Below are 115,343 nucleotides of genomic sequence, written 5' to 3'. Positions count from 1 at the left end.
ATCGCCGCCGCCACTGCCGACCCCCTGCGGTTCGATCTGTCGGAGGACGCCGTTCTCGGCACCGCGCGCGCCCTCATCCCCACGCTCGTCGACGCGCTGCCCCCGGCGGGGCGCCACCGCCTCGACGAGGGACCTGTTGCCCATCGCCTGTGGAGCAGGCTCTCGATGCGCAAGGACCCCGACGAGGCTTCCCTGCGCGCCCTGGACGCCGCGCTCGCCCTGCTCGTCGACCACGACCTGGCCGCCTCCACCCTCGCGGTGCGGGTCGCCGCGTCGGCTCGCGCCCATGCCTACGCGGCTGTCTCCGCGGGGCTGGGGGTGATCGAGGGCCCGCTGCACGGCGCGGCCAGCGGGCTCGCCCACCGGCTGCTGCAGGACGTCCTGGAACAGGGCGACGCGGCACCCGTGATCGCGGACGAGCTGCGCGCCGGACGCCGTATCCCCGGCCTCGGACACCGGCTGTACCCGGGCGAGGACCCCCGCGCGCGTGCCCTGTTCGCCCTTCTGGAACGGATCCCCCGCGCGGAACCGGCACTCCTCGCCGCCCGCGACATCGTGGAGACCACCGCCCGCCACACCCCTCTGCACGCCAACGTGGACCTGGCGCTCGCCGTGCTCACCGCGTCCTGCGGCATGGCCCCGACCGCCGGCGAGACGATCTTCGCCGTGGCCCGCACGGCGGGCTGGATCGCCCACGCCCTGGAGGAGTACGGCGAACGCCCGCTGCGGATGCGGCCGAGCGGTCTTTACGCAGGTCCGAAGCCTCCTCAGCCACTGCCGGAGTAGAGCAGGCCGGGGCCGGCGGCCGCCACGACCCAAGTCAGGTTAGGCTCACCTCTGTGAGTACGTGCTCAAGCGTCTCCCGGGACTTCGACGAGCCCGTCTCGGGAACCGCGGCCACCGCGAGGACCTGGCTGTTGCTGGAACAGCCCGGTCCGTGGGGTGCCAAGGCGCTCACCTCGAGCCACCTGGACCCCGCCCTGGGGCGTGCCCTGGAGTCGGCCGCCAAGGACACGGGCGTGCGGATCGCGCTCATCCGCCGCCCCGGGCGCCACGCGGACCGCCGCATGCCCGCCACGCGCCGGGTGTACGTGGCGCACGTGGTCCCGGGAAACGTGTGGCTGCACAGCGCCTCGACCTCCGACCCCGGGCAGCTGCTCGATCTCGACTTCGCGGCGCTCGGCCGGGGCGACCACCGCACCTTCGACACGCTGCTCGGCGGCCGGCCGCACGAGGGCGGCCCGCTGGCCCTCGTCTGCACCAACGGCAAGCGTGACCGCTGCTGTGCCCTCCTCGGCCGTCCCCTCGCGGCCGAACTGGCGACGTCAGGCGCAGAGGGCGTCTGGGAGGTCACCCATCTGGGTGGTCACCGCTTCTCCCCCACGGCGCTCGTGCTGCCTTACGGATACGCGTACGGCCGGGCCGAGGCCCACTCCCTCAAGGAGGTTTTGCAGGGCGCCCGGGAGGGGCGGATCGTCGTGGAGGGGTGCCGGGGCAGCTCGGCCTGGGACCGGCCCGGCCAGGCTGCCGAGCTCGCCGTACGCACCAGGACCGGGGAATTCACCGCGGAGGCACTGAGCGTCGTCCGGACGGCCGGCGTGGCCCCACGCTGGGAGGTGACCGTCGCCCATACCGACGGACGCCGCTGGCTGGTCGACGTGGCGCAGAGCGCGGGCCTGCCGCCCCGCCCGGAGAGCTGCGGGGCGTCCGTCCTCGGCTCGCCCGCCCGGATGGACGTGGTGGCGGTGCGCGAGCTGCGACTCGCGACGGCACTGGCCGGCTGACCACCGGGCCCCACCGGGAGCGGGAGGGCTGCGGGGCCGGGCGCTGCCCGGTACGGACGCCGTGATCAATCATTGACGCCGTGCGTCCAGCATGACGTCACGGGGTGACCGCCTTGACGCCCGCCTGCCGGCCCACATTGATCTGGAGATCCACGCCACACCCGTCTAGGGCGGATAGCCGTCCGCACGTACGGTCGTGGGTATGAGCCGCACTCCCCCCGCACGCCGCCTGCGCCTCGGCCTGCCCAGGAGGGTCTTCTCACAGGTGCTGCTGATGCAGGTGGTGATCGCTGCGGGAGTGGCGGTGCTGGCCACCGGGCTGTTCCTCGCGCCCCTGAGCAACCAGCTGGACGACCAGGCCATGCGCCGCGCGCTCGCGATCGCGCAGACGACCGCGCAACTGCCCGACCTCGCCCAGGACCTGCGGGACACCCCGCCCTCGCCGAACGGCCCGGTCCAGCGGGAGGCCGAGCGGATCCGCAAGGCCACCCAGGCCGAGTACATCGTCGTGATGGACTGGCGAGGTGTGCGCTGGTCGCACACCGACCCGCGGCAGATCGGCGGCATCGTCTCCACCGACCCCGGCCAGGCGCTGGCCGGCAAACAGGTCATGGAGATCGACAGCGGCACCCTCGGCCGCTCCGCCCGGGGCAAGGTGCCGCTGCGCGCCAGTGACGGCAGCGTCATCGGCGCGGTCTCGGTCGGCATCGCCTACGACAGTGTCCGGGCCCGCCTGATCCACGCCATCCCGGGATTGCTGGCGTACGCTGGCGGTGCCCTGGCCGTGGGCGCGCTGGCCGCGTGGGTCATCTCACGGCGGGTCCATCGGCAGACCAGGGACCTGGCCTTCTCGGACATCGCGGCGCTCCTGTCCGAACGGGAGGCGATGCTGCACGGCATCCGTGAGGGCGTCGTCGCCCTGGACCGCACCGGCCGCATCCGCCTCGTGAACGACGAGGCACAGCGCCTGCTGGGCATCGAGGAGGCGGTGGGCCGGTCTCCCGACGAGGCGCTCGGCACCGGCCGTACGGCCGATGTGCTGGCCGGACGGGTCACCGGTACGGATCTGCTCACCGTGCGCGGCCAGCGGGTGCTGGTCGCCAACCGCATGCCCACCGACGACGGCGGTGCCGTGGCCACGCTGCGCGACCGCACCGAGCTGGAGCAGTTGGGCCGCGAGCTGGACTCCACCCGCGGTCTGATCGACGCCCTGCGCGCCCAGGACCACGAGCACGCCAACCGCATGCACACGCTTCTGGGGCTGCTCGAACTCGAGATGTACGACGATGCCGTCGAGTTCGTCGGCGAGGTGGTCGGTGACCACCGGGCCACCGCGGAACAGGTCACCGAGCGGATCGAGGACCCGTTGCTCGCCGCCCTGCTGGTCGGCAAGGCGACCGTCGCGGCCGAGCGGGGCGTCGCCCTGGGGGTGTCGGACCGGACCCGGCTGCCCGACCGGCTGGTCGACCCGCAGGGGCTCGTCACGGTCGTGGGGAACCTGGTGGACAACGCCCTCGACGCCGTGGCCGGCGAGCCGCACGCACGCGTGGAGGTCGAGCTGCGCGCCGAGGAGCGCACGGTGATCCTCCGGGTGCGGGACACCGGGCCGGGGATCCCGCCGGAGCACCGGGAGTTGATCTTCACGACGGGATGGTCTACGAAGAAGCCGCCGGCTCACCGCGAGCGGGGCATCGGACTCTCCCTGGTGCGCAGGCTGGCCGAACGGCAGGGTGGCAGCGCGACCGTCGGCGAAGCACACGGCGGCGGCGCGGAGTTCACCGTCGTCCTGCCCGAGGCGCTGTCCGAGTCCGGCCCGGAACCGACCGTCCTGACCGTGCCGCCGGCTCCGCAGACCGCCGAGAAGGAGTCGTGATGATCGAGGTCCTGGTCGTGGACGACGACGTGAGAGTCGCGCGGGTCAACGCCGCCTACGTGGAGAAGGTGCCGGGCTTCCATGTCGCCGGTGAGGCCCACAGCGCCGCGGAAGCGCTGCATCGGCTGGAGACGCTGCCGCGACTGGACCTGGTGCTCCTGGACCACTACCTGCCGGATGCCACGGGGCTCGAGGTCGTCCAGGAGATGCGGCGACGCGGCGACCAGACCGACGTGATCATGGTGACGGCGGCCCGGGACGTCTCCACCGTCCAGGCGGCGATGCGGCACGGCGCTCTGCAGTACCTGGTCAAACCGTTCGCCTTCGCCGGTCTGCGCGGCAAGCTGGAGGCCTACGCGGAACTGCGCCGCACCCTCGACGGCGGCGGGGAGGCGGAACAGGCCGAGGTGGACCGCATCTTCGGCGCGCTGTCGGCGCCCTCGGAGCCGGACCTGCCCAAAGGCCACTCCCCCACCACCGCGGAGCTGGTCCGCCAGTCCCTGATGCATGCGGAGGGGCCTCTGTCCGCCCTGGAAATCGCCGAGCGGACCGGGGTGAGCCGGCAGACCGCCCAGCGCTATCTGAAGCTCCTGGAGCGCACGGGACGGGCCCGGCTCACCCTCAAGTACGGCGACGCGGGCCGCCCGGAACACCGTTACGTGTGGGCGACCCGCGGTTAGGACGGCAGCCCGGCGCTCTCGGTGGCCGGGGTCCTCACCGAACGCACCTCCCTACGCCGCCCCCGCGCCCGTGAGCGACCGCACCTCGGTCTCCGCGTGCTTGGCCTCGTCCGCGACCTCCGCCGAGGTGACCGTCCCCAGCCAGCCCGCGAGGAAGCCGAGAGGTATCGAGACCAGGCCCGGGTTCTGCAACGGGAAGTACTGGAAGTCGAGGCCGGGGAAGAGCGAGTCCGGGCCGCCGGAGACCACCGGGGACAGCACCACGAGCACCACGGCCGGGACGAGACCGCCGTAGACGGCCCACACGGCGCCCCGTGTGGTGAAGCCCCGCCAGAACAGGGAGTACAGCAGCACCGGCAGGTTCGCCGACGCGGCGACGGCGAAGGCCAGGCCCACCAGGAACGCCACATTGAGGTCCTGCGCCAGCAGACCGAGCGCGATCGCCACCACGCCGACGCCGACGGCCGCCATCCGGGCCACCGCCACCTCGCTGCGCGGTTTCCTGCCCCTGCGCCGCAGGGAGGCGTGCAGGTCGTGGGCCACGGACGCCGAGGACGCGAGCGTGATGCCGGCGACCACGGCGAGGATCGTCGCGAAGGCGATCGCGGCGACGATCGCGAACAGCACCGTCCCCCCGGTGGATCCCGCACCACCTCCCAGGTCAAGCGCCAGCAGCGGAACCGCCGTGTTTCCGGCCGCGTTCGACCCGCGCACCGCGTCCGGCCCGAGGACGGCGGCCGCACCGAACCCGAGCACGATCGTCATGAGGTAGAAACCGCCGATGAGCGCGACGGCCCAGACGACCGAGCGGCGGGCGGCACGCGCGGTGGGCACGGTGTAGAAGCGGGACAGGATGTGCGGCAGCCCCGCCGTACCCAGCACCAGCGCCAGGCCCAGACTGACGAAGTCGAAGCGGGCGGTCCAGTCCCCGCCGTACTTCAGCCCCGGTGCCAGGAACGCCTCGCCGTGGCCGCTGCGCTCGGCCGCGGTGAGCAGCAGCCGGTCCACGTCGCCGTGGAACCGCATCAGGACGAGCACCGTCAGCGCGACGGTGCCCCCGAGCAGCAGGACGGCCTTGACGATCTGGATCCATGTGGTCGCCCGCATCCCGCCCAGCGACACGTAGATCACCATGAGCGCCCCCACGCCGATGACGGTCCAGGACCGCGCCGCGTCGCTCGTACCGCCGAGCAGCAGCGCCACCAGGCTCCCCGCGCCGACCATCTGCGCCACCAGGTACAGAACGGACACCGTGACCGAGGCGGATCCCACCGCGATCCGCACCGGCCGCTCCCTCATCCGTGACGCCACGACGTCAGCGAGGGTGAACCGGCCGCAGTTGCGGACCAGTTCGGCGACCAGGAACAGCACCACGAGCCAGGCCACGAGGAACCCCACGACATACAGCAGCCCGTCGTAGCCGAACAGCGCGATGAGTCCGGTGACGCCCAGGAAGGACGCGGCCGACATGTAGTCGCCCGCGATGGCAAAACCATTCTCCATCGGCGAGAAGAGCCGCCCCCCGGCGTAGAACTCCTCAGCCGAACCGCGCCTGTTGCGGCTGACCCAGGTGGTGATCCCCAGCGTGACCGCGATGAACGCGCTGAAGAGCAGCAGCGCGAGTGTCTGGTGTTCCCCCGTCACGGCCGGCCACCGCCCACGCCACGCGTCAGTTCCTGCGTGTCCCACCGCAGTTGGAGCGCCGCCCGGTCCCTGCGCAGCCGCGCGTGCCGTGCATACGCCCAGGTGAGCAGGAACGTCGACAGGAACTGCCCCAGCCCCGCCACCATCGCCACGTTCACCGCCCCCGCGACGGGCCGCGCCATCAACTCCGGCACGGTCGTGGCAGCCACGACGTAGCCCACGTACCAGGCGAAGAAGGCAACGAACGCCGGCACCACGAACCTCCGGTAGCGCCGCCGCACCTCCTGAAAGGCCGCACTGCGCTGCACTTCCAGATACACGTCGGCCGCCGCGGGCCCCGTTCCGCTCTCCCCGCGCGCGGGCGGGATCAGCGCATGGGCATGCTCCCCGTCCTCGGCCGACTCGCCCCAGCCGGAGGCGAGCGCGTCGTACCAGGGATCGTCGTACCTGAACTGACCGGTCTCCTCGGCCGGGACCGGGTCCTGACCGTCGAAGGTGTCGGCCGGACTCTCCTGGTCCGTTCCGCCGCCGCGGGGAAGGCCCTTGCTCTGCTGCATGCCCAAGGATGGACAGAACGGGAAGATCCCCGACTCTTCTTCCCACCTCATTTCACCCCATCAGGTGACTAAACCGCTGGTGGCCGCACAAGTCCCTTCCCGTAGGCGTATCGCACGGCCTGCGCACGGTCCTTGAGCCCGGTCTTGGTGAAGAGGTTGTTGATGTGGGTGTTCACCGTCGCCGTGGAGACGTGCAGCCTGCGGGCGATCTCCGGGTTGCTGAGCCCCTCGGCGATGAGGACGAGCACCTCCGTCTCCCGGGCGGTGAGCCCGTCCGGCGGCTCGGGATGCGCGACCGGCTTGGTCTCCGGCTCGGTGAGACGCTCCGGCAGGCGTCTCTGAATATCCGGCGCGCACGGAACTGCCCGGCTATCACCACGACGGCGACGAGCACGATTACCAACGCGTCGACGAGCCCGGACATCACAAGCTCCGTGAGCGGGAGAGGGTGTCGGCGGCGAGCGCCGCCGATGCCTATGACGCTACGGAAGTCGCCAGGCCACGGGATCGGAGCCTGGGGGGATCACGGGTTGAATCCCGGCCGGGCGTCTCTCCACCCGGGGGTGGAGAGACGCGTCTCGCGGCCAGACGGCGAGGGTGTCCCGAGACATGATCGCCTGGGCCCCGGCCTCACGCCGACTCGGCGGAGCTGCGGCCCTTCAGGCCGGTAACCGGATGTCAGACACACCGAGTCGCCGCGGGGAGCGACCCGGCCGACGTGCCGACCCCGTAGGACCCGGTTGGAACCGCCGCAGCGGCTACGCGTCGATCCGCGAGCGGTCCAGCGTCGCCGCCGAGTTGGAGATGAACTCCTTGCGCGGCGCCACGTCGTTGCCCATCAACAGGTCGAAGACCTGCTCGGCGGCCTCCAGGTCGGAGAGGTTGATCCGGCGCAGGGTGCGGTGGCGCGGGTCCATCGTCGTCTCGGCCAGCTGGTCGGCGTCCATCTCACCGAGGCCCTTGTAGCGCTGGATCGAGTCCTTGTAGCGGATGCCCTTGCTCTGGAACTCCATGAGCTTGTCGCGCAGTTCGCGGTCGGAGTACGTGTAGACGTACTTGTCCTGGCCCTTCTTCGGCTGGACGATCTCGATGCGGTGCAGCGGCGGCACTGCAGCGAAGACCCGGCCGGCCTCGACCATGGGCCGCATGTAGCGGTGGAACAGCGTCAGCAGCAGGGTGCGGATGTGCGAACCGTCGACGTCGGCGTCGGTCATCATGATGATCTTGCCGTAGCGGGCGGTGTCGATGTCGAAGGTCCGGCCCGAGCCGGCTCCTATGACCTGGATGATCGCGCCGCACTCGACGTTCTTCAGCATGTCCGTCACGGACGACTTCTGAACGTTGAGGATCTTGCCACGGATCGGCAGCAGCGCCTGGAACTCGGAGTTCCGGGCGAGCTTCGCCGTACCGAGCGCGGAGTCTCCCTCGACGATGAACAGCTCGCTGCGGTCCACGTCGTCACTGCGGCAGTCGGCCAGCTTGGCCGGCAGCGAGGAGGACTCCAGGGCCGTCTTGCGGCGCTGCGCGTCCTTGTGCTGCCGGGCCGCGATGCGCGTGCGCGCGGCCGCGACGGCCTTCTCCAGCACGACCCGGGCCTGCTGCGCGGCGTCCCGCTTCGTGGACGTGAGGAACGCCTTGAGCTCCTTCGTGACCACGTTGTTCACGATGCGGCGGGCCGCCGAGGTGCCGAGGACCTCCTTGGTCTGGCCCTCGAACTGGGGCTCGGCGAGGCGCACGGTGACGACCGCGGTCAGGCCCTCCAGGGCGTCGTCCTTGACGATGTCGTCCTCGGCGACGCGCAGCAGCTTCTTGGTGCGCAGCACCTCGTTCATCGTCTTGGCGACGGCCTGCTCGAAGCCGGCGACGTGGGTGCCGCCCTTGGGGGTGGCGATGATGTTCACGAACGACCGGAGCGTCGTGTCGTAGCCCGTCCCCCACCGCAGCGCGATGTCGACGCCCAGCTCGCGGGTGACCTCGGTGGGCGTCATCTGGCCGTGGTCGTCCAGGACGGGGACGGTCTCTTTGAAGGTGCCCTGCCCGGAGAAGCGGAGCACGTCGCAGACCGGCTTGTCGTTCGCCAGGTACTCGCAGAACTCGCTGATGCCGCCATCGAAGCGGAAGGACTCCTCGCCCTTGCTGCCGCCCTCGCCGAGCCCGTACTCGTCGCGCACGACGATGGTCAGGCCGGGCACCAGGAAGGCCGTCTGGCGGGCGCGCTGGTGCAGCGTCTCCAGGTTGAGCTTGGCGTCCTTGAGGAAGATCTGGCGGTCGGCCCAGTACCGCACGCGCGTGCCGGTGCGGGTCTTCGGGATCTTCTTGGCCTTGCGCAGGCCGCCCTTGGCCTCGAACTTGGCGTCCGGGCCGTTCCCCGCGAAGGCGCCGGGCACGCCGCGCCGGAAGCTGATCGCGTGGGTGTGCCCGCCGCGGTCCACCTCGACGTCGAGCCGGGCGGACAGGGCGTTCACCACGGAGGCGCCGACGCCGTGCAGACCGCCGGAGGCGGCGTAGGACCCGCCTCCGAACTTGCCGCCGGCGTGCAGCTTGGTCATGACGACCTCGACACCGGAGAGGCCGGTCTTGGGCTCGACGTCGATCGGGATGCCCCGGCCGTTGTCCCGGACCTCGACCGACCCGTCGTCCTGAAGGATCACCTCGATGTGGTCGCAGTACCCGCCCAGGGCCTCGTCGACGGAGTTGTCGATGATCTCCCAGACGCAGTGCATCAGACCACGGCTGTCGGTCGACCCGATGTACATGCCCGGGCGCTTGCGCACGGCCTCGAGCCCCTCGAGGACGAGCAGGTGCCGCGCGGTGTAGTTGGATCCGTCCCGGTCAGCTCCTGCCAGCAGAGCTGTGGACGGCACGGACGTCTCGGCGGTCACGCGGTTCGCTCCTCGCTGAATTTCGGATGGGGCCCTTGTGGGTAAGGGCGCGGCTTCAGTCACCGGTGAGAGGGTACCGAGGCCTGGTAGAGCCGTTGTAACGCCACCCTCGTCGAAAACTCACACTAGTCCACACTCGCATGAGTGTTCGATCCCTCGATGGAGTGAAGTACACATCACGTTCCCTTCGAGGCATGAACCATTTAGGCTCCGGGCACGTCCTCATGAACAACCGGCAACCCAGCCGGGAGGACCGACCACCGATACAACGCGAAGCCCCGTAAGACACATAGACACGCAATACGGCACATTCGCCGCCAACCGGCAGCAGACAGCCGCCTCGCAAAGATTCTTTCGAGGAAAAGCCACGAGCGGGAACGTTTTGGGGCTGGTTGGATGTTGACCCTGGTACGACAGCTCGTCGAGCTAGAGAAGAGGCGACGTGACTACTGTTCTGACCCCCGCGAGCCCGCTGACGGCCGCTGATCGCTGCGACCGCTGCGGCGCCCAGGCGTACCTGCGCGTCGTCCTGCTCAGCGGCGGAGAGCTGCTCTTCTGCGCCCACCACGGGCGCAAGTTCGAGCCGGAACTCAAGAAGATCGCCGCTGAGATACAGGACGAGACGGAGCGGCTCACGTCCGCTCCCGCGAACGCCGCCGAAGAAGAGCGCTGACACCTCGCGTCCGACGACGAGCCAGCCCGGTACAGGCCGGTGGACGGGCGGTTGCCTCTGATCACCAGAGGCAACCGCCCGTCCTCGTCCGCCTACCCGGTCCCGGCCCCGCTCGGACGCCTCACTTGCCTTCGGGCGGCCCCTGTGTCCAGCCGAGCGTCCGCATCATGTAGGAGACCCTCATGTACACGCCGGGGTTGCCGGCCCGGCCGCAGCCGATCCCCCAGGACACGAGTCCGATCAGGCGCCCCTGGGCCACCAGCGGCCCCCCACTGTCGCCCTGACAGGCGTCCCGGCCTCCCTCGGCCTCACCGGCGCAGAGCATGCTCGTGGCGTCGTAGGTGCCTTCCGCACCTCCTGGATACGCCTCCTCGCACAGTGCATCGGGCAGGACACGCACCCGTGCCGCCCGCAGGCTGTCCGGGTACTCCCCGGCCCCCGAGATGTCGCCCCACCCGTACACCGTCGCGGTCTCACCCGCCGTGTAGGCCGGATCACCGGCGGACGCCATGGTGATGATCGACTCACTCTGGAGCGGTTCGGCGAGAGTGAGCACGGCGAAATCCCCGGCGTTGCTGATCCCGTCGTAGGCCGGATTCACCCACGTACGACGCACGTCGATCTCCTGGCCGTCGCGACTCGCCAGCAGATCCGTGCGCCCGGCTATGACCTTGAGGTCCGGCACCCGCTCCGGCGGCCCGCCCAGGACGTTCTCGTCCAGGCAGTGGGCCGCGGTGAGCACGGTCGTGCGGCCGACCGCCACTCCCCCGCAGAATTGCCCCGCGCGCGTACCCCCGAACCGGTCACGACTGGACAGGGCGACCGTCCACGGGCTCTGGGACACCTCCACGGGAAAGCCGCCTATGACCACGCTGTCGGCGGCCACAGGGGCACTGGTGCCCAGGGTCAGGGCGGGTACCGCGGCTGCCAGGACCAAGGGCGGAAACAGAGCTCGTGCCAGACGACGACTCATACGCACTCCTCACTCAGTGGTGTCCGTGGGGAACCCAGAGTGATCCACCATGCGTGATGCCGCACCCGCGGCGGTGCGGCACTGCGAAGGCCCGGTCCCCCTCGGGGAACCGGGCCCGGCGCGCCGTACGACCAGACTCAGTCGAGGTAGTCGCGCAGCACCTGCGAGCGGGACGGGTGGCGCAGCTTCGACATGGTCTTGGACTCGATCTGACGGATCCGCTCGCGCGTGACGCCGTAGACCTTGCCGATCTCGTCGAGGGTCTTCGGCTGCCCGTCGGTGAGGCCGAAGCGCATGGAGACCACGCCCGCCTCACGCTCGGACAGGGTGTCCAGGACGGAGTGCAGCTGCTCCTGCAAGAGCGTGAAGCTGACCGCGTCGGCCGGGACGACCGCCTCGGAGTCCTCGATGAGGTCACCGAACTCGCTGTCGCCGTCCTCGCCCAGCGGGGTGTGCAGCGAGATCGGCTCGCGGCCGTACTTCTGGACCTCGATGACCTTCTCCGGGGTCATGTCGAGTTCCTTGGCCAGCTCCTCCGGGGTGGGCTCGCGGCCCAGGTCCTGGAGCATCTGGCGCTGCACGCGCGCGAGCTTGTTGATGACCTCGACCATGTGCACCGGGATACGGATGGTGCGGGCCTGGTCGGCCATGGCGCGGGTGATCGCCTGACGGATCCACCAGGTGGCGTACGTGGAGAACTTGTAGCCCTTGGTGTAGTCGAACTTCTCGACCGCGCGGATCAGACCGAGGTTGCCCTCCTGGATGAGGTCCAGGAAGAGCATGCCGCGGCCGGTGTAACGCTTGGCCAGGGAGACCACCAGACGGAGGTTGGCCTCCAGCAGGTGGTTCTTGGCGCGGCGGCCGTCCTCGGCGATGATCTCCAGCTCGCGCTTGAGCTTGGGGGCGAGCTTGTCGGCGTTGGCCAGCTTGTCCTCGGCGAACAGGCCGGCCTCGATGCGCTTGGCGAGCTCGACCTCCTGCTCGGCGTTGAGCAGGGGGACCTTGCCGATCTGCTTGAGGTAGTCCTTGACCGGGTCGGCGGTGGCGCCGGCGGCGGCGACCTGCTGGGCGGGCGCGTCGTCCTCGTCCTCGTCGGAGAGTACGAAGCCGGCGTTCTCGGTGGTGCCCTCGGGCTCCTCACCGGGCTTGCCGGGGGCCGCCTCCTCGAGTACTTCCTCCTCGAGGATCTCGGCGTCGTCCTTCTTCGCGCTGGTCTTCTTGGCCGCCGTCTTCTTGGCGACGGTCTTCTTCGCGGCCGCCTTCTTGGCGGTCGTCTTCTTGGCGGCCGCCTTCTTGGCGGGCGCCTCCTCCTCGACGGCGGGCTCGGCGGCGGGCGCCGCCGGCGTGGCGGTGGCGGTGGCCTTCCGGGTGGTCACCGCCTTGGCCGCGACCGTCTTGGTCGCGGTGCGCTTGGCGGGACTCTTCGCTGCGACGCTCTTTCGGGTGCGCTTGGGCTCTGCGGCACTGACCATCAGCGTCACACCCTCTTCCTCGAGGATCTGGTTGAGGCTGCGCAGTACGTTCTTCCACTGAGTGGCCGGAATCTGGTCAGCTTCGAAGGCCCGACGCACGTCATCGCCGGCGATCTGCCCCTCAGCCTTTCCCCGCTCAATGAGCGCCATGACAGAGACGGACTCGGCGATCTCCGGCGGGAGCGTACGGGATGTGCTGGCCGACACGAACAACCTCTCGGAACGTTGGAAAACGGCTTCCGGCCCCGTCCAGCATGGACAGGAGCCGACCGCCGGCTTGGGGATGGGCCGACGGCGCGGGCGGGGGCCGGGAAGATGCACAGCGCCGTGAACGGCGTCCGTATTCCCTCCGCGGCTGTCACCTCTTAGGTCATCGCGTTCTTCCCGCGAGCGTTACGCCCAATCTGCGTGGCCCGAGTCACACCCCGTAAGCGAACAAAAACGGTCAGACGCTGACATAGATGGTCACATTCGCCGCGGGCCCGTCCGCCCTGTGGGACATTCGGCCCCTTCGCACCGTCGGACCCCGCGGGATCACCAGGATCCCACGGGGTCCGACGGGAGGCGGATCACCGATCAGGCACTGCCACAGGAGGGGGGTGGCACACCCGGCCGCGCCGCCCGCGGAACGCGGTCAGTGCTCGCGCGGGGCGGGCACGACCCGTTCCACCTCGGGATGGACCGTGAGGAGTTGCCGCATGGCCGTCTCGGCCGCCACCCCGTCACCGGCGGCGAGGGCGTCGCAGATACGGCCGTGGTGCGCCAGGGACGTCTCGTTCGGCCGGTCACAGCCCGTGACCGGACCGCCCGACACCTGGAGGGCCGCGGACACGATCCCGGACAGGTGCTCCAGCATGCGGTTGCCGGCGACCTGGATGAGCAGCGAGTGGAACTCGGAGTCGGCGCGGGAGAACGTGAGCGCGTCACCCTGAGCCATCGCGTGCCCCATGATCTCGACCATGTCCGCCAGGCGCTGTTGCACGTCCTCACGCCCGTGCCCGGCGGCGAGGCGGGCCGCCAGTGGCTCGATCGTCCATCGCAGCTCGCTCAGCTCACGGCGCTGGTCGTCGCGCTGGGGCCCGAAGGCCCGCCACTCGATGATGTCCGGGTCGAGGAGGTTCCAGTCGCTCACGGGGCGCACGCGCGTGCCGACGTTCGGGCGGGCGCTCACCAGGCCCTTGGCCTCCAGGACGCGGAGCGACTCGCGGACGACGGTGCGGGAGACCTCGAATCGCTGCCCGATCTCCTCGGGCACCAGCGGACGGTCGGCGCCCAGGTCGCCGGAGACGATCATCTGACCCAGCTGTTGAACGAGTTGGCCGTGCAGCCCGCGCCCGCGGCTTCCCGCGGCGCGGCGGCCCACGCGGCCCAGCTCGGGCTCCCCGCCGTCCCAGGCAGGAATCCCGACACGGTCGACGGCGGGCGCCTCGGCGTACGGGTAGCGGTCGAGTTCGCCCGGGCTCGCGAGGCCGGAGTCAGCGGAGCGGGCGGCGGTCATCATGGTGTGCGCAAGGGTACTCACGCATCATTTGTCGGCGCCGTCTCCAACTCCCTTGAGGTCTTTGGTGAAAAGCACACGAAAGGGTGATCGCTCACCCCGTCGCAATTGACGCCTTATCGGAAAGAAATGGGCGTTCTGCGGGGAGTTGTGGGCATGGCCGAACCAAGGGTTACGGACAGTCGTCACCGGAGTCTGCCGCGCAGGGTCGTGAGCAGATACGCGCAGAGCAGCGCGGTCAGCGACAACGTCAGTGCGCCGCCCACGGGTTGGGAAACCACCTTGAGTACGGCCTCCAGGTAACGCTCTCCCCCGAAGGGCCACCGCGGCAGGAGGGTCTCGCGCAGCCGCACGGGAAGTCCGGCCGCGGTTCGCACGGACGGACCGTTCACGAGCTTGTGCACGACCGGTACGACGAGGATGGGGACGGCGGCCACAGCGGCGAGCCCGGCCGTGGTGGACCGGAAGACACCGGCGGCGAGCACACCGGCCCAGGCGCAGCCGACCACGAGCCCGATCCAATTCGCACTCAAGGAGATCCAGTCGACGGGAACCTGAGCGAGTTCCCGTCCGTAGACGAGGTAGAGCACTTCCGCGTCGCAGCCGACGGTGAGGACGGCCAGCAACAGCGCGGTGATCGAGGAGACGAGCAGTTTGGCGGCCAGCAGCCCCAGCCGGCGGGGCACGGTGCCGCGGTCCGCGGCCAGGGCGGGGTGGCGGAACTCGTCCCCGAAGGCGAATGCACCGAGCAGGCCCGCGCCGAGGGCGGCGGGCGGCAGGGGCAGCTCCTGTGGCCAGGCGGCCAGCAGGCGCGGTTGCGGGGTGTGCCCGACGCGGGCGAGCACGACGGCGGTCACGGCGGACACGGCGAGCACGACGGCCCCGGTCAGGAATCCGGTGCCGATCCCGGTGGCACGGCGGATCTCGTAGCGGAGGGGGCGGAGCGGGCTGGGGGCGGGCCTGACGGAGATGGGGGGCGGCAGCGAAGGCAGTTCGTCGAGTGTGCGAGCGGTACGGGCCCCTTTCGCGTGCGGCGCCGTCGGCAAGGACGGTTCAGCCGCTGCCGACGAGCCATCGCTCGCTCCGTCGGCTGGAGAGGTGTCCGTGCACTCGCGCGGCTCGACGTCGGGCAGCTGCGGTCGCCCGAAGGAAAGCGGCGGCTCGCCCGTGACCGGCTCTCCTGTGCCGGAGAAGGGTGTCGGCTCGAGTGCGGTGCGCTGCTCGGGGGAGATTCCCGCACGGTCTTCGAAGCAGGACGACGGCTCAGCGGCCTCCGCCGGTGCGTCCGCGCCCGCAGTGGGCCGAGATCGAAGCCCGGTGGAGAGCGCCGCCGCGGGGGACGTGGAGCCCACGCCATGAGAATCACCCGCCGCACCCGGACCCATGTCACCGATCTCGTCGGCGAGTTGGTGAACCACGATGCCGTTGCGAAAGGCGATCTCGCCGATGTCCGCACAGGTACCGCCGTACACCGACAGGCGGTTGCCGCCCTCTCGGACGACTTCGACGGAGCGCTGTGAGGTGCGGGCCTGCTTGGCCAGGAGAACCGCAAGGCGCCTCGCGTGCGGACTGCGTACGGCGACACGGGGGCGCAGGCGGGTGCGTGCGAACTCCGCGGCCTCCTGGTCGGCCACGACCCTGCCCTGTTCCAGAGTGACGACGCGGTCTGCGGTGCGTGCGGCCCCCTTGGGGTCGGACGTGGTGAACAGAACCGTGCCGCCCTGGGTGGCGTGGGCGCGCAACATGCCGTGCAGCCAGGTGCTCTCGCGGGTGGAGAGCCCGCTGTCCGGGTCGTCGAGGACGAGGGTGTGCGGGTCGGCCAGGAGGACGCAGGCCAGACCCAGGCGCCGGTCCATGCCACGGGAGAGGATGCCGAGACGTTCCTCGCGCAGGCTCACGAGCCCGACTGCCTCGAGGACTTCGTCGGCACGGCGGACAGGAACGCCCGAAGCTGCGCACAGCATGCGCAGATGACCTCTGACCGTGCGAGCGGGGTGCCCGGGCACATCGCCCAGCAGTGCGCCGACCTCACGCGAAGGATGAGCGATGCGGTGCAGCGGACGACCCCGGAAGTGAGTGATGCCGCGACCCTGTTGGAGTTCGAGCATCAGTCGGAGAACCGTCGTCTTGCCGGCGCCCGGGGCTCCGAGCAGCGCGGTGATGCGGCCCGCCCCTGCCTCGAACGAGACGTCGTCGGCTGCGGGCGGAAGCCCTTTGCGGGGGTTGCTGGTCAATCCGTAGGCCTGGATCACCCACAGCAAGATAGCGCGCAATGTCCGGTTTGTTGGGCATCCCAGTCCTCGCCGAGGTCCGCCCTCGGGAAGGGATCAGCGCTCGTGACCGGGCCGCGGGCGGGTCGCGTTCCTCCCCACGGCGCCGACCGCACCCGGACGGCCACTCACACTTCGGGGCGCAGCATCGGGGGGTTGAGAAGGGTCGCGCCACCGGCGCGGAAGAGCTGGGCGGGACGTCCTCCCTGGCGGGTGGTCGTCCCACCGGTGGGCACGAGGAAGCCCGGAGTGCCCGTGACCTTGCGATGGAAGTTCCGCGGGTCGAGCGCCACGCCCCACACCGCCTCGTAGACACGGCGCAGTTCCCCGACGGTGAACTCGGGCGGGCAGAAGGCGGTGGCCAGGGACGAGTACTCGATCTTGGAGCGGGCGCGCTCCACTCCGTCCGCCAGGATCTGCGCGTGGTCGAAGGCGAGTGGCGCGACCGGCTCGGCCTCCCGCCCGTAACCACCCTGCTGAAGCAGCTCCTCGACCGGGGCCCAGCGCGCGTTGCTGGCGTCTCCGCCTGCCCGGGGCGCGGGCAGGTCGGGGGCGAGAGCGAGGTGGGCGACGCTCACCACCCGCATCCTGGGGTCCCGCTTGGGATCCCCGTAGGTGGCGAGCTGCTCCAGGTGTGCGCCGTTGTCCTGAGCCGGGGCGGACGGATCATGCACGCGCAGCCCTGTCTCCTCGGCCAGCTCGCGCGCCGCGGCCTGCGCCAGGTCTTCGTCGGCCCGTACGAAACCGCCGGGCAGCGCCCAGCGCCCCTGGAACGGCGGTTCGCCCCGGCGTACCGCCAACGCACACAGGGCATGGCGGCGCACGGTCAGCACGACCAGGTCCACGGTGACGGCGAAGGGCGGAAACGCTGACGGGTCGTAGGGCATGCGGCGATCATAGTCGTCTGCCTGACGATAAACACTCCCTTCGCCGGTCCGTCCGCCCAGTGATCCATTTCGCTCTGGTTATGGACTGCGCTGCGTGGCAAATGGCCCTGAAAGCGGGCGTCGCCGCACGTCACACGCCTAGTTGCAGTCCGTCGGCAGCCTCCTCGACCATGGCGAGGCCCAGTCGGCCGACCCGTACCGAGAACGGGGCACCCGCCACGCGCAGTCCCATGAGACCGATCTCCCCGAGCGGCGCGCTGCGCAGGGGGCGCAGGGTGACCGTCCCGGCCGGGACGTCGGGGCGGATGCCGGCGAGGGTGGTCAGCAACAGGACTCCCGCAGCCGCCGCTGTGGCCGCGGGACGGCATGCAGCCGGATGCGGGAGTGGAGCACTCCCCTCCGTGCGCCCCTCCCCCGCGTACATCTCGGGCAGCCGATGGGCGAAGGTCTCGGCCGCCGTGAGCACCCCACGCAGCAAAGAGCCGGCCTCCTTCTCATAGCCCGCGGCGGCCAGTCCGGCGACGGCGAGGGCCGTCTCCTGAGTCCGTACGGCTCCCGCGCGGTGGCCGAACGGGTTGAATCCCGTCTCCCTCGCACCCAGTCCTCGCAAGCCCCATCCCGAATCCATGGCCGGGCTGCCGAGCAGTCGGGCCAGATGCTCGGTCCGGACCTTGTCGAGCAGGCCGGGCGCCGCCTCACCCCCACCCAGCAGGCCCGTGTCGAGGAGGTGCACGGCCGCCGCTCCGAGGTGCGGCACCAGGCTGCCGTCCGGCGCACGGGCCGCCGCGGGCCGGCCGCGCCCACGGTCCTCGATCCAGAAGTGCTCGCGGAATGCGGTCCGCAAGGTCTGCGCCCACTCCCGAAGGGCCGCTCCCCCTTCCCGGCCACAGGCTTCGAGCAGGTCGGCGCCCAGCAGCGCGGCACGGTGGGCATGGGCCTGGGTCTCGCAGCGGACGGGTCCGCCCCGGTTCGGGTCGTGCAGGTAGGTCCCGTCGCCCACGGTGGCGCGCAGCCAGGCCAGGCAGCGCTCGGCGGTGGGCAGCAACTCCTCCGTCTCCTGGTCGGGGAGCCCCCAGCGGCGGGCCTCGGCGAGCAGGACGGGGAAGAGCAGCGTGGCCTCGGTGCCGGTGCACTGTGGCGGAAGGTGCGGCCCGGCGTCTCGTCTGGGGCCGGGGATCATTCCGGACTGCGGTCCCGGGCCGGTGAGTTGGGTCCGGGCGAGGATCCGCAGCGTTCCCGTGGCCAGGCCGGTGCCCAGCGGCAGCGCCATCCGGGCGGCGACGAGCGCGTCGGCGGGAGCCAGACCGCAGCGCCAGGGCGCGCCGGCCGCGAGGTGGGTGTCGGCGGGGTTCGCGGGGTCACGCAGGAGGAGGGCCTGGAGATCCTCGATGCTCGTCCTGAAGAGGGCGGTGATTCTCGGGTCGTCGCCCTCGGCACGCGCGGCAGCCGGCGGGCTGGTCGCCGTGCGTCCGACGGCTCGCAGCGGGCCCGCCCCATCCGGCCGCACCCGCAGTTCGATGGTTCTGCTGCCACCGGGCGGCAGATCGAGCTCCCACCGCAGCAGTCCGGCCGAGGCGAGGGCGTCCGAGGGTGGCGGTTCGGTCGTGACGGAGGCGGTGCCGGCGGGGCAGGACCAGCGCAGGCCGGAGCCGTGCACGCTCGCGGTGAGTTCGGGTCCGACGTTGCCGGAGGCGATCGCCCCGAGGTCGGCCAGGTCAGTGTCCAGGACGATCTCGACCGGCAGCCTCAGGGGGCGGGCAGCCGCGCTGTGCAGGGTGATCCGTTCCGTGCCGTCGGCGAAGCGGTTGCGCTCCACGATCACATCCGGGTCCGGTCCCGTCTGCGGTGATGAGCGGAGTGTGCCCACGAACCGGGCGCGGTCGGCCGAGATCATGCGGGCCTGCACCGCGAGGGGTTCTCGTCCGGCGACGCGGACCTCGCACCGGGAGAGCACGCGACGGCCGGCCCGGTAGAAGCCCTCCAGTCCGCGGCCGATCAGCTGCCCCTCCTCGGATGAGATGGCGAGGCCGGGGAGCGCGACACAGATCATCGCGGTGTGGACGGATGGCAGCTCGGCGGACCAGCGCGGTCCGGGGGTCGTCGCGCCCCGGGGCAGGGGCGCGGACGAGTGGCCCGTGGATGACGGTGTCCGGCCCTGAGCGAAAAACGGTGGGCTACACCCCCGATCCGCACCAGGGCGGCGGCCCTGGGCCGCCCCTCGGGGAGACGGCCGGCCCGAGTTCGACGACGAGGGTGCGCCTGAGCCGGTGCGGATGGGCGCGGTGGGAGACGCGGACAGGTAGGGCGAGCTGCCGGGGAACCTCGGCGCGAAGCCGTCGAGACGTGCCCCTGGCTGAGCAGGCACGACCTGGCCCCCTGGGCGCGGTACCCCGGCCCCGGGCGGGCCGCCCCCTGATCCGAGGGGCACTGGGGGCTCACCTTGTGGGCGGCGGTCGTCGGCGGCCGGCGGAGTCGGCTGTTGCATGGGAGGGCTTCCTCTGCGCTCGGTGCGCCAAGATCGGGTTCTGCCCTGGCCCCGGAGGGCTCCGACGGAGCACGGGCAGTGCGGCGTCACGGCCCGTCCAGCCGTTCCGCCACTCAGGTGAACGCCGCGAGCGGCCTCCGGGTCACGCCCGCACCCCGGGCAAGTGCGCCTCGGGGCCGCCCGGCCGCACTCACTCCTCACGGCTCGCGCACTGACCGGGCCGCGTGCCGCCATTGCCCGTGTCCCGGCAGGGCGTGGCCGTCTTCTTCGATGCACGTGAGCGCGCGCCGGTTGTTCGTCCGCTGCCCGGCCGTGCGGTACCCGCCGATGATGTCCGGTCTGAGCGAGCACCGGTTTCAGGAGCGCCAGCAGGACTTGTGGGGCCCGCGGGGCGGGTCGTGTCGGCTGGGCGAGCGGTACGGGCAGGGCGAGTGGTGCCGGCAGGGCCACGCGAGCGACGGCGACGGCGGGGCGACGGGGGCGCCGCCGGCAGTGAGGGTTTGCCGTGTGACTCGGATGCGGGCGCCGTCTCTGCCGGTGAGGACGCAGCCGCGCGCCCTGCCCGCTCCGTGCGAAGGCACCTGCGGATCGACTCCGGGTCGAGACCCTCATTGCAGGCCTGGTGCAGGAGGCGGGCGAAGAGATAGTCGGGGTCGGCACCCAGAGCCATGGCGAGGGCCTCACGGGCCTCCAGTTCGTCGCCGGTGGACCATGCCACCCAGCCGGCGAGGGTGAGCGGCGCCGCGGCATGTTCGCCGTAGGGCCCGACGCAGCGGCGGGCCAAGGTCCGCCAGAGGCGAAGGGCTCGCCCGCCTTCTTCACCCTCCATCCATGCGGCCGCGCGGTCGCGGGTCGCGCGGTCCTGGAGACCGAGGATCAACCGGGCGGCCTCGTCACACCCGAGCAGTTCGTCGTCGCGCAGATCCGCCAGGAGCACGCCGGAGACCGGCTGGGCCTCGGCGAAGCGGTCCAGGATCCTTCCGGCCAGTTCCATCGTCTCGTCTGCCACGGCGGCGCGGCCCCTGTCGTCCAGGATCTTCGGAACCAGCGCCATGCTGGCGGTGTCCAGAGCGGCTTCCTGTTCGAGGGCGGCGGCGTTCTCCCAGGGAAGCAAGCGGGCCCTGAGCTCGCGTAGCGAGCCGCGCACCTGGATACCGGCGTAGGTGGCCGCCGCCGCGAGCACGGAGGTCCCGGGCAGGCCCATGGGGGCTCCTTCGGGGGAGCAACAAACCTGGTTGTCGCAGCAGTACGACCAGTAGCGGCCCTCCGAGATGCACAGGGCCTCGACGACCACCACGTCCAGGGAACCGCACTCGACGCGCAGCCTCTGAGCCAGGGGCCTCAGCCGCTCCATCACCTGTCGGCCGGTCTCCCCCTTTTCCGGTTCCTGGCACAGGAACGCGACCATCGATTCCGGCCGGGCCCCTCGGCGTTCGCTGCCCCTCACGAGGCCGTGGGACAGTTGCCGGGCTGCTGAGGGCCAGTCGTCCGCGCTCGCCGGGATGCCGAGCCGGGCCCGGCCGCCGAACCGTCCGCGTCCGTCGCTGTCGTGGAGCGCTACCAGGACGATGCTGTCCTCGGGGCGGTATCCGAGCAGGTAGGGCAGGGCGTCGGCCAGTTCGGCCGGAGTTCGCAGGGTGACCTGGTGCGTGCCGCCGCGGGTGTCGTACGGCGGGCCGGGGGTGTGCAGTCCGGATGTATCGCTCCCCTTGTTCTTCTGTTCACCAGGGTTGTGCCCGCTTTGCTGTTTACCAGGGGTGTGCTCGCTCTGCGTCTCGGGCCCGGTGATGTCACCGTTCTCAGAGGATCCGGTCGTTTCGCTGTGGTTCGTCATGCGAAGACGATCTCGCGGAACACAAACCTCCGCTTGAGCCTGTGGATAAGTCCAATCAGGGACACGTCACCCGCGGCCGTTCCGTCCACAGGTCCCGGCTCGCGGCACCGGATGTCGGTGCCGTCCTGTTGTATGGAACGCATGGAGCACACGAGCAACGCGGAACTCCGGGCGGACGCCGACGCGGTCCTCACCCGACTCGTCGGGGACGTCTCGGGAGAGGCACGGCTGCGCGAGGACCAGTGGCTGGCGATCGAGGCGCTGGTCGCCGACAAACGCCGGGCCCTTGTCGTCCAGCGCACGGGCTGGGGCAAGTCCGCGGTGTACTTCGTGGCGACCTCGCTGTTGCGGGCGCGGGGCAGCGGCCCCACCGTGATCGTGTCCCCGCTGCTCGCGCTCATGCGGAACCAGGTCGAGGCGGCGGCTCGGGCCGGCATCCACGCCCGCACCATCAACTCCTCCAACACCGAGGAGTGGGACGCCGTCCAGGACGAGATCGCCGCGGGCGATGTCGACGTCCTGCTGGTCAGTCCTGAACGGCTCAACAACCCGGATTTCCGGGATCAGGTACTCCCCCGGCTCGCGGCCGCCACCGGGCTCCTGGTCGTCGACGAGGCCCACTGCATCTCCGACTGGGGCCACGACTTCCGGCCGGACTACCGCAGGCTGCGCACCATGCTCGCCGATCTCCCTCCCGGTGTGCCGGTGCTCGCCACCACCGCCACGGCCAATGCCCGGGTGACCGCCGACGTCGCGGAGCAGCTCGGTACCGGCGGCAGCTCGGACGCCCTCGTGCTCAGGGGACCCCTGGACCGGGACAGTCTGAGTCTGAGCGTGCTGCGCCTGCCCGACGCCGCACACCGGATGGCGTGGCTCGCCGAGCACCTCGACGAACTGCCGGGGTCCGGAATCATCTACACCCTCACCGTGGCCGCCGCCGAAGAGGTCACCGCCTTCCTGCGGCAGCGCGGCCACACGGTCTCGTCGTACACGGGCAAGACGGAGAACGCCGACCGTCAGCAGGCCGAGGAGGATCTGCTCGGCAACAAGGTGAAAGCGCTGGTCGCCACCTCGGCGCTCGGCATGGGCTTCGACAAGCCCGACCTGGGCTTCGTGGTGCACCTGGGCTCGCCCTCCTCCCCCATCGCCTACTACCAGCAGGTGGGCCGCGCGGGACGCGGTGTGGAGCATGCCGAGGTGCTCCTGCTCCCGGGCAAGGAGGACGAGGCGATCTGGAAGTACTTCGCGTCGCTCGCCTTTCCCTCGGAAGAGCTGGTGCGCCGCACGCTCGACCTGCTCGCGCACGCGCAGAAGCCGTTGTCGCTGCCCGCCCTGGAACCCCTGGTGGAGCTGCGCCGGTCCCGCCTCGAGACCATGCTCAAGGTCCTGGACGTGGACGGGGCGGTCAAGCGGGTCAAGGGCGGCTGGCTCGCGACCGGTCAACCGTGGGCGTACGACGCCGAGCGGTACGCCTGGGTGGCGCGGCAGCGTGAGGCCGAGCAGCAGGCCATGCGCGCGTACGCGTCGACGACGGACTGCCGCATGGAGTTCCTGCAACGCCAGCTGGACGACGAGGCGGCCAAGCCGTGCGGCCGCTGTGACAACTGCGCCGGTCCGCGCTTCACGGCCGACACGTCCGAGGACGCCCTCGACGCCGCACGCGTGGACCTGGGCCGGGCAGGCGTCGAAGTGGAGCCCAGGCGCATGTGGCCCACCGGGCTGCCGGCGATCGGAGTGGATCTCAAGGGACGCATCCCCGTCGGCGAACAGGCCGCGCCGGGCCGCGCGCTGGGACGCCTGTCGGACATCGGGTGGGGCAACCGGCTGCGGCCCATGCTCGCGCCCCAGGCGCCCGACCTGCCCGTACCCGACGACGTGGCCAGAGCGGTGGTGGACGTTCTGGCCGACTGGGCCAAGGGCCCCGACGGCTGGGCTGCGGGCGCACCGGAGGGCCGAACGCGCCCGGCCGGCGTCGTCACCGTCGCCTCACGCACGCGGCCTCAGTTGATCAACTCCCTTGCGGCGCACATCGCGGCGGTCGGCCGACTCCCGGTGCTGGGCGCCGTCGAGTACACCGGCGATGGCCACCCCGGCTCACGGAGCAACAGCGCACAGCGGCTGAAGGCGCTCGACGGGGCGCTGACCGTGCCGCCTGCCCTGGCGTCCGCTCTCGCCGCAGCCCAGGGCCCGGTGCTCCTGGTGGACGACTACACCGAGACCGGCTGGACCCTGGCCGTCGCGGCCCGCATGCTCCGACGCTCCGGCGCGCAGGGGGTGTTGCCGCTGGTGCTGGCCGTGCAAGGCTGACAGCGGACCCGGGTTCGGGGCGGTTGCCCGTACACCCCTGGACGTGGCACCTGCCCGAGACGTACGAACGTGTCGTGCTCGAACACCCCGTGGGTGCTCCGCTGTCACACGCCGTGGGGATATTAGCCACGCATCATCTGATAACGGTCGGCTGCCTCAATTGCTCGTTGCCGCATCCAAGTTCGACAGGAAGAATTGAGGTCCGCTCCCGCACGGCTCGTCCGCCGCTCCGGTAGGGCTTTGCCGCGGTGCGCGCTCCCAGAACCCGACCCCGCCCGCAGTGTGGGCGCGTAGCCGAAGGGAGGACCGTGACCTTCGGATTCGCTCCGGCCTCGGCAGCGGCGTCGACGTCCGTCGCTGCCGCCAACCGCCTGCTCGAACCCGCGGAATGGGCCGCCGCCGGGATCCCACTCCTGCGCAACCCCCGCGAGATCGTCAGCGGACTGCACGCCCGGCACCATCCGCAGCCGGCGACCGCCGTGGTCGCCGTGCTCGATCCGGACGAGCGGCTGCGGGCGAGCGCGTCGTTCGTGCGCCGTTCGGCCCCGGCGGACGGCTGGATGTTCCGCAACGCGCTGCTCGCGCAACTGCGTCGGGTGATCCCGCACGACCTGCGCCGCCGCACGCCGGTACGCACCGCTGTGCTGCTCTACTGCCGTGAGGGCGACGCGCGTTGGACGGAGGAGGACGGCGCGTGGATGTGGGGACTGCGTGACGCGTGCACCCTGCACGGGCTGCGCTGCGGGGCGTACATCACGCTGACCCGTGACGGCTGGCAGGTTCTCGGCGAGGGCCGTGGCGGACGCCGCCCCCATTCGGCCTCGGCGCCGGAGCCTTTCGCCACGTCGGAGGCACCACCCCCGATACCGCGCACCGGCGGCGCCTCCGAGGTCCTGCGCCGCGCGGCGGCGGCACGCTGAGTCCCGGACGAGCCGCTCGGCACGGCCCCGGGACGACCGCACCGTGCCGAACGGCACCTCACGGTTCTCACGACGGCCGGCAGAAACGAGCGCCCCGGAGCGGGTCCCCGAGCGCCGCTCCGCCCGACATGCGAGCGCGGCGGTCCGCCACAGCGACCACGGGCACGCCCGGGCCGGGCGAGGCCGTCACTCAGGCGCGGCCTCTCGCCCTGCGGGCAGGAAGGAACGCCCACCGTGCAGCGCCGCCGCAGCGGCGCTCGGAGTCAGTCCCGGCGCCCTGGCGGGCGCCACGGCACCGGCTCAGACGCCCGCGCCCAGCACCGAGTTGATCCGCTGCGGGTCGCCGCAGACGATCAGCAGGGCACCGGCCCGGGAGTGGGCCAGGGACAGGGCACTCACGGCTGCGGTCTCGGGACCACCGTTGACGGCGACCACGACAACCGGACGGGACGAAGCGCGGGCCGCGATGGTGGCGTCCGTGTAGAAGACGTCGTCAGCCGCGTCGTGCTGAGCCCAGTACGAGGTTTCACCGAAGGACAGCTCGTGGGCGGCCCACGGGTGCTGCTCCCCGGTCGTGATCAGCAGGATGTCGCCGGGAGCGCGACCGGAGTCCAGCAGCAGGTCCACGGCCTCCTCGGCGGCGTCGAGCGCCCCCTCGGCGGAAGCCGGGATCAGCTGGATCTGCGGCGTGACCGGAGCGGTGGCGCCGGCGGCAGGGCCCGACGGAGCGGGCTTGGCGGCCACATCGCGCGGCGTACGTTGCACCGGCGGCGCCGGCCGGAGAGGGCCGGGGCGACCGGGACGCGACGGGGCCGCGGGACGGGGGCCGGGTACGGGACGGGGGGTCGGCGCGGTACGGCCGTTGGCCGGAGTGGCGCGGGGACCCTGGGCACTCTCGTGAATCTGAGGCTCCTCGGGAATGAGAGGCATGAGTTGATATTTATCAAACGCTGGTACGGCCCGCGTCGGCGGGTGGCGCGTGTGCGGGAACGAAACCGTCAGAAATCGAAGCCGAGCTGCCCCTCGATTTCCGGAACACTTCCGTCCGCCCAACTGCGGACCTTCTTGAGGTGCCGCCACTGGGGCAGCGCATCAAGATACGCCCACGACAACCGGTGGTAGGGGGTGGGGCCCCGCTCCGCCAGTGCGGCCTTGTGCACGGGGGATGGATACCCGGCGTTGTCCGCAAAACCGAAGTCTGCATGGTCGATACCCAGTTCGGCCATCATTTTGTCGCGCTGGACCTTGGCGATCACCGAGGCCGCGGCGACGGCCACGCAGGACTGGTCACCCTTGATCACCGTACGGACCCGCCAGGGCGTACCGAGGTAGTCGTGCTTGCCGTCGAGGATGACCGCATCGGGACGCACCGGCAGTGTGTCCAGCGCACGCACCGCCGCGAGCCGCAGTGCGGCCGTCATGCCCAGGGCGTCTATCTCCTCCGGTGAGGCGTGCCCCAGGGCGTACGACGTCACCCAGGTACGGAGTTCCTCGGCGAGGGCCGTGCGTCGCTTGATCGTGAGCAGCTTGGAGTCCGTGAGCCCCTCGGGCGGACGGCGCAGCCCGGTGATCGCCGCGCAGACGGTGACGGGACCGGCCCACGCGCCGCGCCCCACCTCGTCGACACCTGCAACGATCTTCGCTCCGGTCGTGGCTCGAAGGGAGCGCTCGACGGTGTGAGTAGGTGGTTCGTACGGCATGGCGCACCTAGATTACGCCGCCCCGAAGCCTCCGCGACACCCCGGTCCACCGCGGCGGGCACGCCGCCCTCGCGTGCGCTCGTCCAGGGGTCGCGTTGACCGTTCGGCGGAAGCCTCGGCCCCCACGTCCGCGGCGTCAGGAACCGTGCGGCCGCAGCAGCGGAACCATCAACTGGTCGATCATCTCCTCGACTTCACGGTCCTTCCATTCACAGCCGCACATCTTGGAGCGGTACATCATCATGGCGGGCATGGCGTCGTAGACATAGCCGTTCGCGGCTTCCGGGCGCACCTCACCTCGCTTGACACCTCGGTCGACGACCTCCCGCAACATCTTCATCGTGGGTTCCACAACCCCCGCGAAGATCACGGCATGGAAGCGTTCGGCCTGCGCGGTGTCGCACTCGTGAATCACCGAGCGAAGCGCGGAACCCGGGCGGGAGAACATCGCGTCGCGGGCTCGGAGGCAGAGCGCCAAGAGGTCGTCGCGCACGCTCCCTTCGTCCGGGGCCGCGTCGAATTCCGGCAGTCCGGCACGCAAGGCGTCAGCGACGAGATCTTCCTTGGACGGCCAGCGCCGGTAGACCGCGGCCTTGCCGGTCTGGGCGCCGGCGGCGACACCCTCCATCGTCAGACCGCTCCAGCCGACGGTGCTGAGCTGGTCGAGAGCGGCATCGAGGATCGCGCGTTCGAGCACCGCGCCTCGGCGACGGGCGGCCGTCCGAGCGGGGGCATCCGCCCAGCTGGGGGTAACCATCTGACTCTCTCCAACGAGCAGAGGAAGCGGGCATTTCGGGGATGAGGGACGCGCCGGACGGCCACACAGGGGGACGTACCGAACGACGACGTCGTAAGTGAACGCTTGCGTTCACTGTCGGGGACTCACTACCGTTGACGCGGCAGTGAACGCCAGCGTTCACTAACGCACTCGTGGGGGACACATAGTGACAACCTCTCCATTGCTCCAAGATCGCAAGCCAGGCGCGGCACGCCGGGAGGGACGCCCCGGCATCGCGCTCACCGTCATCGCGGCCTGCCAACTCATGGTGGTACTCGACGCGACGATTGTGAACATCGCACTCCCGCACATTCAAGAAGCGCTCGAGTTCAGCACCACCGACCTCACCTGGGTCGTCAGCTCCTACACGCTCACCTTCGGCGGCCTGCTGCTGCTCGGCGGCCGTGCCGGGGACATCCTCGGACGGCGCCGGGTCTTCATGACCGGCATCCTGTTGTTCACCTTCGCCTCGCTGCTCGGCGGGCTGGCCCAGGAGCCCTGGCAGTTGCTGGCCGCCCGGGTCCTGCAGGGTGTGGGAGGCGCGATCGCCTCGCCCACCTCGCTGGCGCTCATCACCACCACGTTCCCCGAGGGGCCGGAGCGCAACCGGGCCTTCGGGGTGTTCGCCGCGGTCTCCGCGGGCGGCGGCGCCATCGGTCTGCTCGCGGGCGGCATGCTCACCGAATGGCTCGACTGGCGCTGGGTGCTGTTCGTGAACGTGCCGATCGGCGTGCTGATAGCCGTGCTCACCCCGCTGTACATCAGCGAGTCCGAGCGGCACACCGGTCGTTTCGACATCGCGGGTGCGGTGACCTCGACCGCAGGCATGGCCTCGCTCGTGTACGGCTTCATCCGCGCCGCGGACGAGGGGTGGCGGGACAACCTCACCATCGGGTCTTTCGCTGCCGCCGTGGTCCTGCTGCTGGCTTTCGCGATCATCGAGTCGCGGGCCAAGGAGCCGATCACTCCGCTGCGGATGTTCGCCGACCGCAACCGCTCTGGCACGTACGTGATCATGCTGAGCCTGGCCGCCGCGATGTTCGGCATGTTCTTCTACATCGTGCTGTTCGTGCAGAACGTGCTCGGGTACAGCCCCATCGAGGCAGGGCTCGCCTTTCTGCCCGTGACGTTCGTGATCGCACTCGGCGCGGGTCTGTCGCAGCGGTTCCTGCCGGTGCTGGGCCCCAAGCCGTTCATGCTCGTGGGCTCCGCGCTCGCCATGACCGGACTGGCCTGGCAGGCGCTCATCAGCTCCGACAGCTCGTACGTCGGCGGGATCCTCGGCCCGATGCTGGTTTTCGGCTTCGGCATGGGACTGAACTTCGTGACGCTGACCCTGACCGCCGTCTCCGGTGTCGCCCCGCACGAGGCGGGCGCGGCGTCCGGGCTGCTCAACACGACGCAGCAGGTGGGCGGATCGCTCGGTCTCTCCATCCTGACGACGGTCTTCGGCACGGCGACCAAGAACGAGGCGGAGAAGCAGCTTCCGAAGTTCATGGCCGAGGGATCCGCGCAGCAGAAGGCCGAATTCGCCAGGACGCAGCAATTGCCCGCACCGTGGGGACACGAAGTGCTGGCCCAGGGAATCTCGACGGCGTTCATCCCGGCCGCCTCGATGGCTCTCCTCGCGCTGGCGACGGCCTGGCTGGTGATCCGGGTCCGCAAGAGCGATCTGGAGGCGCTGTCCGGCTCGGCCGGACCAGGGCTCGGCTGACTTCGGGGCGCAACAAACCGTCTTCGACGGCACGTCGGCGGGCACGGCAGCGGCCCGCCGACGGCCGTCACGCCGGTCCACGACCGGTTGCGGACGGCCGGGTCGCATGCGGAGAACGAAGGGTGAGGTGCACAGCGGCCGCGCATGTCCCGCAGGAGACACGACAGCGCCCCACCAACGGACGAGAACCGCGAACAACATCTCCATGCCACCCCCCTCCTTCCACGCTCACACGGATGTCCGGCGCATGCGCACCTCGACGGTGCGCACAGCGGATATCAGGACAACGGGCAACCGGTTACGGAGAGTTCCCGAGGCGTACGGAGAGTTTCGAGGGGCGGTGGTCCAGGCGTCAGGCAGACGTGGGCACCCAGGCGGGAAGGGGCTCCGTCCGCGCGACCCAGTCGGCGGGCGGTGCTCCTGCCTTCCCCGAGGCGATCACGCCGCCGACGATGGCGCACGTGGTGTCGACGTCCCCGCCCACCTGGGCGGTCGTCCAGAATGCCTGCTCGTAGTCGCCGAGGCTTCTGGCGGCCGACCAGAGGGCGAAGGGCACGGTGTCGTGTGCGGTCGTACGCCGCCCGCACCCCAGCACCGCCGCGACCGTGCCCGGGTCGCCGTAGTCGAGCATGTCCCGGGCTCGGCGAAGCCCCGCGCCCACGGCACTCTTCGGCACCAGGTCGATGACCCCGTCGAGGAGTGCTTCGGCACTGGGCGGTCCGTCGGGAGCTCCGGCGAACGCGGCCGCCGCGGCGACGGCCATGGCCCCGACGACCGCTTCGCGGTGCTGATGGGTGGTGTAGGCCGAGATCTCCGCCTGGTGCGTCGCCTGCTCCGGATCGCCGGCGTACCAGGCGCCCAGGGGAGCGATCCGCATCGCCGCGCCGTTGCCCCACGACCCCTGCCCCTTGAAGAGCGCGGCGGCGAGCTCCCGCCAGTCGCCACCCTCCCGGACAAGACGCAAGAGGCGATTGACGGCGGGGCCGTACCCCCGGTCGAAGTCGTGGTGCTCGGCGAAGGAGAGGGCCAGGGCGTCCTGGTCGATGCGGTGGTGGGCGGCCAGGACGGCGACGACCGAGCCGGCCATCTCCGTGTCGTCCGTCCACTGCCAGAGCCCGGACGGCACCTCGCGGCGCTTCAGCAACGGATAGTTCACCGGCACGAAGTACTGGGAGCCCAGGGCGTCCCCGACGGACAGTCCGCGCAGACAGGCCAGGGCGCGGTGCAGGCGCGCGTCGGGGGAGGAATCAGCGGTCATCGCCCTGCCACTCTATCCGGTGATCTCGTACGGCTCGGGATCTCGCCAGCGGTCGAAGGGCCGGTCGAGCGTGTACTTGCCGTCGTCCCCCAGAACGAGCATCCGCACCTCGCCGTTCCCCGGGTTCGACAGCGACTCGAACTCCGCGACCGTCCAGTGGAACCACCGCATGCAGAACAGCCGCATGGCCAGGCCGTGGGTGACGATCAGGACGTTCGGCGGGTGGTCCGGGTCCTCGAAGCTGCGGAAGAGGCTCTCCAGGAAACCGCCGACCCGGTCGTAGACGTCGGCGCCGGACTCGCCCTGGGCGAAGCGGTAGAAGAAATGGCCGTACGCGTCCCGATAGGCCTTCTGGAGGCGGACCTCGTCCCGGTCCTGCCAGTTGCCCCAGTCCTGCTCGCGCAGCCTGGGCTCCTCGCGCACCCGTATGCGACCGGCGTCCAGGTGGAACGCGCGCAGGGTCTCGTGCGTCCGGCGGTACGGAGAGACGTAGACGCTGACGCGCTCGTCGCCGAACAGCTCGCGCAGCTGCTCGCCCGTCGCCTCCGCCTGCCGGCGGCCTCGCGGGGTCAGTGCCAGTGCGTGGTCGGGTTCGCGCTCGTAGACGGAGTCATCAACATTGCCCGTTGACTCGCCGTGCCGGACAAGGACGATGCGCCGTGGTCGTGCCATGCCACGACCCTAGATCGGGTGAGGGCCGGGGGAGCACTCCCACCGCCCCCATAGAGCGTAGGTCACACCAATCCTGCACCACAGATCACTCTGATCGTACGTTTGTCCGACCACGACAGCTCCGGCCGGTCGAACCGGAGCGACTCCGTCCGGCTTTCGCGGTTCTCCCCGGGCGGAAGTCCTGGCCCGGCATCACACCATGCGGATCACACCGTCCAGCTCGACTCCATGTCCACGACGTCGCCGGTGAGCGCCGCCACGTCCGCCTCCGTCTGGGCTCTCAGGGCGAGCCGCTCCACGCGCTCCGTGCGGTACTTGCCGTGCTCGGCGGCCGAGCGCCACATCGACAGCACGAGGAACTCGTTCCCGGGGGCCTCGCCGAACAGCCCGCGGATCATGCCGGGCGAACCGGCCATCGCCGGGTTCCAGACCTTCTCCTGCATCAGCACGAAGTGCTCGGCCCGCTCCTCGTGGATACGGCAGAGCGCGACTCTGAGCAGGTCGGCGTCCGTGAATCGGGGTTCGAAGCCGGTCTTCACGTCGAAGCGGTAGTCGAACAGCCTGACCTGGGCGTCCTTGAACGTGCCCGACTGGGCCGATGCGAGCCGGTCATGGGACCGCGCCATGAAGGAGTCGTAGAAGGCGCGGCTCTCCCAGAACGCGAAAATGTGCGCCACGTCCGGTCGCCCCCGGCTCCAGCCACCCCCCTGCCCGCGAAACCCCGGCTCCCCCAGAAGCCCCGCCCACTTCCGCTGCCCCCGCTCGAAACCGCGGCGGTCCACCACGGTGCAGCGAATCCACTTGACCAGCACCGCGCCATGGTAAGGCCACCGGGCGTGGCGTCGGTCACTCTCGACCGGACCGCTCCTCCCCGCACGCACCCGCGCCCGTGGCAGGATGGACAAACAGTCATGCCCGCCCGGCAGTTGGGGCCGGCGAACCGGTCGGTACGGGGAAGGGGATTCTGGTGGACGGGCTCAACAAGGGGCTGCGCAAGATCGAGGTCGCGGTGCGGTGGGATCCGAGCCCAGCGGGGCAGCCGTCCACGGACCTGGACCTGATCGCCGCGACCTACCTGGCGGACGATCCACACGGCGATCCCGCGTACCTGGTGCACTTCGACAGCCGCTCCCCGGACGGCACCATCACCCTCAACAGGGACAGCAAGGACGGCCAGGGCTTCGGCTACGACGAAGTCATGACACTGGAACTCGACCGGCTCGACGAGCGCTACGCGCGTGTGGTCGTCGGTGTCGTCATCCAGCAGCACCCGGCGGAGCGCACCTTCGTCAGTGTGCGCAATCCCGGACTGCGTATCCGCGAGGGGTACACCGTCCTGGCGGAGGACGACTTCGGCGGGGTCCTCGGGGCGACGGCGACGACGGTGGCGGAGTTCGCCCGGGAGGGCTCCGGGCCATGGGCCTTCCGCGCCGGGCTCCGTGGTTTCGAGGGCGACCCGGTGGACTTCACCAGGATGATGGGGGCGGCAGGCCGTTCCTGACCTGCCGCGGAACAGGCCCGTACGACGAGAGGGGCACCGCCTGCAGGCGGTGCCCCTCCGTCATCGGCTCAGACGCTCGGCGTACTGGCGGAGAGCACTTATTCCTGATGTGCGCTATTCATCGGCATCCGGCTCTCGATCGGGGAACGCACGCAGCCTCAACTGGGGCGCCCGGTGGTCGGCGAGCCATCGCATCCGGTTGTCATCCGTCGCGAGCCCAGCGCGTGCGGCCTGGGTCCACTCCTCTCGGTCGAGCACCTCAAGGTAGGTCGCCCGGAGCGCTTCCTGCTGCGCCGCAGTGCATCCCGCAGCCTCGGGAGGCTCTGTAGTCAGGTGCTGGGCGAGCACCGCGATCGTGAAATAGCGCTCCCTCGTCGGGCCGAGCAGACCCACATGGCGAGCATGAGCTTCCAGGACCGCTCCCGAATGGGGGTAGTGAGCGAGGGTGAGTCCCATCCCCCCACAGTCACTCATCTGATGGAGTAGGCGACCGACGTGGTCGACCATCTCGCTGTCAGTGTTGAGGTCTGCCAGTGCCTCATCGAGTTTGGCGACTGTGGCGACGTTGCCGGCGAAGTACGCATTAAGGAAATCGCCGTCACAGGCTCTACGAAGCAGCCAAGGTCGGGCAGTCGGGTCGTCGAGTCTGCAAAGCGCTTCAACGACATAGACGCGTCCCCAGCCGGTGACACGCTCGGCCAGCCAAAGCAAGGCTTCCACTCCCCCTGCCTGCCGCTCGAATGCGTGCGCCGCGAGTGGCCCGAAGCGGTTGGAAAGCAGCCCGATCGTTTGAATCAGTGGGATGTCCTCGGCTGCGCCCACGGCAGCCAGCAGGGCAAGTCCAACGGTGACCGCGCATCGATCGGTCCCGTATCGGACCAACCAGCGGCCCGTTTGGCGAACGCGTTCTCTGCCCGCCCGCTCAGCCGCGGCGGCGATGTGCTCGTTCTGGTGAATCGGGACGTAGACGTCGTGGAAGGCATCGGCCAATTCGCTGGGCAGGGCAGAAGCCCTGGCAAAATGCGCGTCCAGGACAAGGGCAACGTCCTTGCCGGCCGAGTGCCGGTCCTCAGGTGCCTTCGGGCCTCGCCGACGACGGTGCAACTCGTGGTCGGGATATGGTTCCCCGTCGCGCGGAAGCGGCTCCCCTGGAGCCAACTGATGTAGCTGGAGTGCGTGATCGAACAGCGATGTCGGTGACCCGGGCAGTCGTGTCCCGGTCGTCTCGCTCATCGGCGGACGGAGGACTCGATTCTCTTGATCATGGCTCGGAGCATGCCACGACAGCAATCGACGCGACAAGCCCTCGACTCGGCGGCGGGTTGCATCAAACGCAACAGCCAGGCGTCACGCGTGTCAGGGCGGTGGAGCCGCGAGATCGACTCCACCGCCCTGACCAGCTACTTCACGCCCCCAAGGCGCTCGGTGTACTGGTGGAGAGCACCTATTCCTGACGTGCGCTATTCCCCTCGTCTCGGCCTGTCGTGCCGTAGGGCCACGAGTTGACTTCCGATGCCACAGCGCAGAGACGACTGGTTTGATACAGCGTGTAGGGCTCCCTGCCGAGGATGGTCGACTCACACGACTGGCAACGATCGAGGTGAAGGCCAGGGAGTGAGCGGCCGACTGCCCGTCGACTTGATGGAGGGTCAGACTCTCCAAGGGAGAGTGTCAGTCCCTGCACCTACTCTTGCCACGTGGGAAACATGATGAGCATCCGGATGCCGTTCTGGTCCACCGAGGCCGACGACTGGCGGTCGTTCGAGCGACTGGTCGCGCAACAGGTCCGCGAACTCGACGCCAACGCAACCGTGCACCACGACGCTAAGCTGACCGGCATCCACAGCAAGGCCGAACGCCAGATCGACGTACTCGCATCGGTGCCAGCCATCGGTGGAACCCTGCGCATCGCCTTTGAGTGCAAGCTCCACAAGCGCGCTGTAGGTATCACCACTGCCGAGGAGTTCATCGGCAAGCTCCTCGACCTACGCGTCGACCGTGGCATCCTCTGTGTGTTTGGAGGGGTAACACCCGCCGCCCTACGGCGCCTTGGCTCGGTCGCACACCCCAGCATCGACCTATACATGTGGCATCGAGATGAACCATCCGAAATGGACCGAACATTGCACTTTCAGGGATGGTTGGACGGCTACCTGACCGACATGGAAATGCAGGATTTCGAGCAGCGTGAAGCGCAGGCAAAGAGAGCCAAGCGCTGGGCTTACAGGAGTTTTCAGGCTCTTCACAGTTGAAAGTACGACTGCGGTCTGAACCCGCCAGCTTCGAGCACACCTGGCGATGTAACTTGTGAGGGTGCGGAACACGAGGGCGGAGCCGCGCAGGTGCTCAAGTCGACCGTTGGCCGCCCTCGTTCGGTCCGGGCTGGCCGAAGTAGGCCAAGTCCTCGGCGGTGGGCGTGACCAACGTCCGGCTCAGTGTTATGACCTCGGTCAATGCGCCGGGCACACCGTCACTGACAGCGTCGATCAACTTCTGCACCATCTCGCTGCTGCGGGGCCAGGTTGCGATAGGCGGCAACCATGTTGCATCAGACCCAACCGCCAGTCGCAAAGAAGCCCGGGGGCAGTGTTTCCGAAGTCCAGTTCACTTCACTGACCAACTGTTCCACACGTTGATGACGTCCGAACAGTGATGCAGAGCACCTACTGTTGCCCACGGGTATTGCTCTCCGCATCCGCAACACGAGCCGCCAGGTACCCTCCCCAGTCACGCTTTGCGAAGCGAACCCACCGAACTGCCGTGTTGATATGCATGCCGAAGAGTTCGGCAATCACAGGTGCCGGCAGGTCAGTCGCAAGAGACATTCGAGCAGCGTTACGAGCGCCCGGGGGCGTGATTCCGAATCTCCTCAACCTCTGAGCAAGGGTTCCAGCGGCAAGATGCATCCCAGCTCTTCTTCCCGGGAACAACCAATGTGACGCCCCCGCTGCCGCCCCAATAACCGACAAGCTCCGGGGAGAGTCAGCGAGCTCCATAGCAAGGCAGGCAAGCTGTGGAGGTAGGAGCAGTGGCTTCCTACCGAGAGAAACGTAACTCTCTCCCTCCTCCTGAATTAGGTCACCGACAGTCAAGCAAACAATCCGAGCGAGAGTGGCTCCGAAGGCAAGAACCAGCGCTCCTGCCACACGAACGTCCAATGGAATTCCACTGTCACTTACGCATCGGCGAATCTGCTGGATGTGATCGTACTCATCAAGGACGACTTCAGGATTCCCCTGCGGGCGACATGGCACGAATACCGGATCGATCAAATGTCGACTCACAGCCCAACCAATAAAATATCGAACCTGATATCGCGTAGTCGAACCCTCCGCGAGCCAGCGGTCAACGTCTCCCTGAGTGATCTCCTCAAAGAGAATATCTCGCCGATCCAGCCAATCCAAAAATTGAAAGGCAATGCTAATCCGTCGCCGAGTCGATTGAGCCGCACCATAACTGAGTTGATGACGCTGAACCTTACGTCGAGCTCGGAGGATGATATGCCATTGGATGAACGGGCGTACCAAGCGCACGTGATGAGCAGGCTTGTCCACTAGAAGGTTCTTTGACCAAGCCTCAAGGCGTCCGAAGTGTTCCACCCGCTCAGGCAGTACGCGAGTATGGACTAGTGCACTTCGAGCATAATCCGCGGCAGGCCCCAGGGGCATCTCATCCAAGAGTTCATGGCTTACTTTCCTATCCTCGCGGGCCACTTGGGCTAGTAACTGCGCAGCACGCCCCTTGGCTAGCCATTGAAGTGTGCGGTAGGGACGCGGAACGCTTCCTAGCACCTCGATCAGCGGATGAATTTCCGGCTTGATCAAGCCGTCTTGATCGGAGAATAGGTCACGCAGCCTCACTTTAAGGACGCAACGATCACAATTCCCGTCCTCATACGGGAATCCCGCTTCTCCGCAGGTGCGGCAAAGATAGTCCACCCAACTGCCGCCACAGGGGCCGCACACACGCCTCCCAAATGAATTAGTGGCAATTAACGCTCGCCGCTTGCCGCATCCTTCGCAATCCCCCGGTTCAGACAGAGTGCGGTTATAGCATGTATCACAGACTGGTCCGCCAGGCCATCTCGCGTGGATCTGACGGTCTCGACCGCACCACGAGCAGATTCGAGTGGGTCGCCTATAGCACCGCTCACAGGTGTATTCGCCTGTGACACGGCTGCGCCGGCACTGCCGAAGCAACCCACAAGTAGCACAAGTATTTTCCGGTCCGTAATAGCAATGGGCGCATAGATCGCCCCTGCCCGAAGATCCTTTGATTTTCGTAGGGCGATTCTTGCCACACTGGCCACACGCTCTCTGCGGGGCCCGGTAACAACGCTTGCATACTGCCTGCCCCTCAACACGCGAGTGAGCTGGCGCCCGGTCACCGCATACGCTGCACAGGTGGACCGGCTTGGGAGCACAGTTGGAGCAAAGTACCGCGCCATCAGGGGATCGGTACCTAGGAGCGCGGAGGCGGCTACACGAGGAGCATTCGACTGTAACTTTCGGGTCGTTGCTGTAGCAGCGATAGCAGACCGGCTCCCCTTCCCAGCGAGCGGCGATGCGTTCCAGACGACCACATCGTGCGCAGAGAAGCCGCTTTAAGCGATTGTTGCAAGGAGTACAGACACGACCTGCCGTCCCTTTTCTTGAAAGATCTACACCCACCGCACCACACTGAGAACAACCAGGCCTCACGACTCCTTCAATCCCAGCGTTGACGAGAACCTCAACCAGCCTGATCAGAACTAAGGGACAGTCTGATGCCCCGGAGCCGAGCGCATCTGGTACTTCGAGGAAGTGCTCATCAAGCTGTCGCAGCGAGATGCCCTGATCCGCTTTAGCCTTCCGAAGAATCTCCGCCGCCCCCGCTTCATTGAGGCTAGGCAGCGTTGACGAAATATGCTGTAGCACTCGCTGCCAACGCTTCTCGGACAGCTGACGATCGCGGCTGCTCATCGTTGGCCAGGGCGACGGATAGTGGTACGCCGCAACAGCGGAACCGGATTGGCGGCAGCCCCAGAAGCCTTTCGTACCTCCGAATGAACAACCTCAACGCCAATGAGGTCGTTGGGAGTACAACCAAGGATGTCACAGAGAGCAGCCAACGTATCCATAGACAACCGCTGGGGTGGTTGAGTCACTAGGCGAAATACCTGCTCGCGAGAAAGGTGGATTCCCCTCTCCGCAAGCAAGGGAACCAAGTCCGTGGTTTGAAACATCTCGCGAGCTGCCATAAGTTGGCGCAGGTTCCATCGGATCCCCATCTTCTTGATCACGACGAGGTCCCCCACAGGTCGGAGTACCTGGCTTTCAGAGATCTCTGAACTAGCCGATTCCGATATTCGTCAGATACGCCTGAGTAGATGGCTGTAGTGGAAGCATATTCATGACCCACCTGATCCTGCACGAATCGCTCCGGGTAATCAAATTCGATGAGATGCGTGACATAGCTATGCCGAAGGCAGTGGAGATTTAGCTCTGTAGGCAGCCCTGCCATGGTTCGAGCCGTTTCGAATGCCTCGTCCAGTCGGCGCATAGAGATACGGCTTAGACGCTCGGTAATCCACAGGGCGGGGTGCTTACCTGGCGACGCAAGCGGCCGAATCTCTTCAATGTAGTGATCCAGCAATTCAACCACCCAGTCGAACTCGGGAACCGTGAACACGGTTCGCCGCTTCGGCGGACCGCCCTTGGAGGATTTACCGTAGCGAATAAAAATCGCCCCGAAACGCCCATACGATGGAGCCTTGGGATTCCTCCTCAGATCATGTAGATCTAGGCGCACAGCCTCCTGCCGGCGCAGCCCGTATGCGTATACTGTTTTGAGTAATACGGCATCCCTCATGGCTGCCAAAGCGCCCTTGCGGCGACGGGCTCTGATGTCCTCGACCCGTCCATCCGCTGCGTCGAATAGGGCTTGCACCTCGTCATAAGTGAGGGGGCGCCGTTCCGAGTCACCTTCATATTCACTAGAGTGGCCGATGGTGTTCCACTCGTGCAAAATCTGCACTGGCGCTTGACCAAAGGAATCAAAGCACTTTACCGGCCAGCCATAACGAGCGTCCGTGACGTAACCGCAGAACATTCGCAGCGCGTTCTGATAGCTCCGCCCAGTTGCCGCCGCGAAGGTTGGTCGCCTATCCCGAAGGGAATTCATGAATGCGTCAACTTCGGCAGGCTGCCATTGCCATGGGTACTCATTGGTGAAATCGGCAAATCGCCTGATAAGGGCGAGGCGCGGTTTGATCGTTCCATCCCAGTCCAAAAACCTGGCCTGCTGCTGTCGGGCCCACCCCTCCAGCATCGCCTCGAAGACGGCTGTCTCGGGGTCCAGATGCACGACCCCGTCAGCAAGCATCAGGTGCGCAGCACCTGGCAGGCCCACCCCACTGCTCATGTTGCGTCTAACGCATCATCGTTGAGTTGGTTACGCAGGGCCTGCCATGGGTGCCCTTGAGGATTGGGGTGCCCAGGGCGCAGGCCCTGGGCACCTTCAGGTGTTACTTCTTCTTGGACGGCGTCTGCGACAACGCGCTTGCCGCCGCAGACTTCTCGGCCTTGGTCGACTTCGGGTTGGCCAGGACCTTGGCTGCGGCCGACGCAGCCTTCTTACCTGTCTGACGTGGGTTCTTGGACATGATCACAGTTCCTTTCGTGCCACTTTGCGTTGCAGCTCAGAACGTGATGTCATGCATGCCTGGATGCGGTACAGGACGTTTCGTTCTGGCTGCGGTGATCGTCTGACCCCTCCGAAGGGTCAGACGATCACCATCCGGCGGCTTCTCCGCCGGAATTCTCAGGTATGAGATTCGAGTTACCCAGCATCACGCTGAGCATCGCCCTCTCGACTCTCTCGAATCACATCAGCAATCTCGCTGGCGATCTCCTCGACCGTGAACTGAGCGGTGCTTCTCGCCAACTTGTCGGCCAGGGACGGGCTTTGCGCCATAACCTCGTCCTTGGTGACGTTGTGCCAGATGGGCAGCAGGTTCTGTTGCCCCGTCACGTACCTCGTCACCAGGCCGTCAAGTTCATACTGGGGCCACCCCTTCTCGAAGAAGTGGCGCGAGAGAATTACGATGCCGAACTGGCTGTTAGCCAACCCGTGGTCGATCTTGCGGCGGAGGCTGTCGCCGATCCTCAGTTCGAGAACGTCGAGCCACACAGAGATGCCGGCTTCTTGCAGATACTGCGCCAGCGGTCGGGCCACGGCTTCTTTGTCTTCACTGGCATGGGAGATGAAGACATCTCGTACAGGCTCACCACGGCCTGCGGAGTAAGGCGGCGGCTCATGCCTGATATTGGCCAGGGAACCAGCATTGCTCGGGCGGAGCACGGGCAGCGGGGGCGGTTCGACGGAGGCCGAAGACCTCACCTTGCCCTTGAGGCCCATCAGATCAACGGTCACGTACCAGTGGCCGCTACTCGGAATCGCAAGACGTACCGGAGAGGTCCTTGCCAGCCCACCGATACACCTGTGGTCTCGCCCGGTTTTGTATTTCTGATAGTTGCTGCTGTCCATCAGACGCACATTGGCTGCGCTTCCGGACAGATTGATGACTGCGGTCGCGCCCTTGGACTGACGACCGAGATCGTGGACTACGTAGTCCATGACTTTTCCTCTGTATCACCTTCACCGGGGACATGTAGGGCGGTTGCGCTGGATGCAACATTGTTGCGTGCGCTTCAGCGGCGGGTGTATCCCCAGGCCAGCCGCTACGCGGGAGGGGCGTCAGCGCGAGGCTGACGCCCCTCTCATCAGGGATTACTTGTCAGGTGAGCGTTTGCCGAGTGTTGCACTCGATGCAATTCCGCTCAGTTTCAGCTGCAGCCGCTGGTCGAGCCGCAGCCCTCGCAGATGTAGCAGGAACCGGCGCGCTGCATCTTCGTACCGCACGAGAAGCACAGCGGGGCGTCGGCCTGGATGCCCAACTGCATCTCCACCAGTTCGGCGCTGGTGTGAGCCTGCTGCGGGGCGGGCTTGACCGCCTCCTCGACCCTCGGGGCGGACACGGCCTTCAGCTCCTGGGCGCGTGGCGCGGACTGGGCCAGGCCCTCGACGTCGACCTCATCGTCGCTCGGCTCGTAGGAACCGGTCTCGAGGTGACGCTGACGCTCCTCGGCGGAGTGGATGCCGAGTGCGGAGCGCGTCTCGAAGGGCAGGAAGTCCAGCGCCAGGCGGCGGAAGATGTAGTCGACGATCGACTGCGCCATCCGCACGTCCGGGTCGTCCGTCATGCCGGCCGGCTCGAAGCGCATGTTGGTGAACTTCGAGACGTACGTCTCCAGCGGCACGCCGTACTGCAGACCGACGGAGACCGCGATGGAGAAGGCGTCCATCATGCCCGCGAGGGTCGAGCCCTGCTTGGACATCTTGAGGAAGACCTCACCGAGACCGTCGTCCGGGTAGGAGTTGGCCGTCATGTAGCCCTCGGCGCCGCCGACGGTGAAGGACGTGGTGATGCCGGGGCGTCCCTTCGGCAGGCGCTTGCGGACCGGGCGGTACTCGACGACCTTCTCGACCGCGGTACGGATCGTCTCCTCGGCCTTCTCGGTGATCTCCGCCTTCTCCTTCTCCTTGGTCTTGGCGGAGAGGGGCTGGCCGACCTTGCAGTTGTCGCGGTAGATCGCGAGGGCCTTGACGCCGAGCTTCCAGGCCTCGAAGTAGATCTCCTCGACCTCCTCGACGGTCGCCGTCTCCGGCATGTTGACCGTCTTGGAGATGGCGCCCGAGATCCACGGCTGGATCGCGGCCATCATGCGGACGTGGCCCATCGGGGAGATGGCCCGCTCGCCCATGGCGCAGTCGAACACCTCGTAGTGCTCCGGCTTGAGACCGGGGGCGTCGATCACGTTGCCGTTCTCGGCGATGTGGGCGACGATCGCCTCGATCTGCTCCTCGAGGTAGCCCAGGCGGCGCAGGGCCTGCGGGACGGTGCCGTTGACGATCTGCATCGAGCCGCCGCCGACGAGCTTCTTGAACTTGACCAGGGCCAGGTCGGGCTCGACGCCGGTGGTGTCGCAGGACATCGCGAGACCGATGGTGCCGGTCGGGGCGAGCACGGACGCCTGCGAGTTACGGAAACCGTTCTTCTCGCCCAGGCGCAGGACGTCGCCCCAGGCCTCGCTGGCGGCGGCCCACACCGGGGTGTCCAGGTCGTCCATGCGGACGGCCGTGTCGTTGGCGTCGGAGTGCTGCTTCATGACGCGCTTGTGGGCGTCGGCGTTGCGGGCGTAGCCGTCGTACGGGCCGACCACCGAGGCGAGCTCGGCGGAGCGGCGGTAGGCCGTGCCGGTCATCAGGGAGGTGATGGCACCGGCGAGGGCGCGGCCGCCGTCGGAGTCGTAGGCGTGACCGGTGGCCATCAGCAGGGCGCCGAGGTTGGCGTAGCCGATGCCGAGCTGGCGGAACGCGCGCGTGTTCTCGCCGATCTTCTGGGTCGGGAAGTCCGCGAAGCAGATCGAGATGTCCATCGCGGTGATGACCAGCTCGACGACCTTCTGGAAGCGCTCGGCCTCGAAGGACTGGTTTCCCTTGCCGTCGTCCTTCAGGAACTTCATCAGGTTCAGCGAGGCCAGGTTGCAGGACGTGTTGTCCAGGTGCATGTACTCGCTGCACGGGTTCGACGCGGTGATCCGGCCGGACTCGGGGCAGGTGTGCCAGTTGTTGATGGTGTCGTCGTACTGGATGCCGGGGTCGGCGCAGGCCCAGGCGGCCTCGGCGATCTTGCGGAAGAGCGCCTTGGCGTCGACCTCCTCGATGACCTCGCCGGTCATCCGGCCGCGCAGCCCGAACTGGCCGCCCTGGTCGACCGCCTTCATGAACTCGTCGTTCACGCGGACCGAGTTGTTGGCGTTCTGGTACTGGACGGACGTGATGTCGTCGCCGCCCAGGTCCATGTCGAAGCCGGCGTCGCGCAGGACGCGGATCTTCTCTTCTTCCTTGACCTTGGTCTCGATGAAGTCCTCGATGTCCGGGTGGTCCACATCGAGGACGACCATCTTGGCGGCGCGGCGGGTGGCGCCACCGGACTTGATCGTTCCTGCGGAGGCGTCGGCGCCGCGCATGAAGGAGACCGGGCCGGAGGCGTTGCCACCAGAGGACAGCAGCTCCTTGGAGGAGCGGATGCGGGAGAGGTTCAGGCCGGCGCCGGAGCCGCCCTTGAAGATCATGCCCTCTTCCTTGTACCAGTCGAGGATCGACTCCATGGAGTCGTCGACGGACAGGATGAAACAGGCGGAGACCTGCTGGGGCTGCGGCGTGCCCACGTTGAACCACACGGGGCTGTTGAAGCTGAAGATCTGGTGCAGGAGGGCGTAGGCCAGCTCGTGCTCGAAGATCTCGGCGTCGGCGGGCGAGGCGAAGTACTTGTAGTCCTCACCGGCCTTCCGGTACGTCTTCACGATGCGGTCGATCAGCTGCTTGAGGCTGGTCTCGCGCTGCGGGGTGCCCACGGCACCGCGGAAGTACTTGCTGGTGACGATGTTGACCGCGTTCACCGACCAGAAGTCGGGGAACTCCACGCCGCGCTGCTCGAAGTTGACCGAGCCGTCGCGCCAGTTGGTCATGACGACGTCACGGCTCTCCCAGGCCACCTCGTCATAGGGGTGGACCCCAGGGGTGGTGTGGATGCGCTCGACACGCAGGCCCTTGCTCGCCTTGGCGCTCTTGGCGCGGGGACTCCGTGCCGGACCGCTCGCCGTCTCTGTCATGCCGCCTCCCTGTACGGGCGAAAACGCCCTGAAGTGCTCCGATGTTCCCGGTGCACGTTGTTCTGTCTGATGTTGCGAGCGCCCACTCACACGCCCGCAACAGGTCTTCTCACGCCGCCGCCCGGCCGGGTCCCGGAGCTGCCTTCCGGGTCCGGCCCGCCGGTCAGTCGGCGGCGCCTGCGGGCTCGGGGACCTGCTCGTTCCCTCCGGGCCCGCGGTCGTCCTGCCGGCTCCCCGCAGCCGCGCCCTCGCGGTCCGGGTCGTCCGTCTCGGGGGGTCCCGTCTGTGCCCTCAGTTCCGTGATGGCCGCCTGGAAGTCGTCGAGCGAGTCGAACGCCCGGTAGACCGAGGCGAACCGCAGGTAGGCCACGAGATCGAGTTCCTGCAAGGGGCCGAGTATGGCCAGCCCCACGTCGTGGGTGGTCAGCTCGGCGCTTCCGGTGGCTCGCACCGCCTCCTCGACCCGCTGGCCGAGCTGGGCGAGCGCATCCTCGGTGACGGGCCGTCCCTGGCACGCCTTGCGCACACCATTGATGATCTTCGTACGGCTGAAGGGCTCGGTGACCCCGGACCGCTTCACCACCATGAGCGAGCACGTCTCCACCGTCGTGAAACGACGGGAGCAGTCAGGGCACTGGCGGCGCCTTCGGATCGACGTGCCGTCGTCGGTCGTACGACTGTCCACGACCCGGCTGTCGGGGTGCCTGCAGAAGGGGCAGTGCATGGAAAAACAACCCTCCTCACAGCAGACTCAATAGCCTCGCCGGGCATCTTGCGCCCCACGAAGCAGCCCCAAGCATAGGCGATGACCATGGGCCTCGAGACCGGGGGGACCACAACTTCTGGGCTGCTGCTGCAATCCAACCACTAGATGTGGGGATTGGCTCATACATCCAGGCCCACCCCGCGTGTCGCACGCATAGGCGCAGGTGGCACGCAACAACCCCTGCCACACCCGCCCGTTCGCCCCCCGTGAGCCGCCTTCCGGCGACCTCGCTCAAGGGTGCGTCCACATCCGTTGATGCACGGGCGTATCGCCGCGGCACACGCGGAGATACCGTGGGCGCCGCGAGGAGGGGAGGTGGGACTCCCGCACAAATGAGGACCGGCCCCGAAGCGCGGGAATGCCGGATGGCAGACTGGGGCACAGTCCACTAGGTGATCACCCCGGCGGTGAAGAGTACAGCAATGGGCCCTTTTGCCCGCGAGGTGGCACGGCCGCCAATACACCCGGACACATGATCGCGTCCGTAGATTCGCGTTTTTTCACTCGAACGTGTGTTTGGCGCAACCTTTCGAAAGCAACTACCGTTGTCCAGCAGGGAGACCATCGAGAGGGGCCGACGTGACCACCACCGCAGACAGTGCCGCCATCGCTGCCCAGGACCGCTCCCAGGGCCGACTGGAGCCGGTGCATGCGATGAACGAAGCCACGAACCCTGAGGGGCACAAGCGCTCCCTGCCGGGCCGACCTCCCGGCATCCGGGCGGACAGTTCCGGACTCACCGACCGCCAGCGCCGGGTGATCGAGGTCATCCGGGACTCCGTACAGCGACGAGGCTACCCGCCGTCGATGCGGGAGATCGGTCAGGCCGTCGGCCTTTCCAGCACATCCTCCGTGGCACACCAGCTGATGGCGCTCGAGCGCAAGGGCTTCCTGCGCCGTGACCCGCACCGCCCGCGCGCCTACGAAGTGCGCGGCTCCGACCAGGCCGCCTCGGTGCAGCCGACGGACACCGCGGGCAAGCCCGCCGCGTCCTATGTGCCGCTGGTGGGCCGGATCGCCGCCGGTGGCCCGATCCTCGCCGAGGAGTCCGTCGAGGACGTCTTCCCCCTGCCCCGCCAGCTCGTCGGCGACGGTGAGCTGTTCGTCCTGAAGGTCGTGGGTGACTCGATGATCGAGGCCGCGATCTGCGATGGCGACTGGGTCACGGTGCGCCGTCAGCCGGTCGCCGAGAACGGCGACATCGTGGCCGCGATGCTCGACGGCGAGGCCACCGTCAAGCGCTTCAAGCGCGAGGACGGCCACGTCTGGCTCCTGCCGCACAACGCGTCCTACGAGCCGATCCCCGGCGACGACGCCACCATCCTCGGCAAGGTGGTGGCCGTACTGCGGCGCGTCTGACAGCGCGCACCGCGTCGGGCAGGGCCGGCAGGCCCGCCCTCTGACCGGGCCCCGGGACCCCTGCGCCGGTTCCGGGGCCCTGCGCTGTCCAGGACCGGCTGTGATGACCGAGCCCGGGAGCCGGTGGCTCGTGCCTGTGCGGGTAGGCCGGCAGCTCAGCCGTCGGCCTAGCCGCGGCTCATTCTTCTTCGATCTGCTGAGCCGCAGCGTCGATCGCCGCGAGCGACTTCCGCACCTGGTTCCGGTCCGTCGTGAACCAGAAGTCGGGCAGCGAGGCCTTCAGGTAGCCGCCGTAGCGGGCCGTCGCCAGACGCTGATCGAGGACGGCGACCACGCCCCGGTCCCCTGACGCCCGTACGAGACGGCCGGCGCCCTGGGCCATGAGCAGAGCGGCGTGGGTGGCGGCGACCGCCATGAAGCCGTTGCCACCGGCGTCCTCCACGGCCTTCTGCCGGGCGCTCATCAGAGGATCGTCCGGGCGCGGGAACGGGATCTTGTCCATGACGACCAGCTGGCAGCTGGGACCCGGGACGTCCACGCCCTGCCAGAGCGACAGCGTGCCGAAGAGGCAGGTCTTCGGGTCGGCCGCGAAGTTCTTGATGAGCTCCCCGAGCGTCTCCTCGCCCTGGAGCAGGATCGGATACTCCGGGATACGGGAGCGCAGTTCCTCGGCGGCCAGCTGGGCACCCCGCATCGAGGAGAACAGGCCGAGGGTCCGGCCGCCCGCCGCCTGGATCAGCTCCGTGAGTTCGTCCAGCATGTCGGCTCGGTCACCATCCCGCGCGGGGCGCGCGAGGTGCTTGGCGACATACAGGATGCCCTGCTTGCGGTAGTCGAAGGGCGAGCCGACGTCGATGCCCTTCCACTTCGGGAGGTCGTCGCCCTCGGTGCCCTCGGGGGCGAGGCCCAGGGAGGCGCCCACACCGTTGAAGTCGCCGCCCAGCTTCAGCGTCGCGGACGTCAGCACCACGGAGCGGTCCGCGAAGAGCTTCTCGCGCAGCAGCCCCGAGACGGACATGGGGGCGACACGCAGGGAGGCGCCGAAACGGTCGTGGCGCTCGTACCAGACCACGTCCCACTCGGAGCCGTTCGTGATGCGCTCCGCCACGTCGTGCACGTTCTCCACGGAGGCCAGGGCCTGCTTGCGGACGGCGTCCTCGTCCTGGACGGACTTGTCGCGGGTCGTGCCGATCGCGGAGATGACCGTGCGGCACGCGTCGCGCAGCGCCATGAGGGCGTACCCGAGATCTTCGGGGATCTCCTCCAGACGGCCTGGCAGCGCCAGCTCCATCAGCCGCTCGAAACCCTCGGCGGCGGTCTGGAGCTGGTCGGCGGCCTTCTCGTTCACGAGTTTCGCGGCGCGCCGCACCGCCCGGTTGACCTGGCCGGGAGTGAGCTCACCGGTGGCGACCCCGGTCACGCGGGATACCAGTTCGTGCGCCTCGTCGACGATCAGCACCTCGTGCTGCGGAAGGACCGGAGCGCCCTCGATGGCGTCGATCGCGAGCAGCGCGTGATTGGTGACGACGACCTCGGCGAGCTTCGCCCGTTCACGGGCCATCTCCGCGAAGCACTCGGCGCCGTACGCGCACTTCGACGCGCCCAGGCACTCCCGCGACGAGACCGACACCTGGGACCAGGCCCGGTCCGAGATGCCGGGCGTGAGGTCGTCACGATCGCCCGTTTCGGTCTCGTCGGCCCAGTCGCGCACCCTCAGCAGGTCCTGGCCCAGCTTGCTCGTGGGCGCGGCGGCCTCGAACTGGTCGAAGAGACCCTCCTCCTCGTCCTGCGGGACGCCCTCGTGCAGTCGGTGCAGACACAGGTAGTTCGACCGGCCCTTGAGCATCGCGAACTCCGGGCGTCGGCGCAGCAGGGGGTGCAACGACTCGACCGTTCTCGGCAGGTCGCGCTCCACCAGCTGACGTTGCAGGGCGAGGGTCGCGGTCGCGACGACCACACGCTCCCCGTGGGCGAGCGCGGGCACCAGGTAGCCCAGCGACTTACCGGTACCGGTGCCGGCCTGGACCAGCAGGTGGGAGCCGTCGTCGATCGCTTCCTCGACGGCTTCGGCCATGGCCACCTGACCGGGGCGCTCCGTACCACCGACGGCAGCGACGGCAGCATGCAGGAGTTCGGGGAGTGAGGGCTTCGTCATAGCGCGACCACCCTACGACCCTGCACTGACAAACGGGCGCTCAAGGCGGGTGCGGGGGACGAGATCAAGGGTGTGGGCTCCCGGGGGTGTGCGGTGGGTGGGCGGGAGGTGAGCGGTGGGCACCCGCCGGCACCTGGGCGGGTTGAACGCCTGCGACGGTGGCGTCGCGGCGCGGGTCCTCGCGGAAACCGGCTCTGCCTGGGTTCTGTCGAAAACGGCGCGGCGTGGGTTCTCGCGAAAAGAGGCTCGGCGGGCGGGAACTGTCGCGGCACGAGCCGCGTTCGATGAGTGACGGCGCAATGACACAGCGCTACAACACATGGCGGAGTGATCGCTCTCGGACCATGAGAGCGGCTCGCTTGGCGGGCAGGTCGACCTCGGTGGAGAACCGGAAGCCGGCGGTCAGGAAAGCGGCGATGGAGGGGGTGTTGCGGATGTCGGGTTCCGCGATGACACGTGCGCAGGTGGGCCGCCGTGTGAGTACGAGGTCGGCCACGGCCCGGAGCAGCAGACCTCCCAGGCCGCGCCCTCGTTCGGCAACTCCGCCGACCAGGAGATGGATACCCGTGTCGTGAGGGCGGGCGGCGTAGTGCCGGGCCAACGGGTCGAGATCGGCCCGGTAGATCTCCCAGTAGCTCATCGGCACCCCGTCCAGTACGCCCATGCACGGCACGCTGCGCCCGTCGCCGGCGAGCTGGGTCGTCAGGTGGTCTTCCGTCACGCCCTGCGGACCTGAGAGCTCCCAGAACGTCGCGGCGGCGGGGTCGTTCATCCAGCGGCTGATCAGCGGAAGGTCGCGTTCGATGCACGCCGGGACGAGGTGGAACCGGCCTGCGGGCGTGTCTGCCGGACCCCATGCGGCAAGGTCGTCGAGAAGGTCCTCCCCGGCGAAGTGACCGGCGTCGGCCGCGCCAGGGGTACAGGCACCGGCATCGGAAGCGGAGTCGCCCCCATTGGCGGCGTGGGAGGCGGAGGCGGTGCCGGCGGGGTCGGTGACGGCGACACCCGGCTCGGCGATCGGGTCGGCGGGAGACACCGGACGCTCCTCTCGGGAAGGGGGTGGCGAGTCCTCAGAGATGCAGGGGGTGGGTCAGCGGTGGTCGGGGTGGGTTGCGGTGGTCAGGAATGCAGGGGGTTGGCGATGGTGACGTAGACGGACTGGGTGTCGACCGGGCCGACGAGTTCATCGAGCCCGTGCAGCCGGGTCAGCAGGTTGGCCTTGCACCGCAGGACGGGCGAGTCGAGCAACAGGGAGGGCAGCGAGGTGCGCAGCCGGGCCGGGCCGGAGGCGAGAGTGTGCAGGAAGCGTCGGAAGGCGGCGAGCAGCAGCCGCTCGTCGGCGAGCCCCTGGGAGCCGAACGCGCCGATCAGACCGAGCACGTTGTTGATCACCAGGTAGTACACGAACCGCTCGTCGGTCACCCGGTCGCAGACGAAGGTGTCGCTCCGCTCTCCGATGCCGGGCAGCCGGGCGTCGAGGTCCTGGCGCCGGGACGCGCGGAAGTAGTAGCCCTGGTTGTCCCGGTAGCGGCCGCCGCTGGGCCAGCCGTCGGCGTCCAGCAGGAGCAGGGTGTTCTGCTGGTGCGCTTCCAGCGCGACGCCCGCCTCAGCGTCCAGCCAGAGGACGGGACGCACCACGTGCCCGAGGTAGCGCAGGAACCACTCGGCGGCGACGGCTCCGCGAGGCCGGCCGGTGCGCCGGGCCAGACGCGTGACCACTTCGGCCAGTCGGGACCGCAGACCAGGGCCGTGCTTGTCGGAGTGTTCCGGAGTCCCCTCCAGCGGGGTCGAGGGGCATGGGCGCGGCGAGAGGAACCCGGCGACGCAGGACACATCGTCGGTGGGGCCGAACGGGTTGTGGCGGATCACCACGTCCAGCCCGGGCACGGGAGTGCCATCGGGGGTGTCCACGGCGAGCCAGGCCGGGTCCCGGACGATGTCGAATCCCGGGTGCTCGGAGCGCCACTCCTGCCCCAGGCCGCTACGGAGCAGGCGGTGGACCTCGACGCCGCGGTGGAGTTCCTTGCGGAGGTTCTCCCGGCGGGAGTTGGTGATGCGCAGGCCCAGCGAGAGCTTGAGCATCGCGGGGGCGTGGGCCCGGTAGACGGTTCGGAGGGAGGAGGTGGGGTGCCAGTCGGGGCCGTGGGCGCCGAGGTCTTGGAGCAGTCCGGTGTCCAACAGGGCGGCAGTCTGCGGCCGGCGCTGGACCTCGTGTGCCTGCCAGGGGTGCAGGGGCAGGAGGTCGTACCCCTCCGGCAGCTTCGTCACGGTCCCGGCAAGTCGAGCGGTGAGTCTGTTGGCGGGGACGGGTCGGCCGCGTTCGGTCCAGGAGGAGTCGGTGGCCAGGAGGGAGGGGGCGACAGCCATCCAGTGCAAGGGGAAGACGCCGCGCAACTCGGGTGAGTAGAGGAGGGCTTCGGACTCCGTGAGACCTTCGCGACTCTTCGGGGTGGGGTGCAGGGGGTGTCCGAGGAGGAGTGCCTGTTCCGCGGACAGGAAGAGGTCGGGGCCGTCGGCGGGGTGTTCCCGGCGGTCGGTGATGAAGGTGGCGACGCGTCGGAGGGAGTCGGCGACCCCGGCGACGAGCGCGACGCCCTCGATCGAAAGGGAGTTGCTGACAGGGGAGGTCTGGAGGCCAGAGGCCCCTGTGGATGTCTCCCTGGTGAGCAGGGCGGCGATCGTGACGGCATCGGCCGGTGGGCTGGTGTCGGGAGCATCGGCGAGACGAGGAGGGCCGAAGCGATGCCAGCCTGTTGGAGACCAGTAGCGCACCGGGGCGAGGACGGCCGTGCCACTGGCGGGGAGGGGGATGCGCAGGACGCCGTCCGCCGGGGCCGGGTGATCGGTCTCGCGTGCCCAGCAGCGGAGCAGGTTCTCCACGGCGGCGGCCTGGGCGTCGGTGTGCGGGTCGGGATGCTCCAGTGGATCAGCGGCATGGCTCTCGCTCGACCCCTGGGCGGGGTCAGCCGCCGGCCGTTGGTGAGGAACCCTCCGGTCCGGCGATGTCGCCGTCGGCCTGTCCTCGGCGGAGCGTCGTTCTTGAGCCGAAGCAGACGCCGAAGCTGAGGTCGGGGCGAGGCCCGGGGCTTGGTCGTCGGGGTGCGGGGTGGCATTCACGGCAGGTACCTCGTGAGGTGGTTCCGGATCGTGCGGGCGAAGGAGGCGTGCCGAGCAGCTTCACTCGGCGCGACAAGCGGGACGCGAGGTCCCGCAGCGGGCGGGTCTACAGGCCCCGGGGCAGGCGGGCTGCGGGCGTGCGGGCCTGCGGGGCTTCTGACGCTCGGGGCTCATGGCGGCGGCGTACGGGGCGTGCCGCGCGTTGCGGGGCTCATGCCGGACGGGGACCGTCGGCAGTGGCACCATGACGCGCAGGCATGACGCGGACCGCGACGCCCGCCGTCTCCGTGCACGGCGTTCACGGTGCGGCTGCCGTGCCACCCCCACGGCACCGGGCTGCCGCCCGGACCGCATCGGCCAAGCGGTCCAGTACGGCGGCCGCTTGTTCGTCGGTGATGGTCAGGGGTGGCAGCAGCTGTACGACGCTCGCGGCCCCGCCGGCGAGTCCGACGATGAGGCCGCGTCGCAGGCACTCCCGCTGGACGGCGGCCGCGAGTTCGGGGGCGGCGGGGAGCGGTCTGTGTCCGTGCGGCCCGCTGCCCGGCATCACGGGCTCCGCCACGGCGCTCTCCGCAGCGCCTGGGGCAGCGGCCTGGGCCCTTTTCCCCTGCGGGTCGGCGCCCCACGGATCCACCAACTCGACCCCGATCATCAGCCCTCTCCCCCGCACCTCCCCCACGCAGGCGTACTCGGATACGAGGGGCCGGAGTTGATCCAGCATGCGCGCCCCGAGCGTGGCTGCACGCTCGGCGAGGGCGTTCTCGCGGACATGGGCGAGGGTCGCTGTACCGGCGGCCATGGCGAGCTGGTTGCCGGGGAAGGTTTCGGCGGGGGCGCCGGGGTGCCCGGTGTCGAGGTCGTCGCGGTACACCACGACGGCCAGGGGCAGGCTGCCGCCGATGGCGTGGGAGAGGACCATCACGTCGGGGGTGACGCCGCTGTGCTCGACCGCCCAGAAGGCGCCGGTCCGGCCCACGCCGGTCCGGGTCTCGTCGGCGATCAGCGGGATGGACCGGTCGGCGGTGAGCTGTCGCAGGCGGCGCAGCCACGCGTCCGGAGCGGGGACGACTCTGCCCTCGCTCTGGACAGGCTCGACGATCACACCGGCGGGCAGGGGCGCCCCCTCCCCGACGTCGTCGAGGAAGGACTCCGGCCGGCGGGCGGCGAAGGCGGCTCCGTCCTCGCCCCCGGCGTCGAAGGCGAGGTGGTCGTCCGGTGGACAGGGCAGGCAGGGGATCCGCGCGTCGTGGGCGTGCGCGGGGGTGTCGTCGAGTGCGCCGGCGGTTCCCGCACGGTCGGCTCCGGTGAAGGCCAGGAGACCGTTCCGGCCGGTCGCCGCGCGGACCAGGGCGTAGGCCGTCTCGACGGCGTCGATGCCGGTCGGGCCGCAGAACCGTACGTGGGCCCGTTCGGCGAGGCCCGGCGGCAGCGTACGGAACAGTTCGGTGAGGAAGGCGTCCTTGACGGGTGTCGCCAGGTCGAGGGTGCTCAACGGTGCCCCGGAGTCGAGGACCTTGCGGAGGGACTCCAGGACGACCGGATGGTTGTGGCCTAGGGCCAGAGTGCCGGCCCCGGAGAGGCAGTCCAGGTAGCGGCGGCCGTCCGCGCCCTCGATGGTGAGTCCCCGGGCCCGCACCGGAACGATCGGCAGGGCACGGGCGTAGGTCCGGGCGGCGGGTTCGCGTGCGGCGTGGCGGCGCAGGATTCCCTCGTGCGCAGGGCGCCGGGTACGGGTGGCGTCTTCCGGAGCTCCGCCGGGGAGGGGTGTCGCCTGTGTACGCCCCACAGCGGCCTCCTCCGACGCACGACCCCCATGGGTGGTTTCCGCCACGACTTTCCTGACCTCCCACCGGGCACGGGCACAGAGGACCGCGCACGGACAGCAGGCCCCCCACCGCTACCAACCCCGGATCACTCACCGGGTTACGGGTTGCCTCAAGATCCTTTCCGTGACGGAACTGTTGCGGATCCGTCGGATCGCCCCCACAGCCACCGCATAGTGTGTGATGCCGTTCCCGGACACCGCGAAGTCACCCCGAACTTCCCGCAGAGCAGCGGGAGTCGGGGCGAAAACAGGCGGTCCGTCCACGTTCGTTCCGTTCCAGGGGGAGAGTCAGATCATGCGACCCATACGACGACCGTCGTCCCAAGCCGCCGGAGGGGGGAGGCGCCGCAGGAACTCCCCCGTCCTGGCTGCCGTGGCCCTCGTCTCGGCGCTGGCCCTGACCGCCACCGCTTGCGAGTCGGGCGGCGCGACGGCGGACGGGGAGGCCTCCGCGTCCGCCACGGCCTCCGGCTCCGGCACCGATGACGGCAAGTTCAAGATCCCGGACGACATCAGGGACCGGCTGCGCGAGCACGGGATCGACATCGACAAGTGGAAGAACGGTGCCTGGAAGAACTGGGACCGGGACGACTGGCTGCGCGAGGCGAACGAGTACATCAACCCGATCATCGAGGGGCTCTGGAACCCGGACCGCATGCGGGAGGCCGAGGAAACCGACCAGGGCGTCGACGAGGGCGAGATCGCCGAGGACCAAGGCGTGACCGACGCGACGCCCGATCCCGTCCAGGCGCAGGCCGTGCCGCCGTCGTACCACGCCAACGTCCCCACGTCCGGGAAGGTGTTCTTCGACTCTCCCGAGGGCTCGGCGGTCTGCTCGGCGACGGTGGTGAAGGACCCGGCGCACCCGGGCAAGTCCAACCTGGTGTGGACGGCGGGCCACTGCGTGCACGCGGGCAAGAAGGGCGGCTGGTACCGCAACATCGCGTTCGTGCCGTCGTACAACGACGACGGCAAGCCGGTGGCGGAGCTGGAGAACGCCACCCGCGAGGATGTCGCTCCCTATGGAGTCTGGTGGGGCGACTGGGCGCAGACCTCGGACCAGTGGATCGAGCAGGGCGGTTCCACGGGTGGTGACGGCGCACCGTACGACTTCGCGGTCATCCACGTCACGCCGGAGAAGGGCAGCGGCGGCAAGTCGCTGGAGGAAATGGTCGGTTCGGCGCTGCCGGTCGAGTTCAAGGCGCCCGCGGTGCCGCAGGTGAAGAGTGTCACGGCGATCGGCTACCCGGCCGCGAAGCCCTACGACGGGCAGAAGCTGTACCGGTGCGAGGACCGGCCCGGGCGGCTGTCGGTCAACGCGTCGGATCCGACCATGTACCGCATCGGTTGCACCATGACCGGTGGTTCGTCCGGTGGCGGCTGGGTCGCGACCGGCTCGGACGGCAAGCCGGCGCTGGTGTCCAACACCTCGATCGGGCCGGTGACGTCGGGGTGGCTGGCCGGACCGCGCCTGGGCGGGGTGGCCAAGGGCGTGTACGACTCGGTCAGCAAGAAGTTCGCCGGCCGGTGACGGCCGGCTGAGCCTCGCCGCCGGGGGGCGAAGGATTCCCCGGCGGCGCACCCGCTCCTCCGGGGCGCCCCCGGGTGCCCCCGGTGCGCCGGAGCCTCGGACTCATGACAGCCGCCCCGGGAGCTCTCGCGAACCTTCACCGCCCCACCCCGGTACGCCCTCAACTCCCCGGCACAGTGGGGTGTCGCGCGAAGCCGACAGCTCCCCGCCTGTGCCCTGCACACGCGGCACCAGCACCGTCGCCACTCTCACCAGCACCACATTCATTCGCACCAACGGGGGTCATCGCACCATGCGTTCCACACGTACGCCCGCACCCGGGCGCGGACGGCGCACCGTCCTCACCGCCGCCGGTATCGTCGCCGCCCTGGCGCTCACCGCGACCGCCTGTGGCGGCTCGGGGGATGCGGCGAGCGACAAGCCCGACGCCACCGGCTCGCAGGCCGCCGCGGACGGTGGCGGCAAGGTCCGGATCCCGGCCGATCTCGCGGACAGGCTCAAGGAGCACGGGATCGACGTCGACAAGTGGAAGAACGGCGGCTGGAAGGACTGGGACAAGGACAAGTGGCTCAGTGACGCCAAGGACTTCGTCAACCCGGTGATCGAGGGCCTCTGGAAGCCGGAGCGGATGCAGTCCGCAGACGAGGCGGACAAGAGGGTCACGACGAAGGACGCGTCGGCGGGCCAGGGCGTCAGCGACCCGGACCCCGCGCCCGTCCGGGCGCAGGCCGAGAAGACGCCGTATCACCGCAACGCGGCGCCGGTCGGCAAGGTCTTCTTCGACTCCCCCGACGGCCCGGCCGTCTGCTCCGGCACGGTCGTCAAGGACGTCAACCACCCGGGCAAGTCCAACCTGGTGTGGACGGCGGGCCACTGCGTGCACGCCGGGGGCGACGGCGGCTGGTACCGCAACATCGTGTTCGTCCCGGCCTACAACGACCTCGGCAAGTCCGAGGCGCAGCTGACCAACGCGAACCCCACGGAGATCGCCCCGTACGGCAACTGGTGGGCGAACTGGGCCTCCACCTCCGACCAGTGGATCCAGGGCGGTTCCGAAAGCGGCGGTGACGGCGCCGCGTACGACTACGCCGTGCTGCACGTCAAGCCCGAGCAGGGTGCCAAGTCGCTGGAGGAGACGGTCGGCGCCGCGCTGGACGTGGACTTCTCCGCTCCGTCCGCGGCCGGGGCCGCCAAGATGGGCGCCTGGGGCTACCCGGCGGCACCGCCGTACAACGGCGAGAAGATGTTCAAGTGCATCGACGTCCCCGGCCGGTTCTCGCTCAGCCCCTCACTGCCGACGATGTACCGCATCGGTTGCGACATGACCGGTGGTTCCTCCGGCGGCGGCTGGTTCCGGGTTCTGAACGGCAAGTCGGTGCTGGTGTCCAACACCTCGATCGGTCCGGCCGACAACTCCTGGCTGGCAGGGCCGCAGTTCGGCCGTGACGCCGAGGCGCTCTACCAGAACATGAGCAAGACCTACGGCGGTCAGTGACCCGCACGACCCGCGCATGGAGAAGGCCCACCCCCGGCGATGGGGGCGGGCCTTCCCGCGTTCGAGCGAAACGCGGGCCCGAGCAAGGCGCACGCTCAGGCGCCACGCGTACTCAAGCGCCCCGCCTACTCAAGCGAGACGCGCGCTCAGCCGGACTCAGAGCGCCGGCGCCGGAGCGTACGGCGTGAGCTCCGCCGCCAGCTCCTCGTGCACCCGCACCTTGAGCAGGGTGCCCTCCGCGGTGTGCTCCTCGGAGATCACCTCGCCCTCGTCGTGCGCACGGGCGACCAGCTTGCCGTGCGTGTACGGCACGAGCGCCTCGATCTCGACCGAGGGGCGCGGCAGCTCGTTGTCGATGAGCGCGAGCAGCTCCTCGATGCCCTGGCCGGTGCGGGCCGAGACCGCGATGGACCGCTTCTCGACGCGCAGCAGCCGCTGGAGCGTCAGCGGGTCGGCCGCGTCCGCCTTGTTGATCACGACGATCTCGGGTACGTCGGTGGCGCCGACGTCCCGGACCACCTCGCGCACGGCGGCCAGCTGCTCCTCCGGGAACGGGTGCGAACCGTCGACCACGTGCAGGATCAGGTCGGACTCGCCGACCTCCTCCATCGTGGAGCGGAACGCCTCGACCAGGTGGTGGGGCAGGTGGCGTACAAAGCCGACCGTGTCGGCCAGCGTGTACAGCCGTCCGCTCGGCGTCTCGGCCCGGCGCACGGTCGGGTCGAGGGTCGCGAACAGGGCGTTCTCGACCAGCACGCCTGCGCCCGTGAGGCGGTTGAGCAGCGAGGACTTGCCGGCGTTGGTGTAGCCCGCGATGGCCACGGACGGCACCTTGTGGCGCTTGCGCTCCTGGCGCTTGATCTCGCGGCCGGTCTTCATCTCCGCGATCTCCCGGCGCATCTTCGCCATCTTCTCGCGGATCCGGCGCCGGTCCGTCTCGATCTTGGTCTCACCGGGACCACGGGTGGCGAGGCCGCCGCCCTTGCCGCCGCCCATCTGCCGGGACAGCGACTGACCCCAGCCGCGCAGTCGCGGCAGCATGTACTGCATCTGCGCGAGGGCGACCTGCGCCTTGCCCTCTCGGGACTTGGCGTGCTGGGCGAAGATGTCCAGGATCAGGGCCGTCCGGTCGATGACCTTGACCTTGACGACGTCCTCGAGGTGGATCAGCTGGCCCGGGCTGAGCTCACCGTCGCAGATGACGGTGTCCGCGCCCGTCTCGATGACGATGTCGCGCAGCTCCTCGGCCTTGCCGGAGCCGATGTACGTGGCCGCGTCGGGCTTGTCGCGGCGCTGGGTGACGCCGTCGAGCACCAGCGCGCCGGCCGTCTCGGCGAGGGCGGCGAGCTCCGCGAGGGAGTTCTCCGCGTCCTGCACGGTTCCCGAGGTCCAGACGCCGACGAGGACGACCCGCTCCAGGCGGAGCTGGCGGTACTCGACCTCGGTGACGTCCTCGAGCTCGGTGGAGAGGCCCGCCACACGGCGCAGGGCCGCGCGGTCGGAGCGGTCGAACTGGTCGCCGTCCCGCTCTCCGTCGATCTCGTGGCTCCAGGCGACGTCCTCTTCCATCAGGGCATCGGCCCGAAGACCCTCGGGGTGGCTGTGCGCGAAGCGCTTGGAGTCCTGGGAAAAGGAAGAAGAGGAGGTCATTGGATCCTTACGTTGGTGGGAAACCGTTCATTGTCTGCAACGCACGGGCGGTCCGGGAGATTCCCGGCGCTTCGTGCCGCGCCGACCCGAAGATGGTCGCACGGCACGGGGCGTCTCGTCACCGTGTTATCGGGCCGCCGCCTTCGCCGGCCGGGCCTGCCTCACGGACGCCTGCGGCCTGACCGGAGCCTGCGTCTGCGAGATCTTCGCGGGTGCCTGCGTCTGCGAGAACGTCGCGGGTGCCTGCGTCTGCGAGATCTTCGCGGGTGCCTGCGGCTTCCAGTCCGGGTGCCCGGGCATCGGCGGGGTCTTCTCGCCGTACAGCCAGCCCTGGAAGAAACCGTCCAGGTCGCGTCCGGCGATCTCGCTGGCCAGTCGCACGAAGTCCGCCGTCGTGGCCGTGTCGTCCCGGTACCGCTCGACCCAGGCGCGTTCCAAGCGTTCGAAGGCCGGGCGGCCGATCTCCTGGCGCAGGGCGTACAGGACGAGCGCCGCGCCGTCGTAGACGTTGGGCCGGAAGATGCTGGTCTTGCGGCCGGCGTCGGGGGCCTTGGGGGCCGCGGGTGGTCCGCCGGCGGCGCGCCAGCGGTCGGAGGCGCCGTAGGCGGCCTTCATCCGGTCCCGCATCGGCTTGTCCGCTTGTTCCTCGGCGTACAGCGCCTCGTACCAGGTGGCGTGTCCCTCGTTGAGCCACAGGTCCGACCAGGTGCGGGGGCTGACGCTGTTGCCGAACCACTGGTGGGCCAGCTCATGGACCATGATCGACTCGACGTACCACGGCGGGTAAACCGGCTCGGTGAAGAGCTCGCGCTCGAAGAGCGAGAGCGTCTGGGTCTCCAGTTCGAAGCCGGTGGTGGCGTCGGCCATGAGCAGGCCGTACGTCTCGAAGGGGTAGCGGCCGACCTTGTTCTCCATCCAGGTGATCTGTGCGGGGGTCTTCTCCAGCCAGGGTTCGAGCGCCTTGCGGTACTCGGTCGGGACGACGTCCCGTACGGGCAGGCCGTGCGGGCCGGTGCGGTGCAGCACCGTGGAGCGGCCGATGGAGACCTGGGTGAGTTCGGTGGCCATGGGGTGCTGGGTGCGGTAGGTCCAGGTCGTCGTCCCGCCCGACTTCTCCACGCCGGCGGGCAGGCCGTTGGCGACGACCGTGTCCTCGTCCGGCGCGGTCACCCGGATGGTGAACATCGCCTTGTCGGAGGGGTGGTCGTTGCAGGGGAACACCAGGTGCGCTGCATCGGCCTGGTTGGCCATGGCGAGGCCGTCCGTGGTACGCACCCAGCCACCCTCACGCCCCTCGGCGGGCACGGGGTCGCTGGTGTGCCGCACGGTGATGCGCATCCAGTTGCCGTCCGACACCGAGTCCTCGGGTGTGATCACCAGATCCTCGCCGGCGGTGTGGAACTGAGCGGGGTCGCCGTCGACCTCGACCGACTCGACCGTGCCGTGGGCGAAGTCCAGGTTGACGCGGTCCAGGTCGGCGGTGGTCCAGGCGTCGATGGTCGTGACGGCCCGCAGCGGCTCGCTGTTGCCGCCCGGGTAGATGAAGGAGAGGTCGTACGACGCCACGTCGTAGCCGGGGTTGCCGAGGTGTGGGAAGAGCCGGTCGCCGACGCCGAGCGGTACGGCGGGGGTGCTCGCGGCGACGAGGCAGACGGAGACGGCCGACGTGAGCAGCGCGGCGGCGGTCCGGCGCCGCCGGGTGGGGGTGGTGGCCCGGCTGTGGGGGGTCAGGAGCATGCCCCACGGCTATCAGCGCACCGCTGAACGTCGTGGACGGCGCGCTTCCGCCCCACCCGAACCGGGGACCGAGGCCTGCGCCGGGTGCCGCTTCGGCTCCCGGTGATCCTCCCGGAAGGTGCGTCGGCCGACGCTCCCGCGCCGCGTGCGGTCCCGCGCCCCGGCAGGTCCGGGCCGGCTCAGCGCACAGGCGGCGAAACCCGGCGACGACCGGGCCGTGTCAGTTGCCCTGCGGCTGCGGCTGGGACCTGCTGACGTCGTACACCCCTGCCACGTCGCGCATCGCGCGCATCAGGCCCGGCAGGTGGCCGGCGTCGGGGAGCTGCACGGTGTAGGTGTGCCGCACCTGCTGCTGAGTCGGCGGCTCGACGGTCGCCGAGACGATCTCGGCACCCTCGGAGGCCATGGCCTCGGTGAGGTCCGCCAGCAGATGCGGACGGACGAACGATTCCGCAACCAGCGTGACGCGGCACTCGGCGGCCTCCCCCCAGTGCACGCCGACCTCCGCACGTCCCCCGTCCTTCATGCGCGCCACAGCGGCGCACTCCACGCGGTGCACGGTGACCGCTCCCCCGCGTACGGCGAAACCGGTGATCTCGTCGGGCGGTACGGGGGTGCAGCAGCGGGCGAGCCGCACGGACGCGCCGGGCAGGTCGGCGAGGACGGTGCCGGTGGCGGAGCGGTCGGCGGGCTGTTCCGGCGCCACGTCCGGCTCGGACACGTCGGCGGGCCGGACGCCCGGCAGGCCGTCGGTGGGCCGGGCGGCAGTCCGGTCCTCCGCGATCCGTGTCTCGTGCTGCTGGGACTCCGCCTGTGCCGGATGGGCGGCCAGCCACCGCTGGATGGCGATCCGGGCGGCGGGGGTGTGCGCATGCTCCAGCCACTCCCGGGACGGCTCCGACGCCGCGTCCTGGCCCATGAGGAGCTGGACGGTGTCGCCGTCCTTCAGGACGGTGCTCAGCGTCGCCAGGCGGCCGTTCACCCGGGCGCCGATGCAGGCGTGCGCGTCCTCGCCGTACTGCGCGTAGGCCGCGTCCACGCAGGTAGCGCCCTCGGGCAGGCCGAGGGTGCCGCCGTCGGGGCGGAAGACGGTGATCTCACGGTCCTGGGCGAGGTCCTCGCGCAAGGTCGACCAGAAGTGGTCGGGGTCGGGTGCCGCCTCCTGCCAGTCGAGGAGCCGGGAGAGCCAGCCGGGGCGGGTGGGGTCGACGCGCTCACCGTCGGCCGGGTCGTCGGGGGCCGGTGCGTACGGGTTGCCGAGGGCGACGACGCCGGCCTCGGCGACCTTGTGCATCTGGTGGGTGCGGATGAGGACCTCGACGACCTGGCCGTCCTCACGCGCCACGGCCGTGTGCAGCGACTGGTACAGGTTGAACTTCGGTACCGCGATGAAGTCCTTGAACTCCGAGACCACCGGCTTCATACAGGTGTGCAGTTCACCCAGGACGGCGTAACAGTCGGCGTCCTCGTTCACCAGGACCAGGACGCGGCCGAAGTCGGAGCCGCGGAGCCGGCCGCGTTTGCGGGAGACGCGGTGCACCGAAACGAAGTGGCGAGGGCGGATGAGGACTTCCGCCGGGATGTCCGCCTCGCGCAGCACACCGCGCACCTCGTCGGCGACCTCGGCGAGCGGGTCGTCCGCGCGGGCCGCGTTGCGGACGATCAACTCCCTGGTGTGCGCGTACTCCTCAGGGTGCAAGATCGCGAAGACGAGGTCTTCCAGTTCGGTCTTGAGCGCTTGCACGCCGAGCCGCTCGGCGAGCGGGATGAGCACGTCACGTGTCACCTTGGCGATGCGTTCCTGCTTCTCGGGGCGCATGACACCGAGGGTGCGCATGTTGTGCAGCCGGTCGGCGAGCTTGATCGACATGACGCGGACGTCGTTGCCGGTGGCGACGAGCATCTTGCGGAAGGTCTCGGGCTCGGCGGCGGCGCCGTAGTCGACCTTCTCCAGTTTCGTGACGCCGTCGACGAGGTAGCGGACCTCCTCGCCGAACTGGTCGCGGACCTGGTCCAGCGTCACATCCGTGTCCTCGACGGTGTCGTGCAGCAGGGACGCGGTCAACGTCGTGGTCTCGGCGCCGAGTTCGGCGAGGATCAGGGTCACCGCGAGCGGGTGCGTGATGTACGGCTCGCCGCTCTTGCGCATCTGGCCGCGGTGCGAGGACTCGGCCAGGACGTAGGCGTGGCGCAGGGGTTCGAGGTCCGCGTCGGGGTGGTGGGCGCGGTGGGCCTCGACGACATGGCTGATGGCGTCGGGGAGCCGGCCGCGGGCGGCGGGGCCGAGCAGGGCCGCGCGGCCGAGGCGGCGCAGGTCGATCCGGGGGCGGGCCTTTCTGCGGGGGGCTGTCGGTGTCACCGCTGCTGACACCGCTCCCGGCATCGGGCCTGGGGTCACGGAATCCGTGGCCTCCGCACTCATGGGCACCTCCGGCTGCGTCAACCGGCGGACGGGGTGCCCCAGAGCGGACACGACTCAGGGGGCGGCTTCGGTCCCCCGTCCGGGCCGGTGCTTGATGCTACCGAGCCCACCACGCCGGACCGACCGCCTCTCGCCGAGCGTGAAACTGATCACCCATTCGAGGGAAGAATGTGAGGTTTGCACCCCTGTGCAGAGCGAGGCCGGTGATACGGATTCCGCCAACTGGCCGAATTGCAACGGCTGTTTCGGGTCTCCGGCCGACGGTGCGCGGGTGTTTCAGGACACCCGGCCCCGGCTCATGCGGAGGTCGCCGTTTCCAGCCAGTCCGCGTCGATCTCACCCTCGGCCACGATCACGGCCGGACCGGTCATCTCGATCTCGCCGTCGGGGCGCTCGGTGATCACCAGGGTGCCGCCGGGGACGTCCACGGTGTAGGTCGCGGGAGTGCCGGTGGCCGTCGGGTCGGCGCCGTCGCGGCGGGCTGCGGCCACGGCGACCGCGCACGCGCCCGTGCCGCACGAGCGGGTCTCGCCCGAGCCGCGCTCGTGCACGCGCAGCGCGACGTGCCCGGGGCCGCGGTCGACCACGAACTCGACGTTCACACCGTCCGGGTAGGCGGCCGCCGGGCTGAAGGGCGGCGGGGAGAGCAGGTCACCGGCGTGCGCCAGGTCGTCCACGAAGGCGACCGCGTGCGGGTTGCCCATGTTCACGTTCCGGGCGGGCCAGCTGCGCTCGCCGACACTCACCGTGACGTCGCCCTCGGGGAGCACCGCGCGGCCCATGCCGACGGTCACGTCACCGTCCTTGGCGATGTGAACCGTCTTCACGCCCCCGCGCGTGGCGACCGCGAGGTCTCCCTCGGTCACGTGACCGGCGCGCTGGAGGTAGCGCGCGAACACCCGCACGCCGTTGCCGCACATCTCCGCGATCGAGCCGTCGCTGTTGCGGTAGTCCATGAACCACTCCGCCTCGGCGGCCATGTCCCTCGCCTCGGGGTGCGCGGCGGACCGCACCACGTGCAGGAGCCCGTCACCGCCGATGCCCGCGCGCCGGTCGCACAGGGCGGCGACGGCGGCAGGAGGCAGGTCGACGGCGTTCTCCGGGTCCGGGACGATCACGAAGTCGTTCTCGGTGCCGTGGCCCTTGAGGAAGGCGATCCGCGTGCTCATGCCTCGATCGTAAGGGGTGCCCCCGACATCGCCCCGCGGCCGTGGGTCGGTCAGCGCAGGCGTGCCACACGCCACACGGCGAGGACCACCACGACGGCCACGACCAGGGCGTACGCGAGGACGACCCGCCAGTCGGGTCTGCGGCCGGAGCCGCGGGCCGGCAGGCCCGGCCAGGTGTAGCCCACGCGGCGGGCGGCCATCATGCCCCAGCCGGCCGCGCACGAGCAGATCAGCAGGCCCAGCATGGCGATGACGGCCCCGCTGTCGCCGAAGTCGAAGGCGAGCGGGAACGCGAACATCAGGGAGCCGAGTGCCGCGAGGGCCACGATCGGCGCCAGCTGCCAGATGCGGAGCCGGCGCTGCGGGCGCAGCTCGACCTCGACCTCGTCGGCGAACATCTCGCCCGGCTCGGGGCCGTCGTCCGTCACACCCTGCGTCTCGTCGGGCCCATCGGAGCTGAGGTGCTCCGCCTCCTGCTCCGACAGCTCCCCGCGCCCCGGCTCATCCCGCTCGGCGGTGATGTGATCGGTGCTTCGTGCGGTGTCGCGAGGGCCGGCCTCCATCGCCACGCGCCCTCCCAACTAGGACTCAACTCGGTCGATCGAAGCTCGATGATGGCACGCCGCCGAAGGGCCGGATGACGGCCTGGGCGTCCCGATGCCATGACGTGATCAGGCTGTAACCGGTCGTTCGACCAAGGACAGTGCGAGCTGCGGAAGTTCCGTGAGGTCGGCCGCCGCCCCACTCAACCAGTGCACCCGCGGATCGCGCCTGAACCATGAATCCTGGCGGCGCGCGAAGCGCTTGGTGGCACGCACGGTCTCGGCCCGCGCTTCGTCGAGCGTGCACTCCCCGGAGAGCGCCGCGAGCACCTGCTGGTAGCCGAGCGCGCGCGAGGCCGTACGCCCTTCGCGCAACCCGTGCGCCTCAAGTGCGCGCACCTCGTCCACGAGACCGGCGTCCCACATCCGGTCGACCCGGCGCGCGATGCGCTCGTCGAGCTCGGGGCGGGTCACGTCGACGCCGATCTGGAGCGTGTCGTACACCGCGTCGTGGCCCGGGAGGTTGGCGGTGAAGGGCCTGCCGGTGATCTCGATCACCTCGAGCGCGCGGACGATCCGGCGGCCGTTGCTGGGCAGGATCGCGCGGGCCGCCTCGGGGTCGTCGGCGGCCAGGCGGGCGTGCAGGGCGGCGGAGCCGTGCAGCGCGAGTTCCTCCTCCAGGCGGGCGCGGACCTCGGGGTCGGTGCCGGGGAACTCCAGGTTGTCGACGGCCCCGCGCACGTACAGGCCGGAGCCGCCGACCAGGATCGGCCAGCGGCCCTCGGCGAGCAGCGCATCGATCCGCTCACGGGCCAGACGCTGGTACTCGGCGACGGACGCCGTGACGGTCACGTCCCAGATGTCCAGCAGGTGGTGGGGGACTCCGTCGCGCTCTTCGGGCGTCAGCTTGGCGGTACCGATGTCCATCCCTCGGTAGAGCTGCATGGAGTCGGCGTTGACGACCTCGCCGCCGAGCCGCTGGGCCAGGAAAACGCCCAGATCGGACTTTCCGGCCGCAGTCGGCCCGACGACGGCGATGACGCGGGGGGCGGGGGGTGCACTGCTCACCGCCCCAGTCTCGCAAACCTCTCCCCCTGCTCTCGAACGAGTTACGTGACGCGACGGACGCGAGGTCGTTGCCCGTTGCGAGGTTCCTGCCGCCGGATCGCAGAGGCGGTGGTCCGGGCCGCGCAAATTGACGCACCGGGCAACGCGGGATTTCGCCCGCACGAGTAACGTATGGAGTGGATATGGGCGTTTTTGCACGACTTCTCCGGCGGTCGAAGGCCACGGCGGAGACGCCTGCAGCCGAGGCCCGGGCCGACACAGCGAAGGCCGGGACCGAGACGGAGACGGAGACGGAGACGGCCGAGGCGCAGACGGCCGAGGCGGCCGAGGCGGCCGAAGCGGCCGAGGCGAAGGGCACCGACGGAGCCGCGAACGCGGCGGAGCCGGCCGCCGAGGCCGCCGCCGAGGTCAGCGAGTCCGAGGGCGTCGACATCCCCAGGCAGCAGTCCACCGAGAAGGCGGCCGACAACGAGGTCGGCGAGGGCGCCCGTACGTGACCGCCCCGGGTGAGGGAAGGTGAGCCATGGGTCTCATGGACAACGTGAAAGCCAAGCTGGGCCCTGCCAAGGACAAGGTCTCCGACCTCGCACAGCGGCATGAGGGCAAGATCCACCACGGTCTCGACAAGGCCGCACAGGCCGTCGACAAGACGACCAAGGGCAAGTACAGCGACAGGATCCAGTCGGGCACGGGCCGGGCCAAGGGCGCCATGGGCCGACTCACGCACCATGGCGACGACGCACCGGAAACGGGCGGCACGACCACGCCCGGCGCGGCAGGCACGACGACGCCGCCCGGCACCGGTCGTACGGCACCGTCACGGGACACGGCTCCCCCGCCGGAGACGGCCCCTCCGACGGACGCGGGTGGTACTCCGCCTCCCGAGACGCCACCGCCCACTTCCTGAGGTCGCGTCGGCACCGAGGGTCCCGAGCGAGCGACGGCACATCGAAGGGCACGGAAAGACACACCGGCGGACGGCCGCGGAGCACGAGAGCTCCCGGCCGTCCGCCGTTTCCGGGGCCCCGCTGGTTGGAACCTCGACCTCGTACTGGAGCGGACCGCATGACCTTCCAGGAGACCCCGCTCGCGCCCGCGCCCCGCGCTACGACCAGGCGGCGACGACGTAGCCCACCCCGTACGGCGCGTCCTCGTACAGCAGGGAGCCGCCTAGGTTCGCGCCCTCGGCCGCACCCGCCAGGACCTGCCAGGGGGCCCTGCCCGACACCTTCAGCTCGTGGGCCAGACCGGTGTCCAGCGCGGTCAGGGCGGCCAGGTCGGCCGCGCCGAGCGCCCGCGCGACCTCCGCGTCGAAGGGCGCGGCGCGTTCGTCCAGGTAACCCGGGGCCTTGAGCGTCCGGCACGCGCTGGCGTCCCCCATCACCAACAGGGCCACCCGCTCGTCCCGGGCGGCGATGTCGCCGCCGGTCCGCACACACAGCTCTGGCGGTGAGGACTCCCCCACCCCGAGACCCTCGACCGGGGCGTCGGACCAGCCGGTCCGCTCCAGCAGCCAGGCGGCGACGGCCAGCGAGTACGGCAGCCGCGGTGTCGTGTCCGCGCCCTCGGCCGCTCCCAGCCGTACGTCGAGGCCGACGCCGAAGCCCCGGAAGGTCCCCGCCGTGCCCTCCGGGTAGGTCTCGATCCCGGCACCGTCCTGCGGGCCGACGACCACGAGCCGTCCCGGCCGGGCGGCGGCGAGCACACCCAGCGCGTCGGTGCAGGCGGCCCGGGCGGCGTCCAGTTCCGGGGCGGCGCCCGCGGCGACGTCGGGGACCAGGAGGGGCGGGCAGGGACAGACAGCGGCGGCGACAAGCATGATCGGCAGGGTAACGCTCACCAGCCACGGCCACCGCACGGGACGGCGGCGACCCGACCGGTCACAGCCACACCCGCCCCCTCACGGCACAGGGCAGCGGGCCGGCCCCGTCACAGCCGCACCGCCGCGTCACCGCTCGGGCGGTGGTCCGGCTCAGTCGCAGCCGCACCCGCTCGCCACGGCCGGCAGGGGCTCGGGGGCGCCGATCTTCGGCAGGCCCAGCATCACGCCGACGGGCTTGGCCTTCTCGGCCGCGTTGCGCTTCTCCCAGGCGTCGCCCGCGCGCGTGCGGCGTACCTCCAGCACGGGCCCCTCGGCGAGGAGGTGGTGCGGGGCGGCGTAGGTGATCTCGACCGTGACGACGTCGCCGGGACGGACCTCCTGGTCCGGCTTGGTGAAGTGCACGAGGCGGTTGTCGGGGGCGCGGCCGGACAGCCGGTGGGTGGTGTCGTCCTTGCGGCCCTCGCCCTCGGCGACCATCAGCTCCAGCGTGCGGCCGACCTGCTTCTTGTTCTCCTCCCAGGAGATCTCCTCCTGGAGGGCGACGAGCCGCTCGTAGCGCTCCTGGACGACCTTCTTGGGGATCTGGCCGTCCATCTCGGCGGCCGGGGTGCCGGGGCGCTTGGAGTACTGGAACGTGAACGCCTGGGCGAAGCGGGCCTCGCGCACCACGTGCAGCGTCTGCTCGAAGTCATCCTCGGTCTCGCCGGGGAAGCCCACGATGATGTCCGTGCTGATCGCGGCGTGCGGGATGGCGGCGCGGACCTTCTCGATGATCCCCAGGAAGCGCTCCTGGCGGTAGGAGCGGCGCATCGCCTTGAGGACAGGGTCGGAGCCGGACTGGAGCGGCATGTGCAGCTGCGGCATCACGTTCGGTGTCTCAGCCATGGCGGCGATGACGTCGTCGGTGAAGTCACGCGGGTGCGGAGAGGTGAAGCGGACGCGCTCCAGCCCGTCGATCTTCCCGCAGGCGCGCAGCAGCTTGCTGAAGGCCTCGCGGTCACCGATGTCGGAGCCGTAGGCGTTGACGTTCTGCCCGAGCAGCGTGATCTCGGAGACGCCCTCGGCGACCAGGGCCTCGATCTCGGCGAGGATGTCGCCGGGGCGGCGGTCCTTCTCCTTGCCGCGCAGGGCCGGGACGATGCAGAAGGTGCAGGTGTTGTTGCAGCCGACGGAGATGGAGACCCAGGCCGCGTAGGCGCTCTCGCGCCGGGTCGGCAGCGTCGACGGGAACGCCTCCAGCGACTCGGCGATCTCGACCTGTGCCTCGTCCTGGACGCGTGCGCGTTCCAGCAGGACGGGCAGCTTGCCGATGTTGTGCGTGCCGAAGACGACGTCCACCCAGGGCGCCCTCTTCACGATGGTGTCCCGGTCCTTCTGCGCGAGGCAGCCGCCAACCGCGATCTGCATCCCGGGGCGGCTCGCCTTCTTCGGAGCGAGGTGGCCGAGGTTGCCGTACAGCTTGTTGTCGGCGTTCTCACGCACGGCGCAGGTGTTGAAGACGACGACGTCCGCCTCGTCGGCGCCCTGGGGGGCGCGGACGTAGCCCGCGTCCTCCAGCAGTCCGGACAATCGCTCGGAGTCGTGGACGTTCATCTGGCATCCGTAGGTCCGGATCTCATAGGTCTTAGATGATCGAACGTCCACTGCCGGGCTCCGGTCGCTGCTGCTGGTCATGGTTCAAGGGTAGGTGCTTCCCGGACGACGGCGTCCACAAGGTTCTGCGGCCCCGGGACCCGGAGCCGCACGACTGCCGTCGGCGCCGCTGTGCGGCCGGCCGGACGGGAGCGTGAGCGGCTTCCGGAAGGTACCGGCCTCAGGGCTCGATGAGTCCTGCCCTGATCGCGTACCGGGTCAGCTCCAGGCGGTCGCGCATGCCGAGCTTCTGCAGCAGGTTGGCGCGGTGGCGCTCCACGGTCTTGGCGCTGATGAAGAGGAGCTCCCCGATCTCCTTCGAGGTGTGTCCCTCGGCGACCAGCTTGAGGATCTCCTCCTCGCGCTCGGTGATGGGGCGTTCCGGGAGGCCGTCGCCCCGATGCAGCCGCTCCAGGTAGGAGCGGACGAGGGCGCGTTCGGCTCCCGGGTAGATGAACGGCTCGTCGCGCACGGCGGCCCGGCAGGCCTCGACCAGGTCGCGGTCGGCGACCGACTTGAGGACGTAGCCGCTGGCTCCGGCCCTGAGCGCCTCGAAGAAGTACTCCTCGTTGTCGTACATCGTGAGGATCAGGATGTGCAGGCCGGGCAGTCGGCGGGAGAGTTCCCGGGCGGCCTGGAGGCCGGTCATCCGGGGCATGGCCACGTCCAGGACGGCCAGGTCCACGGGCGTCTCCCGGGCCCTGGCCACGGCCTCGGCACCGTCCCCGGCCTCCGCCACCACGGTGAGGTCGGGCTCCCCGTCCAGGATGAGGCGCACGCCCCGGCGGACGAGCGTGTGGTCGTCGGCGAGCAGCACACGGATCGGTGTGGACATCAGCGGAGCCCTTCGGTCACCGGTACGCGCAGCCGTACGTCGGTGCCCCCGCCCCGCGCCGGCTCCAGGGTCAGGGTGGCACCGATCAGCAGGGCGCGCTCGCGCATGCCGGTGATGCCGGCGCCCTCGGGGGCGTCGCCGAGGCCCGTGCCGTTGTCGCGTACGAGGAGCTCGACACCGTCGGGGTCCGGCTGGAGGCGGAGTTCGGCCTGGTCGGCGGTGGCATGCCGGGCGGTGTTGGTCAGGCCCTCCTGGGCGACCCGGTAGACGACGAGTTCGGCCTCGGGGGTCAGGTCGGGAAGCTCGCCGGTGACGTGAGGGCGCACGGTCAGCCCGTGGGTCGTGAACTCTCCGGCGAGCGAACGCAGGGCGCTGGCCAGCCCGAGTTCCTCCAGCACGCCGGGCCGCAGGCGACGGGCGATGCGGCGGATCTCGTCCAGGCCGGCCCGGGTCGCCTCCTGCGCCTGGCCCACCTCCTCGCGGAGGTCCTCGGGCGCCCGGTCGGCGACGCGCTTGAGCTGAAGGAGGACGGCGGTCAGGGTCTGCCCGACCTCGTCGTGGAGCTCCCGGGCGATCCGGTGGCGTTCGCTCTCCTGCGCCGACAGCGCCCGGGCCGTGCCGGCGGCCCGCTCGGCCTCCAGCCGGTCGAGCATCGTGTTGTACGTCGTGATCAGCCCGGCCGTCTCCGCCGGACCCGACACCACAGGCCGGGAGCCCGGGCGCAGCAGGTCCGCGGTGGCCATGGCCCGGTCCAGCCGTTGCAGCGGCACCAGACCGAACCGCAGCACGAGGGCGTTGCCGGCGAGCAGCAGCACCAGGCCGCCGAGCAGGACGAGGGCTTCGCCCACGAGGACGGGGGTGGACACGGTGACCGGGCCGAGCAGCAGCGCCGTGGCCACGACCAGGCCGGCGGCGTTGAGCGAGAAGATCCGCCAGAACAACGACACGCTCGCCGATCCGCTCCTTCCCGCCTTCACGCAGTGCACCGCCCCGTCCACTCTCTCCGGCGACCGGCCGCTGCGTATATCCGTCACGACACCCATGTCGTCACCGTACGGCCGGATGAAAGCATGCGGAGTCGACCCGTCCGATGATCGACACCGGTCGCCGGGCCGACACAGCGGATCAAACAAGATCAACAGTACGAAATACGCACGTTCGACGGACGAGACGAACAAGGGGAAGCAACGTGTCAGCTCCGCGCCTGAGGGCGACACCGCTGCCGGGCATCGGGGTCCAGTACGACCTGGAGACCCGGGAACACCGCCATCTGTCGGTGGTGGCGCACCGCGACGGCACGCGCACGGTGAACATGTACCGGCCCGACGATCCCGACTCCTGCGCCCACTCGTTGAAGCTGACCAGCTCGGAGGCGGGGTCGCTGATCGACGCGTTGAAGCCGTCCCATCACAGCCCGAGCCTGCTGTACACCACCGATCTCGGGCTGGTCGCCGAGCGGATCGAGGTGCCGGCGGCCTCGCGCTGGAACGGTCGGGTGCTCGGCGACATGCGGATGCGGACCGAGACGGGTGCGTCGGTGGTGGCCGTGCTGCGGCGGGCCGAGGCGATCCCGTCGCCCGCTCCGGACTTCCGTCTGTCGGGCGGTGACACGCTGATCGTCGTCGGCACCCGCGAGGGCGTCGACGCGGCCGCGACCATCATCGGGCGGGAGTGAGCTTTTGCACTCCGCTGTTCTGCTCATCGAGTTCGGTTCCATCATTCTCGGCCTCGGCCTGCTCGGCCGGTTCGCCGCCCGGTTCCGGCTCTCGCCGATACCCCTGTATCTCCTCGCCGGTCTGGCCTTCGGTGAGGGCGGTCTGCTGCCGCTCGGCGCGAGCGAGGAGTTCATCGCCACGGGCGCGGAGATCGGCGTCATCCTGCTGCTGCTGATGCTGGGCCTGGAGTACACGGCGAGCGACCTGGTCTCCAACCTCAAGACGCACTACCCGTCCGGTCTGGTCGACTGCGCCCTCAACGCGCTTCCCGGTGCCGCCGTGGCGCTGCTGCTGGGCTGGGGCCCGGTGGCCGCCGTCGTACTGGCCGGTGTCACCTGGATCTCGTCGTCCGGTGTGATCGCGAAGGTGCTGGGCGATCTGGGCCGGGTCGGCAACCGGGAGACGCCGGTGATCCTCAGTGTGCTGGTACTGGAGGATCTGGCGATGGCGGTGTACCTGCCCATCGTCACGGCGCTGGTGGCGGGCGTCGGGCTGCTGGCCGGCAGCGTCACCCTGGCGGTCGCGCTGGGCGCCGCCGGACTGGTGCTGTTCCTCGCCCTGCGCTACGGCAGGCTCATCTCGCGCTTCGTCTCCAGCGACGACCCGGAGAAGCTGCTGCTGGTCGTGCTGGGCCTGACGATCCTGGTCGCGGGTGTCGCCCAGCAGCTCCAGGTGTCGGCGGCGGTCGGGGCCTTCCTGGTGGGCATCGCGCTGTCGGGAGAGGTCGCGGAGGGCGCGCACACCCTGCTGAGCCCCCTGCGTGACCTGTTCGCCGCGGTGTTCTTCGTCTTCTTCGGGCTGCACACCGACCCGTCGAGCATCCCGCCCGTCCTGCTGCCCGCGCTCGGCCTCGCGGTCGTCACCGCGCTGACGAAGATCGCCACCGGGTACTGGGCGGCCCGGCGGGCCGGGGTCTCCGTCAAGGGCCGCTGGCGGGCCGGCGGGGCGCTGGTGGCCCGCGGCGAGTTCTCGATCGTCATCGCCGGTCTCGCCGTCGCGGCCGGTGTGGAACCGTCCCTCGGCCCGCTGGCCACGGCGTACGTCCTGATCCTGGTCGTCCTGGGCCCGCTCACCGCGCGCTACACCGAGCCGGTGGCGACGTGGTGGTCCCGCCGCCGCGCACCCCACCCCTCGCGGCCGGCACCCCGAGCAGCGGAGACGGAGGCACCGGTCGCCGACTGAAGGGGGTGTGACGGGGCGGCCCGGGGGGCTTCGTGATCAGGGCCGGGTGCCCCGGACTGACCAGGGGTCGGTCGCGCGCCCTGTGAGTGACGCCCGAGCCGGCAGCCGAGGCGCCCCCGGGCCCGACCCAGCCACCACGGCCGGGGCCCTTCCCGGGCCCCGGTCAGGCGGTCGCGCCCGGCACCCACCCCTGCTTGCGCAGCACCCCCGGCACGTCCGGCGCCTCGTAGTGCTCGCCCTTGAGGACCTTGCCGTCCTCCCGGCGGGAGACAGTGCCGTCGGGGCCGAGCTTCGTCATGTTGGAGCGGTGGATCTCGGCGAGCACCGCGTCGAGGTCGATCCCGTGCACGAGAGCGGTCCCGTACGCGACATACACCACGTCCGCCAACTCGTGCGCGAGCCGGTCGAGCGGACCCCGCACCGACACCTCGGCGACCTCCGCCGCCTCCTCCGCGAGAAGTTCGCCGCGATGGGCCGCCAGTTCCGCGGAGACCTCCGTCGGCGTACTGCGGACGTCCAGGCCGAAGGCGCGGTGGAATTCACGGACCAGGTCAGCGGGCGAAGAACTCATGGGGGCGACTGTAGTACCGCCCGCCGGCACTCCCCCACCGCCGGCTTGTGACCCCTGCCCTGGTCAGGGTGCCACCCGGCTGGCAGGATCGCCCGCATGTCCAGAACGCTCACCCCCGTCGGCAGGCGCCGGGCCCTGCAGGGCGGCGCCGCCTCCCTCGTGGTCCTCGGGCTGCTGATGTGGTGGCTGCGCCCCTGGGCCGAGGAACCTCCGAACGGGACGATCACGTTCAGCACGGGCACCCGCGCGGGCGTCTACCACGAGTACGGCCGGCTCCTGAGCGGCGAGATCGACAAGGACATGCCCGACCTGAAGGTACGGCTGCAGCCCAGCGCCGGGTCACAGGAGAACGTCTCGGACGTGGCGACGGGCGACGCGGACTTCGCGATCGCCGCGGCCGACGCGGTCGCCACGTACAAACTCGGCAAAGGCGAGGGCGCCGACCGGCTGCGCGGGGTCGCGCGCCTGTACGACGACTACGTCCAGCTCGTCGTGCCGCCGGACTCGGACATCCGCTCCGTCGCGGACCTGCGGGGCAAACGCGTGGCCATAGGGCTGCCCGACTCCGGTGTGCGACTGATAGCGAACCGCGTACTGAGGGCCGCCGGCATCGACCCGGAGCAGGACATCCAGCCGTCGTCGGACGGCATCGACACCGGACCCAAGCGGCTGGGCCGCGGCCTGGACGCGTTCTTCTGGTCGGGCGGCCTGCCCACGGACGGCCTCAGCGGGCCGGCCAAGAAGTCGGCGTCGGCCTTCCGGTTCGTGCCGATCGACGCCACGCTCGTGGCCAAGCTGCACGACCAGGGCGGTGCCACGCGCTACTACCGCGCCACGAAGATGCCGGAGTCGGCCTACCCCACGATCCAGCGCGGCAAGGCGGTGCCGACGCTGGCGGTGTCCAATCTGCTGATCACGCGCAGCGACATGGATCCACGGCTCACCGAGTGGCTGACCCGTACGGTGCTCGACAGCCGGGACCTGATCGGCGCCACCGTCCACTCCGCGCAGCTGGTCGACGTCCGTACGGCGATCTACACCGACCCGCTGACGCTGCACGTCGGCGCCCAGCGCTACTACCAGTCGGTCAAGCCGTAGCACCCGAGCCGCACGCGGCCCGACGGGTCGCCGTCCGTCAGGCCGTGGGCGCCGATCTTGGCACCGACACCGTCACCTTCAGGCCGTGCGGCTCGTGACGGTCGTAGGCGATCGCGCCGCCGCCCGCCGCGAGCAGGGCCCGGGAGATGGACAGCCCGAGGCCCGAGCCCTTGATGTTCTGGTGCCGGCCGCTGCGCCAGAAGCGGTCACCGACGCGGGCCAGCTCCTCTTCGGTCAGACCCGGACCCTGATCGGCCACGACGACCGTGGAGGTGTCGCCGTTGGAGGCGACGGTCACCTCCACGGCCTGCCCCTCGGGCGTGAACTTCACCGCGTTGTCGATGACCGCGTCCAGCGCGCTGGACAGCGCGACCGGGTCGGCCCACGCGGTCGTGGGCGGGCAGTTCCCTACCAGGCGCACGCCCTTGGCCTCGGCGGTCGGCGCCCAGGCCGCGAGACGTTCGGCGGCCAGCTCCCCGATGTCGGTGACCTTCAGATCGGCCTCGGTGTGCTCGGCCAGCGCCAGGTCGAGCAGGTCGTCCAGGACCTGCGCGAGGCGCTTGCCCTCGGCCTGGACCGAGGCGATCTCCTTGTTGCCCTCGGGCAGCTCGAACGAGAGCAGCTCGATGCGCAGCAGCAGCGCCGCGAGGGGGTTGCGCAGCTGGTGCGAGGCGTCGGCGACGAAGGCGCGCTGCTGCTCCAGCACGTCCTCGACGTTGTCCGCCATCTCGTTGAACGACCGGGCGAGGCGCTGGAGTTCCGGCGGTCCGCCGGCGGCCGCGACCCGGGACTTCAGCCGTCCGGTGGCGATGTCGTGGGTGGTGGCGTCGAGGACGCGCACGGGCTTGAGCACCCAGCCGGTCAGCCGCAGGGCGGCACCGACGGCCAGCAGCATCGCGGCGAACTCGCCCGCGCCGATGACCAGCCAGCCGTTCAGCGTGCGGGAGCGCAGCTGCCCGGTGGGCGAGTCGGTGACGACGACCGCGACGACGTCGCCGTCCCGGATGACCGGCGAGGCGACCACGAGGTTGCGGCGCTGCCAGGGCCACACCTGCTTCGGGTCGTGGCTGCGGCGGCTGAGCTTCGCCTCGTCGAAGGCGTCACGCACCTCGCCCTGGTCGGGCAGCGACCACTCGTCAGGGGCGTGGGCCATGGCACGGCCGGTGCGGTAGAAGACCCCGGACCGGATGCCGTAGACCTCGTAGTAGCTGCGGAGCTCGCTGCGGAGCGTGGCCAGGCGCTCGTTCTCGAAGGCGCCGGTGGTGCCGTCGGGCGAGTCGGTGACGAACTGGGCGAGGGCGGCGAAGCGGGCCGTGTCGTCGATCCGGTCGACGACGACCTTCTGCTGCTGCGCGCCGGCAAGGCTCACGGCCAGCGGCACGCCGAGCGCGAGCAGCACGGCCGCCATCAGGACGATGAGCAGGGGGAGCAGACGAGTGCGCACCCGGCCCCGCTACCCGGCAGGCGCGACGAGCCGGTATCCGACTCCGCGGACGGTCTCGATGAGGGCCGGCATCCGCAGCTTGGCACGCAGGGACGCGACGTGCACCTCAAGGGTGCGCCCGGTGCCCTCCCAGCTGGTCTGCCACACCTCGCTGATGATCTGCTCGCGGCGGAAGACCACTCCGGGCCGCTGCGCGAGCAGGGCCAGCAGGTCGAACTCCTTGCGGGTCAGGCTGATCACCGACCCGTCCACACTGACCCTGCGCGTGGGCAGCTCGATGTGCACCGGGCCGAGTCGCAGCTCGGTCTCGATGCCGCTGGAGGTGTCCTCGTGGGAGGTGCGCCGGCTGACCGCGTGGATCCGGGCGAGCAGTTCTCCGGTGTCGTAGGGCTTCACCACGTAGTCGTCGGCGCCGAGGTTGAGGCCGTGGATGCGGGAACGCACGTCGGAGCGGGCGGTGACCATGATCACCGGGGTGCTGGTGCGCTTGCGGATCTTGCCGCAGACCTCGTATCCGTCCTGGTCGGGCAGGCCGAGGTCGAGGAGGACGACGCCGAAGCAGTCAACCTCGGGGACGAGTGCCTGAAGGGCCTCCTCACCGCTGCGCGCGTGCGTGACGTCGAACCCGTGCCGTGCCAGAACCGCCGACAGGGCGGCGGCGACATGGTTGTCGTCCTCGACGAGCAGCAGTCTCACCCGGTCCCCCTTCAGTTCACTGGCCGTACGCTCTAAATGTGTACGAGACGCGTGCACACGCGCGGGTGCACCTTGTGCAGTCACGCTGATGGATGAGGACGGCGTCAAGAGAGTTCCGGTTGCGGAGCCCTTCCGTTACCCGGCCGATATCAGCGCTGCTCACAAGTGCTACGACACGTGTCCGATTGCTATCGGATCGTGATGCTCAGATTCCCCTCAGATGTAATGACGCAGGTCGTAGAGGGTAACTACTGTCCTCCGAAACCGAGGAGGACGGAGCCTGAGAGCGATGACCGAAGTATCGGTGGCCAAGGAAGATGTGGCCGCGACCGGAGAACTGGTCGTCCTGAAGAGCGTCAACAAGCACTTCGGCGCGTTGCACGTACTCCAGGACATCGACCTGACGATCGCCCGCGGTGAAGTCGTCGTGGTCATCGGACCCTCCGGGTCCGGCAAGTCCACCCTGTGCCGCACCATCAACCGCCTGGAGACGATCGACTCCGGCTCGATCACGATCGACGGCAAGCCGCTGCCCGCCGAGGGCAAGGAACTCGCCCGGCTGCGGGCCGACGTCGGGATGGTCTTCCAGTCCTTCAACCTCTTCGCGCACAAGACCGTGCTCGAGAACGTGATGCTCGGCCAGATCAAGGTCCGCAAGAAGGACAAGAAGGCGGCCGAGGACCGGGCCCGGGCTCTGCTCGACCGGGTCGGTGTGGGCGCGCAGGCCGAGAAGTACCCGGCGCAGCTCTCCGGCGGCCAGCAGCAGCGCGTCGCCATCGCACGGGCCCTGGCCATGGAGCCGAAGGTGATGCTCTTCGACGAGCCCACCTCTGCACTCGACCCCGAGATGATCAACGAGGTGCTGGAGGTCATGCAGCAGCTCGCCCGCGACGGCATGACCATGATCGTCGTCACCCACGAGATGGGTTTCGCACGATCAGCCGCAAACCGCGTGGTGTTCATGGCAGACGGCCGCATAGTCGAGGAGGCTGCGCCCGACCAGTTCTTCAGCAATCCGCGCAGCGACCGTGCCAAGGACTTCCTGTCGAAGATCCTGCACCACTGACGGCGCGGGTCGCGTCCGACGCGCTCCCCCTGTCGCCCGCCCCTTGAAGGCCCGCATCTCTTCACCAGCCAAAGGATGTTCATCATGAAGCTCCGCAAGGTCACCGCCGCCTCGGCCACCGTCTTCGCTCTCGCCCTCACCGCCACCGCGTGCGGCGGCGACAACAGCACGGGCGGCGACTCCGGCTCCGACGGCGGCGGCAAGACGATCACGGTCGGCATCAAGTTCGACCAGCCCGGCCTCGGCCAGAAGACGCCGCAGGGTTACGCCGGCTTCGACGTGGACGTCGCCACGTACGTCGCGAAGAAGCTCGGTTACAACGCGGACCAGATCGAGTGGAAGGAAGCGAAGAGCGCCGACCGCGAGACCATGCTCCAGCGTGGTGACGTCGACTTCATCGCGGCGACCTACTCGATCACCCCCGAGCGCCAGGAGAAGGTCGACTTCGCCGGTCCTTACCTGCTGGCGCACCAGGATGTTCTGGTTCGTGCGGACGACAACAAGATCAAGTCGCCGAAGGACCTGAACAACGCCAAGCTCTGCTCGGTCACCGGCTCCACCTCGGCGCAGAACGTCAAGGAGAAGCTGGCTCCCAAGGCGCAGCTGCAGCCGTACCCGACGTACTCCGCCTGCCTGCCCGGTCTGCAGAACGGTGCCGTCGACGCGCTGACCACCGACGACTCGATCCTCGCCGGTTACGCCGCCCAGTCGCAGTTCAAGGGCAAGTTCAAGCTCGGCGGCTTCAAGCTGACCAACGAGAACTACGGCATCGGCGTCAAGAAGGGCAGCGACCTCAAGGACAAGATCAACAAGGCCCTCGAGGAGATGGTCGACGACGGCGCCTGGCAGAAGGCCGTGGACAAGAACCTCGGCCCGGCCGACTACAAGAACGAGCCGGCTCCGAAGATCGGCGAGATCAAGAGCTGAGGCAGCGCCTGACAGGGTGCGCCGCCCACCGGAGGGGGCGGCGCACCGGCGTGGACATCCCTACACGCGGAAGCACGGGAGATCGTGTTCGACTTTCTTGAGGATTACGACCTGCTGGGAGCCTTCTGGACGACAGTGCAGCTCGCTGTGCTCTCCGCCGTCGGCTCCCTGATCTGGGGCACCCTGCTGGCCGCCATGCGCGTCGGCCCGGTGCCGCTGATGCGCGGCTTCGGGACCGCGTACGTGAACATCGTGCGCAACATCCCGCTGACCGTCATCATCCTGTTCACGTCGCTGGGCCTGAACCAAACGTTGGGGGTCTCCCTCGGCGCGAGCGACGTCGAGACGATCAACTTCCGGCTCGCCGTGCTCGGCCTGATTCTCTACACCTCGTCCTTCGTGTGTGAGGCGCTGCGCTCCGGCATCAACACGGTGCCGGTCGGGCAGGCGGAGGCGGCCCGCGCGATCGGTCTCAGCTTCCGTCAGGTGCTGGGGCTCGTCGTGCTGCCGCAGGCGTTCCGTTCGTCCGTGGTCCCGCTCGCGAACGTGCTGATTGCGCTCATCAAGAACACCACGGTGGCCGCCGCCATCGGTGTCGCCGAAGCGGCGGTACTGATGAAGGAGATGATCGAGAACGAGGCGCAGCTGCTGCTGATCTCGGCGATCATCGCGTTCGGTTTCGTGATCCTGACGCTGCCGACCGGCCTGTTCCTCGGCTGGGTGGGCAAGAAGGTGGCGGTGAAGCGATGAGCTCCGTTCTCTACGACGCGCAGGGTCCTCGCGCCAAGCGGCGCAACGTCATTCTCACGATCGTCTTCCTGGTCGCCGTCGCGGCTCTGTTGTGGTGGGTGTTCGGGACCCTCAAGGACAAGGGCCAGCTGGAATGGGCCCTGTGGGAGCCGTTCTTCCACAGCGAGGCCTGGTCCACGTACATCTGGCCGGGTCTGCAGAACACCTTGAAGGCCGCCTTCCTGGCGGTGATCATCGCGATGCCGCTCGGCGCGGTTCTCGGCATCGCCCGCCTGTCGGACCACGCATGGGTCCGAGTGCCCGCCGCGGTCGTGGTGGAGTTCTTCCGCTCCATCCCCGTGCTGGTGCTGATGATCTTCGGCCTCGCTCTGTTCGCCGAATACACCAACGTCAGCTCCGACGACCGTCCGCTCTACGCGGTCGTCACCGGCCTGGTGCTCTACAACGCCTCCGTCCTGGCGGAGATCGTCCGGGCGGGCATCCTGTCCCTACCCAAGGGGCAGTCCGAGGCCGCCATGGCGGTCGGCCTGCGCAAGGGCCAGCTGATGCGGCTGATCCTGCTGCCTCAGGCCGTCACCGCGATGCTCCCGGCCATCGTCAGCCAGCTCGTCGTCATCGTGAAGGACACCGCGCTCGGCGGCGCGGTCCTCACCTACTCCGAGCTGCTCTCCGCGGCGAACACCATGAGCGGCTACTACGGCGCGAACATCATCGCCAGCTTCACGGTCGTGGCGATCATCTTCATCGCGCTCAACTTCGCCCTCACCTCATTCGCCAGCTGGCTGGAGCGCCGGCTGCGACGCGCCAAGAGGTCCACGGGCGCGGTCGTGGGCCCGAACGACGCGGAGATCGCCGGCACGGCCGGGACCGGTGCCGGAGGCACCCTCTGACACCCGGTCACCTCACGTGACACACTCAGGGGCAGTGGCATGATCGCCACTGCCCCTGGTCACTTGACGCAAGCACCCGCAATAGGTTGCATACGTTCTGTGATCGTGCACCCTGCTCCACCCTTCTGTTCACCTACGTCTCTCAAGACACCACTGCGGGCAGGGGGCGTCGCGCCGTGGATCCGGTGATCATCGTCGGAGCGGGGCCCGTCGGGCTCACGCTCGCCCTGGCGCTGGCGCGTCAGGAGGTGCCGTGCGTCGTCCTCGACGAGGGCCCGGGCAAGGACGAACCCCGCGCGGCGCGCACCGTCGTCCTGCGCGAGGACACCGCCGCCCTGATGGAACGGCTGACCGGTGTGCCCCTCGCCGGAGCCGGTGCTCACTGGGCCGGATGGCGGTCGATGCGGCGCAAGCAGGTGATGCGCGAGGTCGTTTTCGACGGCACCGAACCCGCCCCCCTGCACATCGCCCAGCACGTGCTGACCGGGGCCCTGCGCGCGGCCCTCGCGGACGAACGGCTCGTCAAGGTCGCCGTGGACAGCCGCCTCGACGGCCTCGAACAGGAGCCCTCGGGCGTGACGGCCCACACCCGCGGCCCCAAGGGCACGTGGTGGCGCGGCAGTTACCTGGTCGGCTGCGACGGCCCCCGCTCGACCGTCCGCAAGATCCAGGACATCCGCTTCCCGGGCCGTACGGCGGTGGAACGTCACGCCGTCGCCGCGCTCCGTACGGAACTGCCCTGGCACGACGAGGCGTTGCTGCACCGCCTGCCGCCCTGGCGCACGTCCGGCCCCTCGGCCGGCGAAGTCACCGCGCGCCCGCTGCCGGACGGCGTCTGGCGCCTGGACTGGCTCCTGCCGCCCGGCAAGGACCTGGTCACTCCCGAGCTGCTGCTCACCCGCATCCGGGAGACCCTGGCCGGCTGGGCGGGTGGCCCGACCCCGCCGTACGAGCTGCTGGACACCGGTGTCCACACCGTCCACCACCGGCTGGCCCGGCGCTGGCGCGCCGACCGGGTGTTCCTCGCCGGGGACGCGGCCCACCTGCTCGGCGCGCTGGGCACGCACGGGCTGGACGAAGGCCTGCGGGACGCCGACAACCTCGCCTGGAAACTGGCCCTGGCCTGGCACCACGGGCCGCACGAAGCGCTCCTCGACAGCTACCAGACGGAACGCCGGGCGGTCGTCGCCGCCCGGCTCCGCGCCGCCGACCAGGCGCTGCCGGTGTTGCGCGGCGGTGGAGGGCTGCGCGCCGTCGTGCCCGGCTCCTCCCGGGGGCACGACGCGCTCCTCACCGAGGGCCACTTGGGTCACGGCCAGCTCGGCGCGCCGGGGGCGTACGCCGACTCGCCGCTCGCGCCCCAGCAACTCGAAGGGGAGGTCCCCGTCGACACACCGCTCGGAGCACCGGTCACCGACGTCCGGGTCACCGCGGAGGACGGCACCTTCGTACGGCTGCGGGACCGGCTCGGCCGCGGTGCGCTGCTCGTGGTGCTGATCGCACCGGGCACGGGCGTGTGGGAGCGCAGGCACTGGGTCAGCGCGGGCATCATGCCGCAGCTGGCGGCGGCGGTCGCTGCGCTGCCGCACCCCGCCGAGCTGCTCGTCGCGGAGAGCTACCCGGGCGCGGCCGCGCACACGGTGCTGCTGGTGCGACCCGACGGGCACCTCGTCACCGCGCTGGGCGGAGTACGCCCGGCCGATCTGTACGCGGCGGCGGAGGCGGCCGTCGGCGGTCCGGTGAGGGCGCAGGCGGAGGCAGGTGCTGCGGCGGGATCACGCTGACGCCCGCCAGGGGTGACTGGGCTCACTGTCACGCTGCGTCCGCATGGTGACAGTGAGTTGACCCGTCCGGGCGGCCGTGGTGTACTCCGGTGCGTGACCGACACCTGTGTGCGCCTGTGGCGGAGGGTCCATATGGACCTCCTCCGCTATGCGGGCTGCGTGTGTCGCCCGTCCTGCTGATTTCGCATTCCGCTTTCCTGTGCGCGCGCCGCGCTCTGTCCGCCGGCCACCGCGCCTCGCTCGCGAACCCTCATCAGGACCTCCAGGACGGCATCCGTGTCTGTATCCCCCTCCGCGATCCCCTCTGCCTCCACCGGCCCGGCTCCCACGCAGGCCGAACTCTACGACTTCGTGCGGCGCACGGCCGCCGACACCGAGCTGATCGACTCCCTGCCGCTCGACCCGGAAGGCCGCACCTGGGTGCGGCTGGAGGGGCCCGGCGGCAGTGAGGCCTGGCTGATCGGCTGGCCGCCCGGCTCGGGCACCGGCTGGCACGACCACGCCGACTCGGTCGGCGCCTTTCTGACGGCCTCGGGCGAGCTCAAGGAGAACTCGCTCGCCGCCCGGCTGCCCACGGACGGCTGGAAGACCCTGGAGCTCGCCGAGGACGTGGACCGGGAGCGCCGGCTGCGGGCCGGCCAGGGCCGCGCTTTCGGCCGGCACCACGTCCACGAGGTTCTCAACGAGTCTCCCGACCGGCACGCGATCTCCGTCCACGCCTATTACCCGCCGCTCCCGCAGATCCGCCGCTACAGCCGCAGCGGCCCGGTCCTGCGACTCGAGCAGGTCGAGCGGCCGGAGGACTGGCAGTGAGCGCCGCACCCGGGCCGACGGGCCACGGCACCCCACCACCGCTCGGCATCGACGAGTTGCTGGAACGTGTCCGGGCGTCCTTCGAGCGGATAGAACCGCAGGAGGCGTACGAGGCCGCCCGGGCCGGCGACGCGCTCCTGGTCGACATCCGCTACGCCGCCCTGCGCGAGCGGGACGGCCTCATCCCCGGCGCCGTGGTCGTCGAGCGCAACGAACTGGAATGGCGCCTCGACCCCCAGGGCAGCCACCGCCTCCCCGAGGCCACCGGCCACGCCCTGCGCATCGTCGTCATCTGCAACGAGGGCTACGCGTCCACCCTGGCGGCCCAGTCCCTGCACCACCTGGGCCTGCACCGCGCCACGGACCTGGTCGGAGGGTTCCAGGCGTGGCGGAGGGCCGGGTTGCCGGTGGTGTGAGAGCGAGGGCTGCTACGGGAGGTATCGGCGGAAGCCCTCTGCGAGAGCTTGGAAACCGCACGCCTTGTAGAAGGTGTGGACGTACTCGTCGTCCGCTGCCAGGAGCTGGACCTTGTAGCAGCCCGCCGACTCACCCAGCCGCACGGCAGCTTCCATCAACTGACGGCCGACGCCGCGCCGCTGGAAGGACCCTGCCACCACGACGTTCTCCACGAACAGGATCGCCCTGCCTCCGCGCGTGAGGTTCGGCAGGACGATGCAGTCCGCCGTTCCGGCCAGGGTTCCGGCGGCTTCAGCCACCAGGATCGTGCGTCCCCGCTGGCTTGATATGGCTGACCAGATGGCGTCTGCGGACGTCTGGGGCAAGGGTGCGTCGTCCGGGTTCAGCTCGCTGTACAGAGCGAGCAACGACGGCAGGTCCGCTGCATCTGCCGGCCGCACATTGAACAGCCCTTGGCTCAGTCGCACTGCTCAGAACCCCTCGTCCCCGAGGAACTCCGTGTCCTCGCCCTCGTCCTCCAAGGCCTGCCGGACCACGCGCAGGGCCATGCCCTCGGAGTAGCCCTTGCGGGCGAGCATGCCTGCGAGGCGGCGGAGGCGTTTGTCGCGGTCGAGGCCGCGAGTGGAGCGGAGCTTGCGGGCGACGAGCTCGCGCGCGGTCTCCTCTTCCTGCTCGGAGTCGAGCTGGGAGACGGCCTCGTCGATCAGCGCGGAGTCGACGCCCTTGGTACGCAGCTCCCGGGCGAGCGCGCGCCGGGCGAGGCCCCTGCCGTGGTGGCGGGACTCCACCCAGGCGTCCGCGAAGGCGCTGTCGTTGATGAGGCCGACCTCTTCGAACCGTGAGAGCACCTCCTCGGCGGCGTCGTCGGGGATCTCCCGCTTGCGCAGGGCGTCGGCGAGCTGCTTTCGGGTGCGTGGGGTCCCGGTGAGCAGGCGCAGGCAGATCGCCCGAGCCCGCTCGACCGGGTCCCCCGGAGGTGCCTCCTGCTCGGCCCTCGACGAGGAGAGGGCACCTCCGTCCTCGGCGCCGGCCGCCGCCTCACCGAAGCCGCGCCGACGACGACCGCGTATGCCGCCCGGCCCGCCGTCACGCGAGCCTCCGTCACGCGAGCCGCCCCCGGGGTGGCCGCCCCCGCGCGGCCCGGTGTCATTCCCGTCCCCGTACGGCCGGTCGCCCTCGTGCGGTGTGTGCCCCGGGCCGTCCGCGTCGTCCACGGCTGAGCCCGTGTCGCCTCCGGTGCCCCTCCCCCGTGGGGTACCGGAGGCGGCGTACTCGTACTCCGCCCAGTCGGTTCGCCGTGTCACAGGTCAGCTCTTGGCTGCGGCGGCCTTGGACTTGGCGGTCTTGGCCGGTGCCGGGACGGCGGGCGTCGCGTCGGCCGGGGCGGAGGCCGCGGCGTCCGTACCGGACTCGGAGGCCGGCTCCTCGGGGCGCACGCCGACGCCCAGCTTCTCCTTGATCTTCTTCTCGATCTCGTTGGCCAGGTCGGGGTTGTCCTTGAGGAAGTTGCGCGCGTTCTCCTTGCCCTGGCCGAGCTGGTCGCCCTCGTACGTGTACCAGGCGCCGGCCTTGCGGACGAAGCCGTGCTCCACGCCCATGTCGATCAGGCCGCCCTCGCGGCTGATGCCCTGGCCGTAGAGGATGTCGAACTCGGCCTGCTTGAAGGGCGGCGCGACCTTGTTCTTGACGACCTTGCAGCGGGTGCGGTTACCGACCGCCTCCGTCCCGTCCTTCAGGGTCTCGATGCGGCGGATGTCGATGCGCACCGAGGCGTAGAACTTCAGCGCCCGGCCACCGGTCGTGGTCTCCGGCGAGCCGAACATCACGCCGATCTTCTCGCGGAGCTGGTTGATGAAGATCGCGGTGGTCTTGGACTGGTTGAGCGCGCTGGTGATCTTCCGCAGGGCCTGGCTCATCAGGCGGGCCTGCAGACCGACGTGGCTGTCGCCCATCTCGCCTTCGATCTCCGCGCGCGGGACGAGCGCGGCGACGGAGTCGATGACGATGAGGTCGAGGGCGCCGGAGCGGACCAGCATGTCCACGATCTCCAGGGCCTGCTCGCCGTTGTCCGGCTGGGAGAGGATGAGGTTGTCGATGTCGACGCCGAGCTTCTTCGCGTACTCGGGGTCGAGCGCGTGCTCCGCGTCGACGAAGGCGACCTGGCCTCCGGCCTTCTGGGCGTTCGCCACCGCGTGCAGGGTCAGGGTGGTCTTACCGGAGGACTCCGGTCCGTAGATCTCGACGACACGGCCGCGGGGCAGGCCGCCCACGCCCAGGGCCACGTCCAGGGCGGTGGATCCGGTCGAGATGACCTCGATGGGCTCCTTGGTCCGGTCGCCCATGCGCATGACCGCGCCCTTGCCGAATTGCCGTTCAATCTGTGCGAGCGCGGCATCCAGGGCCTTCTCGCGGTCGGTTCCTGCCATGGGTTCCACCCGATTTGCTTGAGTCGATCGCTTCACGTCAAAGACGCTAACGCCTGCCACTGACAACGCGCCCCGACGCACGTCCGGCCTGTGGATAACTCGGGCATTTCTCTACCCAAAGTACGTCGAAATGCCCTTCGTTGAGCCTCGCCGGTGCCCCCATAAGAATGGATGTTCGATTTTGGTGTCAAGCGCACCACACGGCGCATCCGGAACCGGCGCGGGCTGCCGCTCAGGTCATCGGCGACACGATCAGGAGGAGTTCTGCCCGGGGCCCCGGTCCTCATGCCGCTCTGCCTCGCGGCGCCGCCGCTCCCACAGTTCCTTCGCCCGCGCGTGCAGGCCCGGTCCCTCGCCCCGTCGCCGGTGACCGTGCACGCGGGGGTCGTCCGTGACGTCGTAGCGCTTCACGTACGCCCCGAGGAAGGCCTGGAGCGTGGCGATGGCAGGGATGGCGATCAGCGCGCCGACCGCGCCGAGGAGGGCGGTGCCGGCGATGACCGAACCGAAGGCGACGGCGGGGTGGATGTCGACGGTCTTGGAGGTCAGCTTGGGCTGCAGCACGTAGTTCTCGAACTGCTGGTAGATCACGACGAAGATCAGCACCCACAGCGCGTACCAGGGATCCACCGTGAACGCGATCAACATCGGCAGGGCGCCCGCCAGGTACGTGCCGATGGTGGGGATGAACTGCGACACCAGCCCCACCCACACGGCGAGCACGGGCGCGTAGGGCACGTCCAAGGCCTGGAGCAGGACGAAGTGCGCCACGCCGGAGATCAACGCCATCAGGCCGCGGGAGTAGATGTAGCCGCCGGTCTTGTTCACGGCGATCTCCCAGGCGCGCAACGCCTCCGCCTGGCGGGCGGGCGGCAGGACCGAGCAGATCGCACGGCGCAGGCGCGGGCCGTCCGCAGCGAAGTAGAACGAGAACAGGGCGATCGTGAGCAGCTGGAAGAGGCCGCCGATGACCTGGGCGGACACGTCCAGGACACCTGTGGCGCTGTTCTGGACGTAGTTGCGCAGCCAGTCGGAGCGGAGCAGGCCCTCCTGGATGTCGACGCGCTTCAGGTCGGTCTTGAAGTGCGTGTTGATCCAGTTGATGACGGAGTCGAGGTACTCGGGGAAGCCTTCGATCAGCTTGATGATCTGGTCCGCGAGGACGGAGCCGAGCAGGGTGACGAAACCCGCCGACACGATCATCACGCCGATGAAGACGATGAACGTGGCCAGGCCCCTGCGCATGCCGCGCGAGGCCATCCAGCTCACCGCGGGCTCTATGGCGAGCGCCAGGAAGAACGCGATGAGGATGTTGACCAGCAGACCGGTGAGCTGGTGGAAGGCCCAGCTGCCCAGCTGGAACGCCGCGACGAGGGCGAGCGCGAGCACCATGGCGCGGGGCAGCCAGCGCGGCATACGGCCGTTCGCCCCGGCTCCGCCCAGCGGGGGCCGGACGGGCGGCGTCGTGCCGGAAGCGGAGGACTGCTGGGCTGACTGCCCGGTCTCGTCAGTGGGTGCCACGGTCCAAGTCTCGCCCACACCACCGACAGCCGTCTGCCCGGCTGCGATCTTCGTGACCGGTCAGCGACGTCCACGGCGGACGGCCCGGTCCGACCGCCGCTCGGCAAGGCCAAAAGGCCCCACGCCCGCCCGACGCCCACCCCCTACGCCTCCGACGCCTCCGGCATCGGTCAGCGCCCACCGGCGACCGTCAGCGCCTCTCCTGAGGCACGTCCATCACCGAGCAGACCACCTGCCAGACCTCCTTGGCGTCCCAGCCGGCGGCGAGCGCCTCGTGCACCGTGCGTCCTCCGAGTTCGGACATCACGTGGTCGCGCGCGAAGGTTTCGGCGTAGCCAGGACCGAAGTGCTCCGCCATCCGCTGCCAGAAGACCGTCAACCGCATGACTCCAGTATCCCGCCCCTGGGGGTGGGCCTGAGCCGGGACCGCCTGCCGGTGCCGCTTCGCACCCCTACGGTCTGACCCATGGTCGAAACCGGAGCTACCGAACTCCCCCCGACACCCCCGGCACACAGCCCCCTCACGCGCGCGGAGCGTTTCGTCTGGCTCACCGCGCGCGTGCTCGAACAGCGCCTCTTCGCCCACCGCTTCCGGGGCGCCGCCGCCGACCCCGTGGAGACCGCCCTGGACGCCTACCGCAACGAGGACGGCGGATACGGGCACGCGCTGGAGCCCGATCTGCGCGGGCCGCTCAGCCAGCCGCTGCACACCGCGCACGCGCTGGCCGTCCTGGACGCCGTCGGACGCTGCGCCGGACAGCGGGTGGAGCGGATGTGCCGCTACCTGACGTCCGTCTCCACCGCGGACGGCGCCCTCCCGGCGATCCACCCCAGCCAGCGCGACTACCCCACGGCCCCCTTCGTGACGATCGTGGACGACCCGCCCAGCGCCCTGCTGGCCACCGGGCCGGTCGTGGGCCTGCTGCACCGCAACGAGGTGTGGCACGCCTGGCTGTTCAGGGCCACGGACTTCTGCTGGCGGGCGGTCGAGTCCCTGGAGATGTCTCATCCGTACGAGATCGAGGCCGCGGTGGCCTTCCTGGACTCCGCTCCGGACCGCCCACGCGCGGAGGCGGCCGCCGGCCGGCTCGGCCGCCTGGTCCGCGAACACCGGCTCGCTGCCCTGGACCCCGACGACCTGGACGCCTACCCGGTTTCTCCCGGCTACGCCCCGGGTGAGCACCACTTCCCGTACGACTTCGCGCGGACACCGCGCTCACTCGCGCGCGCGTGGTTCACGGACGACGAGATGGCCCGCTCCCTTGACCACCTCGCGGCGCAGCAACAGGAGGACGGCGGCTGGCCCGTCCGGTGGCGCCACTGGGCCCCAGCCCCCGCCCTGGAGGCACGCCCGCTGGTGACGATCGAGGCCCTGCGCGTGCTCAGCGCGTACGGCCGGGCCATCGCCTGAGCATCCCGGCCGCAGGCGCTGTGGCGGTCACCCCCATGGCCCGCGTTCCCGCCCCCCGCGGCCCGCGCCTGATCACCCCGCCCCCATGGCCCGCGCCGCCGCGGTCACCAGGACGGCCGCGGCGACGACGAGAAGGAACGGGGCGCGCAGGAGCAACGCCACGGCAGCGGCGGCCAGGCCGACGGCCCGCGCGTCCAGCACCAGCGTCTGCCCGTCGGCGAAGGTCTGCTGTGCGGTGAGCGCCGCCAGCAACGCGACGGGCAGCAGGGCGGCGAGACGCTTGACGAGGGGCCGTTCCAAGGTCCCCGCGGGCACGAGGAGGCCCGCCAGTTTGACGGCGTAGCAGCCGAGGAAGGTCGCCGCGATCGCGATCCAGACGTTCACCGCGTGTCCTCCTGCCCCTTGCGTCGACCGTCCGCCCACAGCACGACCGGTGCCGCCAGCGCCGCCAGCAGCACGGGCACGCCGGCGGGCAGCACGGGCAGCAGTCCGAGCCCCAGCAGCACGGCGAGCGCGGCGACGGCCCGCTCGGTGCCGGACTTCAGCATCGGCGCGAGCAGCGCCAGGAACACCGCGGGCCCGGCGGCGTCCAGGCCCCACGCGTCGGTGTCCCCGATGGCCTCGGCGCCCAGGGCGCCGAGCAGCGTGGTGAGGTTCCACAGGACGTAGAGGGTCAGCCCGGTCACGACGAACCCGAGCCGCGCCGCGCGCCGGGTGGGCTGGCCGAGCGCGACGGCGGTCGTCTCGTCGATCACCCACTGGGCGGCGAACGGCCGTACCGCGCGCGGGAGGGCGAGCAACTGCGACAGACGCAGGCCGTAGAAGGCGTTGCGCACGCCCAGGAAGAAGGCGCCGGCGGCCGCTGTGAAGGGGCTGCCCCCGGCTGCGAGGGCCCCCACGAGGGCGAACTGGGACGCCCCGGTGAACACCAGAAGACTGAGCGCGCATGTCTGGAGCAGCGTGAGTCCGCCACCGGCCGACGTCACCCCGAAGGCGAACCCGGAGAGCCCCACGGCCACCCCGACCCCGAGGGCGTCGCGTACGACCGCCCGGTCCGTCTTCCCACCGATGTCTGCGTCTTCGAGAACTGTCCGATCTGCCACGCCCCGACGCTACGGGCAGCGGCTACCGGAGGTCTTGTACGTTCTTGCGCTCCCTCTGGTACGCCCCCGGAGGCACGCCGACCATCCGGCTGAAGTGCCGGTTGAGGTGCGGCTGGTCGGTGAACCCGACGGCCACGGCCGCCTCGGAGGGCGTCGTTCCCGCGTCCAGGAGCCGCCGGGCCCGCCGCACCCGTGCGTCCGTGAGCCAGGCGTGCGGCGGCATCCCGTAGGTGTCCCGGAAGGCCCGGAGCAGGGCGAAGGGGCTGGTTCCCAGACCGGTTGCCAGCCGCTCCAGGGTGGGCGGGCGTGCCATTCGCTCCTCCAGCACGTCACGCGCGCGTGCCGCGATGCGGGCGCCCGCCGTCCGGACCTCCCGCGGCGGCATGGGCCCTCCGTTCAACCGCAGCAAACGGGTCACTGCGGCCCGCAGCAGGGTGTCCGCGGCCAGGGCGTTGCCCTCGTCGGCGGCCCGCAGCACCTGGTGCACCAGTCTCGCGGCGTAGGGGTCGTCCACGACCGGGCTGACGAACCCCGGTGTGCCGCGCAGCCCGGTCGTCTCGGCCGCGATCTCGGCCACCACGTCGGCGGGCGGGTACACGGCGCCGTAGCGCCACCCCTCGGGCACCCCGGCCCGCCCGGTGTGCGGCGTATCGGGATTCACCAGTGCGAGGGCCCCGGCTCCCGCGTACTGGTCGCCTCCGGGATGGTGGAACACCTCGACCCCGTCGGCGATGGCGGCGATCACGAAGTTCTCGTGCGTGTGCCGGACGAATGTCTTGCGCACGTAGCGGGCCCGCAGGAGATCGACCCCGGGCAGCTCGTCGTACTGCCAGTGCCGTGCACGCTCGTTCATATGACCATTGTCCGCGGCCGTGGACGACCCGGCGCTCCCCGGGCTCGTGGCGCCCCCGGAAACCTGGCGCGCCCCGGGATCCGCCCGCACCCCGGAAACCGGGCCCACCCCCAGTACCCTGGCCCCCCGGAACCTGCCGACGGTCTCCCGCCCGGGGCGAGACCGCAGGCCGCGGGACCGGTTCGGCCCCGTTGTCAGTGCCGAGGTGCACGATGGACGCATGCCCAGCAATGCGCACCGACCCCTGGACGGCTTCTCCCCCGCGACCCGCGCCTGGTTCACGGGTGCCTTCTCCGCGCCCACCACGGCCCAGGCCGGTGCGTGGCAGGCCATCCGCGAGGGTTCGGACGTGCTGGTCGTCGCTCCCACCGGCTCCGGAAAGACCCTGGCTGCCTTCCTGGCCGCTCTGGACCAGCTGGCCTCGACGCCTCCCCCCGCCGACCCGAAGAAGCGCTGCCGCGTCCTGTACGTCTCCCCGCTGAAGGCCCTGGCGGTGGACGTCGAGCGCAACCTGCGCAGCCCGCTGACCGGGATCCGCCAGGAGTCCGTGCGCCTCGGTCTGCCCGAGCCCGAGGTCAAGGTGGGCATCCGCTCGGGCGACACCCCCGCCGCCGAGCGCCGCGCCCTGTCGACCCGTCCGCCGGACATCCTGATCACGACCCCGGAGTCGCTGTTCCTGATGCTGACGTCGGCCACGCGTGACGCGCTGGCGGGCGTGGAGACGGTGATCCTCGACGAGGTGCACGCGGTCGCCGGCACCAAGCGCGGCGCCCACCTCGCGCTGTCGCTGGAGCGGCTGGACGACCTCCTGCCGAAGCCCGCCCGCCGCATCGGCCTCTCGGCGACGGTCCGCCCGGTGGACGAGGTGGCTCGTTTCCTGTCGCCCCGCCGCAAGGTGGAGATCGTCCAGCCGGAGTCTGGCAAGGAGTTCGACCTGTCCGTGGTCGTGCCCGTGGAGGACCTGGGCGAGCTGGGCGGTTCCCCGGTGGCGGACGGTCAGGAGGGCGCCGAGCGCCCGTCCATCTGGCCGCATGTGGAGGAGCGGATCGCCGACCTCGTCCAGGCGCACCGCTCCACGATCGTCTTCGCGAACTCCCGCCGCCTCGCGGAGCGCCTCTGCAACCGCCTGAACGAGATCGCCTACGAACGGGCCACGGGCGAGCCCCTCGACGAGCACCACGCCCCCGCCGAACTCATGGGCGGCTCGGGGGCGGCCCAGGGAGCACCCCAGGTCATCGCCCGCGCCCACCACGGCTCGGTGTCCAAGGAACAGCGCGCCCTGGTCGAGGAGGACCTCAAGGCGGGCCGCCTGCCCGCTGTCGTGGCCACGTCCAGCCTGGAGCTGGGTATCGACATGGGCGCGGTGGACCTGGTCGTGCAGGTGGAGTCGCCGCCCTCCGTCGCCTCCGGGCTGCAACGGGTCGGCCGGGCGGGGCACCAGGTGGGCGCGGTCTCCACCGGCGTGGTCTTCCCGAAGTACCGGGGCGACCTGGTGCAGGCGGCGGTGGTCACCGAGCGCATGCGCACCGGCTCCATCGAGTCCCTCAAGGTGCCCGCCAACCCGCTGGACGTCCTGGCCCAGCAGGTGGTCGCCATGACGGCCCTGGACACCTGGCAGTTCGACGACCTCCTCGCCGCGGTCCGCCGGGCCGCTCCCTTCGCCTCGCTTCCCGAGTCGGCCTTCACGGCGGTCCTCGACATGCTGGCGGGCCGCTACCCGTCCGACGCGTTCGCCGAGCTGCGCCCCCGCGTGGTGTGGGACCGGGTCACCGGCGAGATCACCGGACGCCCGGGCGCGCAGCGCCTGGCCGTCACCTCCGGCGGCACGATCCCCGACCGCGGTCTCTTCGGCGTCTTCCTCGCGGGCGCCGATCCCAAGAAGGGCGGCGGCCGGGTCGGTGAGCTCGACGAAGAGATGGTCTACGAGTCCCGCGTCGGCGACGTGTTCACCCTCGGCACCAGCTCCTGGCGCATCGAGGACATCACCCGTGACCGTGTCCTGGTCTCCCCCGCCCCGGGGGTGCCGGGCCGGCTGCCCTTCTGGAAGGGCGACCAGCTGGGCCGTCCGCTGGAGCTGGGCCGGGCGGTGGGGGCGTTCCTGCGCGAGGTCGGCTCGCTGTCCGAGGACGACGCCCGCCTGCGTCTCGTCGCCGCGGGGCTGGACGCGTGGGCGGCAGACAACGTGCTGTCGTACCTGCGCGAGCAGCGCGAGGCCTGCGGTCACGTCCCGGACGACCGGACGATCGTCGTGGAACGCTTCCGCGACGAGCTCGGCGACTGGCGCGTGGTCGTGCACTCCCCCTTCGGCGCCCAGGTGCACGCCCCCTGGGCGCTGGCGCTGGGCGCCAAGCTGTCCGAGCGGTACGGCATGGACGCGCAGGTCATGCACGCCGACGACGGCATCGTGCTGCGACTGCCGGACGCCGACCTGATGGGCCTGGACCTGCTGGACCAGGAGCCGGTGACGATGGGCCGGGAGTACGACGCCGAACAGGCCCCCGTGGGCGCCGCCGACGTCGTCTTCGACAAGGGCGAGGTCGATCAGGTCGTCACCGACCAGGTGGGCAGTTCGGCCCTGTTCGCCTCCCGTTTCCGCGAGTGCGCCGCCCGTGCGCTGCTGCTGCCGCGCCGCAACCCGGGCAAGCGCACCCCGCTGTGGCAGCAGCGGCAGCGCGCCTCGCAGCTGCTGCAGGTGGCGAGCGAGTTCGGCTCCTTCCCGATCGTCCTGGAGGCGGTCCGCGAGTGCCTCCAGGACGTCTTCGACGTGCCCGGTCTCGTCGAGCTGATGGGCGACCTGGAGTCCCGCAAGGTGCGCCTCGTCGAAGTCACCACCGCCGAACCGTCCCCCTTCGCCCGCTCCCTGCTCTTCGGCTACGTCGCCCAGTTCCTGTACGAGGGTGATTCCCCGCTGGCCGAGCGCCGCGCCGCCGCCCTGTCCCTGGACTCGCGGCTGCTGGCCGAGCTGCTGGGCCAGGCGGAGCTGCGCGAACTGCTCGACGCTGAGGTGCTGACCGAGCTGGAGCGGGAGCTGCAGTGGCTCACGGAGGACCGCCGCGTCAAGGACGCCGAGGGGGTCGCGGACCTCCTGCGCGTGCTCGGCCCGCTCACGGACGCGGAGCTCGCCGAGCGGGGCGCCGAGCCGCAGTGGGCGGAGGAGCTCGCCGGTGCCCGCCGTGCCATCCGGGTCCGGGTCGCGGGAGCCGACCACTGGGCGGCGATCGAGGACGCGGGCCGCCTGCGCGACGCCCTGGGCACGGCCCTGCCGGTCGGCGTCCCGGAAGCCTTCACCGAACCCGTCAAGGATCCGCTCGGCGACCTCCTCGCCCGGTACGCCCGCACCCACGGCCCGTTCACCTCGGCCACGGCCACCGCCCGCTTCGGCCTGGGCGTCGCCGTCACCGAGGGCGCCCTCCAGCGGCTCGCCGCGGCGGGCCGGGTCGTCCAGGGCGAGTTCCACCCGGCCGGGATCGGCCAGGAGTGGTGCGACGCGGCCGTGCTGCGCCGGCTGCGCCGCCGCTCCCTGGCCGCCCTGCGGCACGAGCTGGAACCGGTGCCGCCGGCCGCGCTCGCCCAGTTCCTGCCCCAGTGGCAGCACATCGGCAAGGGCCACTCCCTGCGCGGCATCGACGGGCTGGTCCGGGCCATCGAGCAGCTCCAGGGCGCGTCCGTGCCGGCCTCCGCCCTGGAGAAGCTGGTGCTGCCCTCCCGGGTCGCGAACTACACCCCGGCCATGCTGGACGAGCTGACCGCCGCCGGAGAGGTCGTCTGGGCCGGGGCCGGCTCGCTCCCCGGCAAGGACGGCTGGGTCTCGCTCTACCTGGCGGACGCGGCGCCCCTGCTTCTGCCGCCCCCGCACCCTCTGGAGCTGACCGCCCTGCACCAGTCCGTCCTGGACACCCTCTCCGGCGGCTACGGCCTGTTCTTCCGCCAGATCGCCGACCAGGTCCGCGCCACCACCCATCCCGAGGCGGGTGATCCGCAACTGGCCGACGCCCTCTGGGACCTGGCCTGGTCCGGCCGTCTGACGAACGACACGCTCGCCCCGATGCGCTCCCTGCTCGGCTCGGGCCGCACCGCCGGCTCCACGGCCCACCGCGCCAAGCGTTCCGTCCCGCGCGGCCGCTACGGCTCCCTGACGGCCGCGGCCCGCACCTCGTCCCGCTCGGGCCCGCCGACGGTCGCCGGCCGCTGGTCGCTGCTCCCGGCGCACGAACCGGACCCCACCGTGCGGGCCCACGCGCTCGCCCGTACCCTCCTCGACCGGCATGGCGTGGTCACCAGGGGTGCGGTCTCGGCGGAGGGCGTCGAAGGCGGCTTCTCGGCGACGTACCGCGTCCTGTCGGTCTTCGAGGAGAGCGGTCAGGCCCGCCGCGGTTACGTGGTGGAGGGCCTGGGCGCCGCGCAGTTCGCGATGGACGGAGCGGTGGACCGTCTGCGGGCGGTGTCCAACGCCCGGGACCGCGGTGAGGACCTGCCGGGCCCGCCTCCCGTCTCCGCGGCCGACCCCTTCTCGGCCCATGACTTCCCCGCCCATGACTTCGCCACCCATGACTTCGCCGGCCCGGAAGACGACTCCGACCCCTCCCACGAGCACATCGACGACCCCGGCCCCGACGGCTTCCCCGGCTTGACCCCCTCCTTCGACACCCCCAAGGCGTCCCCGGGTGAGTGGGTGTCGCCCCGTGACTACCCTCCCCAGCCCGCCCCGCCCTGGCAGAACGGCGGCCGCGGAGCACACGACCGGGGGTTCCCGGGCCGCCGCACCCGCCGCGACGGCGCCTCCCGGGCCGTGGTGCTCGCGGCCGCCGACCCGGCGAACGCGTACGGCGCCGCGCTGGCCTGGCCCGAGCCGCCGACCGGGGCGGGGCACAAGCCGGGCCGCAAAGCGGGCTCCCTGGTGGTCCTGGTCGACGGGGAGCTGACGCTCTACATGGAGCGCGGCGGCAAGACCCTGCTGGCCTGGCCCACCCACCCGGACGGCGATCCCGCCGACGACCCTCGGCTGCACAGCGCCGCCGAAGCCCTCGCCGCGGCGGCCCGCGCGGGTTCGCTCGGCACCGTCACGGTCGAGCGCGTCAACGGCGCCCAGGCGCTGACCTCCCCCATCGGCAGCCTCCTGGAAGGAGCAGGCTTCATTGCGACGCCCCGAGGACTGCGCCTGCGCGCGTGACGGCCGCCCGCCCGCGGCCGGTCCCACCCAGCACCCCAGCGCACGTGCCGCCCGCCCGCCCGCGGCCGCGCGGCACGTGCGCTGGAGTGACGGCGGCATCCAGCCGTACCGGTCCGGCGTGCGGCCTCCGTGTCACCCTTGACCCATGCCCGAAGGTGACACGGTCTGGCAGGCCGCGAGGCGGTTGGACGACGCCCTCGCGGGCCAGGTGCTGACCCGCAGCGACCTGCGCGTGCCCCGCTTCGCCACCGCCGATCTCACAGGCCGCGTCGTCCTGGACGTCACCGCGCGCGGCAAACACCTCCTCACCCGCATCGAGGGCGGCCTCACCCTCCACTCACACCTGCGGATGGACGGCTCCTGGAAGGTGTACGGGAACGGCCAGCGCTGGAGCGGCGGCCCCGGCCACCAGATCCGCGCGATCCTCGGCAACACCGAGCACACAGCCGTCGGCTACCGCCTTCCCGTGCTGGAACTCCTGCGCACGGCCGACGAACAGCGCGCGGTCGGCCATCTCGGCCCCGATCTCCTGGGACCGGACTGGGACGCCGACCGGGCCCTGGCCAACGTCCTGAAGGACCCCGCCCGGGAGCTCGGCGAAGCCCTGCTCGACCAGCGCAACCTCGCCGGCATCGGCAATGTCTACAAGTGCGAGCTCTGCTTCCTGCTCGGCGTCACCCCCTGGCTCCCAGCCGGTGAACTGCCCCCCGACCGCGCCGCGAAGCTGCCCGCCCTCGCCAAGCGGCTGCTGGAGGCCAATCGCGACCGCCCGATCCGCAGCACGACCGGCCGCCGCGGCCAGGACCTCTTCGTCTACGGCCGCGCACCGCGCCCCTGCTTCCGCTGCCGCACCTCGATCCGCGTCGCCGACCAGGGCGACGGCTCCCGCGAACGCCCCACCTACTGGTGCCCCACCTGCCAGCCGGGTCCCGCCCCGGCCCCTACCCGGCGCGGCCACACCAATTGACGACCCGTCAGAAATGCTCGTACGGTCGCCTGTATGCCCGCCACGGCGTACGACCTCACCGGCCGCACGGTGTTCGTCACCGGCGCGGCGAGCGGCATCGGCCGCGCCTCGGCCCTCCTGCTCGCAGAAGCGGGCGCGACGGTGCACTGCGCCGACCGTGACACCGAGGGCTTGCGGGGGACGGCGGCCTTGATCGGGGAGAGCGGCGGCATCGCCCACACCCACACGCTCGACGTCACCGACCGGCACGCGCTGAAACAGGCCCTCACTTCGTGCGAGCGACTGGACGCCCTGGCCGCGGTCGCCGGGATCATGCACAGCAGCCCCGTACTGGAGACACGCGACGAGGACCTCGACCGGGTACTGAACGTCAATTTCAAGGGCGTCCTGTACGCCTGCCAGGAAGCGGCCCGCCTGATGATCACCCAGGGCACCCGCGGCAGCATCGTCACCATGTCCTCGGGCGCCGTCGACACGGGCGGCCCCGGCCTCCTCTGCTACGGCGCGGCCAAGGCGGCGGTGGTCCAGCTGACGAAGACCCTGGCCACGGAGCTGGGCCGGCACGGCATCCGCGTCAACGCCGTCGCCCCGGGCTGGATCCGCACCCCCATGACCGACCGCCCCGACAGCGCCTCCCAGGCGCACACGGAGTCCGTCATGGCCCGCATGTCACCCCTGGGCCGGGTGGGCGAACCCGAGGACATCGCCCATGCGGTCCTCCACCTGGCCTCCGACGCCTCGGCCTTCACCACGGGCCAGATCCTCCGCCCGAACGGCGGCGTCGCGATGCCGTGGTGACAACCCCCGAAGCAGCGCTCTACGCCTTCCCCGACTTCGCCCCCGTCGCCCCGGCACCCCCGGCCCCCCAGATCCGCCGCAGGCGCCCGGCCCCCACAACCCTCCGCGCCTGCCGCTTGGGCACGCAATGCACGGGCAGCACGCTCAGCCCCCACCCCCCGGCCGCGATCGCCGCCTCCAGCGCCCCCGCCCCGGGTTCGACCACCAGCCGGACCACGGCCCACCACCACAGCGCTCCCAGCCCGAGCGCGACCCCCCGAGCCCCCCAGCCCGCTATCCCCGCCACGGCCGCCACCTCCGGCCCGACGCTATGCCGCCGCCCCGGCACGCCGGCAGGGCGCACCACAGGCACACGGGCGCACCGCAGATCCCACCCGGGCCACTCGGGCCACGCGCTTGCGGGCTGCCCGCACCCCACGCTCTCCCCACGCCGCGCGGCCTTCCGGCGCCACCCGGCGTCCCCGCGCCGCACGGCCATCCCGCACCGCACAGCCTTCCGAGCCGAGCGGTGGCGTAGCTCCCACCCGGCCCAGCACCCGCTTCCGCTCGTGTCACCCGTTCTCGGCCTGGAACATCCAGTGATGCTTTTCCAGGTCCGCCGTGATCCCGATGAAGATGTCCTGGCTCACCGGATCCGGCTCCCCTGTCGTCTCGATCCGCTCCCGCATCCGCACGATCACCGCTCCCAGCGCGTCGACCAGCGTGCCCACGGCGGTGGTGTCGTCGACCCACCCTTCCGGGGTCACTCCGATCCCGCTGCCGACCGCCACCGTCGCGGCACGCCCGTCGGGCGAGATGCCGAGGGCGGCGGCGCGTTCGGCCACGGTGTCGGAGTACTTCCGCGCGGTGTCGACGACCTCGTCGAGCTGGAGATGCACGGAACGGAAGCGCGGCCCCACCACGTTCCAGTGGATCTGCTTCGCCACGAGGGCGAGATCCACCAGATCGACCAGGGCACCCTGCAGCGCCTCGGACACGGTCTTCAGGTTCGCGTCCGACAACGGGCTCTTCACGACGTACATCCGCACCTCCGAGGACTGCCCCCCGCCATCCCCTCAACGATGACCGCCGCACGCCACACCGGCAAACGCACACGAATCGGACACCATGTCCGGTGGGGGCGCCGTCAGCCGGGCCCCCACGGACGACCGGAAACGGCGGACAAGCGAAAACCCGGGCAAGCGCCCCCGGGCAAGCGAAAACCCCGGGCGACGCCCCTCCGGCTCTCCCGGAGAGGCCCGGCCGGGGCCTCACCACTTCTCGGCGCCTGTTGGGGCGCCGCTCACTTATGCCGCGTCTGCGTGGAGCCTCACGCGGCGACGACGTCCACCGCTTCGGCGGGCGCCTTGATGGTCACCCGTTCCGGTGGCACACCGGTCACCGAGACGGATCCCAGCATCGAGCGAACCGGCGTGGGTACAGGCTCGCTGGGGGTGGCCGCAGCAGACTGGGCCAGCTCGGCGAGGGCGAGCTCGTCGCTCACTTCCCGCATGAGCTCGGACATCCGTACGTCCAGCGCGTCGCAGATGGCGGAGAGCAGCTCGGAGGAAGCCTCCTTCTGCCCCCGCTCCACCTCGGAGAGATAGCCGAGCGAGACTCGGGCGGACGAGGAGACTTCGCGCAGAGTACGGCCCTGGCGCTGGCGCTGCCGACGCAGCACGTCACCAAGCAGGCGACGGAGCAGAATCATCGGTGGCTCCCTCCTCGGACCGCGTAGCCGCATCCATTACGCCCCACCGTACCGCCTTGCGCCGCGGCCGTGCGGGGAGCGATGTCGTGTTCACTCAGGGCTGCAAACATCAAAACCCCCCGTTCCGTTCCGTATCCTGTGCCCGCTCATTCCCAGTCTGTTCGCCCGCAAGCTCCTTCAGGAGCAGTGCGAGTACGCTCCGTACACTCTCTCTACGAATTTCCGCGCGGCCGCCGTTCAACCGCAGAGCCTCCACTTTTCCGCCGCCGGCAGAACCGGCATCCGTCCCGGCGGGCCCGTCCACGGCGACGAAGACCGTTCCGACGGGTTGCCCGTCCTGCGGATCGGGACCCGCGACGCCGGTGGTCGCGATGCCCCAGTCGGCGCCGAGCGCCTTGCGCACGCCGGCTGCCATCTGGGCCGCGACCTGCGGATCCACCGCTCCGCGTGCCGCCAGCAGGGCGGCGTCGACCTCGAGCAGGTCGTGCTTCAGGTCGGTGGCGTAAGCGGTCACGGAGCCCCGGAAGACCTTGGACGCCCCGGGGACCGACGTGATCTCCGCCGCAACGAGGCCACCGGTCAGTGACTCCGCGACGGCGAGCGTCTCACCCTTCACCGTGAGTAGTCGGACCACGTCGGTGGCCGTGGAACTCACGCTTCCTTCTCCTCCAACGCAGCCTTGCGCGCGGCGATTCCCTGCCTGCGCAAGACAATGGCCTGTTTCACATAGTCGAGCCCGGTCACCACGGTCAGCACGACCGCCGCGGCCATCACCCACCACCTCAGGGTCGCCAGCCACCCCGTCAGTGCGAGCACGTACATGCCGACGGCCACGCCCTGGATGAGGGTCTTGAGCTTGCCTCCGCGGCTGGCCGGGATGACGCCGTACCGGATGACCAGAAAACGCAGCAGGGTGACCCCGAGTTCCCTGCCGAGGATGACGCCGGTCACCCACCATGGAAGGTCACCGAGCGCGGACAGACAGATCAGCGCCGCACCCATGATCGCCTTGTCGGCGATGGGGTCGGCGATCTTCCCGAAGTCCGTGACCAGGTTGTACGTACGCGCCAGGTGACCGTCGAAGAGGTCGGTGATCATGGCGATCGCGAAAGCGGCCCAGGCGAGGGACCGCCACGCCGGGTCATAGCCGCCGTCGGCGAGCATCAGGGCGACGAAGGCCGGTACGAGGACCAGCCGGAGCATGGTCAGGAGGTTGGCGATGTTCCAGACGCTGGCCTGGTTGACGGCCGCGGCAGTGATCTTCCCGCCCCGCGGGCTCTTCCCCTCGCCCTCGACGTCGACACCGGCCTCCGCACCGAGGACCGCCTCACCGGCACCGGAACCAGCACCGCCACCGGCACCAGCACCTGATACGGCACCCGCACCGGCGGCCCCACAGTCCCCTGCGTCGGCCGTCCCGCCGTGCCCGCCGTCGGGCGCCTCGCCGTGTCCCGCGCCAGGCGCGGCGGCGTGCCCCGCACCGGACGTCCCGCCCTCGGCCGACCGCGCGACCGCGGCCCCGGGAGCCGTCCCCGAGGCCGCCGCAGCCGTACCGGCCGCAGCCCTCCTCGCTCCGGAGGAGCCTCCCGCCGCGGATGCCGGGACACCGGTCATCTGCCCGCCTCCTCACTCCACGCAGGCGAAGCGAACGAGCCCTGCAGCGGCTCGGCCACCAGGTCGACACCTTCCGTACCGACCACCTTGGCCTCGACCATACGGCCGACACGCAGACCCGCGCCGCTCGTGAGCAGCACCTGGCCGTCCGTCTCGGGTGCCTGGTGCTCCGCACGGCCGTATACGCCGTCCTCGTCGACGGACTCGACGAGGACCCGCACGCTCTGGCCGACGCGGTCCTCGGCCCGCTGCGAGACGAGCTCCTCGGCCAGGCGCGAGATGTGGGCCAGGCGCTCGGCGACGACGTCCTCGTCGAGCTTGTTCTCGTAGGTCGCCGCCTCCGTGCCCTCCTCGTCGGAGTAGCCGAAGACGCCGATGGCGTCCAGCCGCGCGCCATTCAGGAACCGCTCCAGCTCGGCGAGGTCGGCCTCGCTCTCGCCGGGGAAGCCGACGATGAAGTTGGAGCGGACACCGGCCTCGGGCGCCTTGCTCCGGATGGTGTCGAGCAGCTCGAGGAAGCGGTCGGTGTCGCCGAAGCGCCGCATCGCGCGGAGCACGCCGGGCGCGGAGTGCTGGAAGGACAGGTCGAAGTAGGGCGCGACCTTCGGGGTCGAGGTCAGCACGTCGATGAGGCCGGGCCGCATCTCGGCCGGCTGGAGGTAGCTGACGCGGACGCGCTCGATGCCGTCGACCTCGGCGAGCTCGGGCAGCAGCGACTCCAGCAGGCGGATGTCGCCGAGGTCCTTGCCGTAGGAGGTGTTGTTCTCGGAGACCAGCATGACCTCCTTCACGCCCTGCTCGGCCAGCCACCGGGTCTCGTTCAGCACGTCGCTCGGGCGGCGGGAGATGAAGGAGCCGCGGAAGGACGGGATGGCGCAGAAGGAGCAGCGCCGGTCGCAGCCGGAGGCGAGCTTCACGGAGGCGACCGGGGAGCCGTCCAGGCGGCGGCGCAGGGGTGCACGCGGGCCCGAGGCCGGAGCGAGGCCCTCCGGAAGGTCCGCCGGCGCCACGGCGGGCTCGGCCGGGCCGTGTCCGGGCAGAGCGACCGCGGTGGCCGACTCCTGACGCTCCGCCGGGCTGATGGGCAGCAGCTTGCGGCGGTCGCGCGGGGTGTGGGAGGCGTGGATGCCGCCGTTGAGGATGGTCTGCAGGCGGTCCGAGATGTCCGCGTAGTCGTCGAAGCCGAGCACACCGTCGGCCTCGGGGAGGGCCTCGGCGAGATCCTTGCCGTACCGCTCGGCCATGCAGCCCACCGCCACGACGGCCTGGGTTCTGCCGTGCCCCTTGAGATCGTTGGCCTCCAGGAGGGCGTCGACGGAGTCCTTCTTGGCGGCTTCGACGAAGCCGCAGGTGTTCACGACGGCGACGTCCGCGTTCTCGGCGTCCTCCACGAGCTGCCAGCCGTCCGCCTCCAAACGGCCTGCGAGCTCCTCCGAGTCCACCTCGTTACGGGCGCAGCCAAGGGTGACGAGTGCGACGGTACGGCGTTCAGGCATGGGCTCAAGACTACTTCGTCCCGCTGACACCCCACGTCGACGGGGTTGGCCGTTTCCCGGCCAACCCCGTATCAACTGGACCTTTCGGGCTGATCACCCGGCCTCGGGGTCGCCCTTCGTGTACGTCAGGCGTTCGACGGATCCCGGCTGGAAGTCCTCTTCGATCTTCTTGCCGTTGACGAAGAGGTCGATCGCGCCGGCGTCGCCGAGGACGAGCTGGACCTTCGAGCTGTCCTGGAAGGTCTTGGTGTCGCCCTGCTTGAGGACGCCGTCGAAGATCATCCGGCCGTTGTGGTCCTTGGCGGCGATCCAGCTGCGGCCGTCGGTGGCGGCCACGCGGACGGTGACCTTGTCCTGCGGCGCGGCGGCGATGGCACTGTCCGACGGTTCGGGAGCGGGCTCGGCGGGCTTCTTGGTCTTGGTGGTTGGCGATGCGGAGTCGCTGGGCGCGGAGCCCTCGGCCACGTTCGCCTCGTTGCCGCTGTCGTCGCCGCCCTGGAACATCGTGAAGCCGACGAAACCGATCACGACGATGATCGCGGCGACCATGGCCGCGGTCCAGTTGGGGCCGCGCCGCTCGGGACGGATGCGTTCCGCCTCGAAGAGGGGCGCCGCCGGGGTCGGTGCCGGCCGCCCGCCGTGTTCGTCGCCGTACTGGGCGAGCAGCGGCTCGGGGTCGAGGTGGACGGCTTTGGCCAGGGTCCTGATGTGCCCACGGGCGTAGACGTCCCCACCGCACGGGGAGAAGTCGTCGGCCTCGATCGCGTGCACGATGTTCATGCGGACCCGGGTGGCGCTACTGACGTCGTCGACGGTCAGCCCGGCGGCGATACGAGCCTGCTGCAGGGCACGGCCGATGGAGGGGCGGGCTTCCTCGCGGTCTGCTTCGACGTGCTCGTTTTCGAACGGACGCTCGTCTTCAGGGGAGTTGCCGATGGACACGGGGGCGCCTTTCGAGCGTGTAGCCGCCTGTGCTGGAAGTTCAGTCTAGGGGGGTACCAAAAGGGTGGGGCAACCGGGCGGTGTCACTTTGTACGCCATCGGAATGGCCCGACATTCCGATGGTGGGGTCGCTGTTCCTTGCTTCCCTCAACTTGACGTACGCCGAAGGGAAACGGTTGCTCGATGATCCCTTACGGGTGAGTCACGATCCGGACCCGATTGCCGTAACGCCCCGTGCGGCGACCACCGTCTCACCGCTTTCTACCCTTCAGACTCCCCCCGGATCACGGCGAGCACGCCATCCAGTTCGTCAGGCTTCACAAGAACGTCACGAGCCTTCGAACCCTCGCTCGGTCCGACGATGTTCCGGGACTCCATCAGGTCCATCAGCCGGCCGGCCTTGGCGAAGCCGACGCGCAGCTTGCGCTGGAGCATGGACGTCGACCCGAACTGCGTGGAGACGACCAGTTCGGCCGCCTGGCACAGCAGGTCGAGGTCGTCGCCGATGTCCTCGTCGATCTCCTTCTTCTGCTTGGTGCCCACGACGACGTCGTCCCGGAAGACGGGCGTCATCTGGTCCTTGCAGTGCCGGACGACGCCCGCGATCTCCTCCTCGGTGACGAACGCGCCCTGCATACGGGTCGGCTTGTTGGCCCCCATCGGCAGGAACAGCCCGTCACCCTTGCCGATGAGCTTCTCGGCGCCGGGCTGGTCGAGGATGACGCGCGAGTCGGCCAGCGACGAGGTGGCGAACGCCAGGCGTGAGGGCACGTTCGCCTTGATCAGACCGGTGACGACGTCCACCGAGGGCCGCTGCGTGGCGAGCACCAGGTGGATGCCGGCCGCGCGCGCGAGCTGTGTGATGCGCACGATCGCGTCCTCGACGTCGCGCGGCGCGACCATCATCAGGTCGGCGAGCTCGTCGACGATGACCAGCAGGTACGGGTACGGCTGGAGCTCGCGCTCGCTGCCCTCGGGCGGTTTGACCTTGCCCTCGCGCACGGCCTTGTTGAAGTCGTCGATGTGCCGGTAGCCGTAGGCGGCGAGGTCGTCGTAGCGCAGGTCCATCTCGCGCACGACCCACTGGAGCGCCTCGGCGGCCCGCTTGGGGTTGGTGATGATCGGCGTGATCAGGTGCGGGATGCCCTCGTACGCGGTCAGCTCGACCCGCTTGGGGTCGACCAGAATCATCCGGACGTCCTCTGGGGTCGCCCGCATCATGATCGAGGTGATCAGGCAGTTGATGCAGGACGACTTTCCGGAGCCGGTGGCGCCGGCGACCAGCATGTGCGGCATCTTCGCCAGCGAGTGCATGACGTAGCCGCCCTCGACGTCCTTGCCGAAGGCGACCAGCATCGGGTCGTCGTCCTCGGCGGACTCCGCCAGACGGAGGACGTCACCGAGGTTGACCATCTCCCGGTCCGTGTTCGGGATCTCGATGCCGACCGCGGACTTGCCGGGGATGGGGCTGATGATCCGCACGTCCGGGCTGGCGACGGCGTAGGCGATGTTCTTCGTCAGGGCGGTGATCCGCTCGACCTTCACGGCGGGACCGAGCTCGACCTCGTAGCGCGTGACCGTCGGGCCGCGGGTGAAGCCGGTGACACTGGCGTCCACCTTGAACTCGGTGAAGACCGTCGTCAGCGACTCGACGATGAGGTCGTTGGCGGCACTGCGGGCCTTGCCCGGGCCGCCGCGCTCCAGCAGGTCCAGCGACGGCAGCGCGTACGTGATGTCGCCGGAGAGCTGGAGCTGCTCCGCGCGCGCGGGCAGGTCGCGGGGTTCGGCGGGCGGGGCCTTGGTGAGGTCGCGGACGCCGGGCCGGGGCCGCTGCGGTTCGGGCGCGGCCTGCTCGGTGTCCTGCTTGAGCTTCTCCTGCTGCGGGCGCGCGGCCGGGACGGGCGTCGGCGTGGTCGCCTCCTGGTCCCCCACCCGTACGCCCTGGGTGAGGTCCGCGACGACCGGCGAGGGCGGCATGCCGTGCAGCACGGCCCCGTCGAGGGCGGCTGCGGCTGCCGCGGCGACGTCCACGGCGTCCCTGGGCCGGTCCATGTCGGGCTGCGGCACGGCCGAGCGGCGCGGACGGCCACGGCGCCGCGTGAGCGCCTCCTGCTCGGCATGGTCGGGGTCGTACGCCTCGGGCGCCGGCGCGCGCCTGCCACGTGGGCGCGCGGGCAGCGCCTCGCGCCACTGTTCGTCGTAGCGCTCGTCGTCGGCGAAGGCGAACTCGTCCTCGGCCGGGTCGCGCACGAGCCCGAGACGCACTCCGAGCAGCCGCAGCCGCTGCGGGATGGCGTTGACCGGGGTGGCCGTGACGACCAGCAGCCCGAAGACCGTGAGCAGCACCAGCAGCGGCACGGCGAGCACGTCGCCCATGGCGTACGACAGCGGGGTCGCCATGCCCCAGCCGATGAGGCCGCCGGCGTCCCTTATGGCCTGCATGCCGTCGCCGCGCGCGGGTGAGCCGCACGCGATGTGGACCTGGCCGAGCACGCCGATGACGAGCGCGGACAGGCCGATGACGATGCGTCCGTTGGCTTCGGGCTTCTCCGGGTGCCGGATGAACCGCACGGCGATGACCGCCAGCAGTATCGGCACGAGCAGGTCGAGCCGGCCGAAGGCGCCGGTGACGAGGATCTCCACCAGGTCGCCCACGGGGCCCTTGAGGTCGGCCCAGGTACCCGCGGCGACGATCAGCGCGATGGCGAGCAGCAGCAGGGCGACACCGTCCTTGCGGTGGGCCGGGTCGAGGTTCTTGGCGCCCTGCCCTATGCCGCGGAACACGGCGCCGACCGCGTGCGCCACACCGAGCCACACCGCCCGCACCAGCCGGTAGATGCCGCCGGTGGGACTGGGGGCCGGCCTGGGCGCGACCTTCTTGGCCGCGGCCTTCCTGGCAGGCGCCTTCTTCGCGGGAGCCTTCTTGGCGGCGGCCTTCTTCGCCGGAGCCTTCGAGGCCGCCTTCTTCGCGGGCGGCGGCTTCTTGGCTGCGGAGGGACGTGAGGCCATGTGTGTGAGGTTACCGGGGGAGACGACAGGGGACACGTGTGTCCACGGCTTCACCCGTTCGTGTCGCTCCGGGAGAGGCACGAAACTGACGCGCGGTCACGGGCCGGCAATCCCGCCTGCGCGCACGTCAGTTCTGCGAGGACACCGAGGAGGTGCTCCCGGTGCCGGGCTCCAGCGCGTCGAGCGCCCGCCGCAACCCCGTGAGCTTGCGCTCCAGATGAGCCGCCGTGGCCACCGCTGCGGCGTCCGTCGACTCGTCGTTGAGCTGTTTGGTCAGCGCTTCGGCCTGCTCCTCGACGGCCGCGAGCCGCGCGGAGAGCTCCGCGAGCAGCCCGGCCGACTCCTTGGCCTCACCGCCCGCGTCCTTGCCGTTGCCCTCCAACTGCAGCCGCAGCAGCGACGCCTGCTCCCGCAGCTGGCAGTTCTTCATGTACAGCTCGACGAAGACCGAGACCTTCGCGCGCAGCACCCACGGGTCGAACGGCTTGGAGATGTAGTCCACCGCGCCCGCCGCGTAGCCCCGGAAGGTGTGGTGCGGGCCGTGGTTGATCGCCGTGAGGAAGATGATCGGGATGTCCCGGGTCCGCTCGCGGCGCTTGATGTGCGCGGCGGTCTCGAAGCCGTCCATCCCCGGCATCTGGACATCCAGCAGGATGACCGCGAAGTCGTCCGTGAGCAGCGCTTTGAGCGCTTCCTCCCCGGACGATGCCCGCACCAGCGTCTGATCGAGCGCCGAGAGGATCGCCTCCAGCGCCAGCAGATTCTCCGGCCGGTCATCGACCAGGAGGATCTTGGCCTTCTGCACCATGGCCCGCCCTCCTCGCCCCGGCGTGGGGCCTCCCCTGTCCGCAGGACCTGCGACAGCACCGGTGGGTACCGCCCCAGGGGACGACTCCCTTGCGCCGCCCGTCCTTGTGCCGGTCATCGTAGCCGCACCCCGCCCGTCGCCACACCCTGTCACCGTGATGTCACTGTGCACATAGCAGAAACGCAGCAGGAGACCAGAAGGTTCCCCAGATCCTGTACTTCTACACGACTATGCGCACATCGAGTCCGCAACTCCGTGTGAACACCGAACCTTCCCGTCATGGTCGCGCAACTGCCCAACGTTCCCCTCATTCTCCTCGCATCCACTGATCCATCACCGCCAGCAGATGATCGGGGTCGACCGGCTTCGTCACGTAGTCGGACGCCCCGGACTCGATCGCCTTCTCACGGTCGCCCTTCATGGCCTTGGCGGTCAGCGCGATGATCGGCAGACCGGCGAACTGCGGCATCCGGCGGATCGCCGTGGTCGTGGCGTACCCGTCCATCTCGGGCATCATGATGTCCATCAGCACGACCGCCACGTCGTCGTGCTGCTCCAGGACCTCGATGCCCTCCCGGCCGTTCTCCGCGTACAGCACGGACAGGCCGTGCTGCTCCAGGACACTGGTCAGGGCGAAGACGTTGCGGATGTCGTCGTCGACGATCAGGACCTTCTGGCCGCCGAAGCGGATGCCGCGGTTCGGCTTGGGCGCCGGTTCCTGCTCGGACGGTGTCCACTGCTCCAGCTGGGCCGGGCGCGGCGGCAGCTCGGGCATCCTGCGGCGCCGCCGGAACAAGGCGGCGGGTCCGTTCTGCGTCTCCCGGTACGACTGCACCTCGGCCGGCGTCTCGGTCTCCACGTCCGACAGCTCGGACGGGTCGGCCGTCGACGCCACCAGGTCACCGGCCTCCAGGGCCGGCAGTTGCTGCTGGTAGCCCTGGGGCGGCAGTTCACTGGGGTGCAGCGGCAGGTACAGCGTGAAGGTGGAGCCGCGCCCCGTCTCGCTCTGCGCGTGGATCTCACCGCCGAGCAGCTGGGCGATCTCCCGCGAGATGGACAGCCCGAGGCCCGTGCCGCCGTACTTGCGGCTGGTCGTGCCGTCGGCCTGCTTGAACGCCTCGAAGATCACCCGCATCTTGCTGGAGGCGATGCCGATCCCGGTGTCGGTCACGGAGAACGCGATCAGCTCGGCGTCCGGGTCGGTCAGCGAGCCGGTCTCCATGAGCTGCTCGCGGATCCGCTGCGGCACGTCGTCCCGCGCCGGCCTGATGACCAGCTCCACCGACCCGGAGTCGGTGAACTTCACCGCGTTCGACAGCAGGTTGCGCAGCACCTGCAGCAACCGCTGCTCGTCGGTGTGCAGCGTCGCGGGCAGCTCCGGCGAGACCCGCACCGACAGGTCCAGGCCCTTCTCCGCGGTCAGCGGCCGGAACGTGGCCTCCACGTAGTCCACGAGCTGGACGAGCGCGATGCGCGTCGGGGAGACGTCCATCTTGCCCGCCTCGACCTTCGACAGGTCCAGGATGTCGTTGATCAGCTGGAGCAGGTCCGAACCGGCCCCGTGGATCGTCTCGGCGAACTCGACCTGCTTCGGGGAGAGGTTCCCCTCGGCGTTGTCGGCGAGCAGCTTGGCCAGGATCAGCAGCGAGTTGAGCGGCGTACGCAGTTCGTGCGACATGTTCGCGAGGAACTCGCTCTTGTAGCGCATCGACACCGCGAGCTGCTCGGCGCGCTCCTCCAGGACCTGCCGCGCCTCCTCGATCTCGGTGTTCTTCACCTCGATGTCGCGGTTCTGCTGGGCCAGCAGCTCGGCCTTCTCCTCCAGTTCGGCGTTGGACGCCTGGAGGGCCTTCTGCCGCTGTTCCAACTCCGCCGAACGCTCGCGCAGTTGCTCGGTCAGCTCCTGCGACTGCGCCAGCAGCAGCTCGGTCTTGGTGTTGACGGAGATGGTGTTGACGCTCGTGGCGATCATCTCGGCGATCTGGTTCAGGAAGTCCTTCTGGATCTGCGTGAACGGCGTGAACGACGCCAGTTCGATGACGCCGAGGACCTTCCCCTCGAACAGCACCGGCAGCACGATCACCTGCGCGGGCGGCGCCTCGCCGAGCCCCGAGGAGATCTTCAGGTAGCCGCTGGGCGCGTTCTCGACGAGGATCGTGCGCTTCTCCGTGGCGGCCGTCCCGATCAGCGCCTCACCGGGCTCGAACGACGTCGGCATCGAGCCCATCGAGTAGCCGTAGCTGCCCAGCATGCGCAGCTCGTACTGGTCGTCGTCCGCGGCGTTCATGTCCTCGCCGTCGACGAGCGGCATCGCCAGGAAGAACGCGCCGTGCTGCGCCGAGACGACCGGCGTCAGCTCGCTCATGATCAGCGAGGCCACGTCCTCCAGGTCCCGGCGGCCCTGCATCAGCGCCGAGATCCGGGCCAGGTTGCCCTTCAGCCAGTCCTGCTCCTTGTTGGCGATCGTGGTGTCGCGCAGGTTGGCGATCATCTTGTTGATGTAGTCCTGGAGCTCCTGGATCTCCCCGGACGCGTCCACGTCGATCTTCAGGTTCAGATCGCCGCGGGTCACCGCGGTCGCCACGCGCGCGATGGCACGCACCTGCCGGGTCAGGTTCCCGGCCATCTCGTTCACCGACTCGGTGAGGTCACGCCAGGTGCCGTCCACGTCACGCACACGCGCCTGGCCGCCCAGCTGCCCCTCGGTGCCCACCTCGCGGGCCACCCGCGTGACCTCCTCGGCGAAGGACGACAGCTGGTCGACCATCGTGTTGATGGTCGTCTTCAGCTCCAGGATCTCGCCGCGCGCGTCGATGTCGATCTTCTTGGTCAGGTCACCCTTGGCGATGGCCGTGGTCACCATGGCGATGTTGCGCACCTGACCGGTCAGGTTGGACGCCATCTGGTTCACGGACTCGGTCAGGTCCTTCCACGTGCCCGCCACACCGGGTACGTGCGCCTGCCCGCCGAGAATGCCGTCCGTGCCCACCTCACGGGCCACCTTGGTGACCTGCTCGGCGAACGAACTCAGCGTCTTGACCATCGTGTTGATGGTGTCGGCGAGCTGCGCGACCTCACCGCGCGCCTCGATGGTGACCTGCCGTGTCAGGTCACCGCTGGCGACCGCTGCCGAGACCTGGGAGATGTTCCGCACCTGAGTGGTGAGGTTCTTCGCCATCAGGTTGACGTTGTCGCTCAGGTCCTTCCAGATGCCCGTGACACCCGGCACGTGCGCCTGGCCGCCCAGGATGCCCTCGGTGCCCACCTCGCGGGCCACCCGGGTCACCTGCTCGGCGAAGGACGACAGCTGGTCGACCATCGTGTTCACGGTCGTGACCAGCTCGAGGATCTCGCCCTTGGCGTCCACGGTGATCTTCTTCGACAGATCGCCCCGGGCCACCGCCGTCGTGACCTCGGCGATGTTGCGCACCTGGATGGTCAGGTTGTTCGCCATGCCGTTCACGGACTGGGTGAGGTCCTTCCAGGTGCCGGAGACACCCTGCACCTCGGCCTGACCACCGAGGATGCCCTCGGTACCCACCTCACGGGCCACACGCGTGACCTCTTCGGCGAACGACGACAGCTGGTCCACCATCGTGTTCAGGGTGTTCTTCAGCTCCAGGATCTCCCCGCGCGCGTCCACGGTGATCTTCTGGGACAGGTCACCCCGGGCCACCGCCGTGGCCACCTGGGCGATGTTGCGCACCTGGCCGGTCAGGTTGGACGCCATGCCGTTCACGGAGTCCGTCAGGTCACGCCACACCCCGGCCACGCCCGGCACCTGCGCCTGACCGCCCAGCCGGCCGTCCGTACCCACCTCGCGGGCGACCCGGGTCACCTGGTCGGCGAAGGCCGAGAGCTGGTCGACCATCGTGTTGATGGTGTTCTTCAGCTCCAGGATCTCCCCGCGCGCGTCCACGTCGATCTTCTGCGACAGATCACCCCGGGCCACCGCCGTCGTCACCTGCGCGATGTTGCGCACCTGGGAAGTGAGGTTCCCGGCCATCGAGTTGACGGAGTCCGTGAGCTCCTTCCACGTGCCCGACACACCGTCGACACGGGCCTGACCGCCCAGACGGCCCTCCGTACCCACGTCCCGGGCCATCCGCGTCACCTGGTCGGCGAAACTCGACAGCTGGTCCACCATCGTGTTCACGGTGTTCTTCAGCTTGAGCATCTCGCCGGAGACGTCGACCGTGACCTTCTGCGACAGGTCGCCGTTGGCCACCGCCGTCGTCACCTGGGCGATGTTCCTCACCTGACCGGTGAGGTTCCGGAACGCCGTGTTGACCGAGTCCGTCAGGTCCTTCCACGTCCCGGCCGCACCCGGCACCTGCGCCTGACCGCCCAGCTCACCCTCGACACCGATCTCCCGCGCCACACGCGTCACTTCGGCACCGAACGCGGACAGCTGGTCCACCATCGTGTTGACGGTGTTCTTCAGCTCCAGCATCTCGCCGGCCACATCGACCGTGACCTTCTGCGACAGGTCGCCGTTGGCCACCGCCGTCGTCACCGCGGCGATGTCCCGCACCTGGGTGGTCAAATTCCGGAAGACCGTGTTCACCGAATCGGTGAGGTCCTTCCACGTCCCCGCCGCACCCGGCACGTTCGCCTGACCACCGAGCTGCCCCTCGGCCCCCACCTCGTTGGCCACGCGCGTGACCTCGTCCGCGAAGATGCGCAGCGTCTCGGTCATCTGGTTGATCGTGTCGGCGAGCTGCGCGACCTCACCGCGCGCCGGCACGGTCACCTTGCGCGACAGATCACCGTTGGCGACCGCGGTCGTCACCTCCGCGATCCCACGTACCTGAGCCGTCAGGTTCCCGGCCATCGTGTTCACCGAATCGGTGAGTTCTTTCCACACCCCGGCGACGCCCGGCACCTGCGCCTGACCGCCCAGCGCGCCCTCGGTGCCCACCTCACGGGCCACCCGTGTGACCTCGGACGAGAACGCCGACAACTGGTCCACCATCGTGTTGACGGTGTTCTTCAGCTCCAGCATCTCGCCGGCCACCTGGACCGTGACCTTCCGCGACAGATCACCCTTGGCGACCGCCGTCGTCACCAGCGCGATGTCCCTCACCTGGGCCGTCAGCCGGTACGCCATCGTGTTGACGGAGTCCGTCAGATCCCGCCAGGACCCCGACATGCCCCGCACCCGGGCCTGCCCGCCCAGCTTGCCCTCGGTGCCCACCTCACTGGCCACACGCGTGACCTCGTCGGTGAACGTCGACAGCTGATCGACCAGGTTGTTGACGGTACGTCCGACCTTCAGGAACTCGCCCCGCAGGGGCTGACTGTTCCCGTCCGGCACCTGGGTCCGCAGCTCCATGCGCGGCGACAGATCACCCTCCGCCACCGCCGACAGCACCCGGCCGACCTCGGAAACCGGCCGCACCAGGTCGTCCACCAGGGCGTTCGAGTTGTCGATCGCCGTCGCCCAGGAGCCCTCACAGGCACCCGTCTCCAGCCGCTCGGTCAGCTTGCCCTCACGGCCCACCATCCGTCGCACCCGCGACAGCTCACCCGTCAGGTGCAGGTTGCGGTCGGCCACCTCGTTGAAGACCGCCGCGATCTCGGCCATCACGCCGTCCCCGGACACCGTGAGCCGCTTGCGGAAGTTCCCGTCCCGCATCGACACCAGGGCCGTCATCAGCCGGTTCAGGGCAGCCGTGTCCACCTCGGTCGTGCCGCTGCGCACCTTGCCCTGGTTGACCGGGGACTGTCCGCCCTTCGCGCGCGTCTTCTTGCCACGCGTCGCTGCGCCAGACTCCACTGTGTCCCTCCCGCAGGGGTCGACCGTCACTGCTGTGCTCGGGTACCGCGCTCGGCGTACCAGTTACTACTGCGTATTCTCTGCCCTGCATACCAGGCCGCTTTCAAGGGGCTGCTGCCCACGGTCACTGCCGGACACACAGCCTGCCCTGACCTTCACAGGAAGCCTGCCCAGTGTTTCACCCCGGCCGAACCAGGCCATAACAGTTCGGCAGCTTCGCACATCGTCCGCACACCCTCCGGACGGAAACACTGCAGACCGGCATCCGCACGGACCGCGAAGGTAAGTAACCTTGCATCCGGCTGTCCAGCCGCGCCGGTCCCGTCCGGCCTGGGCGGTGGCACGAAGACGAGCGGGCATCGGAGGGGCGGCCGCACACAACATGACCACCGGACTGATCCCGGGGGACCAGCCCCCGGACCCCCGGCCGACGGGCAGCCTGCCGCAGCAGCGGCGCGAACCGGTCGGCCCCGCAGCCCAGCACGACGAGAACCGGTCGAGGAGTTCTGTGATCACCGCGCGCGCGGCCGCCAGTTTCGAGCCCGTCGGGCGCTCGGTCGCGAGCGCCCGCTCGTTCGTCCGCGACACCCTCCAGGGCTGGGGTTTCGCCGACATCGTCGACGACGCCGTCGTTCTCACCAGCGAACTGGTGACCAACGCCGTGGTCCACGCCGGCACCTCCGCCGACGTGCTGTGCCTGCGCAGCGACGACGGCGTACGCATCGAGGTGGCCGACCGCTACCCCGAACGCGAGATCCCCCTCCAGGGCACCGCGATCAACATGGGCAGCCCCGACCGCGAAGGCGGCCGCGGCCTCCAGCTGTGCGCGGCCCTCGCCGGCCGCTGGGGCGTCGAATACATCCCCACCCACAAGACCGTCTGGTTCCAACTCGACCTGCCCGCACGCGCGGTGGGCACCCGCGCCGCGGGTCCGGCCCTCCCCTCCGACCTCCTCCCCCTCGCCGACGGCCGGGTCCGCGTCGCCGTCATCCAGATCGACCGCACCGGCCACATCACCGCCTGGAACGAGGACGCCGAGGAACTCTTCGGCTACCCGGCCGAGCAGGTCACCGGCAAGCCCCTCACCGACCTCGCGGCGTGGCCCCACACCCCCGGCACCAGCACCGGCATCGCGGAAGCCCTCCGCCTCTCCCGCTGGGAAGGCAGCTACGGCATCCGCGCCGCCACCGGCCGCGTCACCCCCGTCTACGCCTCCCACCTGCGCGTCCGCGACACCGGCGGCGAGCCGTCAACCGTGTGCCTCCTGGTACGGGACCACGAACGGGCAGTTCTGCAGACACCCCTGCGCGTCCCCGCCTCGGACTCCTCGACCGGCGCCGAGGGCCAGAACACCGACCCCTTCGAGGTCTTCATCGGCTCCCCCGCCCCGGACGACCTCGACGGCCTCCTCCAGCGCACGGTCGAACGCGCCCGGGACATGCTCGACGGCGACTCGGCGTTCCTCCTGCTGGCCACCGACGACGAGACGGAACTGGAGGTCCGCGCCTCCACCGGCCTCCCCTCCGCCCGCCAGCGCTTCGCCCGCGTCCCGGTCGAGGCCGGCCCCGGCCGCTACGGCTCCGCCCGTATGCCCGCCGTCCACGACGACCTGACCGCGGTACCCGGCGCGGTACCCCTCCTGAACGGCACGGGCATGCGCTCGGTCGTCACCGTCCCGCTGAAGGTCGAGGGCCGCCTCACCGGCTCCCTCGGCGTCGCCGCCGAAGCGCCCGGCCGGTACTCCAACGAGGAGGCCCTGCGCCTCCAGTTCGCCGCCGACCGCATCGCCCTCGCCGTCGAGTCGGCCCGTCTGGGTGAACTGGAACGCCTGCGCCGCGGCTCCCTCAGCTTCCTCGTCGAGGCCTCCGACCTGCTGGCCGGCACCCTGGACCGCGACCAGACGCTGGCCCTCATGGCCCAGATGACGGTGCCGACCCTCGCCACCTGGTGCGCCGTCTACACGATCGCCGACCAGGCCTCCGAGCCGTACCTCTCCTACGTGCTGCACGAGGACGAGGAACTCATCGACGGCATCAAGTCTCTGCTGTCAAAGGTCCCGCCGCCCGACCCGGTCCCCACCCCGGGCGCCCGCGTGTGGACGGCCCCCGGCGAGGTCGCCCACCAGGCGGCCCTGCGCAGCTCCATGCGCAGCCTCGGCCTCAGCGGCAGCCCCACCCGCCAGGTCACACCCGGCATCGGTCCCACCCTCGCCACCGCCTCCGCCGTCGGCGGCGAGACCGTCGTCCTGCCCCTGGTCGCCCGCAACCGCGTCATCGGCATGCTGACCCTCGGCAAGCCCACCGACGAGCACTTCCGCCAGGAGATCCTGGAGCTCGCCGAGGATCTCTCCCGCCGGGCCGCCCTGGCCCTGGACAACGCCCGCCTCTACTCGGAGCGCACGGCGATCAGCCAGTCCCTCCAGCGCAGCCTCCTGCCCCCGGGACTCCCCGAGATCGACGGCGTGGAGGTCGACGTCATCTACCGCGCGGCCGGCGAGGGCAACGAGGTCGGCGGCGACTTCTACGACGTCTTCCCCATCCGCGACGGTGCCTACGGCTTCGCCATCGGCGACGTCTGCGGCACGGGCCCGAACGCGGCGGCCGTCACCGGCCTGGCCCGCCACGCCCTGCGCCTGCTGGCCCGGGAGGGCCTCAGCGGCCCGGCGGTCCTGGAGCGTCTGAACTCCGCGATCCTCGACGAAGGCTCCCGCAGCCGCTTCCTCACCCTTCTCTACGGCGAGATGCGCCCGCAGGAGGACGGCAGCGCCGAGCTGAAGGTCGTCTGCGCCGGGCACCCGCTGCCGCTGCGCCTTCGCCAGGACGGCTCGGTCGAACCGGCGGCGGAGCCCCAGCCGCTCCTCGGCGTCATCGAGGACCTGGAGCTGTACGAGCAGGCCGTCACCCTCGACCCGGGCGATGTTCTCCTGTGCGTCACGGACGGCGTCACGGAACGTCGTGAGGGCGCCCGCATGCTCGGCGACGACGGCCTCGCCGACGTCCTCACGACCTGCACGGGCCTGACGGCCGGCGCGGTCGCGGCGCGCATCATGCGCGCGGTGGAACGCTTCGCGTCGGACGCCCCGTCGGACGACATGGCGATCCTGGCGATGCGCGTCCCGGGCCCGCACAAGGACTAAGGAAACGCGAAAGGCCCCACCCGAGAGGGTGGGGCCTTTTCTGCTGGAGCCCCCAAGCGGAATCGAACCGCTGACCTTCTCCTTACCATGGAGACGCTCTACCGACTGAGCTATAGGGGCCTGTTGTTTTGCGAGGTTTCCCCCGCGGCAACGGAATAGATCATACCCCGAACAGACCCGTCCTCCCAACCATGTCAGAACGCGGGCTGCAGCAGCCCTCCGAGGGCGTTGCACGCGGACACGATGCGCTGCATGTCCCGCTTGGTCAGCGACGCGTCCACAGGCAGCGCGAGCGTCTCGTCGGAGGCCCGCTCGGTCTCAGGCAGCGCGACGCACCGCCGGAATTCGGGCAGCCGGTGCACGGGCGTCTTCACGGGCACCCGGCACTCAACTCCCCTGGCCCGCACGGCCCGCGCGAAGGCATCCCGATCGGGCCGCCCATTGCCGGGCACCCGCACGACGTACTGCTGGTAGGTGTGTCCGTCACCGTCGTCCGGCACCCGGACGCCCCTCAACTTGGCGTGGAGGTAACCCGCGCGCTCCCGGCGCTGGGCTATCTCGTCGTACGGCGCCTCGGATTCGCCCTGTTCGAGTACGAGCAGTCCGTGCCGCTGTCCGAGCACGTGCATCTGCGGGATGTCGGCGAGCCGGCCGAAGCGGTGTACGACGACCACGGCTGCGGTCCGCGGAGTCAGCGCCACTTCCACAGCGGCGGCGTCGAGGCAGTAGGTGGCGGGATCTATGTCGGCGAACACCGGCAGGGCCCCGGTCTTGGCCACGGCCTCGGCGACCTCGACGTTCCCGAAGGCCGGCACCACGACCTCGTCACCGAGTCCGACACCGGCGGCCCTGAGCATTGCAGCAGTACCCATGATGTGGATGCTGGTCGCGCAACGTGAACTTCAAGTGACACAAAACAAAAAAGGGTTGGACCCGAAACCGAAGTTCCGGGTCCAACCCTTTCAATGATTGTTCGGCGGCGTCCTACTCTCCCACAGGGTCCCCCCTGCAGTACCATCGGCGCTGTAAGGCTTAGCTTCCGGGTTCGGAATGTAACCGGGC

90 protein-coding genes, 1 tRNA gene, 1 rRNA gene and 3 pseudogenes (1 of these 95 running past the window's edge) are annotated in these 115,343 nt (G+C 70.1%); 32 read left to right on the top strand and 63 right to left on the bottom strand.

From position 1 onward, the window contains the following. The 4 genes from ACFZDI_RS35470 to ACFZDI_RS35455 all read left to right on the top strand — a co-directional run. Positions 1-786: the 3' portion of a citrate/2-methylcitrate synthase gene (locus ACFZDI_RS35470; RefSeq protein ID WP_391256594.1), read on the top strand. It extends 474 nt beyond the left edge of the window; only the last 786 of its 1,260 coding nucleotides appear in the window; the start codon falls outside the window, past its left edge; its stop codon occupies positions 784-786. A 53-nt stretch (positions 787-839) separates the two neighbouring features. Further along, a complete protein-coding gene (locus ACFZDI_RS35465) occupies positions 840-1,784 on the top strand; it encodes a sucrase ferredoxin (RefSeq protein WP_391256592.1) in 945 nt (314 codons plus the stop codon). Positions 1,785-1,986: 202 nt separating this feature from the next. Further along, entirely contained in the window at positions 1,987-3,657 is a 1,671-nt protein-coding gene (locus tag ACFZDI_RS35460) for an ATP-binding protein (RefSeq protein WP_391256589.1), read from the top strand. Further along, complete coding sequence (locus ACFZDI_RS35455) at positions 3,657-4,337, top strand: response regulator (protein ID WP_234846544.1); 681 nt, start codon at positions 3,657-3,659, stop codon at positions 4,335-4,337. Before ACFZDI_RS35460 ends, ACFZDI_RS35455 begins: the two co-directional genes overlap by 1 nt. Before the next feature lie 51 nt (positions 4,338-4,388). On the opposite strand, the gene ACFZDI_RS35450 is transcribed toward ACFZDI_RS35455, so the two are convergent. The 4 genes and pseudogenes from ACFZDI_RS35450 to ACFZDI_RS35435 all read right to left on the bottom strand — a co-directional run bounded on the left by ACFZDI_RS35450 (position 4,389) and on the right by ACFZDI_RS35435 (position 9,420). Further along, on the bottom strand, positions 4,389-5,981 hold the full coding sequence (locus ACFZDI_RS35450) for a cation acetate symporter (RefSeq protein ID WP_391256587.1): 1,593 nt from the start codon (positions 5,979-5,981) through the stop codon (positions 4,389-4,391). Continuing rightward, a complete protein-coding gene (locus ACFZDI_RS35445) occupies positions 5,978-6,538 on the bottom strand; it encodes a DUF485 domain-containing protein (RefSeq protein WP_391256584.1) in 561 nt (186 codons plus the stop codon). Before ACFZDI_RS35445 ends, ACFZDI_RS35450 begins: the two co-directional genes overlap by 4 nt. Positions 6,539-6,606: 68 nt before the next feature. Further along, a pseudogene (locus ACFZDI_RS35440) lies at positions 6,607-6,891 on the bottom strand (response regulator transcription factor); the annotation flags it as partial. A 405-nt stretch (positions 6,892-7,296) separates the two neighbouring features. After that, positions 7,297-9,420 carry a DNA topoisomerase IV subunit B gene (locus tag ACFZDI_RS35435; RefSeq protein WP_361118595.1) on the bottom strand — a complete coding sequence of 708 codons (2,124 nt, stop codon included), beginning with the start codon at positions 9,418-9,420 and terminating at the stop codon, positions 7,297-7,299. A 442-nt stretch (positions 9,421-9,862) separates the two neighbouring features. Here ACFZDI_RS35435 and ACFZDI_RS35430 point away from each other — a divergent pair, with 442 nt between their 5' ends. After that, positions 9,863-10,093, top strand: coding sequence for a hypothetical protein (locus tag ACFZDI_RS35430; RefSeq protein ID WP_234846548.1), 231 nt, complete (start codon positions 9,863-9,865; stop codon positions 10,091-10,093). Positions 10,094-10,214: 121 nt separating this feature from the next. On the opposite strand, the gene ACFZDI_RS35425 is transcribed toward ACFZDI_RS35430, so the two are convergent. From ACFZDI_RS35425 to ACFZDI_RS35395, 7 genes are all read right to left on the bottom strand, one after another. Next, positions 10,215-11,066, bottom strand: a complete 852-nt coding sequence (locus tag ACFZDI_RS35425) for a trypsin-like serine protease (RefSeq protein ID WP_391256581.1) — start codon at positions 11,064-11,066, stop codon at positions 10,215-10,217. Positions 11,067-11,203: 137 nt separating this feature from the next. Continuing rightward, on the bottom strand, positions 11,204-12,745 hold the full coding sequence (locus ACFZDI_RS35420; protein WP_391256577.1) for an RNA polymerase sigma factor: 1,542 nt from the start codon (positions 12,743-12,745) through the stop codon (positions 11,204-11,206). A 427-nt stretch (positions 12,746-13,172) separates the two neighbouring features. Further along, on the bottom strand, positions 13,173-14,060 hold the full coding sequence (locus tag ACFZDI_RS35415; protein ID WP_234846551.1) for a FadR/GntR family transcriptional regulator: 888 nt from the start codon (positions 14,058-14,060) through the stop codon (positions 13,173-13,175). Between the two features lie 161 nt (positions 14,061-14,221). Continuing rightward, positions 14,222-16,288, bottom strand: a complete 2,067-nt coding sequence (locus ACFZDI_RS35410) for an ATP-binding cassette domain-containing protein (RefSeq protein ID WP_391256574.1) — start codon at positions 16,286-16,288, stop codon at positions 14,222-14,224. 146 nt (positions 16,289-16,434) lie between these two features. Beyond that, positions 16,435-17,193, bottom strand: a complete 759-nt coding sequence (locus tag ACFZDI_RS35405; protein ID WP_234846331.1) for an NUDIX domain-containing protein — start codon at positions 17,191-17,193, stop codon at positions 16,435-16,437. A 130-nt stretch (positions 17,194-17,323) separates the two neighbouring features. Beyond that, positions 17,324-19,243, bottom strand: a complete 1,920-nt coding sequence (locus tag ACFZDI_RS35400; RefSeq protein WP_391256570.1) for a glycogen debranching N-terminal domain-containing protein — start codon at positions 19,241-19,243, stop codon at positions 17,324-17,326. 625 nt (positions 19,244-19,868) lie between these two features. Further along, complete coding sequence (locus ACFZDI_RS35395; RefSeq protein ID WP_391256568.1) at positions 19,869-21,512, bottom strand: DUF4192 family protein; 1,644 nt, start codon at positions 21,510-21,512, stop codon at positions 19,869-19,871. Between the two features lie 141 nt (positions 21,513-21,653). Between ACFZDI_RS35395 and ACFZDI_RS35390 the strand changes: the two genes are divergently transcribed. Further along, positions 21,654-23,819, top strand: a complete 2,166-nt coding sequence (locus ACFZDI_RS35390) for a RecQ family ATP-dependent DNA helicase (RefSeq protein ID WP_234846333.1) — start codon at positions 21,654-21,656, stop codon at positions 23,817-23,819. 308 nt (positions 23,820-24,127) lie between these two features. Next, positions 24,128-24,739: a hypothetical protein gene (locus ACFZDI_RS35385; protein ID WP_361118618.1), complete on the top strand. Its 612-nt coding sequence runs from the start codon at positions 24,128-24,130 to the stop codon at positions 24,737-24,739. Between the two features lie 300 nt (positions 24,740-25,039). On the opposite strand, the gene ACFZDI_RS35380 is transcribed toward ACFZDI_RS35385, so the two are convergent. The 3 genes from ACFZDI_RS35380 to ACFZDI_RS35370 form a co-directional block, all read right to left on the bottom strand. Beyond that, positions 25,040-25,669 (bottom strand): hypothetical protein, encoded by a 630-nt coding sequence (locus ACFZDI_RS35380; RefSeq protein WP_391256564.1) that lies wholly within the window; start codon positions 25,667-25,669, stop codon positions 25,040-25,042. Positions 25,670-25,737: 68 nt separating this feature from the next. Further along, complete coding sequence (locus tag ACFZDI_RS35375) at positions 25,738-26,439, bottom strand: ribonuclease HII (protein ID WP_391256561.1); 702 nt, start codon at positions 26,437-26,439, stop codon at positions 25,738-25,740. Positions 26,440-26,575: 136 nt separating this feature from the next. Then, entirely contained in the window at positions 26,576-27,196 is a 621-nt protein-coding gene (locus ACFZDI_RS35370; RefSeq protein WP_391256558.1) for a TetR/AcrR family transcriptional regulator C-terminal ligand-binding domain-containing protein, read from the bottom strand. 187 nt (positions 27,197-27,383) lie between these two features. Here ACFZDI_RS35370 and ACFZDI_RS35365 point away from each other — a divergent pair, with 187 nt between their 5' ends. Beyond that, complete coding sequence (locus ACFZDI_RS35365; RefSeq protein WP_234846338.1) at positions 27,384-28,931, top strand: MFS transporter; 1,548 nt, start codon at positions 27,384-27,386, stop codon at positions 28,929-28,931. Between the two features lie 352 nt (positions 28,932-29,283). On the opposite strand, the gene ACFZDI_RS35360 is transcribed toward ACFZDI_RS35365, so the two are convergent. The 3 genes from ACFZDI_RS35360 to ACFZDI_RS35350 form a co-directional block, all read right to left on the bottom strand. Next, positions 29,284-30,189, bottom strand: a complete 906-nt coding sequence (locus tag ACFZDI_RS35360; RefSeq protein WP_234846339.1) for an ADP-ribosylglycohydrolase family protein — start codon at positions 30,187-30,189, stop codon at positions 29,284-29,286. Between the two features lie 12 nt (positions 30,190-30,201). After that, positions 30,202-30,861: a histidine phosphatase family protein gene (locus ACFZDI_RS35355; protein ID WP_234846340.1), complete on the bottom strand. Its 660-nt coding sequence runs from the start codon at positions 30,859-30,861 to the stop codon at positions 30,202-30,204. Between the two features lie 206 nt (positions 30,862-31,067). Then, positions 31,068-31,673, bottom strand: coding sequence for a YdbC family protein (locus ACFZDI_RS35350; protein ID WP_344368434.1), 606 nt, complete (start codon positions 31,671-31,673; stop codon positions 31,068-31,070). Positions 31,674-31,828: 155 nt separating this feature from the next. On the opposite strand from ACFZDI_RS35350, the gene ACFZDI_RS35345 reads away from it, so the two are divergent. Next, complete coding sequence (locus ACFZDI_RS35345; RefSeq protein WP_391256552.1) at positions 31,829-32,362, top strand: TerD family protein; 534 nt, start codon at positions 31,829-31,831, stop codon at positions 32,360-32,362. A 114-nt stretch (positions 32,363-32,476) separates the two neighbouring features. Here the strand turns inward: ACFZDI_RS35345 and ACFZDI_RS35340 are convergent, their stop codons facing one another. Beyond that, on the bottom strand, positions 32,477-33,595 hold the full coding sequence (locus ACFZDI_RS35340) for a hypothetical protein (RefSeq protein ID WP_391256550.1): 1,119 nt from the start codon (positions 33,593-33,595) through the stop codon (positions 32,477-32,479). 473 nt (positions 33,596-34,068) lie between these two features. Here ACFZDI_RS35340 and ACFZDI_RS35335 point away from each other — a divergent pair, with 473 nt between their 5' ends. Then, on the top strand, positions 34,069-34,614 hold the full coding sequence (locus tag ACFZDI_RS35335; protein ID WP_391256683.1) for a restriction endonuclease: 546 nt from the start codon (positions 34,069-34,071) through the stop codon (positions 34,612-34,614). Here ACFZDI_RS35335 and ACFZDI_RS35330 read toward each other — a convergent pair. Then, positions 34,605-34,861: pseudogene (locus tag ACFZDI_RS35330) on the bottom strand (ISL3 family transposase); the annotation flags it as partial. The gene ACFZDI_RS35335 and the pseudogene ACFZDI_RS35330 overlap by 10 nt on opposite strands. Before the next feature lie 701 nt (positions 34,862-35,562). Between ACFZDI_RS35330 and ACFZDI_RS35325 the strand changes: the two are divergent. Continuing rightward, positions 35,563-35,919 (top strand): hypothetical protein, encoded by a 357-nt coding sequence (locus ACFZDI_RS35325; protein WP_391256547.1) that lies wholly within the window; start codon positions 35,563-35,565, stop codon positions 35,917-35,919. Positions 35,920-37,319: 1,400 nt separating this feature from the next. Here the strand turns inward: ACFZDI_RS35325 and ACFZDI_RS35320 are convergent. From ACFZDI_RS35320 to nrdR, 6 genes are all read right to left on the bottom strand, one after another. Beyond that, a complete protein-coding gene (locus ACFZDI_RS35320) occupies positions 37,320-37,643 on the bottom strand; it encodes a helix-turn-helix domain-containing protein (RefSeq protein ID WP_391256545.1) in 324 nt (107 codons plus the stop codon). Further along, on the bottom strand, positions 37,640-38,764 hold the full coding sequence (locus ACFZDI_RS35315; RefSeq protein ID WP_391256542.1) for a tyrosine-type recombinase/integrase: 1,125 nt from the start codon (positions 38,762-38,764) through the stop codon (positions 37,640-37,642). Before ACFZDI_RS35315 ends, ACFZDI_RS35320 begins: the two co-directional genes overlap by 4 nt. A gap of 103 nt (positions 38,765-38,867) precedes the next feature. After that, on the bottom strand, positions 38,868-39,005 hold the full coding sequence (locus tag ACFZDI_RS35310; protein ID WP_329268144.1) for a hypothetical protein: 138 nt from the start codon (positions 39,003-39,005) through the stop codon (positions 38,868-38,870). 176 nt (positions 39,006-39,181) lie between these two features. Next, on the bottom strand, positions 39,182-39,979 hold the full coding sequence (locus tag ACFZDI_RS35305; protein WP_391256540.1) for a DUF1883 domain-containing protein: 798 nt from the start codon (positions 39,977-39,979) through the stop codon (positions 39,182-39,184). Between the two features lie 209 nt (positions 39,980-40,188). Then, a complete protein-coding gene (locus ACFZDI_RS35300) occupies positions 40,189-43,080 on the bottom strand; it encodes a vitamin B12-dependent ribonucleotide reductase (protein WP_391256537.1) in 2,892 nt (963 codons plus the stop codon). Positions 43,081-43,243: 163 nt separating this feature from the next. Beyond that, the gene (nrdR, locus tag ACFZDI_RS35295; RefSeq protein ID WP_391256534.1) at positions 43,244-43,804 is read right to left on the bottom strand and encodes a transcriptional regulator NrdR; all 561 of its coding nucleotides are present in this window, start codon (positions 43,802-43,804) and stop codon (positions 43,244-43,246) included. A 621-nt stretch (positions 43,805-44,425) separates the two neighbouring features. Here nrdR and lexA point away from each other — a divergent pair. After that, positions 44,426-45,205: a transcriptional repressor LexA gene (gene lexA / locus ACFZDI_RS35290; protein ID WP_053671024.1), complete on the top strand. Its 780-nt coding sequence runs from the start codon at positions 44,426-44,428 to the stop codon at positions 45,203-45,205. 178 nt (positions 45,206-45,383) lie between these two features. On the opposite strand, the gene ACFZDI_RS35285 is transcribed toward lexA, so the two are convergent. The 4 genes from ACFZDI_RS35285 to ACFZDI_RS35270 all read right to left on the bottom strand — a co-directional run bounded on the left by ACFZDI_RS35285 (position 45,384) and on the right by ACFZDI_RS35270 (position 52,263). Then, positions 45,384-47,360 carry a helicase C-terminal domain-containing protein gene (locus ACFZDI_RS35285; RefSeq protein ID WP_391256529.1) on the bottom strand — a complete coding sequence of 659 codons (1,977 nt, stop codon included), beginning with the start codon at positions 47,358-47,360 and terminating at the stop codon, positions 45,384-45,386. A gap of 310 nt (positions 47,361-47,670) precedes the next feature. After that, the gene (locus tag ACFZDI_RS35280) at positions 47,671-48,396 is read right to left on the bottom strand and encodes a GNAT family N-acetyltransferase (RefSeq protein WP_391256526.1); all 726 of its coding nucleotides are present in this window, start codon (positions 48,394-48,396) and stop codon (positions 47,671-47,673) included. Between the two features lie 83 nt (positions 48,397-48,479). Then, positions 48,480-50,477, bottom strand: coding sequence for an IucA/IucC family protein (locus tag ACFZDI_RS35275; RefSeq protein WP_391256523.1), 1,998 nt, complete (start codon positions 50,475-50,477; stop codon positions 48,480-48,482). A 298-nt stretch (positions 50,478-50,775) separates the two neighbouring features. Beyond that, positions 50,776-52,263, bottom strand: a complete 1,488-nt coding sequence (locus ACFZDI_RS35270; RefSeq protein ID WP_391256521.1) for an aminotransferase class III-fold pyridoxal phosphate-dependent enzyme — start codon at positions 52,261-52,263, stop codon at positions 50,776-50,778. A 334-nt stretch (positions 52,264-52,597) separates the two neighbouring features. On the opposite strand from ACFZDI_RS35270, the gene ACFZDI_RS35265 reads away from it, so the two are divergent. Then, complete coding sequence (locus ACFZDI_RS35265; RefSeq protein ID WP_391256518.1) at positions 52,598-53,833, top strand: trypsin-like serine peptidase; 1,236 nt, start codon at positions 52,598-52,600, stop codon at positions 53,831-53,833. A gap of 292 nt (positions 53,834-54,125) precedes the next feature. Then, entirely contained in the window at positions 54,126-55,328 is a 1,203-nt protein-coding gene (locus ACFZDI_RS35260; protein WP_391256514.1) for a trypsin-like serine peptidase, read from the top strand. 156 nt (positions 55,329-55,484) lie between these two features. Here ACFZDI_RS35260 and hflX read toward each other — a convergent pair whose 3' ends face one another. From hflX to miaA, 6 genes are all read right to left on the bottom strand, one after another. Beyond that, the gene (hflX, locus tag ACFZDI_RS35255) at positions 55,485-56,978 is read right to left on the bottom strand and encodes a GTPase HflX (RefSeq protein ID WP_234846350.1); all 1,494 of its coding nucleotides are present in this window, start codon (positions 56,976-56,978) and stop codon (positions 55,485-55,487) included. A gap of 126 nt (positions 56,979-57,104) precedes the next feature. Continuing rightward, positions 57,105-58,715, bottom strand: coding sequence for a M1 family aminopeptidase (locus ACFZDI_RS35250; protein WP_391256511.1), 1,611 nt, complete (start codon positions 58,713-58,715; stop codon positions 57,105-57,107). A gap of 220 nt (positions 58,716-58,935) precedes the next feature. Continuing rightward, complete coding sequence (locus ACFZDI_RS35245; protein WP_391256509.1) at positions 58,936-61,137, bottom strand: HD domain-containing protein; 2,202 nt, start codon at positions 61,135-61,137, stop codon at positions 58,936-58,938. A 296-nt stretch (positions 61,138-61,433) separates the two neighbouring features. Then, on the bottom strand, positions 61,434-62,306 hold the full coding sequence (gene dapF, locus ACFZDI_RS35240; protein ID WP_234846353.1) for a diaminopimelate epimerase: 873 nt from the start codon (positions 62,304-62,306) through the stop codon (positions 61,434-61,436). Between the two features lie 50 nt (positions 62,307-62,356). Then, positions 62,357-62,869: a hypothetical protein gene (locus ACFZDI_RS35235; RefSeq protein WP_344368441.1), complete on the bottom strand. Its 513-nt coding sequence runs from the start codon at positions 62,867-62,869 to the stop codon at positions 62,357-62,359. A 108-nt stretch (positions 62,870-62,977) separates the two neighbouring features. Further along, positions 62,978-63,916, bottom strand: a complete 939-nt coding sequence (gene miaA / locus ACFZDI_RS35230; protein ID WP_234846354.1) for a tRNA (adenosine(37)-N6)-dimethylallyltransferase MiaA — start codon at positions 63,914-63,916, stop codon at positions 62,978-62,980. Between the two features lie 182 nt (positions 63,917-64,098). On the opposite strand from miaA, the gene ACFZDI_RS35225 reads away from it, so the two are divergent. Both ACFZDI_RS35225 and ACFZDI_RS35220 read left to right on the top strand, forming a co-directional pair. Next, entirely contained in the window at positions 64,099-64,413 is a 315-nt protein-coding gene (locus ACFZDI_RS35225; RefSeq protein ID WP_391256504.1) for a hypothetical protein, read from the top strand. Positions 64,414-64,439: 26 nt separating this feature from the next. Then, positions 64,440-64,823, top strand: coding sequence for an Rv0909 family putative TA system antitoxin (locus ACFZDI_RS35220; protein ID WP_391256502.1), 384 nt, complete (start codon positions 64,440-64,442; stop codon positions 64,821-64,823). Positions 64,824-65,021: 198 nt separating this feature from the next. Here the strand turns inward: ACFZDI_RS35220 and ACFZDI_RS35215 are convergent, their stop codons facing one another. From ACFZDI_RS35215 to ACFZDI_RS35200, 4 genes are all read right to left on the bottom strand, one after another. Further along, on the bottom strand, positions 65,022-65,735 hold the full coding sequence (locus ACFZDI_RS35215) for a class III extradiol dioxygenase subunit B-like domain-containing protein (protein WP_391256500.1): 714 nt from the start codon (positions 65,733-65,735) through the stop codon (positions 65,022-65,024). Between the two features lie 153 nt (positions 65,736-65,888). Further along, positions 65,889-67,412, bottom strand: coding sequence for a tRNA (N6-isopentenyl adenosine(37)-C2)-methylthiotransferase MiaB (miaB, locus tag ACFZDI_RS35210; RefSeq protein ID WP_234846358.1), 1,524 nt, complete (start codon positions 67,410-67,412; stop codon positions 65,889-65,891). A 139-nt stretch (positions 67,413-67,551) separates the two neighbouring features. After that, complete coding sequence (locus ACFZDI_RS35205) at positions 67,552-68,205, bottom strand: response regulator (protein ID WP_391256497.1); 654 nt, start codon at positions 68,203-68,205, stop codon at positions 67,552-67,554. Next, positions 68,205-69,248 carry a histidine kinase gene (locus ACFZDI_RS35200; RefSeq protein ID WP_391256495.1) on the bottom strand — a complete coding sequence of 348 codons (1,044 nt, stop codon included), beginning with the start codon at positions 69,246-69,248 and terminating at the stop codon, positions 68,205-68,207. Before ACFZDI_RS35200 ends, ACFZDI_RS35205 begins: the two co-directional genes overlap by 1 nt. 146 nt (positions 69,249-69,394) lie before the next feature. Between ACFZDI_RS35200 and ACFZDI_RS35195 the strand changes: the two genes are divergently transcribed. Beyond that, positions 69,395-69,880 carry a TrkA C-terminal domain-containing protein gene (locus ACFZDI_RS35195; RefSeq protein ID WP_234846361.1) on the top strand — a complete coding sequence of 162 codons (486 nt, stop codon included), beginning with the start codon at positions 69,395-69,397 and terminating at the stop codon, positions 69,878-69,880. 4 nt (positions 69,881-69,884) lie between these two features. Further along, positions 69,885-71,102, top strand: coding sequence for a cation:proton antiporter (locus ACFZDI_RS35190; protein ID WP_391256492.1), 1,218 nt, complete (start codon positions 69,885-69,887; stop codon positions 71,100-71,102). Between the two features lie 163 nt (positions 71,103-71,265). Here ACFZDI_RS35190 and ACFZDI_RS35185 read toward each other — a convergent pair whose 3' ends face one another. Beyond that, positions 71,266-71,673 carry a MazG nucleotide pyrophosphohydrolase domain-containing protein gene (locus ACFZDI_RS35185; protein ID WP_234846363.1) on the bottom strand — a complete coding sequence of 136 codons (408 nt, stop codon included), beginning with the start codon at positions 71,671-71,673 and terminating at the stop codon, positions 71,266-71,268. Positions 71,674-71,769: 96 nt separating this feature from the next. On the opposite strand from ACFZDI_RS35185, the gene ACFZDI_RS35180 reads away from it, so the two are divergent. After that, positions 71,770-72,771, top strand: coding sequence for a TAXI family TRAP transporter solute-binding subunit (locus tag ACFZDI_RS35180; RefSeq protein WP_234846364.1), 1,002 nt, complete (start codon positions 71,770-71,772; stop codon positions 72,769-72,771). A 37-nt stretch (positions 72,772-72,808) separates the two neighbouring features. Here the strand turns inward: ACFZDI_RS35180 and ACFZDI_RS35175 are convergent, their stop codons facing one another. Together ACFZDI_RS35175 and ACFZDI_RS35170 are read right to left on the bottom strand one after the other, a co-directional pair. Beyond that, positions 72,809-74,215: an ATP-binding protein gene (locus ACFZDI_RS35175; RefSeq protein WP_391256489.1), complete on the bottom strand. Its 1,407-nt coding sequence runs from the start codon at positions 74,213-74,215 to the stop codon at positions 72,809-72,811. 9 nt (positions 74,216-74,224) lie between these two features. After that, complete coding sequence (locus tag ACFZDI_RS35170) at positions 74,225-74,911, bottom strand: response regulator transcription factor (protein WP_234846366.1); 687 nt, start codon at positions 74,909-74,911, stop codon at positions 74,225-74,227. Positions 74,912-75,200: 289 nt separating this feature from the next. Here ACFZDI_RS35170 and ACFZDI_RS35165 point away from each other — a divergent pair, with 289 nt between their 5' ends. From ACFZDI_RS35165 to ACFZDI_RS35130, 8 genes are all read left to right on the top strand, one after another. Then, complete coding sequence (locus ACFZDI_RS35165; protein ID WP_234846367.1) at positions 75,201-75,977, top strand: amino acid ABC transporter ATP-binding protein; 777 nt, start codon at positions 75,201-75,203, stop codon at positions 75,975-75,977. A gap of 84 nt (positions 75,978-76,061) precedes the next feature. Continuing rightward, on the top strand, positions 76,062-76,904 hold the full coding sequence (locus ACFZDI_RS35160) for a glutamate ABC transporter substrate-binding protein (protein ID WP_361118696.1): 843 nt from the start codon (positions 76,062-76,064) through the stop codon (positions 76,902-76,904). Positions 76,905-76,988: 84 nt separating this feature from the next. Further along, the gene (locus tag ACFZDI_RS35155) at positions 76,989-77,654 is read left to right on the top strand and encodes an amino acid ABC transporter permease (RefSeq protein WP_361118699.1); all 666 of its coding nucleotides are present in this window, start codon (positions 76,989-76,991) and stop codon (positions 77,652-77,654) included. Next, positions 77,651-78,544 (top strand): ABC transporter permease subunit, encoded by an 894-nt coding sequence (locus ACFZDI_RS35150; RefSeq protein WP_391256484.1) that lies wholly within the window; start codon positions 77,651-77,653, stop codon positions 78,542-78,544. The genes ACFZDI_RS35155 and ACFZDI_RS35150 overlap by 4 nt, the downstream gene beginning before the upstream one ends. A 176-nt stretch (positions 78,545-78,720) precedes the next feature. Then, positions 78,721-80,328, top strand: coding sequence for an FAD-dependent monooxygenase (locus ACFZDI_RS35145; RefSeq protein WP_391256481.1), 1,608 nt, complete (start codon positions 78,721-78,723; stop codon positions 80,326-80,328). 12 nt (positions 80,329-80,340) lie between these two features. Continuing rightward, a complete protein-coding gene (locus ACFZDI_RS35140; RefSeq protein WP_391256480.1) occupies positions 80,341-80,508 on the top strand; it encodes a putative leader peptide in 168 nt (55 codons plus the stop codon). 96 nt (positions 80,509-80,604) lie between these two features. Continuing rightward, entirely contained in the window at positions 80,605-81,141 is a 537-nt protein-coding gene (locus ACFZDI_RS35135) for a cysteine dioxygenase (protein ID WP_234846372.1), read from the top strand. Further along, the gene (locus tag ACFZDI_RS35130; protein WP_391256476.1) at positions 81,138-81,557 is read left to right on the top strand and encodes a rhodanese-like domain-containing protein; all 420 of its coding nucleotides are present in this window, start codon (positions 81,138-81,140) and stop codon (positions 81,555-81,557) included. Before ACFZDI_RS35135 ends, ACFZDI_RS35130 begins: the two co-directional genes overlap by 4 nt. A gap of 12 nt (positions 81,558-81,569) precedes the next feature. Here the strand turns inward: ACFZDI_RS35130 and ACFZDI_RS35125 are convergent, their stop codons facing one another. From ACFZDI_RS35125 to ACFZDI_RS35105, 5 genes are all read right to left on the bottom strand, one after another. Next, positions 81,570-81,998 carry a GNAT family N-acetyltransferase gene (locus ACFZDI_RS35125; RefSeq protein WP_234846374.1) on the bottom strand — a complete coding sequence of 143 codons (429 nt, stop codon included), beginning with the start codon at positions 81,996-81,998 and terminating at the stop codon, positions 81,570-81,572. Positions 81,999-82,028: 30 nt separating this feature from the next. Next, positions 82,029-82,862, bottom strand: coding sequence for a recombination regulator RecX (recX, locus tag ACFZDI_RS35120; protein ID WP_391256474.1), 834 nt, complete (start codon positions 82,860-82,862; stop codon positions 82,029-82,031). 3 nt (positions 82,863-82,865) lie between these two features. Next, positions 82,866-83,984 (bottom strand): recombinase RecA, encoded by a 1,119-nt coding sequence (gene recA / locus ACFZDI_RS35115; protein ID WP_391256472.1) that lies wholly within the window; start codon positions 83,982-83,984, stop codon positions 82,866-82,868. A gap of 252 nt (positions 83,985-84,236) precedes the next feature. Next, the gene (locus ACFZDI_RS35110; protein WP_391256469.1) at positions 84,237-85,505 is read right to left on the bottom strand and encodes an AI-2E family transporter; all 1,269 of its coding nucleotides are present in this window, start codon (positions 85,503-85,505) and stop codon (positions 84,237-84,239) included. A 190-nt stretch (positions 85,506-85,695) separates the two neighbouring features. After that, positions 85,696-85,890 carry a DUF3046 domain-containing protein gene (locus tag ACFZDI_RS35105; RefSeq protein ID WP_361118722.1) on the bottom strand — a complete coding sequence of 65 codons (195 nt, stop codon included), beginning with the start codon at positions 85,888-85,890 and terminating at the stop codon, positions 85,696-85,698. Positions 85,891-85,971: 81 nt separating this feature from the next. Here ACFZDI_RS35105 and ACFZDI_RS35100 point away from each other — a divergent pair, with 81 nt between their 5' ends. After that, a complete protein-coding gene (locus ACFZDI_RS35100) occupies positions 85,972-86,916 on the top strand; it encodes a hypothetical protein (protein ID WP_391256465.1) in 945 nt (314 codons plus the stop codon). Between the two features lie 72 nt (positions 86,917-86,988). On the opposite strand, the gene ACFZDI_RS35095 is transcribed toward ACFZDI_RS35100, so the two are convergent. From ACFZDI_RS35095 to ACFZDI_RS35085, 3 genes and pseudogenes are all read right to left on the bottom strand, one after another. Continuing rightward, complete coding sequence (locus tag ACFZDI_RS35095; protein WP_391256462.1) at positions 86,989-87,300, bottom strand: AzlD domain-containing protein; 312 nt, start codon at positions 87,298-87,300, stop codon at positions 86,989-86,991. Continuing rightward, positions 87,297-87,986, bottom strand: a complete 690-nt coding sequence (locus ACFZDI_RS35090) for an AzlC family ABC transporter permease (protein WP_372486585.1) — start codon at positions 87,984-87,986, stop codon at positions 87,297-87,299. Before ACFZDI_RS35090 ends, ACFZDI_RS35095 begins: the two co-directional genes overlap by 4 nt. Next, positions 87,899-88,872 (bottom strand): annotated as a pseudogene (locus ACFZDI_RS35085) (AraC family transcriptional regulator). The gene ACFZDI_RS35090 and the pseudogene ACFZDI_RS35085 overlap by 88 nt, the downstream one beginning before the upstream one ends. 220 nt (positions 88,873-89,092) lie before the next feature. On the opposite strand from ACFZDI_RS35085, the gene ACFZDI_RS35080 reads away from it, so the two are divergent. From ACFZDI_RS35080 to ACFZDI_RS35070, 3 genes are all read left to right on the top strand, one after another. Beyond that, positions 89,093-94,042, top strand: a complete 4,950-nt coding sequence (locus ACFZDI_RS35080; RefSeq protein WP_391256459.1) for an ATP-dependent helicase — start codon at positions 89,093-89,095, stop codon at positions 94,040-94,042. 145 nt (positions 94,043-94,187) lie between these two features. Further along, on the top strand, positions 94,188-95,009 hold the full coding sequence (locus ACFZDI_RS35075) for a DNA-formamidopyrimidine glycosylase family protein (protein ID WP_391256456.1): 822 nt from the start codon (positions 94,188-94,190) through the stop codon (positions 95,007-95,009). A 33-nt stretch (positions 95,010-95,042) separates the two neighbouring features. Continuing rightward, the gene (locus ACFZDI_RS35070; protein ID WP_391256454.1) at positions 95,043-95,807 is read left to right on the top strand and encodes an SDR family oxidoreductase; all 765 of its coding nucleotides are present in this window, start codon (positions 95,043-95,045) and stop codon (positions 95,805-95,807) included. 19 nt (positions 95,808-95,826) lie between these two features. On the opposite strand, the gene ACFZDI_RS35065 is transcribed toward ACFZDI_RS35070, so the two are convergent. The 10 genes from ACFZDI_RS35065 to ACFZDI_RS35020 all read right to left on the bottom strand — a co-directional run bounded on the left by ACFZDI_RS35065 (position 95,827) and on the right by ACFZDI_RS35020 (position 111,145). Beyond that, positions 95,827-96,093 carry a hypothetical protein gene (locus tag ACFZDI_RS35065; RefSeq protein ID WP_391256451.1) on the bottom strand — a complete coding sequence of 89 codons (267 nt, stop codon included), beginning with the start codon at positions 96,091-96,093 and terminating at the stop codon, positions 95,827-95,829. A gap of 265 nt (positions 96,094-96,358) precedes the next feature. Beyond that, positions 96,359-96,829, bottom strand: coding sequence for a Dps family protein (locus tag ACFZDI_RS35060; RefSeq protein WP_234850003.1), 471 nt, complete (start codon positions 96,827-96,829; stop codon positions 96,359-96,361). A gap of 287 nt (positions 96,830-97,116) precedes the next feature. Beyond that, positions 97,117-97,497 carry a helix-turn-helix domain-containing protein gene (locus ACFZDI_RS35055; RefSeq protein WP_033314530.1) on the bottom strand — a complete coding sequence of 127 codons (381 nt, stop codon included), beginning with the start codon at positions 97,495-97,497 and terminating at the stop codon, positions 97,117-97,119. 109 nt (positions 97,498-97,606) lie between these two features. Next, positions 97,607-98,152, bottom strand: coding sequence for a nicotinamide-nucleotide amidohydrolase family protein (locus ACFZDI_RS35050; protein ID WP_391256447.1), 546 nt, complete (start codon positions 98,150-98,152; stop codon positions 97,607-97,609). After that, positions 98,149-99,111 (bottom strand): CDP-diacylglycerol--glycerol-3-phosphate 3-phosphatidyltransferase, encoded by a 963-nt coding sequence (gene pgsA, locus ACFZDI_RS35045; RefSeq protein WP_391256444.1) that lies wholly within the window; start codon positions 99,109-99,111, stop codon positions 98,149-98,151. The genes ACFZDI_RS35050 and pgsA overlap by 4 nt, the downstream gene beginning before the upstream one ends. Continuing rightward, positions 99,108-100,607 (bottom strand): 30S ribosomal protein S12 methylthiotransferase RimO, encoded by a 1,500-nt coding sequence (gene rimO / locus ACFZDI_RS35040; protein WP_391256442.1) that lies wholly within the window; start codon positions 100,605-100,607, stop codon positions 99,108-99,110. Before rimO ends, pgsA begins: the two co-directional genes overlap by 4 nt. A 93-nt stretch (positions 100,608-100,700) precedes the next feature. Further along, positions 100,701-101,549, bottom strand: a complete 849-nt coding sequence (locus tag ACFZDI_RS35035; protein WP_391256439.1) for a RodZ domain-containing protein — start codon at positions 101,547-101,549, stop codon at positions 100,701-100,703. A 261-nt stretch (positions 101,550-101,810) separates the two neighbouring features. Then, entirely contained in the window at positions 101,811-104,558 is a 2,748-nt protein-coding gene (locus ACFZDI_RS35030; RefSeq protein WP_234849998.1) for a DNA translocase FtsK, read from the bottom strand. 127 nt (positions 104,559-104,685) lie between these two features. After that, complete coding sequence (locus tag ACFZDI_RS35025) at positions 104,686-105,366, bottom strand: two-component system response regulator (RefSeq protein ID WP_030853408.1); 681 nt, start codon at positions 105,364-105,366, stop codon at positions 104,686-104,688. Positions 105,367-105,673: 307 nt separating this feature from the next. After that, positions 105,674-111,145, bottom strand: a complete 5,472-nt coding sequence (locus ACFZDI_RS35020) for a HAMP domain-containing protein (protein ID WP_391256435.1) — start codon at positions 111,143-111,145, stop codon at positions 105,674-105,676. A gap of 382 nt (positions 111,146-111,527) precedes the next feature. Here ACFZDI_RS35020 and ACFZDI_RS35015 point away from each other — a divergent pair, with 382 nt between their 5' ends. Further along, the gene (locus tag ACFZDI_RS35015) at positions 111,528-114,281 is read left to right on the top strand and encodes a SpoIIE family protein phosphatase (protein ID WP_391256432.1); all 2,754 of its coding nucleotides are present in this window, start codon (positions 111,528-111,530) and stop codon (positions 114,279-114,281) included. A gap of 44 nt (positions 114,282-114,325) precedes the next feature. Here ACFZDI_RS35015 and ACFZDI_RS35010 read toward each other — a convergent pair. The 3 genes from ACFZDI_RS35010 to rrf all read right to left on the bottom strand — a co-directional run. Then, positions 114,326-114,401 (bottom strand) — tRNA-Thr (locus ACFZDI_RS35010). A gap of 74 nt (positions 114,402-114,475) precedes the next feature. Beyond that, entirely contained in the window at positions 114,476-115,138 is a 663-nt protein-coding gene (locus ACFZDI_RS35005; RefSeq protein ID WP_391256678.1) for a DegT/DnrJ/EryC1/StrS family aminotransferase, read from the bottom strand. Between the two features lie 114 nt (positions 115,139-115,252). Next, positions 115,253-115,343: ribosomal RNA gene (rrf, locus tag ACFZDI_RS35000) — 5S ribosomal RNA — on the bottom strand; the annotation flags it as partial.

Source organism: Streptomyces sp. NPDC007907 (genome assembly GCF_042959365.1).
Lineage (GTDB): Bacteria > Actinomycetota > Actinomycetes > Streptomycetales > Streptomycetaceae > Streptomyces > Streptomyces indiaensis.
Note: the sequence above shows the minus strand (reverse complement) of the source record. Positions and strands in the feature narration are given on the sequence as shown.

Bases quoted from the DNA above. Each gene is read 5' to 3' on its own strand.
- miaB (WP_234846358.1), bottom strand. From the start codon at position 67,412: ATGACCAGCAGCAGCGACCGGAGCCCGGCAGTGGACGTTCGATCATCT.
- pgsA (WP_391256444.1), bottom strand. From the start codon at position 99,111: ATGACCGGTGTCCCGGCATCCGCGGCGGGAGGCTCCTCCGGAGCGAGG.
- ACFZDI_RS35070 (WP_391256454.1), top strand. From the start codon at position 95,043: ATGCCCGCCACGGCGTACGACCTCACCGGCCGCACGGTGTTCGTCACC.
- ACFZDI_RS35305 (WP_391256540.1), bottom strand. From the start codon at position 39,979: ATGGACTACGTAGTCCACGATCTCGGTCGTCAGTCCAAGGGCGCGACC.
- ACFZDI_RS35220 (WP_391256502.1), top strand. From the start codon at position 64,440: ATGGGTCTCATGGACAACGTGAAAGCCAAGCTGGGCCCTGCCAAGGAC.
- ACFZDI_RS35460 (WP_391256589.1), top strand. From the start codon at position 1,987: ATGAGCCGCACTCCCCCCGCACGCCGCCTGCGCCTCGGCCTGCCCAGG.
- ACFZDI_RS35005 (WP_391256678.1), bottom strand. From the start codon at position 115,138: ATGCTCAGGGCCGCCGGTGTCGGACTCGGTGACGAGGTCGTGGTGCCG.
- ACFZDI_RS35265 (WP_391256518.1), top strand. From the start codon at position 52,598: ATGCGACCCATACGACGACCGTCGTCCCAAGCCGCCGGAGGGGGGAGG.
- recA (WP_391256472.1), bottom strand. From the start codon at position 83,984: ATGGCAGGAACCGACCGCGAGAAGGCCCTGGATGCCGCGCTCGCACAG.
- ACFZDI_RS35055 (WP_033314530.1), bottom strand. From the start codon at position 97,497: ATGATTCTGCTCCGTCGCCTGCTTGGTGACGTGCTGCGTCGGCAGCGC.
- ACFZDI_RS35165 (WP_234846367.1), top strand. From the start codon at position 75,201: ATGACCGAAGTATCGGTGGCCAAGGAAGATGTGGCCGCGACCGGAGAA.
- ACFZDI_RS35200 (WP_391256495.1), bottom strand. From the start codon at position 69,248: ATGGGTGTCGTGACGGATATACGCAGCGGCCGGTCGCCGGAGAGAGTG.
- ACFZDI_RS35025 (WP_030853408.1), bottom strand. From the start codon at position 105,366: ATGGTGCAGAAGGCCAAGATCCTCCTGGTCGATGACCGGCCGGAGAAT.
- ACFZDI_RS35285 (WP_391256529.1), bottom strand. From the start codon at position 47,360: ATGACGAAGCCCTCACTCCCCGAACTCCTGCATGCTGCCGTCGCTGCC.
- dapF (WP_234846353.1), bottom strand. From the start codon at position 62,306: ATGAGCACGCGGATCGCCTTCCTCAAGGGCCACGGCACCGAGAACGAC.
- ACFZDI_RS35315 (WP_391256542.1), bottom strand. From the start codon at position 38,764: ATGAGCAGTGGGGTGGGCCTGCCAGGTGCTGCGCACCTGATGCTTGCT.
- ACFZDI_RS35080 (WP_391256459.1), top strand. From the start codon at position 89,093: ATGCCCAGCAATGCGCACCGACCCCTGGACGGCTTCTCCCCCGCGACC.
- ACFZDI_RS35205 (WP_391256497.1), bottom strand. From the start codon at position 68,205: ATGTCCACACCGATCCGTGTGCTGCTCGCCGACGACCACACGCTCGTC.
- ACFZDI_RS35400 (WP_391256570.1), bottom strand. From the start codon at position 19,243: ATGATCTGTGTCGCGCTCCCCGGCCTCGCCATCTCATCCGAGGAGGGG.
- nrdR (WP_391256534.1), bottom strand. From the start codon at position 43,804: ATGCACTGCCCCTTCTGCAGGCACCCCGACAGCCGGGTCGTGGACAGT.
- ACFZDI_RS35335 (WP_391256683.1), top strand. From the start codon at position 34,069: ATGATGAGCATCCGGATGCCGTTCTGGTCCACCGAGGCCGACGACTGG.
- ACFZDI_RS35340 (WP_391256550.1), bottom strand. From the start codon at position 33,595: ATGAGCGAGACGACCGGGACACGACTGCCCGGGTCACCGACATCGCTG.
- ACFZDI_RS35300 (WP_391256537.1), bottom strand. From the start codon at position 43,080: ATGACAGAGACGGCGAGCGGTCCGGCACGGAGTCCCCGCGCCAAGAGC.
- ACFZDI_RS35160 (WP_361118696.1), top strand. From the start codon at position 76,062: ATGAAGCTCCGCAAGGTCACCGCCGCCTCGGCCACCGTCTTCGCTCTC.
- ACFZDI_RS35235 (WP_344368441.1), bottom strand. From the start codon at position 62,869: ATGGAGGCCGGCCCTCGCGACACCGCACGAAGCACCGATCACATCACC.
- ACFZDI_RS35245 (WP_391256509.1), bottom strand. From the start codon at position 61,137: ATGAGTGCGGAGGCCACGGATTCCGTGACCCCAGGCCCGATGCCGGGA.
- ACFZDI_RS35100 (WP_391256465.1), top strand. From the start codon at position 85,972: ATGGTCGAAACCGGAGCTACCGAACTCCCCCCGACACCCCCGGCACAC.
- ACFZDI_RS35150 (WP_391256484.1), top strand. From the start codon at position 77,651: ATGAGCTCCGTTCTCTACGACGCGCAGGGTCCTCGCGCCAAGCGGCGC.
- ACFZDI_RS35310 (WP_329268144.1), bottom strand. From the start codon at position 39,005: ATGTCCAAGAACCCACGTCAGACAGGTAAGAAGGCTGCGTCGGCCGCA.
- ACFZDI_RS35425 (WP_391256581.1), bottom strand. From the start codon at position 11,066: ATGAGTCGTCGTCTGGCACGAGCTCTGTTTCCGCCCTTGGTCCTGGCA.
- ACFZDI_RS35260 (WP_391256514.1), top strand. From the start codon at position 54,126: ATGCGTTCCACACGTACGCCCGCACCCGGGCGCGGACGGCGCACCGTC.
- ACFZDI_RS35360 (WP_234846339.1), bottom strand. From the start codon at position 30,189: ATGACCGCTGATTCCTCCCCCGACGCGCGCCTGCACCGCGCCCTGGCC.
- ACFZDI_RS35375 (WP_391256561.1), bottom strand. From the start codon at position 26,439: ATGCCGTACGAACCACCTACTCACACCGTCGAGCGCTCCCTTCGAGCC.
- ACFZDI_RS35370 (WP_391256558.1), bottom strand. From the start codon at position 27,196: ATGGTTACCCCCAGCTGGGCGGATGCCCCCGCTCGGACGGCCGCCCGT.
- ACFZDI_RS35105 (WP_361118722.1), bottom strand. From the start codon at position 85,890: ATGCGGTTGACGGTCTTCTGGCAGCGGATGGCGGAGCACTTCGGTCCT.
- ACFZDI_RS35185 (WP_234846363.1), bottom strand. From the start codon at position 71,673: ATGAGTTCTTCGCCCGCTGACCTGGTCCGTGAATTCCACCGCGCCTTC.
- ACFZDI_RS35060 (WP_234850003.1), bottom strand. From the start codon at position 96,829: ATGTACGTCGTGAAGAGCCCGTTGTCGGACGCGAACCTGAAGACCGTG.
- ACFZDI_RS35180 (WP_234846364.1), top strand. From the start codon at position 71,770: ATGTCCAGAACGCTCACCCCCGTCGGCAGGCGCCGGGCCCTGCAGGGC.
- ACFZDI_RS35395 (WP_391256568.1), bottom strand. From the start codon at position 21,512: ATGACGAACCACAGCGAAACGACCGGATCCTCTGAGAACGGTGACATC.
- ACFZDI_RS35225 (WP_391256504.1), top strand. From the start codon at position 64,099: ATGGGCGTTTTTGCACGACTTCTCCGGCGGTCGAAGGCCACGGCGGAG.
- ACFZDI_RS35015 (WP_391256432.1), top strand. From the start codon at position 111,528: ATGACCACCGGACTGATCCCGGGGGACCAGCCCCCGGACCCCCGGCCG.
- ACFZDI_RS35075 (WP_391256456.1), top strand. From the start codon at position 94,188: ATGCCCGAAGGTGACACGGTCTGGCAGGCCGCGAGGCGGTTGGACGAC.
- ACFZDI_RS35390 (WP_234846333.1), top strand. From the start codon at position 21,654: ATGGAGCACACGAGCAACGCGGAACTCCGGGCGGACGCCGACGCGGTC.
- ACFZDI_RS35030 (WP_234849998.1), bottom strand. From the start codon at position 104,558: ATGGCCTCACGTCCCTCCGCAGCCAAGAAGCCGCCGCCCGCGAAGAAG.
- hflX (WP_234846350.1), bottom strand. From the start codon at position 56,978: ATGACCTCCTCTTCTTCCTTTTCCCAGGACTCCAAGCGCTTCGCGCAC.
- ACFZDI_RS35250 (WP_391256511.1), bottom strand. From the start codon at position 58,715: ATGCTCCTGACCCCCCACAGCCGGGCCACCACCCCCACCCGGCGGCGC.
- ACFZDI_RS35355 (WP_234846340.1), bottom strand. From the start codon at position 30,861: ATGGCACGACCACGGCGCATCGTCCTTGTCCGGCACGGCGAGTCAACG.
- rimO (WP_391256442.1), bottom strand. From the start codon at position 100,607: ATGCCTGAACGCCGTACCGTCGCACTCGTCACCCTTGGCTGCGCCCGT.
- ACFZDI_RS35445 (WP_391256584.1), bottom strand. From the start codon at position 6,538: ATGCAGCAGAGCAAGGGCCTTCCCCGCGGCGGCGGAACGGACCAGGAG.
- ACFZDI_RS35405 (WP_234846331.1), bottom strand. From the start codon at position 17,193: ATGCCCTACGACCCGTCAGCGTTTCCGCCCTTCGCCGTCACCGTGGAC.
- ACFZDI_RS35215 (WP_391256500.1), bottom strand. From the start codon at position 65,735: ATGCTTGTCGCCGCCGCTGTCTGTCCCTGCCCGCCCCTCCTGGTCCCC.
- ACFZDI_RS35380 (WP_391256564.1), bottom strand. From the start codon at position 25,669: ATGCCTCTCATTCCCGAGGAGCCTCAGATTCACGAGAGTGCCCAGGGT.
- ACFZDI_RS35455 (WP_234846544.1), top strand. From the start codon at position 3,657: ATGATCGAGGTCCTGGTCGTGGACGACGACGTGAGAGTCGCGCGGGTC.